Genomic DNA, 115,343 nt, shown 5'->3' on the forward strand with positions numbered 1-115,343 from the left:
GGATCAGTAAGCACGATACCAATGCCAAGCGCGCGTGCTTCAGCGCACCTTGCTGCTCCGTGTTCAATTCCATCACTTCCAACGACAACCGCTCTTCGCAGAAGAGGTTGACCTATGCGAAAAGCGGCAGTTGGGCGGTCTATTTCATCCCAATTGCGTTGTTCGACGCATAAAAGAGTTTTCAAATTTTGAATATATAGTTATCAGACAACCCTACAATATAATTTCGGAGGAGTTAGATTGTGAACTTTTCAGCACCAACGGAGATGACCCTCCTCTGATTTGGACATAGTCGCGCCTCCGCGCCGCAAACCATCCGATCGCATCTGAATGAACAAACCGGGAGGAATATCCGTGCAAGACAAGCATACTCTGAACTCGTCCATCATTTTGCCTGAAGACAGCGCGTCGGCAGTGCTCATTGGGCGCGTCTGGTCGAAGGCTGAAAATGGTCCCTGCCCAGTATTGGTTATAAATGGCCATGTGCATGATCTTTCCAGCCTTTCTGCAACCGTATCGGGTCTGCTGGAGCGCAGGGAGTTGGTGGGTGAGCTGAATGATATCAGCCGTTTTGCTAACCTTGGTGCGCTTGACGATTATCTTTCTGGCGAAAAGGGTGAATTGCTTGCGCCAATTGATCTTCAGTCTATTAAGGCTGCAGGTGTTACGTTCGCCGACAGTATGCTCGAACGTGTGATTGAAGAGCAGGCAAAGGGTGATCCAAGCCGTGCGCGTGAAGTACGCGACCGTCTTGCACCTGTCATCGGCGACAGTCTGCGCGGAGTAGCTGCAGGTTCTGAGAAGGCGGCACAGGTCAAGGCGTTGCTTCAGGAAATGGGCCTCTGGTCGCAGTATCTGGAAGTCGGCATTGGCCCGGATGCTGAAATCTTCACAAAGTCGCAGCCAATGTCTTCGATGGGTTGCGGTTCTACTGTCGGCATTCTGCCAATTTCACAATGGAACAATCCCGAGCCAGAAGTGGTGCTTGCTGTTGCATCTGACGGCCGTATCGTTGGCGCAACGCTTGGCAACGACGTCAATCTTCGTGACGTGGAAGGTCGCTCGGCACTTCTGCTCGGCAAAGCCAAGGACAACAACGCATCATGCGCCATTGGTCCATTTATCCGGCTCTTTGACGGCAATTTTACGATGGATGTTTTGCGTAAGCTCAAGCTGTCGCTGAAAGTAACAGGTACTGACGGCTTCGAAATGACCGGCGAAAGCCCCATGGAGGCGATCAGCCGGGATCCGGAAAACCTTGCCGGGCAGATGATGAACCGCAACCATCAGTATCCGGATGGCGCTGTTCTTTTCCTCGGCACCATGTTTGCACCGGTCAAAGATCGTCGGGGTGCTGGTCAAGGATTTACGCACGAAATCGGAGACAAGGTGGAGATTTCGACGCCTAAGCTTGGACGACTGGTCAACTGGGTCGATCGCACCGATAATTGCGCCGAATGGACTTTCGGTGTTCGCGCGCTGATCCAGAACCTGCAGAAGCGCAATCTACTAGACAGAATTTGATACTGAGAAAGGCCGCATATCATCAGATATCCGGCCTTTTTATTAGCTTAATGGAATGGCGTTGGCATCTTTGGAAGATTGGTAAGTGACTGACATTGCGTCATATTTTGTGCGAATAGCATCAAGTCGCTTTTCCAGCCGTGAGCGATCAGGCTCCGGAAGCGAAGCCACCATCTTCGGAAGAGAATGGCTGTGCCAGAAACTGTTGTCGCGATTGTATCCACCCGGCTCCAGGGTGAAGACTTCCTTGAGAATTTTCAGGTCATGTGGGATCGAAAAAGCATCGCGTGAATCTTCGTGGCTAAAGAGATAGTAGAAATTATCGAAACCACTCCAGGTTATCGCAGACAAGCACATGGAGCATGGCTCATGGGTGGAGAGGAAAACCATTTCCTTCGTATTCGGACGTCCCTGCTCAGGCATTTCATAGAAACGCTTCAAAGTATGGACTTCGCCGTGCCACAGCGGATTTTCGGTCTCATTATTAGTTTCGGCAAGCACCAGAGATAAGTCAGACTTGTTCAGTAGAGCTGCACCAAAGACCTTGTTGCCTTCTGCAACGCCCTGTTCCGTCAGGGGTATGATGTCTTTTTCGACTACCTCAATCAGTTTTTCGAGCAGTTTCAATTCATCCGGTGTCATAACCTCAACTCCCTTAGGCTAGAAAGAAAAACGCCGGGGTGTTGCCCCGGCGTTTCGTGTTATTCTGGGAAGAATGCGAAGCGGATCACAAATAGTGCCGCGACGATCCAGGTCGCCAAGTGAACTTCACGAGCCTTGCCCGTTACAGACTTCAGCACAACGTAGCTGATGAAGCCGAAAGCCAAACCGTTGGCGATAGAGTAGGTGAACGGAATGGAGAGTGCCGTAAGAGCGGCTGGAGCTGCTTCCGTGATTTCGTCCCACTTGATTTCGGAGAGTTCGCGCATCATCAGACATGCGACATAGACAAGCGCCGGTGCCGTTGCATAGGCAGGTACAGAACCAGCCAGTGGCGAAATAAATAGCGCCGCGAGGAATAGAAGGGCGACGACGAGTGCCGTAAGACCTGTCCGACCACCAGCCTGAACCCCAGAAGCGCTTTCAACATAAGCAGTCGTGGAAGACGTACCGAGCAGGGAACCACCTAGAATTGCGGTGCTGTCTGCAAACAACGCTTTACCCAGACGATTTTGTTTGCCCGGCTCAATCAGACCGCCACGCTTGGCAACACCAATCAGCGTACCAGTCGCATCAAACACTTCGACCAGCACAAAAACCAGAATGACGTGCAGAATGCCTGTGTGCAAAGCGCCCATGATGTCGAGTTGCAGGAAAGTTGGCGCGAGGCTTGGAGGAGCGGAGAACACGCCACCAAACTGCGTAATGCCAAGCGAAATCGACGCAATGGTAACGACAAGAATACCGATCAGGATCGCACCGCGAACCTTGAGCGCATCGAGGGCTGCAATTATGAAGAAACCAGCAATCGCCAGAAGAGGACCAGCTTCGCGCAGATCGCCAAGACCGACGAGCGTTGCAGGATTATCAACGACAACGCCTGCGCTCTTCAAACCGATCAGCGCCAGGAACATACCGATACCGGCAGCAATCGCACTTCTTAGCGAATGCGGAATACCTTCAACCAGCCAACGCCGAATACCTGTCACCGTCAGGAACAGGAAGATGATACCCGAAATGAAGACCGCGCCGAGTGCCTGCTGCCAGGAAAAACCCATGGCGCCAACAACGGTAAAGGCGAAGAAAGCATTGAGGCCCATGCCGGGTGCCATGCCGATTGGCCAATTGGCGACAAGCGCCATGACAATCGAACCAAGAGCTGCCGCAAGACAGGTGGCTACGAATACCGCATTGCGATCCATCCCCGTAGTGGACAGAATATCAGGATTGACGAAGATAATGTAAGACATCGTCAGGAAGGTGGTCACACCAGCGATCACTTCCGTTCTCACCGACGTGCCATGTTCCTGCAATTTGAACAGCTTTTCCAGCATGATCCCTCCAGGGCAAAAAGCGCGCATTGAAAGGCACCAATAAACAGCCGAGCGCAATTGCTTGCGACCAGCCGGTTGAAATCGGTGCAATCTGTTGCGATTGCCGTATTTGTTAGCCGCAGCCGCATTTACGCGAGCGGATTTGTTCCCCATACACCCAACGCGATCAAAAACACAGTTCTGCCGCAAGAATGCCTGTTTATTAACGTGATTTAGTTTGGACTGACTTTCAAAACTGCGCCAGTCACTTATTCAGGCTTTAATTTTTGAAAGAGCTTCAAAAATGGTAACTGTCTAAGTCACCACTCTCAAGTCAATATTTCGGATTAAACAATTACTTTCAATAGGATACCGGTTCCATACATGCCCAAAGCGAAAAATGTATGGGCAACAAGATTGAGGATACGGACATTTCGCGCGTTTGGCAAACGCGATGCGGCCCAGCCGATTCCCAATCCTGGTTGAAGCAGAAACCACCCAGCTGCAACCGTCACAATGCCGAACATCCATGCGGGGAAGAAAATTGGGTTCGCAAACCATTCGGCGCCGCCATAGAGTGCAAAGACGATGCCATAAAGGATGCCCACGACATAATGGCCAAGCCAGCCCAGCGCAACTTCGTGCGCGTAAGGCTTGGATGCTGAGATATCGTCATGGAAGATGTGTCCGTCGCGCAAATGCCAGAACCAACGGCCAACGAGCCCCCAGTTGGGACGAGATTGCCCCGGAAACATCGATAGAACGAGGGCCCAGAGGTCCATCACGATCGTCGCACCAATTCCGATCAATATACCGTTGATGATGAGAGTAAGCATTGACGAGTCCTCTTGGCTTGGGCAGCCACATAACCGTGTAGCCACCCGACACGCAAGGAATATAATCCATCTGAATGCATGCTCGACATTAAGATAAAAACAGATATGTTTCGCATGAACACGCAGAATAGTTTTCGGTTTACAAGCCTCGATATCATTGCGGCGGCGAAGGTCAACAATTGATCATTGGCATCTTTGAGAAATCGCTTCCATCGCGAGCTTCCGCCCCTTTGAGACCGCGCAAAGGCGTCGCGATTGAAGCGACAGAACAATCGGAATCAATTTCAATTGCTGACCTTAGAGATGAGCGCACATAAATGCGAATAGATCTGCGGCATATAAGAATGGCGCTGGTTCTTTGAAAAATTCGGACTGCTCACAACCAATCAGCAGATCAAATTAAAACTATACTTATCAAAAACAAAAGCGCCGGGACTGGAGCACCGACGCTTTGTTACATTATTTCAATTTCACTTTCGGGGCGATCAATTATCAGCCGCACCATCAGTGATTACTTACCGAAAACTGCGCTCTGGATCTGCGACCGCGATACGCCGATATCGGAAAGAAGATGGTCGTCCATTGCACCTAGTTCACGAAGGGCGCGACGACGGGAAACGTACTGCTGGAATTTCTGACGAATGTTCATTTCTTTTCTCCTCGTTGGATGCCTCATAAATAGTCTTTTGCATAAAATTCCACCACGGATATGATTGCAAATGAGGCATGCATTTTCGGTAGAGCTCCTCTTCTTGAAAATGCCGCAATCGCCTACTGCATAGGGGATAGCGGCAACTCGATTTCTTGATTTTTTTACCAAATGTCTTTTGCAAAAGCCGCTTTAATCGATTAATCCGGTCAGCGGAGGAGATTATCTCTAGCCCCTTGCGGATATCACCATGCTTTACGGTATTTTTCTTGCGTTCGCGTCCTATGCTGCATTCGCGATAAGCGACGCCTGCGTCAAGTTCCTCGACGGCACATTATCGCCATATGAAATCGCTTTTTATGGTGCCATTTTGGGTGTGCTTGCCATACCGTTCATCAAGAAACCCGAAGATGAGTGGCTCGATATGTTTCGAACCACAAATATAAAGTTGTGGTTACTTCGCACACTTACCGCAGCTATGGGCGTAATCGGAAGCGTTGTCGCTTTCACACATCTTTCTATGGCTGAAGCTTTTGCGCTCATCTTTCTGCTTCCGGCCTTTGTCACGATCCTTTCTGTGCTCTTTCTAAAGGAGCAGGTCGGCTGGCGTCGTTGGTCAGCTGTGATTATCGGCTTTATCGGTGTGCTTGTTGTGCTGCGCCCGGGTTTTCGCGAACTCTCTATCGGTCATCTTGGCGCGTTGGGCGGCGGGCTTGGCGGCGCATTCAGCATCGTAATCTTTCGCGCAATGGGTAAGAAGGAAAAGCGTATCTCGCTTTATACCGCTGGCCTTATCGGCCCGATTCTTATCTGCGGCGCATTAATGATCCCGAGCTATCAGACACCTTCAGCCGTTCAATGGGGCTATCTCGCGGGATATGGACTGCTTGCAGCCCTTGCAAATATTCTCCTGATGCTGGCAGCACAGCGTGCACCGGCAAGCGCTATCGCCTCCCCGCAATACAGCCAGATGATCTGGGCAATTCTATTCGGCTATTTCATTTTCCATGACCATATCGATCTGCCGATGCTCATCGGCATTATCCTGATCACAATTTCCGGCCTGTTTACTTTCGTTCGCGAACGCCAGCGCGGTGTGGAAGGTCCGGCGGCAGTAGCGACTTCTGATCCATCACCCGCCTTGGCGGAAGAGAAATAGCCCAATCCTCTCAAAGGATTGATTATTATACGGCGATATCAAACCCGAAACTGGTTTTCAGTTTCGGGTGACGTGCTATAACGGCTCACGTTCATGTCCCGCCCACGCTTCTACCTGAAATTCCAACAGTCAATCAAAAGCGTCCTGCGCGGGATTTGGCACGACAACGAGATTGAAGAAGGATGAAGACGATGGCCGAGAAGCTGGCAATGTGGACCTATTACAAAGGCGAATGGCATGAAGGCGATGTTCGTATTCTTGGCGCTGCCTCCCACGCAACCTGGCTTGGTTCGCTCGTTTTCGACGGCGCTCGCCTTTTTGAAGGTGTAACACCTGATCTTGATCGCCACTCCGCGCGCGCAAATGATTCAGCGCGTGCGCTCGGTCTGGCACCAACGCTTGAGAGCAACGATATTGAAGCTTTGGCTCGCGAAGGCCTCAAAAAGTTCGAGCCCGGCACTGACGTATATATTCGTCCAATGTACTGGGCCGAAGAAGGCGATACCAGCACGGTTGCAGCCGCACCTGAATCGACAGATTTTGCGCTGTGTCTCGAAGCAATCCCTATGGTCGAGCCAAAAGGCTTTACCATCACGACAACATCTTTCCGTCGCCCTTATCTTGAAGTGATGCCCGTCAATGCCAAGGCCGCATGCCTTTATCCAAATAACGGCCGTATGCTACGCGAAGCAAAAGCTAAAGGCTTTCACAATGCCCTGGTTACAGACGTTCTCGGCAATGTTGCCGAAACTGCTACATCCAACGTCTTCATGGTGCGCGGTGGAGAAGTGTTCACGCCAGTTCCGAATGGTACCTTCCTCAATGGCATTACGCGTCAGCGCGTAATCGGACTGCTCCGCCATGCAGGCGTCAGCGTTCATGAAACCACGCTCTCGGTGCAGGATTTCCGCGAAGCAGACGAAATCTTCTCTACTGGCAATTTGAGCAAGGTTGTACCGATCATCGGTTTTGATGAACGTAAACTCGAGTATGGCGCTATAGCCAAGCGCGCGCGTTCGCTCTACTGGGAATGGGCGCATAGCTGATAAATACAGCTTTAACCATCGTTTGATTCCAATAACGGTTACTGCCTGAATGCTTGAGCATACCCCTTTGTTTATGACAGTAGCCGTTGTTGCAGCCTTTCTGGTGGGCTTATCAAAAGGTGGCTTACCATCTGTCGGCACACTTTCAGTACCACTGATGGCGTTGGTGATCTCACCTGTAACGGCAGCAGCGCTTCTGCTGCCGATCTATGTCGTAAGCGACATGTTCGGTCTCTATCTCTACCGTCATCATTTTTCGAAGCGTAATCTGGCGATCCTGACGCCAGCCGCGATTGTTGGCATCGGCCTTGGCTGGTTCTTCAGTTCGCACCTTTCAAGCACGTTCATTGGAATGCTGGTGGGGCTTGTCGGTCTCTTCTTCTGCTTCAATGTCTGGTTTGGCGCAAAGTACCGCCGTCAGGCGCGCAAAGCCGATATTCCCCGTGGCACCTTCTGGGGAATCATAACCGGTCTTACCAGCTTCGTTTCGCATTCCGGCGCACCACCATTTCAAATGTATGTCCTGCCGCAACATCTCGAAAAGCTGGTCTTCGCAGGCACTTCGACCATTCTTTTTGCAATCGTCAATGCGGTTAAGCTCATCCCTTACTGGCAGTTGCAGCAGTTTTCCAATCTCGACTGGTCACTCGGTCTCTGGCTTTTGCCTGCCGCTATTATCGGTACGTTCGTTGGCGCAAAGCTCACACGCATCATGCCAGATGGCCCGTTTTTTCTTTTGGTGCAGCTCACGCTTTTCGGTCTTTCAATCAAGCTGATCGCCGACTGGGTTCTGCCATTCCTCTCGGCCTGACGGGCACTTGCCAGCCGCATTTGCATAAGCCACTCTGCCCGTGAGGGAGGATGCGGGTATGAAAAATGCGGATGCGATCATAATTGGTGCGGGCCTTGCCGGGCTTGTGGCAGCACATGAACTGACAAGTGCTGGCAGAAAGGTCATTCTACTTGATCAGGAAGGCGAAAATTCGATCGGCGGACAGGCCTTCTGGTCGCTCGGCGGCCTATTCATGGTGGATAGCCCCGAACAACGACGTCTTGGCATAAAAGATAATCTCGACCTCGCCCGCCAGGATTGGCTCGGATCTGCACAATTTGATCGCCCGGAGGATCATTGGCCGAAACAATGGGCAGAAGCCTATCTGCAATTTGCAGCGGGCGAGATGCGTTCCTGGCTGCACAGTCTAGGTATGCGATGGTTTCCAGTCGTTGGCTGGGCAGAGCGCGGTGGTGGACAGGCCCATGGCCATGGCAATTCGGTTCCACGTTTTCATGTAACGTGGGGAACAGGGCCAGGCGTGTTGGCTCCTTTTGAGCGCCTTATGCGAGAAGCAATCTCTAGCGGCCTGCTGACACTCAAATGCCGCCATCGCGTCAATGAGATTGTAACAACCAATGGGCGAACAAGCGGCGTGCGCGGTGATATCTTGACGCAATCGACCGTCGAGCGCGGGCAATCATCATCACGCGATGTTGAGGGCCAGTTCGAGCTTACAGCCAATTGCGTGATTGTCACCTCGGGCGGCATTGGCGGCGATCCAGAACGTGTTCGCAAGGCATGGCCGCGTGATCGCCTTGGCAATCCACCTCAGAATATGGTGCTTGGTGTACCTGCGCATGTGGATGGGCGCGGCATAGACATCGCCCTCGCCGCTGGCGGGCATGTGATCAATGGTGACCGCATGTGGCACTATACGGAGGGGCTCCGAAACTGGAATCCGATATGGCCCAATCACGGCATTCGTATTCTTCCGGGACCATCATCCATGTGGTTCGACGCGGAAGGCAACAGGATGCCCTCACCTTGCCTCCCCGGCTTCGATACACTCGGCACCTTGAAGCACATCCTCGCAACGGGGCATGAATATTCGTGGTTCATACTGACCGAAAAAATCATTCGCAAAGAATTCTCGCTTTCCGGTTCTGAACAAAACCCCGACCTGACCGGCAAAGACTGGAAACTGCTTATCAAAAGCAGACTAGGCAAAGCCCCGCCCCCGCCAGTCAAAGCATTCATTGATCATGGCGAGGATTTCGTCACGGCGAATAGTCTTGACGAGCTTGTGGCCAAGATGAACAAGCTAACCGACAGCGAGCTGCTGGATGCAACACATATCCGCAACCAGATTGAAGCACGCGACCGGGAAGTCAGCAATCGCTACTCCAAGGACGCGCAAATCATGGCCATCCACAATGCGCGATCCTATATTGGCGACAAGCTGACCCGCGCTGTCCCACTTCATGCTTTGCTTGATCCAGCCAATGGTCCACTGATTGCAGTCAAACTTAATATTTTGACCCGGAAAACGCTGGGCGGACTGCATACTGACATTAACGCAGCGGTTTTGGACAAGAACGCCGCGCCGGTAGCTGGCCTTTATGCAGCTGGCGAAGCAGCAGGCTTTGGCGGCGGCGGTTATCATGGCTATAATGCGCTAGAAGGAACTTTCCTTGGTGGCTGCATCTTTTCTGGACGAACAGCGGGACGTGCTGCGGCAAAGATGCTCTGATGGTTCACCTGTGACGGAACCAGAACCACCAACCCTGCGTTCGTTAAACAATGACGTCATGGAGGCAAATCACTATGGTTGAACTGGTCAACAATATCGAAAACATCGAATTCATTATCGCCAAGGCGCGCGAATATGATGTGCAGGTTCCGGCGGTCGATGAAAACCCTGGTTCCAATGCTTCCGATGACGGCGATATCGATATTCTCGATGCTTCGCTTGATAATCCGACGCGCAAGGAGCTTGTCGCCGCAATTCGTTCTCTGAATGAAGACGAGAAGGTTGAGTTGTTGGCTTTAGTCTGGGTTGGTCGCGGGGATTTTAGCGCTGAAGAATGGGATGACGCTCTTGCGACCGCAAGTGATCGTCACAATGGACGCGAAGCGAAGTACCTGCTCGGCATACCGCTCTTGGGCGACTACATAGAAGAAGGTTTGGAAACGCTCGGCATCGAGTTTGAAGCCTACGATAATGAATAAGAAAAATTGATGTTTCCATTGATCGTTGTGTTTTGACGGCGTCGTAGCTGGCGGTTAGTCTGCGCGGCAACTAGGGAAAACGGGTGGTTCGCCACCTTGAAGATAAAATTCAAAGCATTGGAGGATTTCATCATGCTTCAGAAAAATCTGGATCAGAAAACGGATTTCTATATCGACGGTGCATGGCGGTCCCCGCTTGAAGCAAAGACCATAGAAGTCATCAATCCAGCCAATGAGAAGCCTTATGCAGCGATTTCTGCTGGCTCTTCAGCGGATATTGATCTCGCTGTTGCTGCAGCGCGCAAAGCGTTTCCTTCTTGGAGCGAAACGCCTGCTGAAGAACGTATTGGCTATCTGCGCCGAATTGTTGAAATCTACGAGCGTCGCCTTGAAGAAATGGCCCATGCTATTTCCAAGGAAATGGGAGCTCCAATCAAGCTTGCGCGCGAATCCCAGGCTGCCGCCGGTCTCTCGCATACCAAGGCTTTCATCGCTGCTTTTGAGAATTTCGAATTCGAAGAAATTCTATCGCCAAAGCATCCTAATCAGGCCATTTTGCATGAACCCATCGGCGTATGCGGACTGATTACGCCATGGAACTGGCCGATGAATCAGATCGCACTCAAGGTTATCCCCGCTCTTGCTGTTGGTTGCACGGTCGTACTCAAGCCATCCGAAATTGCACCAATGTCGGCAATGCTTTTCGCCGAATTCGTCGATGAAGCCGGTCTGCCGAAAGGCGTATTCAACCTCGTCAACGGCGAAGGTCCAGTCGTTGGCGAAGCAATGTCACAGCATCCTGACATCGACATGATGTCATTTACAGGTTCGACCCGTGCTGGATCTGCAGTCTCGCGTGCAGCGGCTGCGACCGTCAAGCGCGTTTCGCTGGAACTCGGCGGCAAGTCACCAAATATCGTTTTTGCTGATAGTGATCTGGAAAAGGCAATCGAACGTGGTGTGAACCATTGCTTTGAAAACACCGGTCAGTCCTGCAATGCGCCAACACGTATGCTGGTTGAACGATCGATCTATGAACAGGCAGTCGAATTTGCCAAGAAGACTGCCGCCAAAACCGCAGTCGATGACCCGTCCAAGGATGGTGAACATATTGGCCCGCTGTCGTCATCAATCCAGTTCGAAAAGGTGCAGGCGCTGATCCAGAAGGGTATTGATGAAGGTGCGCGTCTCGTTGCAGGTGGCATCGGTCGACCCGATGGCATCTCCGAAGGTGATTTCGTCAAGCCGACCATCTTCGCCGATGTAAACAACGAAATGACTATTGCACGGGAAGAAATCTTCGGACCGGTGCTGGCGATGATCCCCTTTGATACGGAAGAGGAGGCCATCGCTATCGCCAATGATACGCCATATGGCCTGGCTGCCTATATTCAGACAGGCAGCCCGGATCGCGCAAAACGCGTGGCGCGTAAACTCCGCGCTGGCATGATCCAGATCAACGGAACTGCGCGTGCGCCAGGTAGCCCGTTTGGCGGCTACAAGCAATCCGGCAATGGTCGCGAAGGCGGCAAGTGGGGTCTGGAAGACTTCATGGAAGTCAAGCTGATCAGCGGCTAAGCGCAACGAATATGTCGAAATGAAAGCGCCGGGTTTCCGGCGCTTTTTTCCTTGTCCTGCCAGCTACTATAGGCGCCTATCGGTCACAAGGTATTCTAGGTATCGCATCGGTTGCGTGTGTCGACGACTACACACCAATTAACCGTCAAGTAGGCTATCCGTAAACTCATCCCAGCTTCAGGCTTGCGAGCCTTGGAAAACACTGGAGATCTTGATAGGCGTGCAACATCCGGATGCGGACGCAGTCGCCGTTTCAGATTGTTCTTCCTACTTCACGCAACCACGTATTTCTTGGATGATCCTTCACGCTGCTGCAATCTGCCGGACCACATCCATCTCATATATGATAAGGCCACGACATACCTTTAGTATTTTATGAGCATATCGTGATAAAATACTGTAATATATCGCATATACCGCTTCGTATTTTTATAGAAAATACCTCCTTGTCTTTACTTAATTCAGATCAGCGGCGAATGCATACCCTCTTGATAGGCTATACAGCATATTTCAAACAGCGCTCTAATGTACTTACACCACTGCCTTAGCGACCAAGGATTCCGTGAATAATTCCCTTGCCTGAACGCAACGACACATCTTGCAGAACCTGACCAGCTTTATGTTCATTGGTCCTTATCAGCAATCGCACTTCGACGGCTGGCGGTGTCGATCCGGATTTGCTCCACTTCAGCCGCCGATGTAGACAACAAAACAGAAGATTGCGCGCACACACCCACAGGCAATCAGTGTTGATGGCGTGCTTTCCAAAGTTCTTCCGCCTTTTTGTAAAACTGTCCGTAACTATCATTCTCCGCTTTGACGACAGTCATGAGCGCCATTGCTGTAGACGCGATTATCGTAAGCTCTGCACGCTCATCAATCGCGGCACCCGACCAGACGGCGAGCCAGTATTCGAATGAAGACAGGCTGGAATGTTTGTCGGTTCCTGCTTTCGACAAGGTTGGCAATGTGAGATCTATTTTCTGTCCGCCGAGCCATCTAAAAACCGTATGCGCATGGTGAGGCACCAGCTCCGCCACATCGCGGCTCGTCGACACAACCGAAACAGACTGCAAATCCAGGAGCGCCGCTGCATCGCGATGCAGCTCACGATAGGTCGGTTGAGTAACGCCAAGGAACGATGCGGAGAGCTTCATGGGGTTAAGCAGATGCGCAAGGCTGTTGATCGAAGATCTCGAGTGAAACAGAGGATAAAGCGAGAGCAGCGCGTGAACCTGCGGTGCAAAACCAGCTAATGGCATGAAACAGATGCCATGCGCTTGCAAAGCACTTTCAGCCAAAGATAGTGAACCTGTAACCGGGATGTTGACGGATTCTGCCGCAAGCTCCAGCTTTCCGGAAAGCTCGCCAGTTCCGCAATTGCCATGCAATACGACGGGATAGCCCGCGCGTGCAACAAGGATCGCCGCCAACATAAACCATGGAGACTGATGCGAATTCGGTGAAAGATATGCAGGCCAATCGAGTGCTGGTCCACCTAATTCAGCCTTTGTCGAGTAGTATTTTCGAGCTGCATTAGCCATCCCGGCAAGTTCAGGCGCCGTTTCACCTCGATAATGAATAAGTCTCAATAAAGCACTGATTTGCATAGGGTCTGCCTCACCCGCAAATATCGTGGTGAAAGCATCTTCTGCTTCGAACATTTCGAGTGGGCGCGTGTGACCAACCTTGCGTCCCGTGATCGCAATATATTTTGCAAGCCGCCGGACAGGGTCATTCTCATCCTGAATATTGGCAAATTGTGCTGCAAGCTGTTCAGGTGTCGGATGGTTTTCGAGCTCTACCACTTTACGAATACCAAGCGGCGGAGGCGCAATGATAGCGCTTGCCCTCTCCCAGCCCTGTTTTCTTTTGCAATGCGTTTCCACTGCATCCCTGCCATCGAAGCTCATAAGCGCTTCAGCTTCATTGGCCAGTCTGCGCAAACGGCCACGTAAAGCTTCAGCTTTTGGGGTTGCAATCATGTTGCGACCAGAACGAACGAGGATCGGGTCGTCGAACTTCTCTCGGATTTGTCCAAGTAGCCGGCTCATGGCCGCAATACTCAAACCCATTTGTTTTGCAGCGCCACCGACACTGCCTTCCACAAGAAGTGAATCCAGTGCAATGAGCAATCTCAGTTGCCCCAGTTTCAGGCTCTCGCCCGCCACTTTCTCAACCTCTGCCTGCGTTTTCATTCGCTTGCCCGACATTGCTCCGACATCCGTTCAGTTGCGTTTTCTGGAACTTGGAACTGTTATAAATCATGATGATTGACGTCACGTTATTGCCATACATAAGGAGAGCTGAAAACTCAACTTTAAGGGTGATATTTATGACCAGCTTGTTTCGGGGATTGCGTACCAATGGTTCGCAGAACAGGCAATTGGCCAGCGGATCGTTTTTTGCAAAAGCCATTCTTGCGGGCACATGCCTTTCGACAGCACTCATTCTAAGCAGTGTAGCTTCTTTCGCACAGACCGCGACCAACGCGGAAGAAGAAGCCGCGAAAAAGAAACAGGCTGGAACCCAGGCGACCGAACAAGTAAACGCGGCCGGTGGTATCACGCTCAATCAGATCGTTGTTTCGGCGACGGGTTTCGAGCAGAACATCACCGATGCGCCAGCGAGCATTTCGGTTGTCCCGGGTGAAGAACTTGAGAAAGGCTCTTATCGCGATCTCGGCGATGCATTGCGCGACGTTCAAGGTGTTGCTGTGACGGGGGCTGCAGCAGAACGTGATATCTTTATTCGCGGACTTCCGGGAACCTACACGCTGATCCTCGTTGACGGAAAGCGTCAAAGCACGCGTGATGCGCGCACCAACGGCAACTCCGGTTTTGAACAGAGCTTCCTGCCGCCAGCCAACGCTATTGAACGCATCGAAGTTATTCGTGGCCCGATGTCATCGCTTTATGGTTCCGACGCCATGGGTGGGGTGATCAACGTCATCACCAAGAAGGTTTCGGACAAGTGGAGCGGTTCGCTGAGCTTCGACACCACGGTTCAGCAGCACTCGAAGTTTGGTAATTCGCTACAGGGCTCATACTACATGACCGGCCCTCTCGTTCCCAATTTGGTTGGCGTGCAGCTGTGGGGGCGCGGTCTCAAGCGTCAGGAAGACAAGATCATCAGCGGCACGCCTGAGCAACGCGATATCGATATCACCGGTCGTGTGACGATTACGCCGAACGCCGATCACGACATCGTTTTTGAAGCTGGCAAGACGCGCTTGCGCCGCGATTCATCGGTTGGAAACACGATCAACCCTGTAGCCACCGGCAGCACCGCACCGCTCGACACTTATAATATGAACGACCGAAACCACTGGTCGATCAGTCACACAGGCCGCTGGGGTCCAACAACTTCCGAATTCTCTTTCATGCAGGAAACTGCTCAGAGAACAAACTTTACCTGGAACAATGCTCGCGGTGATTTTGTAGAAAGCCTGCGTTCACCGCATATCCGCAACTCTACACTGGACGGCAAGTTCACCACGCCGTTCGAGCTTTATGGCAACCACACGCTTGTAACGGGCGGTCAGTTCATCGAGGGCACCCTGACAGATCAGAATCCGGGCCGTCGTACAGGCTTGGACGAAGAGTTTACGATCAAGCAGTGGGCGCTTTTCGCTGAAGATGAATGGTGGATCACTCCAGACTTCGCGCTAACCGGCGGCCTGCGCATGGATCACCACGAAATCTATGGTTCGCATTGGAGCCCTCGCGGCTATGCAGTCTGGCACGCCACGGATCAACTGACCCTTAAGGGCGGCATTTCAACCGGCTTCCGCGCACCTGAGATTCGCACTATTGCACCTGGTTATGCTTACACGACTGGCGGCGGCAACTGTACCTATGGCCCGACTGGAAACTGCGGCGTCATTATCGGTGATCCAAACCTTCAGCCCGAAAAGAGCACCAGCTATGAAGCCAGTGCACTGTGGGACAACCAGCAGGGTCTGCGTCTCGGTGCGACCTACTTCTACACCGATTTTAAAGACAAGATCGCCAGCAACATTCAGTATGACCCAATCACAGGTCAGCCACTGCGCTGGGCCCAGGACCCGAACTACGTTCTCTATTACAGCTACAACATCGATGAAGCTACAATTCAGGGTGTAGAACTGACGGCAGATTGGGAAGCGACTGACACGATTAAGCTCCGCGGTAGCTATACTTATACCGACTCAGAACAGAAGACCGGCGAATACGCAGGTCTGCCTCTGGCTCGTACGCCAAAGCACATGGCAAACATCCGTGCAGATTGGGAAACGCCAGTCGACGGTCTGACTGCCTGGGCGGCTGGTAACTATCACGGCCCTGAAATCAATGCTGGTCTGCGTATCGGTACCGTGGGTGAGCCATATGCCTATAACAGCAGAGGTCAGGTCATCGCCCGAAAATATAAGGGCTATGCCACTTTCGACCTGGGTGGCTCCTATGAATTCAGCGAGAATGTCACGCTCAATGCTGCCGTCTACAACATATTCGACAAAAAGGTCACAGTGGACGAAATCAACAACGTGGTTGAAGGCCGTCGTCTCTGGCTCGGCATGACGTCACGTTTCTAACGCACATTATGACGCCAGCTGATTTTAGGGCTGGCGTCATTTCTTTATGGAATGGATGCTCTCGTGAGCCAGACAAAGAACTTAGTCTTAAAGGTATGCCTCATGTTCGGATGCATTCTCGTGAACGCCTCCGCACATGCCGGAAAGCCACAAGTCGACTCCTTTGATTTGCAGGCGAACGGCATCGACTATCGAATCTTCGTGGCTGCACCCGCTGAAAAAGCGCCTGCCAGTGGCTTTCCCGTTGTCTATATGAGTGATGGCAACCGGATGTTGCCAATCGCAGCCAAACTGATGGAAGATAGTCCTCGGCTCAACGCGGTGTTTGTCGGCATCGGTTATCCAACCGAAGACAAGGACGAAATTGTCCGCCTACGCTACTTCGACCTTACGCCTCCGACACCAGACGAGTTGATCCCTGTTCAGACCAATATTCCGAAAACTGGCGGTCGTGACGCGTTTTTCGATTTTATTGATCATCAGGTAAAAGCCGAAGTCGAAAAGCGTTTTGCTATCGACAAAAACAAGCAGGCTCTTTTCGGGCATTCGCTGGGTGGCCTTTTCACGCTTTATGCGCTCTTCAATCATCCGGATTCATTTCAGACTTATGCCGCCGCAGACCCATCGATCTGGTGGAATGGACGCTCGATTCTCACCGACAAGGATCGGTTTGTGGAGGCATTCAAAGCCGATCCGAAACCGATGCGGCTGCTTGTTGAATCATCCGGCAAGCGCGGCGAACGCCCAGGTCAGTCAAAAGAAGATACTGAGCGTCTGAAGAAGCTGCGCGGCGGACCTTCGGGTACAGACATTCAGACCGAGTTGAAACAACTTCCGGGCTTTGAGGTCGCCTATCGTCGCTTCGACAACGAAAGCCATGGTTCGATGATACCGCTTACGGTCGAAGATAGCTTGAAATTCATCCTGCTCAATGAGAGCCCAGACGAACAAAACAACTGAATTGTGGTCTTCCGGCTTTGACTGGAAGAAAACCGGACTATAAAGCACAAGATTGACGAAAGGATTGAACGCCATGCTGAAAATCAGCCGACATTTTTCCCGTCTGTTTGGCGCAGCACTTGTTGCCACAGCCCTTGCCTCCGGCGCGAACGCTGCTGATGTGGCAGTCAAACACGCCCAAGGCGAAACAACGGTTGCGACAAATCCTGAAAAAGTCGTGGTGTTCGATTTTGCAACGCTCGACAATCTTGATCGCCTTGGCGTGAAGATCATCGGTGTTCCTGGCAGCATAGCTTTCCCGGAATATCTCAAGAAATACGACGGCGCAGATTACACGAAAGTCGGCACGCTTTTTGAACCTGACTATGAAGCGGTCAATGCAGCCGAACCAGACCTGATCATTGTCGGCGGTCGCTCGGCTGCAAAATATGGTGAGCTCGCAAAGATTGCATCGACCATCGATCTGACTGTTCCAGCCAAGGAATTCATTTCCGGAACCGAAGCCAATATCGAAAAGCTGGGCCAGATTTTTGGCAAGGAAACCGAAGCCAAGGCTGAAGTCGACAAGCTCAATAGCGAACTCGCAGCACTGAAAGAAAAGACCAAGGGCAAAGGCAAAGGCCTGATGATCCTGACGTCCGGCGGTAAAATCAGCGCCTATGGTCCGGGTTCACGCTTCGGCGTATTGCATGACAGCTTCGGCGTTGAACCCGCAGCACCCGATCTTTCTGTTGGCAATCATGGCCAGCCAGTCAGCTCAGAATTCATTCTTGAAACCAATCCGGATTGGCTTTTCGTGCTCGACCGCGATGCAGCCATCGGTCGTGAAGGCACCTCTGCCAAACAATTGCTCGATAATGAACTCGTGCGTCAGACCAACGCCTGGAAGAACGATCAGGTCGTCTATCTGAACGCGCAGAACTGGTATCTCGTTGGCGGTGGCCTTGGTGCGCTTCACAACACGATCCAGCAGCTTTCAGCGGCTTTTGACAAAGCGAAATAATATCTTCTGACCCAGTCATTTCGGGCCGCACAATTTGTGGCCCGATTTCATGACAAGGCAAGAGAACAGGAATTAAGCGTGAAGGCACTTGCCGCAGCTATCGTTGTTGTCGTCATACTGGCTTTTATCAGCCTGTTTATCGGCGTCAGCGATGTATCGCTCACTACACTGTTTGGCGCAAATAGCACCGATCGGGCGGCAGAAGTTATGTTGGTCAGCCGGATACCTCGTACGCTAGCAATCATTCTTGCCGGCATGTCGATGGCAGTTGCTGGAATGATCATGCAGATGCTGACACGCAATCGTTTTGTTGAGCCATCGACAGCCGGAACCGTTGAATCTGCAAGCCTCGGCATTCTGCTTGTCATTCTGTTCGCACCTGACACACCAGTTTTCGGCAAGATGCTGGTAGCATCCGTTACGGCCCTTGCTGGTACAGCCCTTTTCCTGCGCATCCTGCGCAGCATTCCATTGCGTTCGGTGCTCGTTGTGCCACTTGTTGGCATTATGCTGGGCGGCGTGATCAGCGCTGCGACGACCTTCATCGCTTATCGCTATGATCTGCTGCAAGCGCTCAATTCATGGACAACCGGCGACTTCTCGGGCGTGCTGCGCGGTCGTTATGAGTTGCTGTATCTTTCATTCGCCCTCACCGTCATCGCATATATTGCCGCTGATCGTTTCACAGTCGCTGGCATGGGCGAAGATTTCACGACCAACCTCGGTCTCAACTATCGCCGCGTCGTGACCCTCGGGCTTGTGATCGTGTCTATGGTCAGCGCCAGCGTGGTCGTGACGGTGGGCATGATCCCTTTTCTGGGCCTCATCGTACCAAATGTGGTCAGCATGTTCATTGGCGATAATATGCGCCGTGCTGTGCCGTGGGTGGCCGTGCTTGGTGCGGGACTGGTGCTTGCCTGCGATATCGTCGGGCGCATCATCCGTTTTCCCTATGAAATCCCCATCGGCACGATGATGGGCGTCGTTGGCAGCGCGATCTTCCTCTATCTGCTTTTGCGTCGGGGATCGCGCCTTGCTTAAACGTCCCTGCTTCATCATCACGGTTCTTTCGATCCTCGTCATTATTTCCTGCGCAGCCTTCATGACACTGGGAGCCAAGGGCAGTTGGTCATTCATATTGACTTTCCGCGGCACCAAGCTTGCGGCAATGGTGCTGGTTGCCTATTCGATTGCTGTCTCGACAGTGCTGTTTCAAACTGTCACCAACAACCGCATTCTCACTCCCTCCATCATGGGGTTTGATGCGCTTTATATTCTGATCCAGACTTTGGCAGTTTTCGCCTTTGGCGCTATCCATGTGAACGGGGTCGGTCCAAATGGCCGCTTCTTCGCCGAGACGGCAATCATGGTGGTCTTTGCCAGCACACTTTATGCTTGGCTGTTTTCAGGTGCGGCACGCAGCCTGCATCTGGTCATGCTTGTCGGCATTGTGTTCGGTGTCTTCTTCCGAAGCCTCTCCAACCTCATGCAACGCATGATCGACCCGAATGAATTCGCCGTGCTTCAGGACCGTTTCTTTGCAAGCTTCAACAGCGTCAACGCGGATATTCTGTTGCTCGCAGCAATTATCGTGGCAGTGGTCACGCTTTACGGCCTGCGTTTTCTCAATGTCTTTGATGTTTTATCGCTGGGACGCGATCCGGCAATCAATCTGGGCGTCGATCATAGCCGCGTTGTGCATCGCATTCTGCTGATCGTCACGATCCTTGTTTCCGTCTCAACCGCACTCGTTGGCCCTATCACCTTCTTCGGCCTGCTTGTCGCCAATCTGGCTTACATGATTGCTGGTTCATCCAAGCATCGTATCGTGCTGCCTATTGCTGTATTGCTCGCAATCCTATGCATTGTCGGCGGACAAACCATTCTTGAGCGCGTTTTCTCGTTCAATACTGCGCTCAGTGTCATCATCGAGTTTCTGGGCGGGCTCGTCTTTATCATCCTTCTCGTCAGGGGAAACGCACGTTGATCGAAATAAACCAGGTCAGTAAATCCTATAGAGATGCGATCGTCGTTGATGATGTGACGCTGCAATTGCCCGCACGTGGCATAACGTCGATCATCGGACCGAATGGTGCTGGAAAGTCCACCTTGCTTTCCATGGTCAGCCGCCTACTTCCCATGTGTAAAGGCCGCATTACCGTCGATGGGCTGGATGTATCGACCACGTCGGGTGATGTGCTGGCAAAACGACTTTCGATCTTAAGGCAGGACAATGCCATTAACTCGCGCCTCACAGTGCGCGATTTGGTGACTTTCGGGCGTTATCCGCATTCCAAGGGCCGCCCAACACGCGAAGATCTCGACCACGTTGATCAGGCAATCGGCTATCTCGAACTTGAAGAGCTAGGCAACCGTTTTCTCGATGAGCTTTCGGGCGGACAGCGCCAGCGCGCTTTCGTGGCGATGGTTCTCTGCCAGAACACAGATTACGTTCTGCTGGATGAACCGCTCAACAATCTCGACATGAAGCACTCCGCTTCGATGATGAAACTGCTGCGGCGGGCGGCAAATGAACTGGGCAAGACAGTCGTGCTGGTGCTGCACGACATCAATTTCGCATCCTGCTATTCCGACCATATCGTTGCGATGCGCAAGGGCAAGGTCGTCCATCAGGGATCACCGGAAGAACTCATTCAGCCGGATATTCTGCGCGATATTTACGAGATGGAGATTGCCGTCGAAATGATCGGCGGCAATCGCATTGGCATTTACTATCTTTAGAGCGCCGATCCGATTAAATCGGCTCAACGCTCTAAAATTTTCTTTAACGCGCATCTTTTCCGAAAACCGTTACACACTTTTCGGGATGCGCTTTTAGTTAGGCAATCGGCTCGCTCGGAAAGAGCAGCTGCAAGGCTTCATAAGCCGAGAGCACGGTTTCCATCTGCGCCGTATGGCCTTTGACAAAGGCATCGCCATAGATGGTTTCGTCCGGATATTCGGTAATCAGCGTCAGCGGAACTGTGTGACGATCATCAACACCGACCATACATGGGAAGCCGTTGATAATGCGGAAACCTGTTTCGCCTGCATGTTGCTCGAAAAGCTTGATTTGCGCATCGTTGTAATCAAGCAGACCATCGATGGCACCAAGATGCCTGGTCACATGATCCATCAGCTGTTCGGCTTCTTTCTCCCACGTCGCATGATGGCGAATAATCAGGAAGAAGCCTTTTGGCAACGTCCACATTGCAAAGGATCGTGGAACATATCCAGACAGCGGGCGTGTCCATTCATGCGACGGATAGCCATGCAGATTGACATGCAGCTTCGCATTGGTGCGCGCCTCCGCCTCTACACGGATTGCTTTCTCAAAAAGCCCCTCGCCGCTGCGATATTCAAGATCATCGCCAAGAGCCGTATAGCGCGACGCGTGATGCATATGATGTGGCTGCAAAACGCACAGACGCTTATGGATTTCATACCCGTCCGGGTTTTCCTGCGGCGAGATCGTGAAGTGCGCGCCATCGCGTGCGCTAAGACGGCTTGCGGCACGCAACGCTCCGACGATGCCAGTTGTTTCATTGGCATGTTGCCCGGCACTGATCATCATCGCCGTTTCATGGCCCGAAACATAGGTCGCGCGCACGCTGCGACCTGCACGGGTCTTAGCTTCAAAAGGTGTGCCGCCAAGCTTTGCAATCTCTCTGCGGATCTGGTCAGCCGAAAGAGGAGCCTGCGCATTTTCCAGAACTTGCTCGGCAGTCAGCGCATCTGACGTTGCCAGCGGACGTGTTTCCACTCTAACGGTTGGCTCTGCATCACGGAAGCGGACTTCGGGTACGATCTGACCGGGCTGCAAGCCACGATCACCGACGGGGCGACCAGACTTTTTCTGGAAAACTTCGAGCAGCGAGAAATAGATATCTTCGTGCAGAGCTTCCGTCAGGCTCAGCGCTTCCTCATCATAGGCAATGCGTCGATCAGTGATCGGCAAGTTGACCGAAATGTTCAGCTCTTCAAAATAGGGCTCGCCCCTGCCCCAGTCATGGGTGGCAATGGTCGAAATCGTATCGTGAAATAGCTTTTCATAAGCGGTTTCAAAGCGCGCGTTCTCACTGCTACCTTCATGTTCGACAATTAGCCAGCCCGTTGGTGAGACGAGCGTTTCGCCGATAAAATCTTCATGCACGCGATTGGGTGCGAAAACACGGTGACTTTCATTGCGGCCATCGGCAAATCTCAGATCGACTTCGTAAAAGAAATCGTCGTTTCCGGACGCACTGAAGCTGATCAGCGCTTCTGGTAGGAGTGCTGTCAACGGGTAGGTTTCCAGCAGAAAACGGTTCTCTACGCAATTGTCATGGCGTGGATAGCGAATTGTTGCAGCCGTTAGTCCTGTCCCATTCACTTCTTCAAGAAAGAAATGCAGAAGCGGTTTATAGGATGAACGAACACGCGCATCGATGCCCGCTTCGCGCAGCTTTGTTTCAGCAGCAAAGCGGCTTGGCTGGTCATCGAACAGCCAGACCTTCACTTTCGCGCCACGCATTTCCGGCTTTGAAAGGCGTTCGATCAGTAAATTGATTGAACGCGGATAGGTCTTTTCAAATATCACGCTCATCGCGAGGTCCTGCCGGTTGGATCGAGGCTGTCACGCAGCCAGTCTCCCAGAAGGTTGAGACCAAGCACCGTGAAAAGAATGGCAAGACCGGGGAACAGGCTTACCCACCATGCCGTCTGGAGATAGGTGCGGCCATCGGCCAACATTCCACCCCAGCTTGGAATGGTTGAATCAATGCCAAAGCCAAGGAAGGTCAGGCTGGATTCAAGCAGGATGTTGTTGGCGACATTAAGCGTCATCAAAACGATGACCGGTCCGAGCAGATTTGGCAGCAGGTGCTGGAAAATGATGCGCCAGTCCTTCACGCCAATAGCGCGCGCAGACAAGATGAACTCGCGCTCGCGCAGCGATAGCACTGAGCCGCGCACCAGCCGGGCATATTGCACGCATTGTGAAACAATCAGCAGGATGATCGTGTTGACCAGTCCACCGCCAAGGATAGCCATGAAGGTGATGGCAAGCAGGATAAACGGCATCGCAAGCTGCACATCGACAAAGCGCATGAGGGCCATATCCCAAAACCCGCGATAATAGCCTGCAACCAAGCCCATGATCGTGCCGATGATCACCGAACCAATGACGGAGATGAAACCCACAAAAAGTGAGATTTTGCCGCCGATAACGACACGCGCAAGCACGTCTCGGCCGAGAGGGTCAGCACCGAAAATATGAGCCGGATTGACGAATGGCGGCATCAGACGTGCCATCAGGTCGATCTTGTTCGCGCCTGCTGGAAACAGATAGCTCGAGAAAATGACCGCCAGACAGATGGTGCCAGTGAGAAGAAAACCAACAATAAATTCCAGACTGGCAAAGCGGGAATGCTGGAGTGTTGAGGTTTTGGTCGCCACTTTAGTCGCCATAGGCTCTACTCCGTACGAATTCGCGGATCGACAAGGCCGTAAGCGATGTCCACCAGAAGATTGACGCCGATAATCAGCATCGAAAGGATTGCGATTGTTGCCTGCAAGACGGGATAGTCGCGTCCGGCAACCGCATCGAATGCAAGCGTGCCCATACCCGGCCAGTTGAAGACCCGTTCGACCACAACGATACCGCCCAGGAGGCCACCGAACTGCAAACCGATATAGGTAATCAGCGGAATAGCGCAGTTACGCAGTGCGTGCTTATAGAGCACCTTGTTTTCGCTCAGGCCCTTAGCGCGAGCCACCATGATATATTGCGACTGCAGCGTTTCGAGCATCGACGTGCGCACGAGGCGGATGTTGGTTGCAGTCAGAATAATGCCCATGGTCAGCGCAGGCATCACGAAGCTAGCTATACCGCTCATACCACTTGGCGGTAGCCATTGGAGATAAATGCCGAACAGCAGAACCAGCATCGTCGCAAGCCAGAAGTTCGGGAAAGACAGACCGACGAGCGAGCAGATTCGAATGAGCTGATCAGCCCATCTACCACGTGATACTGCCGCCTTGATGCCAAGTGGCACCGAAATCACGATGGAGACGAAAAGTGAGGCAAAAGCCAGCATAAGCGTGGCTGGCAGCGCACTTCCAACTAAAACGGAAACCTGTGTACCACCAAGGAAGCTGCGTCCAAGATCAAGTGTGAACAGACCTTTGAGAAATTGCCAATATTGAACAAGAAATGGTTGGTTCAAACCTAAACCCTCGCGGATGCGCTCGAGATCGGCTTCCGTGATACTGCCAGCACCTTGCGTCAACATCAGCGCCGGATCGCCAGTCAGGCGGATCGCATATGCGACAAGCAACGTCATTGCGATCAACACGAACAATGCTTGCAAAATTCGTTTTATAAGAAATCCAGCCACCAGAGCGCCTCCGAAATGCAGCGACAAGCCGATGAACGGCTTGCCGTATCAGTTGGTTTAATCGACGGTTACGTCGGTGAGACGCAGACGGCTATCTGGAACAGGCACGAAGTTTTTCACGCGCTTGTTGACGCCGAAGATTGCCTTCAGGTTGTAGAGCGGCATTTCGAGCGCGCGCTCGGCAGCATAATGCGCAATTTCCTGAAGCAGCTTTTCACGTTCGCCACGGTCGAGAACCGAACGCTGTGCTTCAAGCATCTTGTCGAGCTTTTCATCCTTGTCGTACGGGTTCCACTTTTCACCCGAATGGTACATCGAGTAAGCGGTATTATCGTAATCGAAGGTCCAACCACCCCATGCCTGCTGGAACATGGCACCCGTTTTGCCCTGTGGGATGATGTCATTGAGCAAAACATTCGTGTCATAGGGCTTGATGGTTGCATTCACGCCAACCATCTGCAGGAAGCTTGCGACTGCTTGCGCAACTTCGTTGAAGCTCGCATCCTGACCGCGCACGTCAATCTGCACCGTTGCTCCGGGCTGAACGCCTGCTTCTTCAAGCAATTTCTTAGCCTGTTCAGGATCATAAGGCAGCGGCTTCATATTTGAATCGAAACCAAACGACAGTGAACCCTGGAAGCTTGCGATCGCTTCAGCCTGCCCGGCAAGGATCGATTGGATGATCGCATCGCGATCCACAGCCATAATCAACGCCTTGCGAACTCGTTCGTCCTTGGTAATGCCATCTACGGTGTTGAAACGCAGTGCATAAACTGTAGGTCCAGAGGCTGTGACTAGTTCAAGCTTTGGATCGCCTTCGATCGTCGGGATCATTCCGATTGGGATAGTTGGCGGAATGACCAGATCAACGCGACCAGCTTGAAGCTCGGCTACAGCTGTCGAAGGCTCAGTAATGAAGCGATATTCAAGTTCCGAAAGCTTCGGAGCACCACCCCAATGGTCAGCAAACGCTTCCAGCTTGATGTTGACCTTTGGCTCATAGGATACAAACTTAAACGGGCCAGTACCGACTGGATGTGTGTTGAAATAATCATCACCCTTCTCGGTGATGTATTTGGGTGGAACAATCATCGCGCCGTAACCAGCAAGCTTGCTGATCAACACTGGATCTGGCGTCTTGAGGTGAAAATCGACGGTCTTTTCGTCGATGATCTCGACCTTTTCGATTGCGATATAGTTGGAACGCTGCGGACCTTTCGCGCCTTCCTCACCAAGCAAACGATCAAAAGTGAACTTCACCGCTTCAGCATTGAATGGCTCGCCATCGTGAAACTTCACACCTTCACGCAAATTGAAGCGGATACGCTTGCCTTCGTCGAGTTCTTCCCACGACGTTGCCAGACCCGGTACGATTTTCAGATCAGGACCACGATAGACAAGACCGTCAAAAATATTGGTTGCGACCGACGCCCAGTTGACGAGGAACGTATCAATTGGGTCCCAGCTGCCCGGGTCCTGCGGCGACGAAACGGTGAGCTTGCCTGCGGCGAAAGCTGGTGCCGTTGCGATCACAGCTGCTGACAGGACAGAAGTCAGAAGAGCAGCTTTCAGTGCTTTCCTTATCATTATTTTCCCCTTTGGGTTTAGTTGAAGCATTTCCAGCAAAAGTTTGAAGCGGTTTTGCGTTGAATAATGCGATAAAAAAGCAGCCATATCTCAGGCGCTTTCGGCGACGAAATGGCCCGATGAAACCTCGCGGTGATTGTAGATCGTCGGTTTGTCGTCGATCCGGCGCGTCGTGCTTGGAATTTCTCCTTCAAGCGCTGCGCGTTCGGTCCGTGCCGAAGGATCGGCAACCGGCACAGCTGAAAGCAGGCGTTGCGTATAAGGATGCGTCGGCGTTTCAAAAATCTGACGACGTGAGCCAAGCTCCATAATCTGTCCAAGATAGAGCACAGCAACGCGATGGCTCATCTTTTCAACCACGGCCATGTCATGGCTGATGAAGAGATAAGCCAACCCATGTTCTTTCTGCAGATCCATAAACAGGTTGATAACCTGCGCCTGAATGGAAACATCGAGCGCCGAAAGCGCTTCATCAGCGATGATAAGCTTAGGCTTTGAAGCAAGCGCACGCGCAATACAGATGCGCTGACGCTGACCGCCGGAAAATTCGTGCGGATAGCGCGAAGCGTGTTCCGGACCAAGGCCAACGCGTTCCAGTAGTTCCGCCACGCGCGCATTGATCTCCTTGTTGTTGTCAAGAAGGCCGTGGGTGCGGATCGGCTCTGCAATCGAGAAGCCAACAGTTTTGCGCGGATCGAGCGAGGCAAACGGATCCTGAAAGATATATTGCACTTCGCGGCGCATCTTATAGCGCTCCGAGGAACTCATCTGCGAATAGGCTTTGCCATTAAAGCGGATATCACCGGAAAGCGGCGACTGGAGTTGCTGGATCGTGCGGCCGATGGTCGACTTGCCTGAACCGGATTCACCGACAAGTGCCAGGGTCTCACCCGGATAGATGTCGAAAGCAACCTTCGAGACCGCATTGCAAACATGGGTGACTTTGCCCAACATGTTCTTCTTGATCGGAAAGCGCACGTAAAGATCATCCACAGCAAGAAGCGGCTTGTCGCTATACCGTGCCGTGTCCTGAATACGCTCTTCACCCGACAGAACAGGTACGCCATCGCGCATCACCATGACCGGCATACGCTTCGGGAACGCTTCGCCCGTCATGCTGCCAAGTTTCGGAACTGCCGACAAAAGTGTCTGTGTATATGGATGCTTTGGCGCGTCGAAGATGCGGCCAACCGGACCTTCTTCAACCTTTTTGCCCTTCCACATGACGACAACGTCATCCGCCATTTCAGCCACCACGCCCATATCGTGCGTGATGAAAATGACAGCCATTTCAAGCTCTCTCTGCAAATCTTTGATGATATGCAGAATCTGCGCCTGAATGGTCACATCAAGTGCGGTGGTCGGTTCATCAGCGATAAGCAGCTTCGGACGGCAAGCAAGTGCCATCGCGATCATCACACGCTGGCGCATACCGCCAGAAAGCTGGTGAGGATAACGCTTGAGAAGCCCTTCAGCATCTGGCAGGCGCACCATTTCCAGCAGCCGCTTGCCTTCAGCCAGAGCAGCACTCTTCGCCATGCCTTCATGCAGCATCAACACTTCAGATATCTGGTTGCCAATGGTGAAGACCGGGTTGAGCGATGTCATCGGCTCCTGAAAGATCATCGCAATGTCTTTGCCGCGAATGCCACGCATTGCTTTCTGATCGGCTTTCAGCAGATCGCGTTCACCGTCAGGACCATTGAAAAGAATACTCCCCTTGGGGAATTTCGCGCCGCTCATATCGGCAAGGCGCATGATCGAAAGCGACGTAATCGACTTACCCGACCCTGATTCACCAACGACAGCCAGCGTTCGGCCAGGAGCAACCGAAAAACTTAAATCATCGACGACCCGACTGGCGCCGAATTCAACACTGAGGCCCTCGACCGTCAGCAGAGGTTTTGAAACAGATAAGTTCAACTCGGTTCCGTTCAAACTTGTAACTCTCTTATAACGTGATGGCAGACCGGGTGGCCTGATTGAAGGCACCCGACATGAAGCGCAATAAGGCGGCTACTTCAGATAGGGTTTCTTCAGACGGCCGTGCATTCGCAGTGGACTCAACCAGAAGGCGTTCGCGAATCTGCGCATAGCGAGCACACGCTTCAGCGCCCTTCTCCGTTATTTTGACCGTCTTTTCCTTGGATGCCTTACCGGTGGTAAGCAGGCCCGCTTTCTCAAGCTTGCGGATCGCATAGGTTGCAATATGTGTGTCTTCGATATCGAGCACGAGACAGATATCGGCCAGCTTCTTCTCGCGTCCGCGATGACGGATTGAATGCAGGATCAAAACTTCAATCGGAGAAAGCCCCGGCAGATCGGCAGCTGCCATGCAGCGAACCATCCAGCGAGAGAATGCGTGCGAAGCCAGAATGAGGCCGTATTCGACCTCTGACATGCCAGGCGAGCCGCCTTCTGCAAGGTGCGCAGACGAAACAATCGGCCCTAGAGAAGCAACAGAGCGTAGATGCTTTGGAAGAGAAACTTCATCGAAGCTCTGTTCTAGCATCTCTATGGGCGTTTCCGCCATTAACTCCGAGTCTCTTTTATTCCCCATTATTGCTGCTCCCTTATTTTTGTGAATTTTATGTCACCATCTTATCGACATTTTGTCAATAAAGTGGAAGTATGAAATTCTGAAAAGATTTTAAAATGCACTGTCTTCATGCATGAGGGAGCCAATAATGAGCGGAACGGGAAGTGGCGTGTGGGACTTCTGGATTGATCGTGGCGGCACATTTACCGACGTCATTGGACGCGATCCGGGAGGCACTCTGCATGCACGCAAGGTTCTCTCCGAAAACCCTTCAGCCTATCGCGATGCAGCCGTTCACGGCATCCGTTTGCATCTCGGCCTCAAGACGGGTGAGCCGGTTCCGGCTGGGTTGATCGGCGAAGTGCGCATGGGTACGACCGTTGCTACCAATGCGCTTCTCGAGCGCAAGGGCGAGCGGCTGGCACTTGTCACCACCAAGGGCTTCCGCGACGCTCTGCGCATCGGATATCAGGAACGCAAAAACATCTTTGCAACCGAGATCATTAAGCCGGAATCGCTGTATGACAGCGTAACCGAACTTAATGAGCGTATCCACGCCGATGGGACTGTCGAGCAGGCACTTGATAGCACTGAAGCAGAAGCAGCACTCCGTTCGTTGAAAGATCAGGGCTATAAATCTATCGCGATTGCCCTCATGCATGCCTACAAGTTCCCGGCGCACGAAGCTGAAATCGCACGCATTGCCCGTGAGATCGGCTTCGAGCAGGTTTCAGTTAGCCATGAAGTCTCGCCGCTGATCAAGTTGGTGGGTCGTGGCGACACAACAGTCGTCGATGCTTATCTGTCACCAGTCCTTCGACGCTATGTCGCACAGGTTTCCAACGAACTCGACGTTCAGCGCACCGGCGCACGCGTCATGTTCATGATGTCTTCTGGCGGCCTTACGGCAGCTGACTTGTTCCAGGGTAAGGACGCCATTCTTTCCGGCCCAGCTGGCGGTGTTGTTGGCCTTGCACGCACAGGCGAGACGGCGGGATTTGGACAGGTCATAGGTTTCGATATGGGCGGCACATCGACTGACGTTGCCCATTTTGATGGTGAATACGAGCGCGCATTCGAAACGGAAGTTGCTGGCGTTCGTGTCCGCGCGCCGATGATGCTGATCCACACTGTTGCTGCTGGCGGCGGCTCGATCCTGCATTATGATGCCGGGCGCTTCCGCGTGGGCCCGGATTCAGCAGGCGCCAATCCTGGCCCAGCCTGTTACCGAAATGGTGGCCCGCTTGCTGTTACTGACGCTAATGTCATGCTCGGCAAACTGATCCCTGATTATTTTCCGGCTATCTTTGGCCCCGAACAGAACCAGCCGCTTGATGTGGAACGCGTTCGCACGCTTTTTACTGCTCTTTCTAATGAAATTGGCGACGGCCGCTCACCAGAATCGGTTGCCGATGGCTTCATTCGCATTGCTGTTGCGAATATGGTCGAAGCGATCAAGAAGATCTCCGTACAGCGTGGCTATGACGTCACCCGTTATGCATTGAGCTGCTTTGGCGGTGCTGGTGGCCAGCACGCCTGCCTCGTCGCAGATGCACTTGGAATGAAGAACATTCTTCTTCATCCAATGTCCGGCCTGCTCTCCGCTTATGGCATGGGCCTGGCCGACATTCGCGCCACTCGGCAGAAGGCGCTCGGCGTGTCGCTCGATGCATCCGCTCCAGCAGCACTGAAAGCACTTGGTGAAGAACTGGTCTTGGAATGTGTGGCAGAACTTGCGACGCAGGGCATCGAACAAGCCGCAATTCAGCGTCATCTTCGTGCGCATATCCGCTACGCAGGCACCGACACGGTACTTTCCATCGAAGCAACCTTCCCTGCCGAGGACGATTCCGATCGTCTGCGCAGCGAATTCGAAACCGCGCACAAGCGCCGCTTCGGCTTCATTGCAGAAAATAAGGCACTGGTAATCGATGCGGTTGAAGTCGAAGCAGTCGGCGGCGGTGCGGGAGAAACCGAGACCAGCCTGCCACTTGAAAGCGACCTTGAGGCTGAAACAGCCAAGCGCGCACGTTTCTTCTCGCAAGGTGATTTCCACGATGCTGGTGTCGTTATTCGCGAGCAGATTCAGCGTGGCCAGACCGTAACCGGACCTGCAATCATTATCGAAAAGAACCAGACGATCGTTATCGAAGATGGCTGGCAGGCACGCCTCACCAACTACGATCACATCGTTCTTACCCGCATCAAGGCTTTGCCGTCACGCAGCGCGATCGGCACTGAAGCCGATCCGGTCATGCTAGAGATTTTCAACAATCTCTTTATGTCGATTGCAGAGCAGATGGGCGTGACGCTCCAGAACACCGCCTACTCTGTCAATATCAAGGAACGTCTCGATTTCTCCTGTGCCGTATTCGACGCCGAGGGTAATCTGGTTGCCAATGCGCCGCATATGCCTGTGCATCTTGGTTCGATGGATGCTTCTGTTGCAACCGCAATCCGCGAGAACAAGGATATCAAGCCGGGCGACGTATTCCTGATCAACGCGCCTTACAATGGTGGCACTCACCTGCCTGACCTGACAGTCTGCACACCGGTTTTCGATGACGATAATCGCGAGATCCGCTTTTGGGTTGCAAGCCGCGGCCACCATGCTGATATCGGCGGCATCGCCCCTGGTTCGATGTCGCCGCTGGCGGTTAATATCGAGCAGGAAGGCGTCTATATCGACAACTTCAAGCTCGTTGATCGCGGCACCTTCCGTGAAGATGATCTTTCAGCTCTCCTGACCGGAGCAACCTATCCGGTGCGCAATCTAACGCAGAACGTCAATGATCTTAAAGCTCAGATTGCCGCCAATGAAAAAGGTGTAGCTGAGCTGAAAAAGATCATTGGTCTCTTCGGTGAAGACGTAGTGAAAGCCTATATGGGACACGTTCAGGACAATGCAGCTGAGAGCGTGCGCCGCGTGCTCGACAAGTTGCCTGATGGGCATTTCACCTACGAGATGGATCAGGGTTGCCAGATAGTAGTTCGCGTCACTATCGACCGTGATAAGCGCGAGGCGACAGTTGACTTCACCGGCACATCAGAACAGCGTCCAGATAACTTCAACGCGCCAGAACCTGTAACACGCGCTGCCGTGCTTTACGTGTTCCGCGTGCTTGTTGAAGGCGATATTCCGATGAACGCGGGCTGTTTGCGGCCGATCAAGATCATTGTTCCACAGGGATCGATGCTTTCGCCACGCTTCCCGGCAGCTGTTGTTGCGGGCAATGTGGAAGTCAGTCAGGCCGTCACCAACTGTCTGTTTGGCGCGACCAAAGCCATGGCAGCAGCACAAGGCACTATGAACAACCTGACATTCGGCAATGATGAATATCAGTATTACGAAACCATCTGCTCCGGCGCACCAGCCGGACCGGGCTTCAATGGTGCCGATGCGGTCCATACGCATATGACCAATTCTCGCCTTACCGATCCGGAAATTCTGGAAACACGTTTCCCCGTGCTTCTAGAAGATTTCCATGTTCGGGAAGGATCAGGCGGCAAAGGTAAATGGCACGCAGGCGACGGCACGAAGCGCACGATCCGTGCGTTGAAGACGCTCGGCTTCGCGATCCTTTCAGGCCATCGCCGTGTTGCCCCTTTCGGTCTGGAAGGTGGTGAAGCCGGTCAGACCGGACGCAACGAAGTTCGTCGCAAGGATGGTACTATTGAAGTGCTGGGCAACTGCGATCAAACTGTACTTGAAGCAGGAGAAGCCTTCACTGTCATAACGCCAACAGGCGGCGGATTCGGGAAAGCTTAATAGCAAAACATGCGAATTAAAAATGCCGCCGTGAGGCGGCGTTTTTATTGATGTTTAGAACCAGAAATTGCCAAATCGCTATATACGGATTCAAATTGCCATTAGTGACGTTAAATTAGAAATAATTTCTCTTAGCTGGGCAAAGACTGCGATTTTAGACGCTACGTTAGAATTAAATTCCTGTATTTTACGTCTCATCGAATATTTTTACAGGTGACCTTACAAATGAAGTTCGCAAAAATCCTCGCAACGGTCGGTGTTCTTAACGTAGCTCTCTTCTCGACCGCAATGGCGGGCGAAAACCTCGATGCCATCAAGTCAGCAGGCGTGCTGAAGATTGGCACGGAAGGCACCTATGCACCGTTCACCTTCCACGATAAGGACAACAAGCTTGTCGGTTTTGACGTAGAAATCGGCGAAGCAGTTGCCCAGAAGCTTGGCGTTAAACCAGAATTTGTTGAAGGCAAGTGGGATGGCCTGATCGCCGGTCTCGACGCCAAGCGTTATGACGCCGTTATCAATCAGGTTGGCATCACCGAAGAACGTCAGAAAAAGTTCAACTTCTCAAACCCTTACATCGTTTCCAAGGTCGTTCTTATCGTCAATGACAAGAATGATACGATCAAGGATTTCGCTGATCTGAAGGACAAGAAGTCCGCACAGTCGCTGACCAGCAATTACGGTCGCATTGCCAAGGAAGCCGGTGCTGAATTGGTTGCCACCGATGGCTTTGATCAGTCGATCCAGCTCGTTTTGACGGGTCGTGCAGACGCCACGCTCAACGACAGCCTATCCTTCCTCGACTTCAAGAAGCATCAGCCGAATGCACCTGTAAAAGTTGTTGCTGAAAAGGAAAATGCAGACGCTTCGGGCATCATCGTGCGCAAGGGCGATGACGATCTCGTCTCTGCAATTAACAAGGCGCTCGACGAAATCAAGGCTGACGGCACTTACGACAAGATTTCTCAGAAGTACTTCGGTCAGGACGTCTCCAAGTAAGTTTCGGATAAGTGCAATTTAGGAAGCCGGAACATGTTTCCGGCTTCCTTTCGTTGTGGCTATATAGAAATCTAACGAACACCTATCTCCAGGAATCTTCCATCTAAGGACCGAACAAGTGCCCGATTGGTTTCAACTCATGGCGGATTCCCTGCCCACCCTGCTTTGGGCTGGACTGCTGTTCACCATTCCTCTGACAATTCTATCCTTTATCTTCGGACTATCGCTTGGACTGCTAACCGCGCTTGTGCGCTTATTCGCACCAGTGTGGGTTTCAGCTATTGCTCGGTTCTATGTCTGGATTTTCCGCGGCACACCTTTGCTGGTGCAGCTGTTCGTGATTTTCTACGGCCTGCCAAGTGTGGGGATTTATCTTGACGCCTTCACTGCTGCCGTGATTGGGTTCTCATTGAATGTGGGTGCTTACAGCTCCGAAGTCATTCGCGCAGTCATTTCCTCTGTACCAAAAGGCCAGTGGGAGGCAGCCTATTCCATTGGGATGAGTTGGCGTCAGGCGCTTACACGCACCATATTGCCACAAGCCACCCGCACAGCTGTCCCGCCGCTTTCCAACACCTTTATTTCGTTGGTGAAAGATACGTCACTTGCAGCAGCCATCACCGTGCCCGAACTATTCCAGTCAGCGCAGCGCATTGTCGCGACGACGTATGAACCGCTCATCCTCTACATAGAAGCAGCACTGATTTATCTGGTGCTCAGCACGATCCTGTCCAACCTACAGGCAAGGCTTGAAAAGCGCTTTGGTCGCTATGGCGGAACTCTGGAGACAAACGCATGATCGAGCTACAGCACATCGTCAAAAGTTTCGACAATGTTGTTATCCTCAACGATATCAATGTGAAGATCGCCGAAGGGACGGTGACGGCGCTTGTCGGGCCATCGGGCGGCGGCAAGAGCACGCTGCTGCGTTGCATCAATCTGCTTGAAATTCCGACTTCGGGAACACTGGTGTTAGGCGGCCAAAGCATTACGCTCGTCGCTGATCGCAAGCCAAGCTGGCAATCAGTGCAGTCGATCCGTCGCCAAACAGGCATGGTGTTCCAGAACTTCCAGCTTTTCCCGCATCAGACAGCGATACAGAATGTGATGGAAGGTCTGGTTACAGTCTTGAAATGGCCAAAGGCAAAGGCCCAGGAACGTGCGATGGAACTTCTGACGAAGGTCGGCATGGCTCATAAAGCAGATGCATGGCCCTCAACACTATCGGGCGGACAACAGCAGCGTATTGCTATCGCCCGCGCACTCGCGCCGTCGCCGCGTGTCCTTCTCTGTGACGAGCCCACCTCAGCACTTGATCCGGAACTTGCGTCCGAAGTGGTCGACGTTTTGAGCAAGCTTGCAAAAGAAGGCACGACCATGGTCATTGCGACACATGATTTACGCCTCGCCTCCAAGATCGCGCAGAATGTCGTATTCCTGGAATCAGGCAACATCGTTGAGACAGGCAGCGCTCACGACGTTTTCGCAAATCCTAAACGCGACCGCACAAAACAGTTTGTTGCTACAATTAACGCAGCTCATACCTACGACATATAGGAAAATATCCGGTCGTTTCTGTTAGTGATGAAGGGCTTTTGCATATTGCAAGAGCCCTTATTTATATCTGTCTTACTAATATCACTGGTGTTTTATCAATTTTCCAACGGCTGTTCCGGGCCCGCCCCTTGGTAAATGTCCAAAGCACTGTTACATTAGGGGCAACGTAAAAATTGAAGCGCCTTGATTGCGTCCTTTTAGGCTCGCGCGGCGCCATAAGGATAAGAACCTTGAAGAACCCCGAGGAGCGCCCTGCAGGAATGGCGCAACAAGGGGCGTCCGGCGGACTAGCGGGCAATTCAAAGACCCGGAATCCGTCCGAAAACGGCAAGCGCAAACCGCGCAAGAACGCTGTTTCAGAAGTCGGCAAGGCCACGCAAGCCTCCGATTCAGGACGCTCAGACACTGAAAGTAAAGGCTCTCAAAGCCAGAGGAAGCGTGCGCGCAGGCGCAACCGCGGGAAAATGGCTCGTGGTCCAGAGAGCCAAGCGCAAAAGACTGCTTCTGCTGAGACCTCCGCAAACGAAAAGCCCTCGGACGGCAAGCCTTCCGGGAAGCTATCGAATCGTCGCCGTCGTGCGCGCAAGAAGAAACAAGCTCTTCAACAAAGCAGCGTCACTCTTCACACCGATAACACGGCAAAGTCACAGAACGCCCCTGCACGCTCTGATTATAGTCAGACACCTCAAGCCAAGCGTAGTCAATCCGGATCGCAACAACCGCGCATCAGTGCACACGAAGCCCCGCTTTATGCGGCGCTCGATCTCGGAACCAACAATTGTCGCCTGTTGATCGCGTCACCAACGCGTCCAGGACAGTTTCGCGTCGTAGATGCCTTCTCACGTATCGTTCGTCTTGGTGAAGGTCTTAGCTCCACTGGGCGTCTGGGTGAGCACGCCATGGATCGTGCCATAGAAGCGCTCAAAATATGTCATGATAAGCTTGCCGCACGCAAGATCAGACGTGCTCGCCTAGTCGCTACCGAAGCCTGCCGTGCAGCGCAAAATGGCGACGCGTTTCTGGCGCGCGTTCGTGATGAAACGGGGCTTGAGCTTGAGATTATCGATCGTCAGACAGAAGCACGTCTAGCAGTTTCGGGCTGCGGCACGCTTGTAACGCGTGAAACCGACGCCGTTGTTTTGTTTGACATTGGCGGCGGTTCGTCTGAAATCGCGCTCATCGACGTATCACAGCGTCGTTCTCCACGTCTTGCAGAACACATTACCGCATGGACCTCCCTGCCCGTCGGCGTCGTCACGCTGGCGGAACGCTTCGGGGGACGCAATGTTACGCCGGAAAGCTTTGACGCCATGGTTGACCATGTCACTGAGCTGCTTTCAGGCTTTGCCGAGCGTCATTGTCTTGGCAAGCTTACTGAGGGATCACGGTTTCACCTGCTTGGAACGTCAGGCACTGTGACGACACTCGCCGGCATCCATCTTGGACTCGAACGCTATGATCGCCGCCGCGTCGATGGTATGTGGATGGGCTCGAATGACGTAACACAGATGACCCAACGTCTGCTGTCTTGGGATTTTGACGCTCGTGTTGCTAATCCTTGTATTGGCGCCGACCGTGCTGATCTTGTTTTGGCAGGCTGTGCCATTCTTGACGCCATACGCAATGTATGGCCGAGTGAAAAACTACTGGTTGCCGATCGCGGATTGCGCGAAGGCATATTAACGGAACTCATGTCGCGTGACGGTGCCTGGCGCCATAACCGCGCCCATACTGCCAAAACTGGCGGTAAAACCGACGTAAGAAACAGGCATTGAAGATGAGCAAAGCAGGCGGAAACAAAGGCGGCACGAAAACCGGCGGACGCGGCGGCGCGGGCACAAGCAATCTTCGCGTTCGTGTGAAGAAGAAAGCCGGAACGATTAAGGAATCCTCGCGTCGTTGGCTGGAACGCCATCTGAACGATCCTTACGTTCACAAATCAAAGCAGGATGGCTATCGCTCGCGTGCGGCCTATAAGCTGATCGAAATCAACGACCGCTATAATCTGCTGAAGAAAGGCCAACGTATTATCGATCTTGGCGCAGCTCCGGGCGGCTGGTCGCAGATCGCGGCCAAGATCGTCGGTTCGACAGATGAGAACCCGCAGGTTGTCGGCATCGACTATCTGCATGTTGATCCGCTGGCAGGTGTCATTTTGCTTGAGATGGACTTTCTCGATGAATCAGCACCTGAAAAGCTTATGGAAGCACTTGGCGATAAGCCAGATCTCGTGATCTCTGACATGGCTGCACCGACGACGGGTCATCGCCGCACAGATCATTTGCGCACTGTGCATCTTTGTGAAGTCGCAGCTGATTTTGCTGTTTCCGTGCTCAAACCCGGCGGCCATTTCCTAACTAAAACATTCCAGGGCGGCACCGAAAACGATCTGCTTGCTATGCTGAAACAGAAGTTCCGCTCAGTGCATCATATCAAACCGCCTGCATCGCGCGCAGAATCCGTCGAGCTTTATCTGCTCGCTCGCGATTTTAAAGGCTAGTTATCGGGATATATCAGAATGAGAAAGGGCGGCTTCAAAGCCGCTTTTTTATTTGCCGTTTGCTGAATCCGCGACTTCGAGTGCAGTCCGTTCCTTGCTCTTTGACTTGGTAGCTTTCGGGCCTGAAAGTTCATGCCCGGCATCTGGTGCAAGCTTTGCAAACCAGAAGAACGCCGTCGCAGACACCGCTGCAACAACGAAGAAGCCAACATGAAAATCTGCGAGCTGCAACGAAGCTCCGCGAAGGCCAGTACTGATTTCCAGAATTCCACCCGCCATGGCGACACCGAGCGCAATCGAAACTTGCTGCGCAACCGCTGTGATTGGCGTTGCCTGACTGGTTTTGTCATCGGGGATTTCAGCAAAAGCTAGAGCATTGACGCCCGTAAAGAACATCGAGCGGAAGAACCCACCGATCAGCAGGAACCCAACAATAACGCCATAAGGCGTTTCAGGGAAGAACAAGCCATTTGCTGCAATAAACCCGGCAGAAATCAGCGAACCATACATAAGCGTGCGCCGGAAACCGAACAGATTGAATACTCGCTTCGCTCCGAACTTCATGCTGATGGCACCGATTGCCGAGACAAATGTCATCATACCTGATTGGAACGGCGTCATGCCGAAACCAAGCTGGAACATGAGCGGCAACAAAAAGGGGATGGCGCCAATCCCAAGCCGGAAGACGCTACCACCAAAAACAGCCGAGCGGAAAACCTGATTATCAAAGAGTTTCAGGTTCAGCAGCGGATCAATCGTTCGCCGTGCGTGAAATATATAAAGCGCCGAGCTGATAAGGCCGACTGCTACAGTGACAAGCCCTATGACCGGCGGAAGTGCGGGAAGACTGACAACTGACAGCCCAAACACCACACCCGACATCGCGATGCCCGACAAAAAGAAACCCGGCCAATCAAGCGGCTTGACGATCCTCTCGTCATTATCCGGCAGAAAGCGCGTTGCAAACCAGATGCCGATTAAACCAATCGGAACATTGATTAGGAATATCCAGTGCCACGAGAAAAAGGTCGTGATGAAGCCGCCCACTGGTGGCCCGACTAAAGGGCCAACCATTGCGGGGATCGTCAGCCAGGCCATAGCCGACACAAGTTCACTTCTGGGCGTTGAACGAATAAGCACAAGTCGTCCGACTGGCGTCATCATCGCGCCGCCCATGCCCTGCAGAAAACGCGAGACAACAAACGCTGATAGTGAATTCGATGCGGCACAGGCGACCGAACCGACAACGAAAACCGCAATCGCTGCACGAAAAACATTCTTCGCCCCGAATCGGTCCGCCATCCAGCCGCTGACGGGAATGAAAACCGCAAGCGCCACGAGATAGGCCGTCAATGCTAGTTTTAATGCGATGGGGCTGGTGCCGATATCAGCGGCAATAGCAGGAAGCGATGTTGAAATAACATTCGAATCCATCTGCTCCATGAAAAGAGCAATTGCCAGTACGAGAGGAACGATCCGGTTCACAGTGAAAATCCGAATAAAAGCAGAGAATTAAACACGACTTTGCCAGTCGATTATAGCTCCCGCTTTATGTAGCGTCCGTCCGAATTTTTCCAGTTAATTCGCCGTCACAATACGGTGACTGTCTTGAGATTTGAGAGTTGCCGACCCATCTCATGACATCTCACGCAGCGTTACATTCGTTCACATTTACGTAAAATGGGTTGCGTTACCCGTAACAGGCTGTTACATTTCGTTACAGTTCTCGAGCTTTAGAATCCGATGTGGAGGCGTCGTGGTTCAAGGAGGTAGAAAATGAATGACATTACTAGAACAGCGCTCGTTTATGGAATGATGATCATTTCACTAAACACCGCACTGGCAATTGGTCTTCTTGGGCTGGACTTCCTGCGCTAGACGCGGCATCCGCAAAATAGAATTTTGCCCTCCAGGCAAGCATGAAAAAGGGTGTTCCCGAGTTTGGGAGCACCCTTTTCATTTGAGCCTCAATGATCGAAGTCCGATCTTTTACCAACGCCAATTGCTTGGCTGATAAGCAAAACTTAGTCCCTCACCTAATTCGCACTTGAACGTTTCACCTTTGCCGATTTCTTCATGCGTTTTGGCTGAGAAGATCTTCATCGAGACAGTAGCCGTTTTATCCGGCAGCACTCGATAACGAATAAATTCGAAAATCGGTTTCCCGTCCATGGCGACGGTTTGATGTGTGTTGGAATAAACAATCGCCTGTTGGGGTTCACGCAAGCTCATGAATGCATCGATAACAAAACCACCGTCGATATTTTTGGATTTAATCGTCTCGCCCGAAATCTGCTCGCATTTATCCAATCGTAAGACAGACGTTGTTCTTTTTCCTGCGAATAGGTTGTGTTTCAATTCATCGAACGGGTTCATCTCCTCGGCATGGCCGACGTCACCTCCTCCAACGATCAGTGCCATGACTAGCAAGCTCGACTTCCAGCGCATATTTTGACCTCTGGTTCAAAAACATGCACTGGAAAGTAAACCTATAATCATTCGAGGCTATTCCAATAGATTGCTAACTATCCACTCGGCTTCAAGCGCATCCCGAAAAGTGCGAAGCAGTTTTCGGAATAAGATGCGCGTAAAACGAATAGATAGAGCGGTTCCTATGGTTCAGTATTGGCTAAAACCGCTCTAAAGAATACGCGCTTGTGTTTTCTGGTCGAAGAACACGGCCTTGTCGAGATTGAAAGCCAAGCGTGAACGCTGACCAGCCGCGATGCGTGCATCCGCACGAAGGCGCGCGACTACTTGCTTTCCACCAATCCGCGTCACCGCGAAAGTGTCGGAACCAGCCGGTTCAACCACATCAATAAGGCAATCCCCTTCCACAACCGAGCTTGCATTGCGATCAGCACCATCCGGATCTGTCAGCGCTTCCGGGCGGATACCGAAGATCACTTCCTGCCCTACAAAATCGCCAAGGCTCCCGGGGGCAACCTTCAGCGGCAACTTCAGAGCCTCGCCCTCGCCCTGTGTGAGCGTAATCGCAAAATCCGAGCCATTCTTTTCGACATTGGCTTTGAGCAGGTTCATCGCAGGAGAGCCCATGAAGTCAGCAACGAACATATTGGCCGGATTGTTGTAAATTTCGGCAGGCGTACCGAATTGCTGCAAAATCCCGTCTTTGAGGACTGCAATCTTGGTTGCAAGCGTCATGGCCTCGATCTGGTCATGCGTCACATAAACAATTGTCGTCTTCATTCGGTGATGCAGACGCTTGATTTCGGTACGCATATCCACGCGCAGCTTCGCGTCCAGATTGGACAATGGTTCATCGAACAGGAAGACCTGCGGATTGCGAACAAGCGCTCGCCCCATCGCAACGCGCTGACGCTGACCGCCGGAAAGCTGGCTCGGCTTCCGATCAAGAAGATGGCCGATCTGCAGAATATCGGCTACCTCCTGAATGGCCTTGTCGCGCTCAGGCTTTGGCACTTTACGAATTTCCATGCCGAAGGCGATATTACCACCAACTGTCATGTTTGGATAAAGCGCATAGGACTGAAATACCATCGCGATATCGCGCTGCGATGGATGCAGGCCTGATACCGAGCGGCCATTGATCGAAATATCGCCCGACGTAATTGGCTCAAGACCGGCAATCGTGTTGAGCAACGTAGACTTGCCGCAACCTGAAGGACCGACGAGGACCAGAAAGCCGCCTTCTTCGATTTCGATATTGATGTCCTTCAAGACCGAAACACTGCCGTATGATTTGTAGAGATCGCTAATTTTCAGAAATGACATATGAGACTTATCCCTTAACGGCACCGGACATCAGGCCGCGCACGAAGTAGCGCCCGGAAACGATGTAAACGATCAACGTCGGAAAAGCGGCCAGAATAGCGGCTGCGAAATGGACGTTATATTCCTTGACGCCTGTGGAGGAGGAAACGAGGTTGTTCAATGCCACCGTCATCGGCGTTGAATTTGCACCGGAGAAGGAAGCACCGAAAAGGAAGTCGTTCCAGATATTGGTGAACTGCCAGATGACCGACACAACGATGATCGGGCCTGACGACGGCAGGAGAATGCGCCAGAAAATCTGGAAGAAGCTCGCGCCATCGATCTGTGCTGCGCGCACCAGTTCAGTCGGGAACGCCTCGTAATAATTGCGGAAGTAGAGCGTCGTAAAGCCGATACCATAGACCACATGGACGAGGATCAGGCCCCAGATCGTACCAGCAATGCCGAGCATACCGAGCACACGCGCCATCGGGATCAGCACAATCTGAAACGGAATGAAGCATGAAAGAAGCAGCAACCCGAAGAAGATGTTGGAGCCACGGAACCGCCATTTCGTCAGCACGTAACCATTCAATGCGCCGACAATCGTTGAAATCGCAACCGCAGGCACGACCATCAGAATCGAGTTGATGAAGAACGGCTTGAGGCCGGTTGGCTGCACACCAATCTGTGCGGTTGACCAGGCCGAAAGCCACGGCTCAATCGTCCATTGCTGCGGCAGGCCTAGCATACCGCCCTGACGGATTTCATCCAGCGGCTTGAACGAGTTCACCAGCATCACATAGAGCGGCAACAGGTAGTAGATCGCAAACAGCAGCAGTGCGGAATAGATCAGGGCACGCGTGAGCTTGCCGCTGTTGATCGCATTTTCCTGGGTCTGAGCACTCATGAACGCGACCCTCCACGAATTTCAGAATAAAGATACGGAATGATGATTGAGAAGATCATCACCAGCATGATGATTGCCGACGAGGCACCAATACCCATCTGATTTCGTGTAAATGTGTAGGAATACATGAAGGTCGCAGGCAACTCGGTCGCCTGCCCCGGCCCGCCGCCGGTGAGCGCAATCACAAGATCATAGGCCTTGATTGCAAGATGAGCCAATACCACGAAAGCCGACAAAAATACCGGACGCATCAAGGGGATGATAATGCGACGATAAATCGTGCTGGTCGAAGCACCGTCGATTTGAGCAGCTTTGATGATTTCATTATCGACGCCGCGCAGACCTGCCAAGAACATTGCCATGACGAAGCCGGACGACTGCCACACAGCCGCTATCACAAGGCAGTAGATCGCCATCGTGTTGCTTTTGATCCAGTTAAAGGTGAAGCCTTCCCAGCCCCATAGCCTCATCGTGTGTTCAAGCCCAATGCCCGGATCGAGGAACCATTTCCATGCCGTGCCCGTCACGATGAATGAAAGCGCCATCGGATAAAGATAGATCGGGCGCAGGAAGCCTTCGCCGCGGATCTTCTGATCGAGCAGAATGGCCAGAAACAGGCCTATAACCGAACAAATGATGATGTAGAGCGATGCGAAGATCGCGAGATTGGTGACAGCACGCCACCAGTGCGGCAAGGCCCACAGTTTTTCGTAATTCGTCAGACCGACAAAGCCATAGGAAGGCAGCATTCGGCTGTTGGTGACGGAAAGAACGCCCGTGTAAATGATGAATCCATAGACAAAGACGAGGACGATGAGAAAGCTCGGTGCCAATACCAGCTTGGGCACGAGTTCCTGTAGTCGTCTGTTACGCTGCATATTTGCGCCACCCATTTCTGCGCTGCGCACCCGGTGCCGTTCAATTGCGGCGCTGTTGATGCGGGCTATTGTTTCAACGGCTGTATTGTCTGCCGTTCATTGCAATGAATTGTTCAGGCGAAAAATCCGCCGATAGTTCAATGAATTGTCATGCTTGAAAGGAGAGCGCCCGGAAGTGCCGGGCGCTCGCTTTTGCTTACTTCGCGCCTTCAACCGCGGAGACCAGTTCCTTGACAGCGTCTTCAGAAGAAAGCTGGCCATTGAACTGTCGGGTCACAACGTCATATATCGCGTTCTTTACGGAAGCCGGATTTGCATAGCCGTGAGCCATCGAGCCGAGCATTGTGCCCTTCCCTGCAGCTTCCTTCACGTCGGCGATGGCCTTTTTGCCGCAAGCGTCAAAATCGGTATCAGGCACGTCAGTACGTGCAGGAGCCGACCCCTTGACCACGTTAAAGGCCGACTGGAATGCCGGACTTTCAATGGCCGAAGCCATTTCGAGCTGCGCTGGCACCTTGTCTTCAGCAACCTTAAACATTGCGAACATGTCGGAGTTGAAGGTCACAGAGCCCTGTGTTTCAGGGTAACGCATGCATACAAAGTCTTCGCCTGGCTTCTTGCCAGCCTTGACGAACTCGCCCTTCGCCCAGTCACCCATGAACTGAACGCCAGCCTTACCTTCAATCACCATGGCCGAAGCAAGGTTCCAGTCACGACCGGAGAAGTTGTCGTCCACATAGGAACGCAGCTTGGTCATGCGGTCGAACGCCTGCTTCATCGTATCGCTGCCCAGAGTTTCTGGATCGAGATCAACGAAAGCTTTTTTGTAGAACTCAGGACCAAAAGAAAGCACAACAGCGTCGAAAATCGTAGCGTCCTGCCATGGCTGACCGCCGTGAGCAATCGGTGTTATGCCCTGTTCCTTGAACTTGTCGAGGAGGGCTACGAGTTCATCCCAGTTGGTTGGCTCTTTGCCGCCAGCCTTGTCGAGAGCAGCCTTGTTGATCCACATCCAGTTGGTGGAGTGAACGTTGACGGGTGCAGCAATCCAGTGACCGTCATACTTGGCGAATTCCTGCAAAGGTGCCGGAATTACCTTGTCCCAGCCTTCCTTGCCAGCAATCTCGTCGAGATTACCAAGCGCTCCCTGCTCTGCCCAATCGCGAATGTCGAAGCCGAGCATCTGCACAGCGGTTGGCGCATTGCCTGCAGTAACGCGTGCGCGCAGGACGGTCATGGCTTCCGTACCGCCACCGCCTGCAACTGGCATATCCGTCCAGCTGATACCTTTACCTTCGAGGTCTTTCTTCAGAACATCAAGAGCCGCAGCTTCACCACCGGCTGTCCACCAATGCAGAACTTCAACGTTCTGCTTGTCCTGAGCGCTGGCTGTAACAGGCGCCATTGCTGCAAGCATTGCACAGGCAGCTGTGCCCATTGCGGCCACTCTGAAAAATTTACGCATATGTCTACCTCCCGTAGAACTCTACAAAACAAAATTTCGTCGGACGTTATGCGAGTCTCAGACCCGCACATCCAGAAGAGCATTCAATCTGCTTTGAGACCTCATCCCACTATGTTTCTCGCAGCTCCTCCTGCGATTGACAACGTTGTCTTTTTTGAACGAAAGCCTTCGCCCAAGACAAGATGTTCCCCTAACATAGGCTCAGATACTGGATGTGTGTCAATATGGTTTGAACAGAGAAGAGCGAAATAACACGTAACATCGATATCTGAAGCAGAAATTTTTATCTAAATAATAGAGCAAAAATAGTGACTTAGTCCGATTAAAATATTTCTGGCGACAAACTTTCACCACCTTATGAGAATGAGCCAAAAATTGCTGCCAAGGCACGCTGGCGTCAGTATAAATTTCCTGTGAGCGCACTGGACATTGCACTCTGAAATGCATATTTTTCGGCTGCTCGCACAATGGTGTGCGGGTTTGTTCTCGGGGCGGGGTGAAACTCCCCACCGGCGGTATGAAGAGCGATCTTCGAGCCCGCGAGCGCCTGCAGCAAACGCCTTTTGAGGTATAGTTTCAGGGTCAGCAGATCCGGTGAGATGCCGGAGCCGACGGTTAAAGTCCGGATGGAAGAGAGCGAAAGAGCGTTAAACCCGGCTATTGCGCGGGATTGCGTTCCTTTGTGCGCCCTGATTCTAGTTTCGTGAGGAACCTATGAACCAGAGCTATCCGAACAAGACAACTTTCAAAATCGCCTTCATTCAGGCTCGCTGGCACGCCGACATCGTCGACGAAGCGCGCAAGAGCTTCATTGCTGAACTAGAAGCCAAGACAGGCACCAGTGTCGAAGTTGAAGTCTTCGATGTTCCCGGCGCTTATGAAATTCCACTTCATGCCAAAACGCTGGCCAAGACCGGTCGCTATGCGGCAATCGTTGGTGCTGCATTCGTTATCGATGGCGGTATTTATCGTCATGATTTCGTAGCTACTGCCGTTATCAATGGCATGATGCAGGTGCAGCTGGAGACCGAAGTTCCGGTTCTCAGCGTTTCGCTCACGCCGCACCATTATCACGACAGCAAGGAACATCACGAGTTCTTCTTCAACCATTTCAAGAAGAAGGGCGTTGAAGCTGCACATGCAGCGCTACAGATCGTCAGCGAACGCGCACGTATCGCAGCTCTGGTGTAAGCCAGCGTATAAACGACATAGCCGGCCTTGCATTTTCGAGGTCGGCTACCCGTATATAATTCGCTCGGGATGCGAATAGACGTCGAAGTCGTCGCCCCGAACAAGCGCCACAAGCGTCAGATTGGCTTCATCTGCGGTGCGGATTGCCAATGCGGTCGGTGCCGAAATTGCGGCCAACAATGGCACGCCAAGAATAACGGCTTTTTGCACCATTTCGACAGATACGCGGCTGGTAATCGCCACCAAACCCTGTTCCGCAGGCAGGTCAGCACGCGCCATTGCGCCAATGAGCTTATCCAAAGCATTGTGTCGTCCGACATCCTCGCGAACGGCAAAAAGCCCCTCGCCCGGAACATAGAACCCCGCACCATGCACGGCGCGCGTTTCTGCATTCAAAGTCTGAGCGCCGCCCAAAGCGCCCATAGCAGCAACAATCGATCCGGATTTGAACCGTAAACTGTCGGCAGACAACGCCGATAATGGCCGCAGAGCCTGGTCGATGGAATCGATCCCGCATAAGCCACAGCCAACAGGTCCGGCCATAAACCTGCGCCGCGCGGTAAGCGCATCGCCCGGCTCAACAGCCAGTCGCATCTGAACGTCGATACCTTTTTCAAAGATCTCAATGCTCAGATCTTCGATTTCGAAAATGTTGGATATGATACCTTCGGTAAGACTGAACCCGACCGCAAAGTCTTCGAGATTGACGGGCGTTGCCAGCATGACAGCATGGGTTGTGCCATTGTAGCTCATGGCGACCGGCACCTCTTCTGGAACCTCGCGAGAACTTTCATGAAAGCCTGCCTCGCGACGCGCAAGACACGGCATATTCTGGCTGATCTTCGGTATCCTCATAGCATTCCGTCAATGGTCGTTAAGACTTCCGATTTGTCTTATCATTTACCGTCAGCTACTCAATGTCTTTGAAGCGACAGAAGGATTAATCCTACTGAAACAAATGAGCTCAAATATTGGATAATCTTGTTATTGAGAAAGCCGGTCTGATTTCCATCATTTCAAGCGTAATCTTATCGATCCTCGTTTCACTCCACTAGGACCTAAACTCTAAGCGTCGGCATCATGCCCTTGCGGCAAGCATTGCGAACAAGCTATACCTGCAAGCCTCAAACCGTCTGAACAAGACGATGAGCTCCCGCTTCCGACAGCTAATCTTTTAGGTGCAAAACGATGGATATTCGCCAGATCGACGACAATTACTCAGTCACCGGACAAATTTCGCCGGATGACGTGCGCGATATTGCGGCTGAAGGCTTTCAGACGATCATCTGCAATCGTCCAGACGGCGAAGAAGGACCAGACCAACCAACTTTTGCGGAAGTTGCAAAGGTAGCGGAAAAGGCTGGTATCAAGACCTATTACATCCCGGTCATTGGTGGACAATTGACGCAGGAGAATGTCGATGAAATGGCCTCGGCACTTGCCGAAGCCGAAGGTCCCATTCTGGGCTATTGCCGTTCAGGCACGCGCTCTACGAATATTTACGGTATCGTGCAGAACCAAAAGCGCGGATAAAGAAAGAGCGCAAGCTATAGGGGCGGTGTTGCCGCAAAGGCATTTGAACGGTCTTTGCAAACATGGTGATCACCGTCCAGTAGCGCGCGGGCCGGAGAAGCGCGGATTTGTGAACTTTGTGCGGCGAACATTATGCGCGGAATACTGGCGATAATAGCTCATTCCCATACGGGTAGCCGTTGCGATCACGCCGCCAGCAACCATCACCCAGCCAACGATCTGAGGCCAGTTAAAGCTTTCAATACCGGTGCTCAAGGCAACTATAACAACGCCCACCCAAAGAAAAGCGGCGGTACGGCGCCAGAAAACCGGGTTGAGTTCGTCAAAAACTGCCTTCCACAGCGAAAGCACAAGACAGGCGAAGAAAACGGCTGCTGCCAAACCGATGTTCAGCAACTCGACCGGAAGCCATTGTTGCGTATTCAGCATAGTTTCCATCATCTCATTCCTTCCGCGATCCTGACATCGACCTTCATGGCCATTGGCATTTCAGATTGCGCGGTCTTGTTTCAATTGTGACCATTGAGCTTTCGCTTTGTGGTAGAAGCATGAAAACGACTTCATAATACAGTCACATATTATTGCGTTCACGCGAAATATCGTGTTGAAAACATTCACCTATCTCCGCTGAGAGCGAGGCTGCAGAAGCCTAAAAGCCCTTGATAGATCAGCATTTTTTGAATTTATGGAACTTCGTCAACCATGCCGAGTATCACGTTAAAGTCGCGAACCATAACGACATTGTAACAATTTGATATTGCAGAACTTCTGCAACTAGCCGCGAGCGCCACCCAAACGACGCCCTACACGCGAAAGCAGAATGACCGGCAATATTCCGACGGCCACAATTGCAAGTGCAGCAACCGAAGCCTCTTCATAGGTTCCGCGTGCGGCCTCGCCGTAAAGATGTGTGGCAAAAGTCTCGATATTAAGCGGGCGCAATAAAAGCGTGGCAGGCAGCTCCTTAACGCAATCGACAAAAACCAGCAGACCAGCGGCAACAATGGCCGTCTTTGATAGCGGCAGATGCACCTGGCAGAATGTAGCAGTCACGCCACGACCAAGGGTACGAGAGGCTTGATCGAGCGATTGCGGGATGCGCTCAAGACCGGCATCGATGCCGCCCGCAGATATAGCCAGAAAGCGTGCTACATAAGCATAGACGATAGCGGCGCCGGTACTGATCAGCAGTATTCCCGTGGAGAGGCCGAAAAACGTGCTGAACACCTGATCGAAAAAACGGTCAACCGCACCGGACACAATCATGATGCCAATGGCAATCACTGTTCCGGGGGCAGCGTAGCCCATGGTCGACAAGCGATAGAACCAACGTGAAGCCGTGCCCGGAAACAGCCGCATCGCATAGGCCACCATCATGCCAAACAGAAGCACTAGAATGGTTGCGACAGATGCCAGCATGACGGTGTTGAATGCTTCACCCGCCAGACGAGGTGAGATACCGGCAAAGCGCATCCGCTTGACTGCTTCAATGAGGAGATAGGTCGCGGGCATGATGAAGCCGATAATGATCGGCACGGCACAGATAATGAACAGCCAAATGCCCTTTACGCCGCTGACCTTCAGCGGTTCAAAGCCGCGCGAGTGGCGGATATTGGAAGAGAAGCGCTGTTTCCGCCTCGCCCATCGCTCAATTGATACAATGGCGACAACCAGCAATAATAGCGCCAAGGCGAGTTGTGCTGCTCCCGGAAGATCAAAGCGCGTGACCCATGTTGTGTAGATCGAAACTGTCAGCGTCCGCACGCCGAGAAACTCGGCAGCGCCAACATCGTTGAGCGTTTCCATCAATGCAAGGCTCACGCCGACAGCTACAGCTGGACGTGCGAGTGGCAGGGCCACACGCCAGAATATTCCTCTGCGGCTGACGCCCAATGTCCGTGCTGCTTCAATCAGGCTCGCTGACTGCGTGAGGAACATGGCGCGTGTTGGTATATAAACATAAGGATAAAGTACAAAACCGAGCAGGATTATGCAGCCCGTCATTGATCTTATATCCGGCAAGCGAAACTGACGAGGCGTTTCATAACCCAGCACAAAGCGGATCGCGCTTTGTATCGGGCCGATCGGATGCAAAATATCAAGATATGCGTAGGCGATGATATAGGTCGGCACCGCTAAGGGCAGCAAAAGCGCCCATTCCAGTACACCGCGTCCACGGAAATCATAAGCCGTCACCAGCCATGCTGCAGACGTGCCGACAAATGCAGTGATAAGCCCAACGCCTGCCAGAAGAATGATCGTATCAGTAAAAGCTGTCGCGAAGATCGTCGAAAAAAGATGGCTCCACAGGCCGGATGAGCCGCGAACCGCTTCGGTAACCAGTGCAAGCACCGGCAGGCAGACCAGCAGCGCAATCAATCCTGAAAGCCACAACCAGCCACGCCCCGAACGGGTACGAAAACGTATGGATGATGACGCGGCTTGCACAGGTTCCGGCACTCTGGTCGACCTTCATATTATAACGCCGGCGCAATAGTTTTGCACCGGCGTTATTTTTACAGGGATAATCCGCTTTTAGTTATCAAAGCCGACTTTGTCGACCAGCTCGCTGGCCTGCTTGCGATGCTTGACGATTTCCGAAAGCGGAACAGTATCGATCTTCAGTTCGCCGAAGGATTCAACAATTGGATCAACCGGTGCGCCTGCCTTGACCGGGTATTCGTAGTTGGCCTTTGCATAGAGCTGCTGGGCTTCGTCCGAAGCAAGATATTCGAGAAGCTTGACGGCTTCGTCCTTGTTCGGAGCGTTCTTGGCAACAGATGCGCCGCTGATATTCACCTGGGTGCCGCCATCAGCAAAGGTTGGGAGAATGACCTTGATGCCGTCGCCCCATGCCTTCTGTTCGTCACCGCTCTTACCCGAGCGCATCAAACCAACATAATAAGAGTTGGCAACTGCAATATCGCAGATACCACCGACAATGTCCTTGGCGCCATCACGATCACCACCGGCTGCCTTGCGTGCCAGATTGGCTTTGAGGCCAGTCAGCCACTCTTCGGTCTTTTCTGCGCCGTGATGAGCGATGTAATCGGCGATCAGGGCCGTATTATATGGATGCTGACCAGCGCGAATGCAGATCTTGCCCTTCCACTTCGGATCCGCCAGTTCCTCATAGGTGATCTTGTCGAGTTCCAGATCCTTGGCGGCATAAACAACGCGCGCGCGCATCGAAAGACCAAACCAGTTGCCATTTGCATCGCGGAGCTGCTCAGGGATTGCGTCCTTCAGAGCTTGGGAATCGATCGGCTGGGTAAGGCCCTTGTCCACGAGGTCAACCAGATTGCCTGCATCGACCGTCATCAGAATATCGGCGGGAGATTTTTCGCCCTCGGAAGCTACACGCTCAGCAAGACCATCCTTAAGGAAAACGGTATTGACGGTGGTGCCCGTCTTTTCCTTATAGGCGTCAAGCAAAGGCTGAATCAGGCCTGGCTCACGCGTCGTGTAAATATTAATCTCATTTGCATTTGCAGCACCTGAGAGAAACGTCGCAGCCATGAGTGCAAGTCCAGCACGCGCGATCTTGGGCATTTTACCTCCGAAAAAATATGGTTCATTTGGAACTATATGGTATGCAATTGGAATATAATAACTCGGTTTTGCAGGGTCAATTGCGCGGCACTCTAAATATGACCTGTTTACTCATTATTTTGCAAAAACCAGCGCTCTGCTCCAATTTATTCGAAGGAAAACCGAATTAACGCTTACCGGAACATGATGGTCGGTTCGCACACGCAGACACTGCTCGCTTCCGTCAAGGCGGATTAGCAACTCTTCGGTTTCACCTAGATAGATCCGTGTTTCGATCTGTCCGCTTAAAGCGCCCGCAGTAGCATCAGGCAGAATCTCAATGTCGCGCAGTCTGATATAAATGAGAACTTCGCCGGTACTTGCGAAGTCGGCCGGAGCATTAAAGACACCCTGCACCGTTTCAATCATTTCGCCGCGAACACTACCTTCAACCGCATTGAAGTCGCAGAAGAAATCGGCTGCATAGCGAGAGTTCGGACAATTATGGAGATCACGGGCAGAGCCTTGCTGCACGATTTCGCCAGAGCGCATCAGGACAACACGGTCGCCCGTTGAAAGCGCTTCTTCCGCCTCATGCGTAACGATAATGACCGGCGTGCCGAGTGCGCGCAACAGTGCCATCGTCTCACTACGCACGCGCGCGCGCAAGCCGCGATCGAGATTGGAGAACGGCTCATCCATCAACAAAAGGTCAGGCTTCGGTGCCAAAGCCCGAATAAGTGCCACGCGCTGCTGCTCCCCACCCGACAACATATGCGGGTAACGATCCGCCATCGAAGTGAGACCGACAAGTTGGAGTAACTCATCAACACGGCTGAGCGCTTGTTCCTTGCGAACCTTGCGCAGACCAAACAGCACATTTTCGCGCACGGTCAGATGTGGGAACAGCGCGTAGTCCTGGAAGACCACACCAATGTTTCGCTTTTCCGGTTCAACGAAGATCGATGGACCGACGAGCGCGCGCCCGCCCATTGTAAGCTGGCCTTCATCCGGTGCATCAATGCCCGCAATAATCCGCAAAAGGGAAGTCTTGCCGCAACCTGAATGCCCAACCAGACAGATGATCTCACCGGGCTGCACATCCAGCGATATGTTGTTCAGTGCCCGCACGGTTCCAAATTGCCGACCAATTCCCGAGAGGGTCAGTGCCGGAGCCGTTTCGTTATCGAGCATCGTATCCTGCAGAGTGCGTGCATCCATAGATGAGGCCGAGAGTCCTGTTACTAACAATCTGCATATAAATGCACTTGGACTACTTTGCCAATAAAACACGACCAAGCGCGTCAGGAATTTGTCGAGCCCCCGTTTAAAGCGCAATAGATTACTGCACTATCCAGTTGAACTGGCTTGCAAATCACGCAATTCTGCTCACAAATCATTTCATATTCGTATTGCAGGAGTCTGATCATGGGGCCGATCACCGACAAGGTGGCAACAGCCGAACATTTGCCGCCGGAATCGAGGGTCGCTATCATCGGCGGTGGCGTGATCGGTGTATCGACAGCGCTTTTTCTGGCAGAGCGCGGCATTCCAGTTGCCTTGTTTGAAAAAGGGGAAATCGCAGGAGAACAATCAAGCCGTAACTGGGGCTGGTGCCGCCGAACCGGACGCGACAGTCGCGAAATGCCGTTGATTGTCGAGAGCATGCGGCTTTGGGAAGGCATGAATGAACGTGTTGGTCGCGAAACCGGATTTCGCGTCACCGGCATTGCCTACACTGCTGAAAAGGAAGAGGAAGTCGAGCGATACGCAGAGTGGATCAAAATTGCCAGCGAACACGGCATCGAAACACACCTGCTAAACAGTCAGCAGGCAGCAAGTCTCGCACCGGGATTAACCCGGTCGCTCAAAGGTGGCATGACCACACCGCTCGATGGCCGTGCAGAACCGCAAAAAGCAGTCCCTGCTTTGGCGGCCAAGGCGCAGGAACTCGGCGCAGTTATTCTGCAAAACTGTGCCGTGCGTGGGATCGAAACCACCAATAGACGTGTGTCAGCCGTCTTGACTGAAAAAGGCCGCGTGGCTTGCGAAGCGATTGTCGTTGCTGGTGGCGCCTGGTCACGACTGATCATATCGTCGTTTGATGCCCATCTACCGCAGCTCAAAGTGCGCTCGTCCGTCTTCCGTACGTCGTCTATCGAGAGTGGCGTTGAACCGGCAATCGCATTTTCGGACTTCGCACTGCGCAAGCGACTTGATGGTGGCTATACGGTTGCGAGCCTTGGGGGCTCTATTGCCGACATTGTGCCTGACAGTTTTCGTTTCTTCCGTGACTTCCTTCCGTCGCTCTCAACAGAATGGAAATCCCTGCGTTTCCGTTTCGGTCAACGCTTTTTTGAAGAATGTTTCCAATGGAAGCTCCGTCCGGCAGATCAGGTCTCGGTGTTTGAAAAAATCCGCACGCTTGATCCAGAACCACACCGGGCAGCGAATGCAGCAGTACTGTCCAAACTTAAAGCTGCCATACCATCTTTTGCATCGGCAACGATCGCACAGGAATGGGCCGGTCTGATCGATACGATGCCAGATGTTATTCCGGTAATCTCACCCATGCCCGGCATCGACGGGTTAATTGTCGCCACAGGATTTTCAGGACATGGTTTTGGCATCGGCCCCGGTGCAGGACGATTGGTCGCCGATATGGTCAGCGGCGAAACGCCGGTTGTCGATCCGTCGCCGTTCCATATCTCTCGTTTCTCGGACGGCTCAAAAATCCGTATCGAGAACTGGGGTTAGGGCAGAGCCGGTAAAAGCGCGCAAAATCAGATCGAGTTTATTCAATCACACCACAGGCGAAGCGGGCACCGCCGCCACCGAGCGGCTTAGGCTTGTCGGAATAGTTATCACCACCAACGTGAACCATTAATGCGCGACCTTTGACTTCATCCAGTGATTTCAAACGAGGTGCGACAACGGTTTCACTAACTTTGCCATCCGCACTGGCTTTCAGAAGCGGCAAGTCACCCATATGACCATGTCCTTCTGGACCCATGTGGTGTTTTGAGCCATCCGGATCGAAGTGGCCGCCAGCAGCTTGCGCCGGCGTCATTTTTCCATCTTGTTCAGCGGGTGCGCAACTTCCCTTCTCGTGAACATGAAAACCATGCTCGCCTGCAGGCAAACCACTCAAATCTGCTTTGAAAGAAAGACCATCGGCGCTCTGGGAAACTTTAACAGTACCCATTTCCTTACCTTGGCCGGATTCCAGTGCCTCAAACATTTTGACGGTTACGCCCTCCGCCAAAGTCGGACCAGCGACAAGAACAATAGTCGAAGCTAAAATCAGAGACCGCATTATCTCCTCCTATAATTTGGTGTGGGATAAGCGGTAAACGCGTAGAGGCGCGAATTGTTCGAAATTTAAAGAACTGCGCGCCAGTCTGGCCGGCGCGCAGCACATTTGAAACTTAAACCGTAACGAATTGCGCCATCATGCCAACATCCTCATGTTCCAGCACATGGCAATGGAACATGAAAGGATGATCGCGTTTCGCTTCACGATCAAAATGTACAAGAACTTCTGCCTTGCCGTTAATCAGCGCCGTGTCTTTCCAGCCTGATTGGTGCAGTGGCGGCGTTTCGCCGTTCAATGTCAGGATGCGAAACGATGCTCCGTGAATATGAAATGGATGCGCCATTTCTTTCGTTGACAACTCCCAGATCTCCCACGATCCAAGCTTAACTTCTGCGTCGATGCGGTTCATGTCGAAAGGCTTCTCCGCAATCGCCATCTGAATGCCTGATGTTAAAGCCTGCAACGCAGGTCCGGTGTCGGCATTGCTCCGCCCACCATGCATATCATGGTCGCTCATGGTCGCCATGTTGTGACCAGCATGAGCATCGCTCGACTTGCCGCCCATCATAAGCTTCATATTATTCGACATACGTTCATCAAATAAGTATGAGCGTCTGCGAACAGAAAGTTTTTCGTCGGGCTGTTCTGGACCATCCAGCTTTGTCGGCAAGGTTTTGATCGCGCCTTCAATTTTATCATCGATGATGAACTGCATCAAAGGCTGGTCATCGCCACCGCTGTCATCACTGGCTGTCAGAAGGTCGAGGATATCTTTCGACTTAGAAAAATCGACCAACACCTCGTAGCGCTCGCCCGGACTGATTGTCAGGCGTTTAACCGGATCAAGCGTACTTATAAAGCCGCCATCTGATGCAATGACTTGCAACGGCTGGTCGTCGCTAAGACGGATGTGGAAGTTGCGAGCATTTGCTCCGTTCAAAATACGCAACCGAACCACTGAAGCAGGAACACGCGCTTGCGGCGCGATAACGCCATTCACAATAAGCTTGTCGCCGCGAAAGCCATGCATCAGATCCATAATGTCAGGCTGATAAACCTTATCGCCTTCGATCACCCTGCGATCCTGCAAGACGAGCGGAATATCATCAACACCATAGGTTTGAGGCAAGCCGCGGTCCCCGTCCTTGCCGTCGCTGACAATCATCAACCCGGCAATTCCCATATGCGCCTGCCGCGCAGTGTCCCCATGCATATGCGGGTGGAACCAGTTGAACGAAGCAGGCTGTTTGACCGTAACCTTTGGCTCCCAGCTAGTGCCTGCCTCAATCACGTTATGCGGCCCGCCATCGAGAACCGACGGAACAAAAAGACCATGCCAATGAAGTGTTGTGTCTTCATCCATCTCGTTATTTACCGAAAGCGTAACAGCTTCGCCGTTTTTGAGGCGGACGATCGGCCCGAGATATGTGCCGTTTATCCCGGCAGAGGTTGCATCGCTGCCTTGGGTGAAAGCATGGCGTCCCTTCTGGACAGTCAGCTTCACCACGCCTGCAGCATCGGGCTCAATCAAAGCCGGAATAGGCAGCGCCGGCGCCTTTGCCTGTGTGTTGGCTGTACCGTGCTGTATGTGCTGCTGATGGGGATCCAGCGCAAAGGCTTCAAATGGCCGGACGATGGATAAGCCAGCAGCACTTGCTCCAAGCGTCAAAAGACGACGGCGAGTCATACTCGTCATGATAATTCTCCAGATAAATCTCTATCAACGCGCATCGAAACCTTCGAAATGCGCTTATTGCCGCCGAAAAACCGGCAGCGTTTCAGAAGATCAGAACTGGCTGAGTATTGGAGGTCGTAGCACGCCGAAGGGGTCGTTGCTGTTCAATGCTGCGACGCGTGGCGGCAGGCCGAATTCGTGATCTGGAGTGAACAGCGCAACGCTGGAGCTAAGCTGTATGATGCCGCCACAGCTCATCATTACACAGGCGGCAGATGCCTTCTTGCTATGATCCGTCGGCATTGAATGCCCGACGTCATGTTTTGCAACCTGCGCAATCGTATGACAGTCAATAACTGCTGACGTCAGTGGCAGCTCATGCGCCATCGCATAACAAAATTGCGTCGAAACCAGAAACAGCAACGAGAACAGCGCAATCAGCATACGGGAAGGCATTCCCAAAACAGAATGTTTGCGAAAACGCATCCCAATATTGCTGTTTCTGAAAACCCGCGCAGTCATTGTGATTCCATGTTCTAAATTTCAGCTTAAGGCTGCCTTAAGGCAAATGAAAGGCCTCGATCCTTTTCCTTGAAACAACCTCAAACATTCATTTTGTTTCGAAAACAGCACATTCGAAATTATAAAATTACGTGATAGCCCTTTTAAGCTTGCGGTTTCGTATTTTGTGGCACTAAGAAGGCAATATCTCGGGCTTTCCCCCCAAACGTACAGCCCACAAATATGGATATGAAACAATGACTGTAGCTCAAGCAGTTGTTCCGAAGAAAAATTCTGCGCGCCGCGTTTTGGCCGCGAGCATGATCGGCACAACAATCGAATTCTTTGACTTTTATATTTATGCTACCGCCGCGGTAATCGTTTTCCCGCACCTCTTTTTTCCGGCAAGTGACGGTAACTCGGCGCTGCTCCAGTCTTTGGCAACTTTCGCTATTGCCTTCTTTGCGCGCCCGATTGGCGGCGCGTTGTTCGGCCACTTCGGCGATAAGGTTGGCCGTAAGGCAACCCTCGTTGCAGCGCTTATGACCATGGGTATTTCCACAGTCGCAATCGGCTTCCTGCCAACTTATGAATCCATCGGCGTCTGGGCGGCTCTCCTGCTCGCACTCTGCCGTCTGGGTCAGGGCCTTGGCCTTGGTGGCGAATGGGGCGGCGCAGTTCTGCTGGCTACCGAAAATGCGCCGGAAGGCAAGCGTACCTGGTACGGCATGTTCCCGCAGCTCGGCGCACCTGTTGGCTTCATCCTTGCGACGGGTATTTTCTTAGTCTTGGCTGAACTCCTGACCGAAGAACAGTTCATGTCGTTCGGCTGGCGTATTCCTTTCATCGCGAGTGCCCTGTTGGTTGGCGTCGGCCTCTTCATTCGCTTGAAGATTGCTGAGACACCAGAGTTCCAGAAGGCTATCGACAAGGCTGAACGCGTTGAAGTTCCAGTCGCAACGCTTTTCAAGAAGCATAAGGCGAGCCTGTTTCTCGGCACCATCGGCGCTGTTGCAACCTTCGTTCTGTTCTATCTCATGACCGTGTTCTCGCTCGGTTGGGGTACCCGTGCGCTCGGCTATAGCCGTGAGCAGTTCCTCATTCTGCAGATGATCGGCGTGATCTTCTTCGGCCTCACCATCCCGGTCGCAGCGCTGCTTTCCGATAAATACGGAATGCGTCCTGTAATGATCATCGTCACTGTTCTGATTGGTATCTATGGCTTCCTCATGGCTCCGCTCTTCCTCAGCGGAACAGCTGGCGTCCTCGCCTTCCTCATCCTCGGTTTCGGCCTGATGGGTCTGACCTATGGTCCGATTGGTGCGGCTCTTGCTGAACCATTCCCGACTTCGGTTCGCTATACTGGCGCTTCGCTTACCTTCAATTTGGCAGGAATTCTCGGCGCATCAGTTGCACCTTACATCGCAACATGGCTCGCAACTCATTATAGCTTCGCTTATGTTGGGTACTACATGACTGCTGCCGCCGTGATTTCTCTGATCGGCTTTGCATTCATCTCGTTCAAGCGCGGCGAATAAAAGAGCGCATCCCGAAAAGTGGGAACCGGTTTTCGGATAAGATGCGCTCGCAATAAAATATTTAAAACGCAATTAAAAAAGCCCGCGTGGAGCGATCCACGCGGGCTTTTCTTTTAAGTGTAAGCTCGACTAACCTTATTCGGTGTCAGCAGCTTCCAGAGCAATCGCAACAGACTGAATGATCGAGGCGAAGCGTGCAGCGGTCTGGATTGCTTCCGTTGAGACGCCAGCCTTACGCAGCACATCTTCGTGGGCGTCGATGCACATCCCGCAGCCATTGATTGCCGAAACGGCCAGTGACCACAGTTCGAAGTCGACCTTGTCAACGCCTGGGTTGCCAATCACGTTCATGCGCAGCTTGGCAGGAAGCGTGCGATACTCCTTGTTCGTGGCCAGGTGCACGAAGCGATAATAAACGTTGTTCATACCCATGATGGATGCTGCAGATTTTGCAGCCTGCACAACTGTAGCATCAACCTTACCTGCTGCTTCGGCAGTGAGCGCCTTGCGCACATCGGCGTTACGCGAGGCAATACCGCAGGCGACGAACAGGCCATATTTCTGCTGTGGCGTAAGTGTTTCATCGCTCCCCATGGACGAAAGGTTAAGACGAACATCCTTGGCGAAATCTGGGATTTTTGACTTCAGATCATCGATGGACATGGAACCCTCTTCAAATGTCATTTCTGGATAAACAAAAGGCGGGCCTTAACCCGCCTTGTCTCATGCAATTTTACGCTGATTAAGCAGCCTTGAGCGTTTCGCCACCGACTTCGCGGTTGCATGGGCAAAGCTCATCTGTCTGCAGAGCGTCGAGAACGCGCAGCGTGTCCTTAGGAGCACGGCCAACGTTAAGGTTCGTTGCGTAAACGTGCTGGATTGTGTTGTCTGGATCGACAACGAAGGTGTAGCGGTAAGCAACGCCATCAGGTGAACGAACGCCGAGGCCATCAACAAGCGAACCATTGGTGTCAGCAAACGACCAGATTGGTAGCTTGTCCAGATCCTTGTGGTCGCGGCGCCATGCAAGCTTCACGAATTCATTGTCGGTTGAACCGCCGAGAACAACCGCATCACGGTCATCAAAATCCGAGGCCAGACGTGCGAATTCTGCGATTTCTGTTGGGCAAACGAAAGTGAAGTCCTTAGGGTAGAAGAAGATAACCTTCCACTTGCCTTCGAAGCTTGCTTCAGTGACTTCTTCAAAAGCCGAAACGCCGTTTTCCTCATGGAAGTTGAAGCCTGGCTTTACGCCGGTTACTTTGAAAGAAGGGAGCTTGTCACCGATACCGAGCATCTCATACCTGCCTGTAAATTCGTTGTTATGCAGAAAATTCAGAAGTTTCAGAACTCTCCGCTTGCGAGTCATATATAGGCACTCTAGATCAATCGGTCAAAGCGATTAAAACGATCAATTCCATCGATTTTAACGATGGGGATAAGTTCGGCCCAACACTATGCTCAATATCAGCGTTCGCCAGCTCCACTACTTTATCGCCCTCGTGAAAGCAGGCTCTTTTTCTCGCGCCGCTGAAGCCGTCGGCGTGACCCAATCCACGTTAAGCGCGGCCATTCAAGCGCTAGAAGCGGAGATCGGCGTTACTCTGATCGACCGCACAGGGCGGCGCATGCAACTGCTGCCACCTGGAGAAGACTTTCTCAGTCGCGCGCAGGAAATTGTTGCCTCGATCGAAGAACTTCCTGAACATGCACGTCAGGCAGAGCGGCCTTTGACTACGCGTTTGCGGCTCGGTGTCATTCCGTCGATAGCACCGTTTCTTCTGCCCAAAGTGCTGCCCACGACAGCCAAGGCCTTTCCAGAACTGAAACTGAGCGTACGTGAAGGCCTTACACGCACTCTCCTCGATAGTCTGCGTTCAGGTTCGCTTGATGTGGCGCTCGTCGCCCACCCATATGATCTTGATGACTTTGAAGTCTCCGAAATCGGTCAGGACCCGTTTTTTCTTGCCGTGCGCCGCGATCATGCATTGGCCAATCGTGATCTTATCGATGCAAGTGATCTTCAAGATCAACCTTTTCTTCTGCTAGAAACTGGCCACTGTCTGCGTGAACACGTTATGGCGGCAATCGGTTCAAAACCAACGCAGACAGGCGGCGATGTTCATGCAACCAGCATTATGACGCTGGTGCAGCTTGTGGAGTTCGGCATGGGCGTGACACTGCTGCCCGAAGTCGCTATCAAGGCTGGCGTCACGCGCGGCAGCGAAATCAGCATCGTACCCTATGAAGGTCAGCACAATTACCGTTCGCTGGCTTTGGTATGGCGCGCCAATGCTGCCCGCCGCAACGAGTATCAGCTTTTTGCGGCCCATCTGCGCAATCACTGCATGAAGAAATAAATCACAAAACGCCCCAGGCGCGGAACCTGCCGCGTCCGGTAATTTCCCGCAAATTGAGATCGGATATCAGCTTCAACGCACCCTGTTGCGTGACTTCAAGCTCTTTCTCAACCATCTGGCTTGAAACCAGAGGGCTGCGCATCATCATATCAACCAATTGCGGAAGACGTGAATTTGATCGCCGTCCTCTGAGCTTGCGTTGCATTTGTTCACGCGCAAGCATCAGGCGGTCATGTTCTTTCATGCCTGCGTCGGCCGCGTCCTCAATTGCCGACAAAAATGTCTTCAACCGTATCAACCGGTTTGACGAGCGGCGCTCATCTGGCCTTTTCGTCCGTAGCCCTATACTGATTGCGGGCAGGTGGTTAGCCGCAATGTCCGACTGACGCAGATAGGCAGATGTCAGCAAACGACCGATCCAGTTTGAACGCTGAACCACTTCAAGAGAATACCAGGCATCATGCATAATTGCAGCGCGTAACATTGAAGGCAAATGTGCCGTTTTGGCAAACAGGTCGCGCCATTGCTGCAAACGCGCATCTTCATCCCAGTCATCGTCATAAAGCAGAGCCTCCGCCTCGACAGGCTTCGGCTTCTCCTTGACAACGCCTTTTAGCAGAGCGTCCGTGCGAGCGAGAAGCGCGTCGATATCGTCCAGTAACGGATCAGCTTCGCCGTCCGCCACTTCGCTATAATCACGCTTCTCTTCCTCACGCACCTCGATATTTCGACCGAGTAATTGCTGAATGCCTGTCGTAGTAAAAGCCCAGCCCGGCGCACGACCGACAATCTGCCGACGCAGTCGTAACACAGAATGCGCAATCGTCAGAGCGTGACTGGGCGTACGTGTATCCATAAGCGCATCATGCAGAACAAGGTCTTCCAGATGCACTAGCTCCCCCTCAAGCCACATGGATGCGACAGCGTCTTGCATATGCATACGCTCCAGCATTCCATCGCGGATTGGAGAACGGGCGAGCCGCTCGTCAAGCCTTGTTAATGCAACCGTGGCATTCGTCACGGGCACAAAAAGCTCATCGAGCGGCAATTTATCGAATTCATAAGCCATGTTCCGCATATCGCAACCGAATGTTGAATAATCAGTTAAGCAGTATTTTCAATTGGTTATCGCACCTGTGCGGCCCGCTTTGGCTGGTGCGGCCCAAACGCCTCGGAACTAACCGTTCGAAACGAGTTGCAATGGGGCTTAAGCATCTTGTCCATTGCCGACTTCGCAAGGACTTTTTGGCGAGCGGACTTAGCATATCGGTCGACTTCCTTCGAAGTAGTGTGGCCCGTAATAGCCATAATTTCACGCTCCGTACAGCCGAACTGAGCGAGCCTTGATGCGGCAGCCTTCCGCAAACCGTGAGGTGTGCCTGGCACGCCCGCTTCCTTACAACCATCCTTAAACCAACGCGAAAAATAGTCCCCTTCAAACGGCTGGTTTGTTGCCGAAACAAGCCATGTTTCCTTTCCCGCGCCGGTGTCTGTTCGATCAGTTTCTTAAGAGGCTCGACGAATGGACGCGCCATTTCGACAGGCTTTCTATTTCTGTTCTTATGTTGAGTGAACACAAGCCAATCGTTTTTTACAATAGCAGGGCAGAAGCGCACGACGTCTGAACGACGTTGCCCGGTGTAGAGTAAGATGCCGAGCGCAAGGCGTTCCGTTGTCCCGATTGCAAAACTTTGCTTCAAATTTCAGGACTTATTCTTCTGTCCAAGAATGATGGCCCTCCGTCATAAAAGCATCAGCTTTGCTTGGAGTGCTCTCCGTATGAGGTTGTTCAACAAAATTCGTAGCCCCCTGCGCTTCCGCGTGGGGCCGCGAATTCAGATACCGGAATTTGATTAATTTCACCCCCTGTTTAGGTGCTCCATTAGAATAACTATGTGCTCCTCGGTTGACCGTTTCGAGTATCCGAGCAACATGCCGTCAATTCTTTCTCGATCGACACGGTCACAAACTCCGTTCAATTTTCCTTCGCACGACAATTGAAAGATTAGGTTGCTTAGTTTGCCTCGCCATTCCTCAGTGGGAAGACAATAACAACGCATTTCGAAAGCGAGCTCATCATTTCGATAGACCATCTTTTTAATGGACCCGTTCTCAACGTACGGCGCGAATTCGTGGTCGCCAATCAATTCGGGCGGAACTGTATCCTCGGCGACGAAACTAGCCATCGGTTTGAGGCCAGCGAGCATAAGCTGCAATTCACACCCATTATGTGAACCGGGTTTTTCGAGATCAATGTTTTCCAATGCACTAATTTTTGTCATTAAACTACCTATGGCAACCTGCCCCACATGATGGAGCGCCTCCGCCCCCTGGAGGGACGTAAGCTCCAGCGCCATTATCCCAAACGCGATTATCTGTCCCGAACTGCTTATGGAAGCACTGTGGGCAAATCGTGTTGCCATATTGATCCATGTATGTTCCTCCTGTGGGTGCGCCACCCGGGCGTGGTGCAATTCCAAGTCGGAGCGCGTTTGTCGTCCGCTGCATAGGCGTGCCACAGTGCAGGTCCAAATGATAATGCAAAGATCAAAAAAAATTATAATATTTCCTGAATGTTCTCCTCATGTTTAAACTAGGAGATATTCATCCGATATCAATGCCCTCAACATATGCGGTGGCAAGCGTCCGGCCGTAACGATCTTTCATCCAGCCGGACTTCGGGTCGCCCCGCCCTGACGTGCACCGGTATGCCTCAAGAGGCTGCCACCGATGCGACAAATAACGCCGCTGCCTTTATCATTGGCGTAATCGCAATGTGGATAATTGATATCGTGGTCGGTCGTCTTATGATGCTGGTCAAAAGCCTTGACAAAGAATGAAAAAAGCCCACCCGGTTAACGCCGGGCGGGGCCTTTTTCTTGCTTTGTGGGCTTCAAAAGTGCGACCCGTTTGGTCGTGAAACCTCGGAAAACCAGGGTGGCTATTTGGGCCGCACTTTTCTCTAACCAATTGAATTTTGGTAATCTCCGCTACTCGCAAGCGATTGCGAAGAAAGGCAAACAAAAATGAGCGGTTAGGCCAGAACTTCCGCAACTTTCACAGTACGGCCTTCTTTGACTGAAAGGAGCGCCGCTTCCGCAAGCGCCAAAGCCTGCAACCCATCTTCAGCCGAAGGTGTTGGTGCCTTGCCGCCATCAATCGCATCGATAAACGAACCAATTTCAGCCGCATAAGCATCCGTGTAGCGGGTCATGAAGAAATCATGCAGTGGCGGGCGGGTATAGCCGTCCTTCGATGCTACTTCGATAGAAACCGGGCGCTGGTTTTCAGCCGATACTGCCCCGTCCGATCCGTGCACTTCGATGCGTTGGTCGTAACCGTAAGAAGCCCGACGTGAATTGGAAATCACACATTGACGACCGGAATCTGTGGTCAAGATTACGCTTGCACTGTCAAAATCACCAAGTTCGCCGATCTTCGGATCAACAAGAACCGACGCCGATGCAGAAACCGTTGCAATTTCTTCGCCCAGCAGAAAACGCGCCATATCAAAATCATGGATGGTCATATCGCGGAAGATGCCGCCGGAAACTTTGATATATTCTGCAGGCGGCGCGCCCGGATCACGACTGGTGATCGTGACCATTTCAACCTTGCCAATCCGATCGTCATCGATCGCCTTGCGAACAGCTGCAAAATGCGGATCAAACCGGCGATTGAAGCCGAGCATAACCTTGCCGCTGGTTTCCTTGATAACATCAAGACACGCACGCACGCGCGCAATGTTGAGATCGATCGGCTTTTCGCAGAACACCGCTTTGCCTGCGCGGGAAAAACGCTCGATCAGATCGGCATGCGTGTTGGTTGGCGTACAGATCAGCACCGCATCCACATCAGACGACTTTTCAATTTCGTCGATGGTGCGCACTTCCGCGCTTGCTGCATCGGCAATGGCGCGTGCTGCGTCCTGATTGGCATCCGCCACTGCTATAAGCTTCGCGCGTTTGTCGGAAGCGATCGCGCCTGCATGAACCTTACCGATACGGCCAGCACCGAGCAGAGCAAGACGTGTAACCATTGCCTTCATCCTCCCAAAACGGTCATCCTCGATTGACCGGCAAAACAGTTCCGCTATTCCGTTTTGCGCGATTCCCGATTATTCGGGAGATACAAAGCGCAATGGAATATTTATTCTATTTTGCTAGATTGTGATATACAGGAAGTCAAGAGACCGTTTCTGAAAGGATGGCAATGCACACCGAACAAGCTGTTGCAGCACAAGCCAATACTCCCACCAGTGTGCCAGCCCCAACGAATGTCAAAGAATTTGAGGCGAGACTGCTCGAAGTGGCAGACCGGTTGCCAAAACGCCTCAAACAATGCGCTGATTTTGTTGCTGCCAATCAGGACCGTATCGCTGTTTCCACCGTCGCGGAAATGGCAGAAGGTGCAGGCGTTCAAAGTTCGGCCTTCATGCGCTTTTGTCAGATATTGGGCTTTTCCGGCTTTTCGGAAATGCAAAAACTTTTTCGCGATTCCTATGCTGGCGGTTGGCCCGATTATTCCACACGGCTTGAACATTTGCGTGAAACGGCGGCAGGAAGCGCCCCGGCCCTTCTGGCAGAGTTTGCCGAGGCAGGCCGCACTTCACTGGAAAGCCTGTTGAAGACCATCGAGCCGGAGGCACTTGAGAAAGCCGTCAAGCTGCTGGCAACAGCAGAAACAATTCACATCATTGGCGTTCGTCGCGCATTTCCGGTTGCGAGCTATCTGGCCTATGCTCTTGAAAAGATGCAGGTTCCAGCGATGCTTCACAGCACTGTCGGCAAACTGGAGAACCAGCACGCCATCCGCAAAGGCGATGTGCTTCTTGGCATTTCCTTTTCGCCATACTCGCCTGAAACCATAGCAATGGCGGAAAATGCGAGCGAGCGCGGCATCGATGTTGTTGCGATTACCGACACGATTGTCAGCCCAATGAGCAAGTTTGCTCAGCAATCGCTGCTAGTTTCAGAAGTGGACTTCGGCGCATTCAGGTCGCTTTCGGCCACACTCTGCCTCGCTATTACCCTCGCCGTTGCCGTCGGCACGGAACGTCAATCGTAAAATGATACAACATTCTATTTTTCGGTTGAAATGGAATAATAAATCCATTTTAATCAGAAATAGAATGGCTGCTGCGTAATGTGAGTCACACACAGCCTTCCCAAGCTAAAAAAAGACGCACGTGCCGAGGGAGGAACAAGATGAAGCGGCTGGATTTGATTACGATTGGCCGATCTTCGGTAGATCTTTACGGCGCACAGGTCGGCGGTCTTCTCGAAGATATGTCGTCCTTCAACAAATATGTTGGTGGTTCTCCCACAAATATTGCAACCGGCACCGCAAGGCTTGGTCTCAAATCTGCTCTCATAACCCGCGTTGGTGACGAGCATATGGGACGCTTTTTGTTGCGCGAACTCGCGCGCGAAGGCGTGGATACACGCGGCGTTGTCACCGATCCGCAGCGTCTGACAGCACTTGTCATCCTGGGCATCCGGGATCAGCAACATTTCCCGCTGATCTTCTATCGTGAGAACTGTGCCGACATGGCGCTTTGCGAAGATGATATTGATCCCGACTTCATCGCCGAGGCCGGATGTGTGCTCGCCACTGGGACGCATCTTTCGCATCCGAACACCGAAGCGGCTGTCATCAAGGCGCTCAGGCTTACGCGCGAAAACAAAAGCAGAACAGTACTCGACATTGATTACCGCCCCAACCTCTGGGGGCTTTCCGGCCATGGTGATGGCGAGAACCGTTTCATTGAATCCCTTGCAGTAACAAAGAAGTTGCAATCGACGCTGCATCTCTTTGATCTTATTGTCGGAACGGAAGAAGAGTTTCATATCGCTGGTGGCTCAATCGATACGATTGAGGCACTCAAAACCGTCCGCAAAGTCACCAATGCGGCACTGGTTTGCAAGCGCGGCCCAATGGGCGCTGTGGTCTTTGAAGGCGACATTCCCGACACTCTTGAGAAGGGGCAGTCAGGACAAGGTTTTCCGATTGAAGTTTTCAATGTGCTGGGAGCGGGCGATGGCTTCATGTCTGGCCTTTTGCGCGGCTGGCTCAAGGGTGAAGATTGGCCGACTAGCCTGAAATTCGCAAATGCCTGCGGTGCCTTTGCTGTATCGCGTCATGGCTGCACACCCGCTTATCCAAGCTGGGAAGAGCTGCAGTATTTCTTCACAACCGGCATTCGCGACAAGGCATTGCGCAAGGATCAGGCGCTTGAACAGGTGCATTGGTCAACCAACCGCAATGGCGACTGGCCGCATATGCGGGTCTTCGCTTTTGACCACCGTATCCAGTTGGAAGAAATGGCTCAGGAAACTGGCGCCACAGATGAAAAAATCGGTGAATTCAAGGAACTATGCTTGAATGCTGCATTAGAGGTTTCGGGCGGTGAAAACGGCTATGGCATCCTGTGCGATGGACGGCTTGGCCGCGATGCACTCCACCGCGCTGCTGGCAGTGGCCTGTGGATCGGACGCCCGACAGAATGGCCCGGGTCACGCCCCCTGGAGCTTGAACCAGAACTCGGCCCCGATTGCGGCGGCCTTGTGGAATGGCCCGTCGAAAATGTTGTGAAGCTTCTTTGCTTCTACCACCCCGACGACGGCGACGACGTGAAGGCGCAGCAGGAAGCCACCGTAAAGCGGCTTTTCACCGCTGCTCGGCGTAATCGTCTGGAGTTTCTGCTGGAAATCATCCCATCAAAGGTCGCCCCCGTCGATGATATGAGCACGGCAAAAGTCATTGAGCGCTTCTATGAGATTGATGTCTATCCGGACTGGTGGAAGCTTGAGCCACTGAAGACCACAGAGGCATGGCGCAATGCTTGTGAGGCGATCAACCGTAATGATCCGCATACGCGTGGCATTGTTGTGCTTGGGCTTGATGCGCCTGCGGAAGAGTTGGAAGCAAGCCTGAAAGTTGCTGCCGATTTTGATCTGGTGAAAGGCTTTGCTATTGGTCGAACCATTCTGGGCGATGTTGCGCGCCAGTGGCTTGCGAACAAGATAAGCGACGCAGAAGCCATTGCAGAAATGGCAAAACGCTATCGCGGTTTCTGCGATCTTTGGGATAGGTTGCGACAGAAATAAACGCATCTCAGAAACAGGTGGAGGCCTGAATCTGAAATAGCGAGAAAGCGGATTTCCGCTGGGAGGATAAATGAAGACCGTTCGACTGACAGCGGCGCAGGCTCTTGTGCGCTTTATTGCCAATCAGATGACATCCGATGGTGAACCGTTTATCGCTGGTGTCTGGGCGATTTTTGGCCATGGCAATGTGGCTGGGCTTGGCGAGGCGCTGCATGGCATCCGCGACAAGCTCGTGACATGGCGCGGTCATAATGAGCAAACCATGGCTCATGCGGCGATTGCCTATACCAAGCAGCTTGGCCGCAAACGCGCTTGCGCTGTCACCTCCTCCATCGGCCCCGGCGCAACCAATATGGTCACAGCTGCGGCACTCGCCCATGTGAACCGACTGCCGGTCCTGTTCATTCCTGGCGATGTCTTCGCCAATCGCGGTCCCGATCCAGTGCTGCAGCAGATTGAGGATTTCAATGACGGCACCATGACCGTTAATGACTGTTTCCGCCCCGTAAGCCGCTATTTTGATCGCATCACCCGCCCCGAGCAGCTTCTCACTGCTCTGCCGCGCGCCTTCCGCACAATGACCGATCCCGCGGATTGCGGGCCTGTAACGCTGTCTTTCTGTCAGGACGTGCAGGCCGAAGCCTATGACTGGCCGGAGGAGTTCTTCGCGCCAAAAGTTTGGCATTGGCGGCGACCGCCAGCCGATGAACACGAGCTGGAAACTGCAATTGCCGCGATCAAATCTGCCGAGACCCCTGTTATCGTTGCAGGCGGCGGCATACACTATTCAGGTGCCCATGAAGCGCTGAAAAACTTTGCAGAAACCCACAGCATTCCGGTTATCGAAACACAGGCAGGCAAATCCGCTTTGCCGTGGGATCACGCGCTCAATTTCGGCCCGGTCGGCGTCACTGGTGCAGACAGTGCAAACGCAATTGCAGCAAACGCCGATTTGGTTATTGGGGTGGGAACACGCTTTCAGGATTTCACCACAGGCTCGTGGGCATTGTTCAAACATCCGAGCCGAAAGCTTCTCTCGGTCAATGTTCAGCCATATGACAGCCACAAGAATGCCGCAATTTCACTCGTTGCAGATGCACAAATTGCGCTAAAAACGCTGTCAAATGGCCTAAAAGACTATAAACGCAGCGCACTCGACGCCACGCTTAAAGCACGTTGGTTCGAAGCAGCGGACCGTTTCACTGCTGCACCCGGCGACGCTAACCAGCTGCCCACAGACATGCAGGTGATCGGCGCGGTCCAGCGTCAGTCGAAAGAGAATACTGTCGTCATGTGTGCGGCTGGCACCATGCCGGGTGAATTGCACCAGCTCTGGAAAGCTAGTCGTCCGATGTCCTATCACATGGAGTATGGCTTCTCCTGCATGGGCTATGAGATTGCAGGTGGGCTTGGCATCAAGATGGCGGAACCGGATCGCGATGTGATCGTGATGGTCGGTGACGGCTCCTATATGATGGCCAATTCAGAACTTGCGACCTGTGTAATGATGGGCATTAAGATTACAGTCGTGCTTACAGACAATCGCGGTTATGGCTGCATCAACCGTTTGCAAATGGCGACCGGCGGTGCCGAGTTCAACAATCTCCTCGACCACACGACCCACGTGAATGCATCCAATATCGACTTCGCAGCCCATGCCGGTGCGATGGGTGCCGACAGTAGAAAAGTCGCTTCTATCCGCGAACTTGAAGATGCGCTGGCGGAAGCGCGTAACAGCCCACGCACAACAGTTATCGTCGTCGATACCGATCCTTACCCGACGCCTGAAACCGGCGGCTGGTGGTGGGACGTGGCTGTGCCGGAAGTCTCGGTCCGCAGCCAAGTACGCGCCGCACGCGAAAATTATGAAGCTCAGATCAAAGAAAGAAACTGACCGATGATCCTCTATGGCACCAACCCGATTGCCTGGTCGAACGATGATGATCGCAGCCTTGGCGCGCATATAAGCCTTGATCAATGTCTTGATGAGACTTCAAGAATCGGCTTCGACGGAATCGAAAAAGGTCATAAATTTCCGCAAGTTGCAGCGGAACTTAAAGCAGTACTCGAACCCCGCAATCTGCGTTACGTTTCTGGCTGGCATTCGCTGAACCTTCTTACCAATTCCATTGAGGATGAGAAGGCTGCAATGCAGCCAGCACTTGATCTTCTGAACGCCATGGGCTGCAAGGTCATCATCGTTTGCGAAACGTCGAACGCCATTCACGGCGAGGATATCAAGTCTCTATCCGAACGTCCTGTGCTGGAAGAAGCACGCTGGGCTGAGTTCGGTGCAGGCGTTGAAGCACTGGCTGAATATGCGAGCGCGCAGGGTATTGCACTCGTCTATCACCATCACATGGGCACGATCGTTCAGAGCGAAGACGAGATCGACCTTCTGATGAAACATACCGGCCCACATGCGAAATTGCTGCTTGATACAGGCCATTGTCTGTTTGCCGGCGGTGATCCTGAACGCGTTGCAAAAAACCATATGAAACGCGTCCAGCATATCCATGCCAAGAATGTCCGCCGAACGATTGCGGCACAGGTGAGCGACCAGAGCCTGTCCTTTCTTGAAGGTGTGCGCCGCGGCGTATTTACGGTTCCCGGTGATCAGGAAGGCGATGTCGATTTTGTGCAAGTGCTTACGGTCGCAGCCCAGCATGGCTATCAGGGCTGGCTGGTGATTGAAGCCGAACAGGACCCTGATGTGCGCAATCCATTTGAGTATCAGTCACTGGGGCTTAAATCGCTCAAAGCATTTGCACGCGAAGCAGGGTTAGACAAAGGAGACTGAGTTATGGCCAATCTGTTACGCAAACCCAGCGGCACGCATGGCAAGGTGCACGACATCACGCCGGAAAGCGCCAATTGGGGCTATGTTGGCTTTGGCCTCTATCGTCTGAAAGCAGGTGAAACTGCAACCGAGAAAACCGGCGACCGGGAAGTCATTCTGGTGCTGGTCGAAGGCAAAGCAAAGCTCAAAGCCTCTGGAGAGGATTTCGGCGAAATGGGCGAGCGAATGAGCGTGTTTGAAAAACTCGCTCCGCATTGTCTTTATGTGCCTGCTGAAAGCGGCTGGGATGCAGAGGCGACAACTGACTGCGTGCTTGCTGTCTGCGCAGCACCTGGCAAACCGGGCCGCACGGCGCAAAAACTCGGACCGGAAGGCCTGACATTCGATACGCGCGGACAAGGTGCGAATACCCGCAACATCTTCAACATTGCCATGGAAGGCCGCGATGTCGCCGATAGTCTGCTGGTGACGGAAGTTTTTACGCCACAGGGCAACTGGTCATCCTACCCGCCGCACCGACATGATGAAGATAACTTCCCGGATATGACCTATCTGGAAGAAACCTATTATCATCGCCTAAACCCATCGCAGGGCTATGGTATTCAGCGGGTCTTCACCGAAGATGGCAGTCTCGATGAAACGATGGCCGTTTCTGACGGCGATGTCATTCTTGTACCAAAGGGGCATCACCCATGCGGCGTACCATATGGTTATGAGATGTATTATCTCAACGTTATGGCCGGACCTATCCGCAAATGGAGATTTAAAAACCATCCTGATCACGACTGGATTTATAAGCGCGATAATCCATCGACATAAAACGAAAGCCCCGGATTTCCGGGGCTTTTTTCTTACAGATTTGCCACTTTTTTCAAATCGTCCACCGCGCCGGGTGCAGCAACGAAAACGTGACTACCTTTAGTTAGCTTTTCGCCATCCGTTGGAAATGGATGTGTATACCCGCCTGCTTCGCGGACGAGGCAAAAACCCGCCATGCAATCCCAAGCGTGCATATATGGCTCGTAATAGCCCACCAGACGCCCTGCTGCCACATAGGCAATCATCAGCGCGCCAGAGCCATTGCGAATGAATGTGCCGCCTGCTTCAAGCAAATCTTCAACAATCTTCGCAACAACCTGCGGCGTTACGTAATTATTGGCTCCAATTCCCGTCACCGCGTTGCGAATTGTGCGCGTTTCATCAAGCAAAAGCTTTTTGCCATTAAGCGTTGCACCCTGTCCCTTGGCGGATGCGTAAAGCTCATCAAAGCAAGGTGCCTGAATAACACCGATCACCGGCTCGCCATCTTTAACCACGGCAATGGAAACGCACCAGTTCGGCATTCCGTTGACAAAGGGGCTGGTGCCATCAATGGGATCAACCACCCATGTATAGCCTGAGCTACCCGCATTCAGTCCATATTCTTCACCCAGAAAGCCATCATCGCTGAAAGCAGCCGATACGCGCTCATTGATCAGGTGTTCGACATTGCGGTCAGCAATGGACACCACATCCTGCGGATCGCGCTTGGTTTCAATCACCAGCGTCTCCCGGCGATTGAAGTAATCGAGTGCCAGCGCACCAGCCTCGCGCGCAATGTCCTGCGCAAGCTTAAACCGTGCTTCAAGCTCTTTTGAAATGTCTGATGTCATGCGTGGTTTCCAGTCAGAGGTAATAAAGGCGCATGGTTCATGCGCTCAATTGTTGATGATGGCAAGGCCGCGCGGCTTGAAATGGATAGCCACATCCGTTTGTGGCGGAAGTGCTTCTTCCACAGCCGGATCGACAATGAAAAGCTTGCCGTGTTCGGTCTCGATTTCATATTCGATGTGATCACCGAGATAGGCGGAGTGGGCCACGCGCCCTGGAAAGTCTCCGCCAACCTTGGCTTGCAGGATCACCGCATTTGGGCGCACCGCCAGCTGTGCGGGTCCCGTTCTTGCATGTGATGATGCCAGCCGATGACTGAGCTTCCCAATACGAATGACAGCTTCTCCATTTTCTGCGCTGACGACTTCACAGGACACGACATTGGCCTCTCCCATGAAGTCTGCAATGAAGGCAGATGCGGGAGAATCATAAAGGTCACGCGGACTGCCTTGCTGCGCTATATCGCCGTCTTTCATGACAATAATTGTATCAGAAACAGCCAGAGCTTCGTCCTGATCATGGGTGACATATACTGCAGTAAAACCAAGCCTTTGCTGGAGTTCCCTAATTTCCGTTCTCACACGGCGGCGCAGACGAGCATCAAGATTGGAAAGCGGCTCATCAAGCAGCAGAACCTGTGGTTCCAGGACCAGCGCGCGGGCCACGGCCACACGCTGTTGCTGACCACCTGAAAGCTCGGCCGGAAGGCGATGTCCCATACCGGCAAGGCCAACAAGCTTCAGCCCTTCCTCCGCCCGATCACGCGCTTCCTTCTTCTTTAATCCAGAAGATTCAAGACCATAAGCCACGTTGTCGAGCGAACTCATATGTGGAAACAACGCATAGGACTGAAATACCATGGACACATCGCGCTCATTGGCAGGCAGCATGGTCACATCCTTGCCACCGATCAGAATGCGGCCCGATGTCGGATGTTCAAGCCCAGCCAAAAGGCGCAGGGTTGTGGTTTTGCCGCAACCCGATGGACCAAGCAGCGTGACAAGCGTGCCGGGTTCCACTGTCAGTGACAGATCGGGAAGAGCGGTGAAATTGCCGAATTTTTTGGTGACGTTTTGAAAGGTAACGGAGCCCGGACGGATCGTGGTCATACGGCTTTCTCCTGTTGAACAGTTTTGATCGGCGTGAGCGTGGCAACGCGGTTTTCACGCCGCAACCGGCGCTCGCCGACAAGAAGCTGGAATGTGACAATCACAACCACCATCACGAGAATGAGTGCCGACGAATAGGCGATCGCCACACCGAATTCGCCATTCTCGACGAGGCCGACGATATAAGAGGTGGCCATGTTGTATTCCGCTGAAACAAGGAAGATTACAGCACTGATCGATGTGATCGCCCGCACAAAGGAATAGACCAGAGCCGCAGTAATCGCCGGTCGAAGAAGCGGAAGGATCACTTTGCGGATCGTGCGGAAACTGCCTGCACGCAGCGTGAGCGATGCTTCATCAAGACTTTTGTCAAGCTGGCTCATGGCGGCGATACCACCGCGCACGCCAACCGGCATATTGCGGAACACGAAGCAGGCAATCAGGATGAGCGCCGTGCCGGTCATTTCAAGCGGAGGCAGATTGAAAGCCATGATATAGCTGACACCAATGACCGTACCCGGAATGGCAAAACTCAGCATCAGTGCAAATTCGAACACGTTGCGTCCGAAGAAACGCTGCCGCACGATCAGATAGGCGGTGAGCAATCCGACTGCAGCAGTGAGCGGTGCCGAGATCAGCGATATTTCCATCGTCGTCCAGAACGAGTTCCACGCAACCCCCGTCCATGCGAAGCCGCTATCCGTCCATGCCACCGAGAAAGCACGGCGATAATGGTCAAGTGTCAGCGAATTATCGAGACCCCATGTGCGCACGAACCCGCCAATCAGGATCATGACATAGACGACAACAGTGAAGCCCATCCAAGGAATAACAAGGGCATACACGCCGATCTTCAATCCTTTTGGCAGACCCGCATGAATGCCGGAATCGCCCTTGCCGGTGACGGTTGCAAAGTTTTTGCCAGATAGCCACAGGCGCTGGATGAGAAAGGCTGACAGCGTGAAGCAGAGCAGAACAATCGCCAGAACTGCAGCGCGTGACGGATCATTTTGCGCTCCCACAACGGCAAAAAATATCTCGGTCGAAAGCACACCATGGCTACCGCCAAGCACCATCGGATTGCCGAAATCAGCCATGCTTTCAATGAAGGCAATCAGGAATGCATTGGCCAGCCCCGGCGCCATAAGCGGCAATGAAACACGGTTGAACGTCCGCCAGCGGTTGGCACGAAGAGTTTGCGATGCTTCTTCCATGGAAGGTGAAACACCTTCGACGACACCGATTAGCACAAGAAAAGTGATCGGCGTGAAGGATAGCACCTGCGCAATCCAGATACCCGTAAGACCGTAAAGCCAGCGACCAGGTTCAACGCCGAAGAGATTGGAAATCTGTTCTGTCACAACACCTGCACGACCAAACAGCAATGTCAGCGCCAGACCAATCACGAATGGTGGCGTGATGATCGGCAGCACTGTGAGAATACGTAAGCCTTTCTTGAATGGAAAGCCTGTGCGGGTTGCAACGAGTGCGAAGGAAAGCCCAAGCACTGTCGAGCCGGTTGCCGTCATCAGCGCCAGCCAGAGCGTGCGCCATGCAACACCACAACGCCCCTCGCCGATCACACAGGCAAGGCTCCATATCGAAGAATCCTGAATATTGCCGATAAAGCCATCTGGCTTGAATGAACCGTCAAAATCCTGAACCGAACCGGCAAACATGCTGAAGATCGGATAGAACACAAAAACACTGACGAGCGCGACCAACAACGTGATCGAAGAAACCACAAAGGCATCGCCTTTCATCACTCCGCGTTCGGCAAGCCCGAAAGAAAAGATCAGCAGAAAACAAAGACCTGTCAGGACGGCACCTGCGCCGAAGGCCGGCTGTCCATCGGCAAGCTGACCGAAGAGGGTTTCGCTTACCATCCAGTTCCAGCCCGTGAAACCGACTGCCAGTCCTTGCAGCACAAGGAAGCCTGCGCCCAGAAGACTAGCACCAATCAGAACGGATGTTCGCTTTCCCGGCGTCATCGCAAAACGTGCGAAGCCGCAAATGAGCATCAGCACCGTAACAACAGCCAGCCATGGGCGGCCATAAGCGAATATTTGCAGAATACCGGGACCGTTTTCGGCCTGACTGAAAAACCCTTCAAGCCAGCTGAAACGGAAGAAGCCTTGCTCGATGCGATACCAGGGCAGGATCAGGAACGCGACCAAAGCCAGCGCCAGAACCAGATCAAGCCGTCGATTGTGTTGTTTCATACCTATCCGCTTTTCTGCTCATTTTTGCTCATGGCGGGCAAAGTGGACGCAATTATCCGTCTCCCGCCGAATGCCGGCGGGAGGATCAGTAACGAAATTGGATTGCTAACCGCAGCGGCTGTTAAGGTTTAATTCGCCTTAGCACCGATTTCTTTGTCCCAGCGCTCAAGGATTTCCTTGCGCTTGGTCGGTTCGCCATAGGTCTTGAAGTCGTAGTCGATCAGCTTGATATCCTCAAAGCGTGGCGACTCTTTCGGCACTTCGGCGTTCTTGTTGGATGGCAGCTGGAAGGATTTTGCATCCTTCATCTTCGACTGGACTTCTGCTGTCAGCGCCCAATCATACCACTTTTTGGCGTTTTCAAGGTTACGCGCGCCCTTGATGATCGACATGGAGCCGATTTCATAACCGGTACCTTCGCAAGGCGCAATCGACTTAATTGGGAAGCCTTCGGCAGTCATCGCAACCGCATCATGCATGAACACAATGCCGATGCCGTTTTCACCGCGGGCAGCTGACTTTACAGGTGCCGAACCCGACTTGGTGTATTGGGCCACATTTGCATTCAGCTTTGCCAGATATTCAAACGCCTTCTCTTCGCCCATCAACTGGATAAGCGTTGCCAGCGCCGTATAGGCGGTGCCGGAAGAATTCGGATTAGCCATCTGGATTTCGCCCTTATAGGACGGATCGAGCAGATCAGCCCAGCAGGCTGGTTCTTTCAGGTTCTTCTTCTTGAAAATATCGGTGTTATAGCCCCATCCGAGCGCACCCGCATAGACGCCCACAGTGCGGAACTCCGAGCTTTCTGCCTGCTTTTTTGCCCAGTCCTGCAATTGGTCGAGGAGTGGCGATTTATATTCGAGCGTCAGGCCTTCGGAAGCAGCTTGCAAATGCGGATCGCCTGTACCGGCCCACCAGATATCGGTCTTCGGATTACGCGCCTCGGCGCGAACCTTGGCATAGGTTTCGCCAGAAGACAGGCGTACCATATTGACCTTGATATCAGTTTCTTTCTCGAAATTGTTCTTCATCTGCTCGCAGATCACCACGTCAGCCGAACAAATAAGATTGAGATTACCAGAAGCCTGTGCCGAAACCGCAAATGATGAAACGCCAGCGGCAAGTGCCGCGGCTGTGAGTGCCCAACGCATCATTATTCCTCCCTTTAGAGCACGGTTTGATCGGCTGAAAGCCTATCGCCCCCACCTCCACTTGTTTTACAGCGCCTCCACGCTGCGGCTTTTTGCAAGCCTGTGCACAGTCTTTGCCTTTTAAGCCTATGTGTCAATCTGCTTTTGTAAATTTCATTCTGAAAATTCTAGAAACGGTCTAATAATTCTGTTTCTGCACAGCCTTGCAACAATGTGCAAAAGCAAAAGAGGCGACCTGAAGACCGCCTCTTTCTAAGTGATTTAGAGCTTGATCCAACCGATTTGAAACGCGGATCGATAAGATTTCGCTTCAAATAGAAACCATTAGAGGGCCAATCGGATTCATTGAGATTGGCGCTCTAAAGACCAATCAGCCGATTGCCATCAGGCTGGCATTGCCGCCTGCAGCAGTTGTGTTGATGGAGGTTGAAACCTCTTCAAGCAACCAGCTCAGGCAATAGCAATCAGCGCTCTCAGCAAGCTGTGCCGAAGTCGCTGCCTGTGTCAGCACGAGCGGGCCTGGAAGAGCTGCCAGCTTCTTGTTGATGTCGGTCAGGCGTTCGCCCTCTCCTTCGACAAGCGCACCAGCGAAAGGCGCATCTGCCTGCCAGTCCTTGGTCCAGACAACACGCCCAGCGACGCTTGAAGGCAAGTCCTTCAGAACATTTCGCAAGCCTGAAGCCTCGTCGACTACAGCTTCGTTGCCTGTAGCGAGTGCCGCTGTCAGCTGGCGATAGAGCCCGGTTTCACTCTGTGGAACCAGAAGAATACGACCACGCGCATGAAGCGCATACAGGTTGCGCTCACCAACAGGACCCGGAAGCTCGATATTCAAACCAAGTGCAGAAGCACTGCCGGTTTCACGAGCAGCCAGTGCCAGTTCGTTCATGCCACGATTGCCAAGCCACTTTGCGAAATCGTTGAGCGCGGCATCGGTGTGAACCGAAGCCATGCGCGGCGGGATTGGCGCTGTTTCAACAAGGCGGCCGAGATAGAGCGGACCGCCAGCCTTCGGGCCCGTGCCGGACAGACCACGGCCACCGAAAGGCTGGACGCCCACAATCGCACCGATAACGTTGCGATTAATATAGACGTTGCCAACGCGGATGCGATCAGCAACGTGAGCGATAGTTTCATCAAGACGCGTATGCAGGCCGAAAGTCAGGCCATAGCCGGTTGCATTAATGTCATCGATCAGGCGGTCCATGTCGTTACGCTTGTAGCGCACAACATGCAGAACCGGACCAAACACCTCACGCTTCAAATCGCGCAGACTGTCGATCTCAACGATGGTTGGCGCAACGAAAGTGCCCTTCCCGGTTTCAGGTCCAAGCGGAAGCTGCTCCACCTTACGACCCAAATCGCGCATCGTCTGAACGTGCTTCTCGATGATATCCTTGGCTTCAGCAGTAATTACGGCGCCAATATCAACTTTCAGCGTGTCAGTACGGCCAATGGACAGTTCCTTGAGCGCGCCCTTGAGCATGGTCAGAATGCGATCAGCAACATCTTCCTGCAGGCACAGAACGCGCAGAGCCGAACAACGCTGACCGGCGCTGTCGAAAGCTGAACCGATCACGTCGAATACGACTTGCTCGGCAAGAGCGGACGAATCCACGATCATGGCGTTCTGGCCACCGGTTTCAGCAATCAGCGGGATCGGCTTGCCATTAGGCAGCAGACGCGACGCAAGCTGTTTCTGAATAAGACGTGCAACTTCGGTTGACCCGGTGAACATCACGCCACAGGTTTCCTGTGCTGCAACGAGAGCTGCACCAATGCGGCCATCGCCGGGCAGTAGCTGCAATGCATCGGCGGGAATGCCAGCTTCATGCAGAATGCGAACGCCCTGCGCTGCGATGAGCGGGGTTTCTTCGGCAGGCTTTGCCAGAACCGGATTGCCTGCAACAAGGGCTGCTGCAATCTGGCCGGTGAAGATCGCCAGCGGGAAGTTCCATGGGCTGATACAGACAATCGGACCGAGCGGCTTGTGCGCAACGCCCAGCGTGCGGCGGGTCTGTTCGGCATAATAGCGCAGGAAGTCGATAGCTTCGCGCACTTCTGCAATCGCGTTTGGCATGGACTTGCCTGCTTCACGCATGATGAGACCGAGAAGTTCTGCCATTTCACGCTGCATGATGTCGGCAGCACGATCAAGGCAGGCTGCACGATCGGCAGGCGAAACCTGAGACCAGCTTGCAACAGCCTTCTCAGCCGCTTTCATTGCTTGTGCAACATCGTCGGCGGCGATTTCCGTAACCGTACCCACGACATCGGAATGATCACCGGGGTTCAGGACCGGGCGGCTTTCACCCTTAACCTTGGCACCGGCAACCTGCGGCTCCGCAGTCCAGGCGCGCGAAGCATTGGCCTTAAGCGTTTCGCTCAGTTCTGCCAGCTGCTCTTCATTAGAAAGGTCAAACCCTGCCGAGTTTTTGCGAATGCCATAAAGACCTTCAGGCAGGTTGATCTGGTCGTGACGCGCACCGACAACGGCCATCGAACGAACGACTTCCGCAGGATCGGCAATCAGTTCATCAACCGACACGCTTTTGTCGCCAATGCGATTGACGAAGGAAGAGTTCGCACCGTTTTCAAGCAGACGACGGACCAGATAGGCCAGCAGCGTTTCATGCGTACCAACCGGCGCATAAATGCGAGCTGGACGACCCAGCTTTGATGGACCGACTACTTCGTCATAAAGCGGCTCGCCCATGCCATGCAGGCACTGGAATTCGTAAGAGCCGGTTTTGAAGTCCGGGCCTGCCAGATGATAGATCGTGGCAAGCGTCTGCGCATTATGCGTTGCAAACTGCGGGAAGATCACATCGCGGGCGCCAAGCAACTTTCGGGCGCAAGCAATGTAGGAAACGTCGGTATGAACCTTACGGGTGTAAACAGGGAAATCTTCAAGGCCATCAACTTGCGCACGCTTGATTTCGGCATCCCAGTAAGCGCCCTTGACGAGACGAACCATCACGCGACGATTGTTGCGGCGGGCAAGATCAATAATGAAATCAAGCACAAACGGGCAGCGCTTGCCATAGGCCTGCACCACGAAGCCGATGCCTTCCCAATCGCTAAGATCAGGATCTTCAATCAAGCTCTGCAGAAGATCGAGCGAAAGCTCAAGACGGTCTGCTTCTTCGGCATCGATGTTGAGGCCGATATTATACTTCTTGGAAAGGGCTGCGAGCGCCTTCACCTTTGGCAGAAGTTCGCCCATGACGCGTTCGCTCTGCGCGCGAACATAGCGCGGATGCAGCGCCGAAAGCTTGATCGAAATGCCCGGACCATCATAGATGCCGCGGCCGGCGGAAGCGCGACCGATCGCGTGAATCGCAGTCTCGTAATCCTTGTAATAACGTTCTGCGTCAGCAGCAGTCGTGGCAGCTTCACCGAGCATGTCGTAGGAATAACGGAATCCGCGCTCTTCAAGCGATTTTGCGCGCTTCAGTGCTTCATCGATACTTTCGCCGGTCACGAACTGCTCACCCATCATGCGCATGGCCATATCCACGCCGCGGCGGATGACCGGCTCACCACAACGGGCGATCAGACGAGTAAGTGCTGCCGAAAGACCGCTGTCATTCACGGTGTTGGTGAGCTTGCCGGTGACAACAAGCCCCCAGGTTGCAGCATTGACGAACAGCGAACGACCGCCGCCGACATGCGACTTCCAATCGCCATTGGAAATTTTGTCACGGATCAGCGCATCACGCGTTGCCATATCCGGAATACGCAGCAGAGCTTCGGCAAGGCACATCAGCGCCACGCCTTCCTGGCTCGACAGCGAATATTCATGCACCAGACCTTCAACGCCCGTTCCCTTGTGCTTGGCACGCAGGGCTTCGATCAGCTTGCGAGCGGTCGCTCTGATCTTCTTAGTCGTTTCTTCAGGCAGGGTCGCCTGCTGAACCAGTGCGGTCACGCATTCAGCTTCTGGCCGACGATAGGCATCGGTGATCGCCTTGCGCAGAGGTGTCTTCTCGCGGATTGGCGGCGCGAAGCTCTGGAAAACAGGTGTGGTGTGAGCGGATACTTTATCAGTCATGGTGCAATGCTCGCAAAAACAGGCTTAAGCCCAATTCAACTATGCTTATATGTGGTCGCACACTATCATCGACGCAAATTGCATTCTGTCTTCATTTGATCCATATAAAGGCAAATCGATCTTATTAAAGCGACTTCAAGAGGCAGTTTGAATGCGAAAGATAGACTCCGTAGACGATCTGGATCAGTTCGATCGTCGCATTCTTGAAGTGCTGAGCGATGATGGTCGCATTGCCATGACGGAGTTGTCAAAAAAAGTCGGTCTTTCCAAGACGCCGTGTCAGGCACGCGTCAAAAGATTGGTCGATGAAGGCTATATTATCGGCTTTCGCGCAGCGATTGATCCCGAAAAGCTTGGCCTTGATCATATCGCTTTTACGACCGTGAAATTATCCGACACGCGCGAAGCGGCCCTCACCGCCTTTAACGTTGCGGTGCGCAAGATACGCGAAGTCGAAGAATGCCACATGATTGCAAGCTCTTTCGACTATCTGCTGAAAGTGCGGACGCCCAACATCCGGCGTTACCGCGAGGTGCTGGGCGAGAAAATCTCCAGTCTGCCGAATGTGGCAAGCACCTCCACTTTTGTGGTGATGGAGTCTGTCAAAGACAACCGCCCGGTCAGAGTTTATCCGGGCGCATTGTAAGTGTTCACTTCACACTTATCCCGAAAACTGGTTCCACTTTTCGGGATAGATTTTATAGAGGCTGATCTGCCAGATAACGTTCGAGCGTTTTGGCTGTACCATCCTGCCAGATACGCTTGAGCGCCGCCGAGAAGGCATCGATATAGGCAGGATTGGTGGCTAATGCGCCGAAAATGTCGGGCATTTCGAGCCAGCGCGCCGGTTCGTCCTTGGCAAGCACCGCCTGCTTCACCAGACGATCCCATGACGGATCATTGGGTTCGATCACCGTACCGCTGTCCGTCGTTCCATAGCAGTAGCGGCACCAAAGAGCGGATACCAGTGCAAGGCCCGTGACCGAATGGCCTTTGGCCAGGCGATCTGAAACTGTAGGCAGAATAAATTTCGGCTGACGGTTGGAACCGTCAAGACACAAACGGCGGATTGTGTCGCCGATCTTTGGATTGGCAAAACGCTTGTCGATAAGCAGGCGGTAGTCTTCAAGAACCGTATTTGGAACTGGAGGCACTTCGGGAATGATTTCTTCCTTGGTGAGTTTTTCCAGATACTGCCGGATGATCGGATTTTCCATTGCTTCATGCACGAAATGGATATCGAGAAGCCCACCCGGATAAGCAATCGCCGCATGTCCGCCATTGAGGATACGGATTTTCATCAGCTCATAAGCGTCGACTTGATCGGAGAAGATCACACCGACTTTATGCAACCGTGGACGCCCAGTCGGGAACTTGTCCTCAATCACCCACTGCTTGAAACCTTCGCAAAACACCGGCCAGCCATCTTCTACTTCAAAACCTTTCAGGGCAATATCGCGTTCGCGTGAACCGGTTGCAGGCGTAATACGGTCGACCATTGAATTCGGAAAGGCCACATTAGCGGCGATCCAATCAGCAAATTCCGGATCGCTGAGCTTGGCAACACCTACGACAGCATCTTCGGTAACGTGGCCATTGCCGGGAATATTATCGCAGGACATGACGGTAAACGGCTCAACTTCAGCATCTTTGCGCAGTTTAAGCGCCTGCACAATGAGGCCGAAGACCGTATTCGGCTTATTGGTATGAACGCTGTCATAGACAATATCTGGATGCGCCGGATCAAAATGCTGGCTTGCTGGATCGATGTAGTAGCCACCTTCGGTGATCGTCATCGAAACGATGCGGATATCCGGAGAAGTCAGGTAGGCCATTAGGGCTTTCCGGCCCTCATCCGTGGATATGGTTACGTAATCAATCATCGATGCTGTAATGCGTGCGCTGGAATTATCGGCTTCCTGCTCGACAACCGTGGTAAGCCAGTCCTGCGCTTTCAGCGTGTCACACATGACACCATCGCTCGCACGAACGCCCGCACCAACCAAAGCCCAGTCGTGATCAAGCCCCAGACCAAACAAGTCATCGAGATAAACGGCCTGATGTGCTCGATGGAAATTACCAACGCCGAAATGCACGATCCCGGGCTTTAATACCGCAAGATCGTAGCCCGGTTTTTGAACCTTGGTGAAGCCAGGCAAAGTGGCGCGCGTCAGTTTGGTCATGAAAACTTCCTCCTGAAATCAAGCCGGAATGAACTGAACTTTCATCGTAGCAGGATCCCCCCCCTGCTTTGAAAAGAAAGGCAGCATTTCTTCAATCGGTAGGCGATGCGAAACAAGACGAGCCATTTCGCCATTATCTTTATGAAGAATTTCGAGCGCTTGCGGAATATTGAGATTGAGTGAATGTGAACCAGCAATGCGGATCTGGCGGCGGAAGATTTCAAATGGCGCCACCGACATGCGTGCATCGGGTGCGCAAACACCGAACACCAACGCCGTACCACCATCAGCAGTAAAGCCGACCATTCCTTCGGCGACTTTCGCAATGCCGGTAGCGTCAGCCACGAAATCAAAACTCTTCTTGCGCGCATCAAGCTCTGCTGAACCCGAGACAACAGGCTCCAGTCCGAGACTTTCGGTAAAAGCCAGACGATGTTCGTTGATGTCTGCAACCGCGATTTTTTCAACGCCTTGCGCTTTGAGAGACAGCGCAAGCAAAAGGCCGATCGGTCCAGCCCCGAACACCAGAGCCGTTTCAGACCCTTGCGGGCCTGCCTTCAGCTCAGCTGCACCAAGTCCATTGAGGACGCACGCCAGGGGCTCTGCAAGCGCCGCCACATGGAAAGGCAAGGTGCCAATCCCGTGAAGATGCTGCGCATTCACAACGCTTCTATCGGCAAAGCCCCCATTGTGCGTAACACCATAGGCTTTAAGATCAGCACACAGATTGGTCAGTCCCTTCCTACAGGCACGACAGTGGCCGCAGGCAATATTGGGGTCGACGGCCACCCGATCGCCAGTCTTCACGTTCGTCACGTCGTCCGCGACTGCAATCACGACACCCGAATATTCATGCCCCGGCACAAGTGGAAATGAACTTGTGCCGTAACGGCCATGCAGCACGTCAATATCCGTGTGACATAGCCCTGAAGCCTTGACTTCAATCAAGGCGTGTCCGGGTTGGAGCTCAGGGTCGGGGAGTTCGGCAAGCGCCGCTACGCCACGCTCTGTAAAGTAAATGGCCTTCATCTCTTCACCCAAAAATGGCTCAAGCCATCCAGTTTCCACCATCAACACCAAATGTCTGGGCGAGGATATAATCACTTTCGGACGAAGCCAAGAAAATCGCCATGCCTGTAATATCTTGCGGGTTTGCGAAGCGGCCAATCGGGACTGATTTCGCGACGGAGGCTTTCTTTTCCCCCGGTTTCAGGCCTTCCCACTTAGCAAAATTCGCATCGACCACGTCCCAATGCTCGCCGTCAACAACGCCTGGAGCAATGGCGTTGACCTGAATATTGTGTTTGACGAGTGCAAGTGCGGCAGACTGTGTGGCCGAGATTATTGCTGCTTTTGACAGACAATAAAGAGTAACAAGTCCTTCACCGCGGCGACCTGCCTGGCTTGCCATATTGATAATTTTGCCACCACGACCACGCTCGATCATGACATTCGATACAGCTTTCATCATGAAAAGCGGACCTTTGAGGTTGATCCCCAGAACACGTTCATAACTGTCTTCGGTGATGGCGTTGATAGGCGCCATGTCGAAGATTGCGGCATTATTGACCAGAATATCGATGCCGTCATGTTTCTTGTCGATCTCGGCCACGACTGCTTCGATATCTGCGAGGTCGGTCACATCCAGCTTCACCGCTGTCACCGCACCGCCGAGGCCGCGCGCCGCTTTCGTTGCACGTTCGATGTTAATGTCTGCGATGATGACCTTGGCACCCTCACGCGCATAGGCTTCTGCGAAGCCAAGGCCAATACCGCGTGCAGCTCCAGTGATGAGGGCAACTTTATCTTTCAGTCTCATAGGAATTCTCCGGGAGAGTTCTTCATCAGTGCAGTGGAAGCGCATCCCGAAAATTCCAATAGGCCTTCGGACACGATGCGCGTTATGAAAATCAGCTCATCAGGCGCTCTAACGATGCGTTTTCTTTTCAGACAACAAAAGCGGATGCCGCTCGCGACGCTCCAGCGCCAGACCATCCGATTTAAAGAGATGTGCGTCTGCGGGGTTAAAGCCCAGATTGGCAGTCTCATGCGTGCGCGCCGTGCTGCTACCACCGGCCTCAGCAACAATCAGATCCTTGGCCGCAGAGTTCTGCACATAAAGATAGGTCTCACCGCCGAGGCGCTCGACTACCATGATTTCTCCGTCCAAAATACCATCAATCGCCGGATGAAGATGTTCAGGACGAACACCAAGAACCAACGAGCCACCGGTATCGACACCTTCTGACTTCACCGGAACAATTATGCTTTTACCATTGCTGAGTTCGACCGTCACACCATCGCTACCTGCGGACTTGACCTTCACGTCGATGAAATTCATCGTCGGAGAGCCAATAAACCCGGCCACAAAACGATTGTTCGGATGATGGTAGAGTTCAAGTGGGGAGCCAACTTGCTCAACCCGGCCGTCCCGAAGCACGACGATCTTATCAGCAAGTGTCATCGCTTCAACCTGATCATGCGTCACATAGATCATGGTTGCGTTCAAACGATCATGCAAGCGCGCAAGCTCGATACGCATCTGCACACGCAATGCTGCATCGAGGTTTGACAAAGGCTCGTCAAAGAGAAAGATTTTCGGTTCACGAACCATGGCGCGGCCGATTGCGACGCGCTGGCGTTGACCACCAGAAAGCTGGCGCGGCTTGCGGTCAAGTAGCTTATCAAGCTGGAGCGTCTTGGCTATCTCCTCAACCTTACGGTCGCGTTCCGTTTTGGACACCCCTGCGAGCTTGAGTGCGAAACCCATATTGTCCCGCACATTCATATGCGGATAGAGAGCGTAGGTCTGGAAAACCATCGCCAGACCGCGTTCGTCGGGTGGCACATCGTTGCACTGTTGCCCGTCAATGGTCAGATCACCACCAGTGATTTCTTCCAATCCTGCAATCATTCGCAGAAGTGTTGATTTTCCTGAGCCGGACGGGCCGACAAAAACAACAAACTCACGGTCTTTGATATTCAGATCAACGCCCTGAATTACATCGACATTGCCGTAAGACTTGGTTGCGTTATGAAAAGAAAGCGTAGCCATGGGGTTCCCTTTACTTCACGGCGCCGAAGGTAAGACCGCGCACCAATTGGCGCTGCGTAATCCAACCAAAGACAAGAATTGGCGCGATGGCGAGCGTGGAAGCCGCCGAGAGTTTTGCCCAGAAAAGACCTTCAGGCGATGAGAACGACGCAATGAAAGCCGTCAAAGGCCCCGCCTGAGAAGCGGTTAGATTGAGACTCCAGAAGGCTTCATTCCAGCACAGAATAATTGAAAGCAGTGCCGTTGACGCAATCCCGGGCAGGCTGAGAGGCAGCAGCAGATAACGGATCTGCTGTCCCACCTTCGCACCATCCATACGGCTTGCCTCAAGGATTTCATGCGGAACTTCCTTGAAGAAGGAATAAAGCATCCAGACAACAATCGGCAGATTGGAAAGCGTGAAGATGATGATTAGCCCGGTGCGGGTGTCAAGCATTCCGCTATCGCGCGCGAGAAGATAAATTGGCACAAGCACACCGACAGCCGGAAGCATCTTGGTTGAAAGCATCCAGAGCAGCAGATCCTTGGTTCGCTTTCCCGGAAAAAACGCCGCCGCATAAGCCGCTGGCACGGCGATGATCAGCGAAAGAATGGTCGCACCGAGGCTTTCAATTACGCTGTTCATTGCGTAGCGGAAGTAATCGGCGCGCTGATTGACTGCCACAAAGTTCTCAAGTGTTGGCGAAAAGAACAGTTTTGGTGGAGCCACTGCATCGATCTCGGTTTTGAATGCGGCCAAGAGCATCCAAAGGATCGGAAAAAACATCAGGAGCGCAACAATCCAGCCAATTATGCCGGCGGAGACTGTGGCTTTGTTAAATTTACGTTTTCTAGCCATGCCAGCCTCTTAGTTATCCAGATTACGCGCAACGGTGCGAATGAGGAAAAAGGCAACTACATTAGCAAGGACAATGGCGATAACGCCAGCGGCCGATGCTCCGCCGATGTCCCATTGCAGAAGCGCTTTAAGATAGATGAAGTAGGTGAGCGTCGTGGTGGCAGTGCCCGGACCGCCAGAGGTTGTGACGAGAATTTCGGCGAAAATCGATAGGAGGAAAATCGTCTCGATCATGATGACAACGGAGATCGGACGCAAAAGATGCGGCAGGATGATGTAATAGAACATCGCTGGGCCTTTCGCGCCGTCAAGACGGGCTGCTTCCATTTGCTCGCGATCAAGAGACTGCATCGCAGTCATCAGAATTAACGTCGCAAAAGGCACCCACTGCCAGGACACGATCATGATTATTGAGGCCATCGGGAACTGCGAAAACCAATCGACAACCGGCAGGCCAAAGCTGCGCGAGATGAAGGCGAAGAAGCCATTCACCGGATGCATCAGAAGGTTTTTCCAGATCAAAGCCGATACGGTCGGCATAACAAAGAACGGCGCGATGACAAGAAGGCGCGCAACGTTCTTGCCGAGAAAATCCTGATCAAAAACAACTGCAAATAGGACACCGAATATAATGGATATAGCCAAAACAGACCCAAGGAGGATCAATGTGTTGGCAATGGCAGACCATAGGCCGGGATCGGAAAGAAGAAACGAGTAATTCGATACACCTGCAAAGCCGGTCACGAACGGATTGATGAGATTGTAATATTGGAACGAGAACCACAGCGTCATTGCCAGTGGAACAATCATCCATAAAAGCAGCACGATAACAGCTGGCGCAAGCAGAGGGCGGGTACGAATACTGCGGCGCGATCTGGATGCAAAACGAGATTTGATACCGACCACGGCGGCATTGTTAGATGGCATAGAATGCTCCTCCCTTCCCGCTCATGCTCTCACTCCACCAAGAGCGGTTACGGTTGAAGCGGCATCGTCAGGCCGCTTTTGTTCTTCCCTCTTGAGAATTTTAGGACGCAGAAGCGCTTCACAATCCTGCTCCAAATGCTCGTGAGCCTGCGAAGATTAGACCTGCTGAATGTTTTGAAGCCAAGCAGCAGGCCCTTTGGTCTGGTATCGGGTTACTTGATGTAACCGGCCTGTGTCATGATCTGCTCTGCTTGACGCTGAGCGCCATCAAGAGCTGCATCAACACTTTGCTGGCCAGCAACCGCCGAGGAAACAGCCTGACCGACAATTGTGCCGATTGCCTGGAATTCAGGGATCGCTACAAACTGGATACCAGTGTAGGGAACCGGGTCCTTGGTCGGCTTTGTCGGATCAGCAGACTCGATTGCCTTGAGAACTGTTTCAGCAAAAGGCGCTGCCTTTTTGTAGTTCTCGTTGGAATAGGTCGACTGACGTGTGCCCGGAGGAACAGCAACCCAGCCTTCCTTCTCGCCAACCAACTCAACATACTTCTTTGAAGTGGCCCACTTGAGGAACGACTTTGCGGCTTCCGCTTTACTAGTCGATGCAGGGATTGCAAGGTTCCAGGACCATGCCCAGGCAGAACCGTTCGGCGTTACGTCAATTGGTGCCTTGGTGAAGGCGACCTTATCCGCAACCTGGCTCTGCGTCTTATCATAGATCCGTCCAGCCGCAGACGTTGCATCAATCCACATTGCGCAATGGCCGGTAGAGAACAATGCCTGATTTTCGTTGAAGCCGTTCGAGGTAATTCCGGGAGGGCCTGCTTCCTTCATCAGATCGACGTAGAAGTTGATTGCCTTCTTCCACTCGTCCGAATTGATCTGCGGTTTCCACTGCTCATCGAACCAGCGACCACCAGAGGTGTTCACAAGCGTACCGAGATAGGCCATGTTCTCGCCCCAGCCCGGCTTGCCGCGCAGGCACAGACCGTACTGTTCTTTCGACTTGTCAGTCAGCTTAGTCGCAAATTCCTTGATCTGTGCATAGGTCGGCTCGTCCGGCATGGTAAGCCCAGCGGCCTCAAACAAATCTTTGCGATAAAGGGTAAACGAGCTTTCTGCGTAGAAAGGCACAGCGTAGAGCTTGTCTTCGACTGTTAGGCCGGCGCGGACAGGCTTGATCAGATCGTCGTAGTCGTAATCGTCGCCCAGATCGCCGACTTCAAGCAGCCATCCGGCCTTGCCCCAGATCGGTGCTTCATAGCCACCGATGGTCATGATGTCGAATTGCCCGCTCTTTGTAGCAATGTCAGTTGTGACGCGTTGGCGAAGAACGTTTTCTTCCAGAACCACCCAGTTTAGCTTGTTGCCGGTTTCCTTTTCCCATTCCGACGAAAGCTTCTGCATTATGATCATGTCGGCATTGTTGACCGTTGCGATGGTCAATTCTTCGGCCGATGCACTGCCTGCAATGATGACGCCACCTGCAACCGATGCAATAAGCCCGGCTATATAAGATTTGTTTCGCATCTCGTCTCCTCCTTTACGAATGCATAGCAAAATTCTTACATGTGTAAAATTTATCGCGCGGGGATCCGTGGCTTGTCAAGCACGGTTTTGGAATTGTGATTTGAAGTGCAAATTTTCCTCTTTTTGAATAATCTTGCTGCAGATTTTTTGACGACCCCCGCCGCCAAATTCCTCCCACATAAATTCTAGCACATCTGTAAATTCACTGCATCTCACAGTGTTAAATCATTTGTTTGCTTGACCTTTCCGTCCACGTTTGACACTTTGAGCCTATCTTGCAGGCAGGAGGACCAATGCAAGATGCCTTAAACTAACTTCTTGATTTTTCTTATCTTTATGCATCATATCCGGCGGTATCATGCGTAGGTGGATGCACTTGATAACGCTTCATTTGGCAAAATGCAGTCCAGTTTGGCATGTAAAAGCTGAATGAGCGCAGGACCGGGAATGATAGACAGGACAAAAGACGTGCGCAAAAATATTCGCACAATGGAGGATTTCTCTGAGTTCGTAGGGCTGTCCCGCCCGACGGTTTCCAAGTATTTCAATGACCCAGGCTCCGTTCGCCCGAAGTCCCGCACACTCATTGAGGCGGCGATTGAGAAGTCTGGTTTCAAGCCAAATCTTTTCGCGATCAACTTAAATAGGCGACGCACGACAATTCTGGGAGTTATCATTCCTAACCAGCTTGATCACTTCTACATGGCCATGACAAAGCGTCTGCAGACGCTTGCGGAACGCCATGGCTATTTTGCAATTGTACTATCGTCCGATGGCAACCCGGAGCTTGAAAAAGCAGCAATTGAGACATTGCGCTCCCTCAATGTCGCTGGAGCCATCATCGCACCTCTCGGCGAAAAATCGCAGCATTCCGCACTTACACGCCTAGCGGAAGATGTGCCGATTGTTTACGTCGACTCTCCGCTCGACAGCACCTCTCCTTTCGTCGGCACTGACAATTCCAAATCGTTTCATCTGATTGTCGACTATCTCTGTCGCTCAGGAAGCGAGCCTTGTTACTTCTCCATGCCAGACGTCAACAACAATGCGATCAAGCGGCAGAAGGCTTATTGCACAGCTATGGAAACACTCGGCTACGATCCTCGGATTGTAGAGCTTGAACAAAGCTGTAGCTGGGATTTCGAGCAATATGCCTTTCAACAGGCTGCGCGTATTTTGCGCGAAAAGGGTCGTTTTCCAACGAGCACAATCCTATGCTCGAATGACCGCATTGCGTTTGGAGTGACATCCGCTCTTTGGCAAGCCGGCCTTAAGGTCGGCCGACTGAATGACTGCGATATTCGAGTTGCCGGTCATGACAACAATCCGCTCTCTGAGTACACCTGTCCGCCCCTCACCACCGTCGCGCAGGATTACAATGAAATCGGGCGTCTGGCGATAGAGCTGTTGTTCCGTACGCTCGGAGAAACAACGGAAAGTGGACATAGCCTGCCGAAAGAAAATCACATTCTGCTCAATGCTGAAATCAAGCTACGTTTGTCGGCCTAAACGTCTGATTTAATTCCAAATTGGAGCGTGAGGTCAAATGCTCGAGCCAAGGCTCAACTCGTATAGTGCTCTTATCCAATCATTACTTGTATGCGACTAACCGAACTTCCTCTATCTTGAACTTGTTTTCTTCGGCAAATGTAGAAAGTTCGGTTGAAAAGAACACCTTCACTTTAACGATACTCAAGCGGAGCGATAAGATCATTCGTTGCTACGAAATCCAGGTCAGCACCGATGGTCGACCTCGTTAGCTTCCTTGTGTCTGCACATGAAAATCTTCAAAATCAAAACATTAAAATAAGTCGAATTCATTGCCTTGCCAAAGGCAGCACCAGCAGCGTGGTAAGGCAGGAATTGGCTCACTGTAATGCCTGCACTCACGAAGACAACGTAATCTGCAACTACATTCCAATGGGCATGCCATTAAATCTTCAGGTTCTCCATCTTACAGGTTGTTCTGACTTACGCTCATCTGAAAGGTCCGAATTCAGAAGCAATCATGGAGAGATGAGTTCATGCTTTGTCGCTGCTAAAGCCAGATTCAGTTCAAAAAAATGGTGGGCAAAGCCCACCATTTTTCATGCAGTCTAAAAGCCTTAATTCAGGCCCAACGTACCACGTAGTGTCGAAAGATCTTCGGCCAGCGTGGTAATCGCGCCAGCCATAACCTTGCGATCTTCCTCAGTCAGCTTGTCGTATAATTCATAACCATCGCCCTTCTTGTATTTCACAAGAATGTCGTTGACGGTTTTGAAATTGGCATCCGACTTCTTCAGAAGCTCAGGATTTTCCTTTTCGATCAGCGGACGGAAGAGTTCGACGATCTTCTGCGAGCCGTCAACATTAGCCTGGAAGTCCCAGATATCTGTGTGGCTGTAGCGATCTTCTTCGCCAGAAATCTTGGTTGCTGCAACTTCTTCCATAAGTGCTGCTGCGCCGCCAACAACCTTTTCAGGTGGGAACGTCATGTCCTTGATGCGCTTTTGTAGCTCGACAACATCTGCGTAGAGCTTGTCAGCATATTTATCGAGTCCTTCGGTCGAATTCTGGGCGAACAAGCCGTATTCGAGGCGATGGAAGCCGGTAAAATCTTCGGACTTTTCGGCATCTTCGTGATCGTCAGCGCGGCTATCGATCGACGCATCGAGGTCCGCAAAAAGCTCTGCGATTGGCTCAATCTTCTCATAGGAAACCCGTGAAGACGGATAAAGCTCTTTCGCCTTATCCAGTTCGCCAGCCTTGATCGCATCGGTGAACGCCTTGGTGTCTTTCACGAGCGTATCGAGATTTTCCTGCACGTAAATCTTGTAATCAGCAATTGGCTGAACGAGATCGAGTGGGGACACTTCGGCTTTTGCGGCACCGAAGCTTAGAGACAGTGCGACGACACAAGCCGACGCGAGCAATGGCAGACGATATTTCATGTTTACCTCTCCGTGGTGATAAGACCTTCACCCACGCGCATTCTGCGGCCCACTCGCCTGCAAAAGAGCGCTTGCGTAAAAGTCATCCTGATCTTTCACGCCGGGTAGCGTGAAGAAATAACCGCCGCCGATTGGCTTGATATACTCTTCCAGAGGCTCGCCATCGAGGCGCTTCTGAACAGTGATAAAGCCCTTTTCCAGATCGGCCTGATAAGCGATGAACAGCAACCCCATGTCGAGCTGGCCGGACTTCGTGACCCCATTGGAATAGTTGAACGGACGGCGCAAAATCAGATGTTGTTCGGCATTGGCATCGCGCGGATTGGCCAGCCGAATATGAGAATCCATTGGCGTAACCTTGCCTTCCGGATCTTTTGAATAGTCAGGTACATCAGCTTCGGTTTTGCCATCGAATGGCGCACCGCTATCCTTGTGACGGCCGAAAATTGTCTGCTGTTCCTGCAGCGGCGTGCGATCCCATCGCTCAACAAAATTTCGGATGATACGCACGGCCATATAATTGCCTTGAGAAGCCCATTCCGGCTCGTCCTTGCCGGGCTGGATCCAGACGATGCGATCCATCAAGGCTTTATCAGCGGCATCAGGATTGGCAGAGCCATCGCGGAAACCGAGGAAGTTACGTGCGCTTTCTTTGGCTTTCGGCGAATGCGGCGGCTGCACCGGCACAGAACCTTCCTGCTTCCAGCGGACCATCAGAAGATCAGGCATGTTCTTCATGATATCGCGCAGTGCATGAATATTCGTGTCTGCGGTATTCGAGCAGATCTGGATTACCAGATCGCCATGGCAGAGATCTTTTTGCAATGCATCATTGGGAAAGCCCGTCATGCGCTGCAATTGCTTTGGCTTGAACGGCTTGAGCCCAAAACGATCATCAAAGAGCGAGCTACCCAGACCCACGGTGATCGTCAGGTTGTCAGGCGTTACAGTCGGCCCAAGAATGCCGGAATCGGATGGCGGAAACTTGGGATCAAGGGCTGGCGGCTCGCCACCCTTCATTAGAAAGGCTGCGCGCTCTGTTAGAATTCTGAACATGCGTTCGAGACCCGCGCGATCCCGCGCCAGAACATCGAAAGAGGCCACGAGACCAGTGGCAGGGCGCGGCGTCACAATGCCGGGCTGATGCACGCCATAAAATGGCTGACTCTCCTGCAGCTTGTCGCTTTCAGGTGCATTGGTCACGCTTTCCGACGAGAGCGCGTTGTTAGACGCGCGCGCGTTGGCCGCCTGCGATACAAGCACGCTCGCGACGCCTGTCGCACCAGCACCGAGCAATAGGGCGCGTCGCGTTGGCGTTGGGTTGCCCGTTACAGAACTATCGTCTTTGAAAAATTTCTTGGTCACTAATCCACTCCAAGTTGATCGCGGAGTTTTGAATACTGTTCGGCGAGAGCAGTGGCGCCGTCCTTGATCTTCGCCTTCTCGTCAGCAGAAAGCGTATCATATGCCTTGCCATTCTGAGCATTTAGCAGCGCCTTTACGACAGACACCTGAGCATCAATCCCTTCAAATGCATCGGGATCGACTTTAACAACGATCGGACGCAATACGTCCGCCGTCTTTGCGGAGCCTTCAACAAGGCCTGCAAATACCTGCAAATCTGTGTGTGCGTAACGATCGTCGCCCACATCAGCGGCGGTAGACGCAAAGCGATTGAGCGCTGACGATGTACCTGCCAGCATCCGGTCAGGCGAAATACGCAACGCGCGGATACGATCTTTCAGACCAGCCGCGTCTAGAACAAGCTTTGTGGCGACCGGCTGCAAGCCATCCAGCGACTTTTGTTCAAACAGCCCATACTCAATGCGATGCAGACCACCGAAGGCAGGGTCCTGCTCACGCTTTTCAAAGAAATCGGCGCGTGCGTTGATCGCTGTATCAAGATCAGAGAAAGCTTCTGAAACGGGGGCAATACGCGCATAAGCTTCGCGCGCCGGTGCATAAGCAGCCTGTGCAGCTGCGATATTGCCGCTTGAAACGGCATCCGAAAGTGTTGCAACAGCCTTCTGGAACTCAGCGACTTCGGTCGCGAGATAAATCTGATATTCAGCCAACGCGCCAAGGAAAGCGGTCAGCGGCATCTTACCCTTTTCGGCTTCACTGCTTGCCGATGCCGTCACAATCAGCTTTCCGCGCGGGTTGGAAAGAAGGCCGCAAGTAATCTGGTATTCGCCCGGCGAAAGCTTGGCGGAAAGTGTCTGCTTGAAGCCCGGTGCGATATTCTCGCGCTCTTCGAGAACCATCACGCCGTCGAGAATTTCCCACTCAACCGAGCGGTCAGAATTGTTGACGATTTCAAAAACCGTGCGCCCAGCCGGAACAGTCAGTTCATTTGGATCGCAGCTTTTCGCGTTGACCACAATCTGCACTTTGCCATCACCATCTGCATGGCGCGATTTATCTGAAACGCGCGAGGCGTAATAGAAAGCAGCGCCTGCCGCCAGCACCAGCAGAATGGCCAGCACCAGAACCCCTCGCACGAGATTGCGGGAGAATGGTGCAACAGGTTTTGGGCTTTGCGGCTTAGTCATGGAAAATCTCTTCGATTAAACTGTGTGCTTCGCGGCTGCGCTCTGCGCAGGTGCGGAAGACGGCATCAGGAAAATAATGAGCGCAGGCACGAGGAAGCCGAGATAGGCGACTACTTCACTGATCGTGGGCGTCGCGATATAGCCGAAGATACCAGCCAGAACCGAGCCAAGCGTGCTGTCGAGCGGCAGGATTTCGCTTGTGTCGAACACGACCGTCTGGAAGTGATTCCAGACGCCAGCCTCATGCAGCGCCATCACCGAATTTGCGAGAATGCCCGCTGCGATAATTAGGATGAAAACACCCGTCCAGCGGAAGAAGCGGCGCAGATTGAGTTTCAGGCCACCACGATAGATGCCGTAACCAACCAAAGCGGCAAGCAGAACACCCAGCAATGCACCAAGCGGTGCAGCGCCACCCTCGCTCTGCTGGAATGCGGCGAGCAGGAAGAAGACCGACTCAAGCCCCTCACGGGCCACAGCAAAGAACACCATCAAGATGAGGCCGAAGCCCTTATGCGTGGGCGTTTCAAATGCCGCATCGATGGAATGATGCAGTTCCGCTTTGATGGAACGGGCAGCCTTACGCATCCAGAAAACCATGGACGTCAGCACGAAAACGGCTATGAGCCCGATAATGGCCTCGAAAAGCTCCTGCGCCTTTTGCGGGAATTCTGCGCTTACGAGCTGAAGGATTGCGCCAACTGCCAGCGACATCGCCAAGGCCAGCAGAACACCGATCCAAACAACCGGCATCCAGGCGCTGCGTCCGGTCTGGTGCAGATAGCTCGCGATAATGCCAACGATTAGCGCAGCTTCCACGCCTTCGCGGAACATGATGAGAAATGGTACGAGCATTCGATTTCATCCAAAAGGCGGAGTGATCAATCCGCCCCTTGATTGACACTCTTCACAACCGGCGCAAGCCTTCGTCTATTGGTCATCTTTCTATATCTACGCGCGCACCACTGCAAGCCAAATGAAGTTGACCACCATGGGAATGTTTTAGAATTATTCTAACTATTTCAGAAACTTACAACGATGCAAATTGGCTATCCCTGATGAGTCGCAAGTTTTATGGAGGTGCAGTAAGCCTTTGAAAAGGCTTCATAGTGAAGCCTCTTCACGTATTGAATTGCGGCTATCAAGCCTCGGCTGCCGTCCGAAATGCCATCGAATTACCGTTCAATGTTTCCGGGCAATCCCGCTTTGCCTGCTTCCGAGGGGTTTAGCCTCACATAGTCAGCCTTCAAATCTTCAGAGGTTTTGCGGCTTCCATCGTGGCTCCAGCCGGGCGGCGCAATCATATACATCAGCCGCTGACGAAAACTGAGACCGGATGAGAACACGTCTTTGAACATGCCAACCCATTCATGGAACGCCACGCGCACAGGATTGAATGTGCCGACATTCTTAACAATGCCGTATCGCGGCATATCTTCGGGCAATTCTTCAACAAAAGTGCCGAACATGCGATCCCAGATAATCAGCGTGCCTGCATAATTGGCATCGAGATAACGCGGATTGGTCGCGTGATGGACACGGTGATGCGAAGGCGTATTGAAGATAAACTCGATAGGCTTCGGCAGTTTGTCGATGGCTTCGGTGTGAATCCAGAACTGATAAATCAGATTGAAGCCATAAACGAAGGCAATCACCGCCGGATGAAATCCGAGCAAAACCAACGGCACCTGCAGCACGAACATCCCGGTCATCTGGCCGGTCCATGACTGCCGCAAAGCGGTTGTGAGGTTATAGTGCTGGCTGGAATGATGGTTGACGTGCTCCGCCCAAACCCAGCGAACGCGATGCGCAATCCGGTGATACCAATAATAGCGCAGATCATCGAAGATGAAGGCTATTACAAACACCCACCAATGCAGCCCAAGATCGAAAAAGCGGAACTGCCAAATCCAAAGCAGCGCCGTCACTGAAACGAAGCCGAGCAGCAGCCCCGCCGCGACATTGCCTGCTCCCATCAGCAGACTTGTGAAAGCATCACGCGTTTCAAATTCGCCTTTGCGCTGCCAGTAGCGGATTGCCACCAGTTCAATCAAAATTCCCAGCACATAAAGCGGAATTGCAACACGCGTCACATCGAAGAATACCGGATTACTGCCCATTTCGGCCCCTCTCCCCATCTGAGCCTGAAAGCCAGTCTATCACTCTTTGTCGATCTGCGGCATCGCTGAAAAGAAGCCTTGCCTTGGGCCAGGTAAAGTCCTTCATGTGCAATATCAGTTCGGCGCTACCCTTCTCCTCAAGGGCAAGCACATCTGATGCTGCCACACATCGCGTAAGAAACCGATCGCCAACACCGTGAACTATCCCCGTTTCGACCTCCCTCAGCGGGAAAAACGCTGTGCGACGATCGTCCGTATAACAGATCTCACTGATTGGGATTTCCGGATAGTCGATATGAAAGCGCGCTTTGACGATTTCGTCGCTCGCAAGAATGCTGCGCTTTAAACCTCCACCCAGAAAATGAATTGCCAATACGCCGAAGCCTATCCCGGCGATAACCATAAGTAGAAGCACCCGCAAATCCATGAACTCTCCCGTTCGCAGCGATGCCAGTATGTTCCCACAAACATCCTAGCCATCAGCCAGAGCGAATACATCCCAAAACTTTGGGGGACCGATTTACGAGTCGCACCTGACCCGGCATTGCAACAAGAGATTGTTTCGATTTGGAGCACTCTGAATACTCGGACGGAAACAAATATTGACCAATAAGCTTCCGGAAGCAGTCAAAATTCCGAAAAGTTTCAGAATTTTCCGAAATGGTCAAAAATTTCGCGTTTCAGGGGTTGAAGAATGGTTGCAACCGGTCCATATGACAGGTGCTTACCGCTTGCGCCTCCTCCCATTGCGCGCGGTAAGTGTTCCCCTCTGGAGGTTTGCCTTTATGGCACCTTCATAACTTAGCCGGACTTTTTAGTCCGGCTCTTTTTTTGCCTAAATTTCAGGAAGTTAGAACTAAAATAAAAAGCGCCGCGTTACCGCAGCGCTTCCAAAAACAATGCCTTTTTTCTCGCCGGAAATGACTGTCAAAGAACATGGTTCTCATCCTCTTTCCGGCTGTAAAAACGCATTCCAAGTTCTTTCGCCGACAAACAAAATCTCCGTCCGAACGTGGTAATTTTATTTCTGTCGGAGCGATAGAGTACCGCTCCGACCTGTCGCTTTACAAAGCGTTAAAACACGACCGATGAGCGGTATCAGCCGTAAGATGCAACCGGCGGGCAAGAACAGATGAGATTTCTGTCGCCACCCACATTGTCGATGCGGCTGACAGGCGGCCAGTACTTCGCCGTCGTATCAAAATCACCACTCAACGCGCTTCCCGGAAACACTGCTTCCTCACGGGTGTAAGGATGTGTCCATTCCGTTGCCAGCGTATCGCCTGCCGTGTGCGGTGCATTGGCAAGCGGATTGTCATCCGCAGGCCAGACACCATCGGCAACCTTCTTTGCTTCGCCTGCAATGGCAATCATTGCATCGCAAAGACGATCGATTTCCGACTTCGGCTCAGACTCGGTTGGCTCAATCATCAGCGTTCCGGCAACCGGCCATGACATGGTCGGTGCATGGAAACCATAGTCGATGAGGCGCTTGGCCACATCTTCCACGGTGATGCCTGCGCTATCCTTGAGAACACGCGTATCCACGATGCACTCATGCGCCACACGATCATGTGCGCCGGTGTAAAGGATCGGATAAGCGTCCTTAAGGCGATGCGCGATGTAGTTGGCGTTGAGGATTGCAGCCTCGGTTGCCTTCTTGAGACCCGCGCCGCCCATCATGCGGATATACATCCACGTAATGACCAGAATCGATGCACTGCCAAACGGTGCTGCGGAAACAGCATGCTTGGAACCGAGATCAACATGGCCTGGCAAGTAAGGCACCAGATGCTTGGCCACACCAATAGGACCAACACCCGGACCACCGCCGCCATGCGGAATGCAGAAGGTCTTGTGCAGGTTCATGTGGCAAACGTCAGCGCCAATATCGCAAGGACGAGCAAGGCCGACGAGCGCATTGAGGTTTGCGCCGTCGAAATAGACCTGACCGCCATTATCATGGACGATTTCGCAGAAAGCCTTGATGCCTTCTTCGAACACGCCATAGGTCGACGGATAGGTAATCATGAACGCCGCAAGATTGTCGCGATGCTTCTCAGCTTTGGCTTTCAGATCATCAATGTCGATATCGCCATCCGGACGGCAATTGACGACGACAACGCTCATGCCAGCCATCGACGCACTGGCAGGATTGGTGCCATGTGCAGACGATGGGATCAGGCAGATGTTGCGATGACCTTCGCCGCGTGACTGGTGATAGTGACGGATTGCGAGAAGACCCGCATATTCGCCCTGACTACCAGCATTTGGCTGCAGCGATACGCCTGCAAAGCCGGTGATTTCGCAAAGCCATGCTTCGACGTCCGAGGTCATCTTGGCATAGCCGGTTGTCTGTGCGGCAGGCGCGAACGGATGCAGATTGGCAACCGTGTTCCAGCTCACCGGCATCATTTCTGCTGCCGCATTAAGCTTCATTGTGCACGAGCCAAGCGGGATCATCGCACGATCAAGCGCCAGATCCTTGTCCGCCAGACGACGCAGGAAGCGCATCATCTCGGTTTCCGAACGGTGCGAGTGGAACACATCCTGTGTCAGGAAGCCTTCACCACGTCCTTTGGATGGCGTCAGCAGATCGTCGTTACCGACTGGCTTTGCGCCAAACAGAACGGCGAGTGCTGCAAGATCGTCTTCGCTCGAGGTCTCGTCAAAGGTGACGCCAACCGTATCCGCGTCAATGATGCGGATGAGACGACCGCCCTTGTCAGCTTCGTCAGCAATGGCCTGCGCCTTGCCGGAAACCTTGACGCTTACGGTATCGAACAGGCTATCGCCCGCGATTTCGACGCCAGCAGCCTTGAGGCCCGTTGCGAAGCGAGACGCAAGACCGGCAACGCGCGTTGCAATGGCCTGAAGGCCAGCAGGACCATGCCAGATGGCAAAAGATGCAGCCATATTGGCAAGCAAGGCCTGCGCGGTACAGATATTGGAAGTCGCTTTGTCGCGGCGGATATGCTGCTCACGCGTCTGAAGCGCTAGACGATAAGCGGCACGGCCATGCGCATCGACCGACTGACCAACGATACGACCCGGAATGATACGCGTCAGAGGCTCAGATACTGCGAGATATGCAGCATGTGGACCACCAAAGCCCATTGGAACGCCATAGCGCTGCATAGAGCCGACAGCCATGTCAGCGCCCCACTTGGCGGGCGCTTCCAGAATGGTCAGCGCCAGCGGATCGGCAACAGCGATAACCAAAGCGCCCTTGGCCTTGGCACTGGCGATGACAGCGGTGAAGTCGCCATAAACGCCGCGTGTATCCGGCCATGGAACGATGACGGCAGCTGTGTTGTCGTCAACCGCACTTCCGGCTTCAACCTGCCAGCCAAGCGGCTCTGCGCGGGTGTTGATCACATCCACGCTCTGCGGATGCAGATCGCCTGCAAGCAGAATGCGCGAGCGCTTGTCGCGGTGATGACGAACAGCAACGCCCACAGCTTCAGCAACAGCGGTTGCTTCATCCAGCAGCGATGCGCAGGCAACCGGCAGACCGGAAAGCTCGGCAACGAGCGTCTGGAAATGGAACAGAAGCTCCAGACGGCCCTGGCTGATTTCCGACTGGTAAGGCGTGTAAGCGGTGTACCAAGCCGGATTTTCAAACAGGTTGCGCTGAATGACAGGTGGCGTCTGCACACCATGATAGCCCGCACCGATGAAGCTCTTCTTCACCACATTGCGGCCCATGATTTCATTGAGCTCGGCAAGGGCTGCGTGTTCGCTCAAAGCCGCTGGCAGATCAAGCGCGCGGTTCAAGCGGATGGATGCCGGAACAGCCTGCGTGATCAGTGTTTCCATGGAAGGAAGACCGAGCGCTGCAAGCATTGCGCGCTCGTCTTCTACGCGTGGCCCGATATGACGGGCAACAAAGGGGAGAACCTGTTGCGTCATCTTTTTATCCTACAAGTTTGTCGTAACCAGCCTTGTCGAGAAGTCCCGAAAGCTGGCTTTCATCGGAAAGCTTGAGCTTGAACAGCCAGCCTTCGCCTTCTGCAGCCTGATTAATGAGAGCTGGATCGCTGGAAACGGCGTCGTTAACTTCAACCACTTCGCCATCGACTGGAGCATAAACGTCGGAAGCGGCTTTGACCGATTCAACAACGACGATGCCTTCGCCCTTGGAAACGGTGCGACCGACTTCCGGCAGATCTACGAATACGAGGTCGCCCAGCTGCTCCTGTGCGTGGATCGTGATGCCGACAGTGGCAACGCCACCTTCGACGCTGATCCACTCATGATCTTCGGTGAACAGGATATTGGCCATGGAAATCATCCTTTGCGATAGCGATGCGGTGTGAAGGGAAGTGCATGAACATCAACGGGAACCTTGTTGCCGCGGACCTCTGCGAAAATGCGGGTGCCTGGGCTTGCGAGGCTTGCCTCGACATAACCCATTGCAACCGGGAAACCTGCGGACGGACCAAAACCGCCCGATGTGACGGTGCCGATCTGAAAACCGGATTCGTCGAAAAGTTCTGCGCCGCCACGCACTGGCTGCCGGCCTTCCGGCTTAAGGCCAACGCGCTTGGCGGTTGCACCCTTGGCAATCGCATCCAGAACGGCCTTGGCGCCATTGAAGGCAGCCTTTTCACGCACTGACTTGGTGATTGCCCATGTGAGACCGGCTGAGACCGGATCGGTTTCCGGCGTAATATCCTGACCGTGCAGGCATAGACCCGCTTCAAGGCGCAGGCTATCGCGGGCAGCAAGACCGATCCATTCGACGCGTTCGTCGGCCAGAAGCTTGATTGCAAGCATGCGCGCCTCATCGGCAGGCAACCCAATTTCAAAACCATCTTCGCCGGTATAGCCCGAACGGGTCATAAACCAGTTGGGATTAGGTTCAAAGCCGCTCATAAAGCCGAGCTCTGCACCTTTAAGACCCGCATCGGTAATGACGCTTTCAGCTTCCGGCCCCTGAATGGCCAAGAAAACGCGGTCCAGTGGATTTACCGACGCATCCTTGCCAGATGCTGCTTCATTGAGGTGCTCAATATCGGCATCGGCGTTGCCCGCATTGGCAACGACCATGAAACGGTCTTCGCCAAGGCGCGTGACAATCAGATCATCAAGAACGCCGCCTTGGTCATTGAGAAAGAAAGTATATTTCGACTGGCCGGTTTTCAGAACTGAAGGATCAAGCGGACAGGTTTCGCTCAAAAGTGCGATTGCATCCGCTCCCGAAACTTCAATCAGCTTCATATGAGAAATATCGAAAAGGCCGACATGCTCGCGCGTGTGAAGATGTTCCTTCATAACGCCAAGCGGATAGGTAATCGGCATGTTCCAGCCAGCAAAACCGCCAAAGCGTGCGCCAGCTTCCTCATGCAGATCCTGCAAAGGCAGGGTATTCAAGTGTGCGGTATCGCCCATAACAACTCCAGAGTCGCACGTATGCCTCCGCGAAATGCGGTTGCTTCGTGCCCCTCTGTCTCAAGCCTGAGAGACTCGCATAGCTATAATGCTATACTTACACCTTCGGCGCAGGGTTTCCCCCGACTTTCCAGAGTTGCCTTACCCGTCTGCGGTTCCTTGTACCTGAGAGATTTCGGGCGATTTCCCCTTCGGTGGCTAACTTGCGTCAGCTCTCTCCCGCAGACAAACAGTGACAGAACATTCTCGTAAAACGCAACGCTCCATCACACGACATAAGTCACTTAGCTTAAACCGCTTCTGGTGTCATGTATAATTATTGTCACGAGACGACAATTCCCGTGGTTTTTGCGACAAAAATCGATCTTTCCCGCAAGCACAAAAGAACCCTCTAAGGAAGCCTCTTATATTAGTGAATACCGCTGGACGTTTACGATCCATTAAGGATTATGGCCATTAAAGGCGCTCAAACTGGTGATTTGGGCAGTCGGTATGATGATTGTGATTATAAAATGACCAAGCTGCGCAAAAGCCATGCAATCGACAAGCTAAATTGCACAGCAGCTATGCAAATCTGTCTCTCCACTTCCGAAATCATCGAGCCTATATGCTGTTCGCAACACAGAGAGATAAGATTTTACTAGGTGAGAGAAATGAACCTGATCCGCTCGTACAACAACTGGCGCCGCTACCGTAACACGGTAAATGAACTGAGCCGCCTGAGCCCACGCGAACTGAACGACCTTGGCATTCTTGCTTCGGAAATCCCGTTCGTTGCACGCAAGGCAGCTGCTCGCTAATAGCGCCTCGAAAGGCACCCGCCTTTTTCTGGACCGCGACCCTTTAAACCGCGCGGTCCTCACAGTTTCCAAGGTTTTTTCCGGGGCGTTTTCCTCCCATTCCCCCGGTGACCGCAAGACCGGAACTTCTCCTCCCAAGCCGGTCTTACCCTAAATGACACCCGCCGCTCCTCCCGCGGCGGGTGTTGTTTTTTTAACAACGGCTCCTGTTAAGACTAAATCGTTGGAACCGCTGTAAGTATTTGTTTTTACGCATTACCCTATGCAAAACCGTTTCGCACTTTTCCTGAAAATGCTTTATGCAGCCTCCTGTATCGCAAGCGCCGACTTTTCGCGACCCATACGATCCAGTGCGATAGAGATTGCAAACACGACAAGACCGGCAACTGCCAGAAGCGCACCGACCGTTCCGGTTGAAGTCCAGCCAAATCCCCATGCAACCGCCAAACCACCCAGCGACGCGCCAATCGCATTGGCAAGATTGAGTGCTGAATGATTAAGCGCTGCTGCCAATGTCTGCGCATCCGCCGCAACATCCATAAGGCGTGTCTGCAATGCCGGAACGAGCGCAAAGCCACCGCCAACCAGCAATATGTTTAAAAATGCTGTGGCCGGATGCTGCATCAAAAATGGAAATGCCAGCATGACGGCCATGTCGTAGAGCAGCACCATTCCAACAGTGCCCATCACAGTGCGGTCAGTCAGCTTTGAACCGACGATGTTGCCAAGCACCATACCAAGCCCGAATGTGGCAAAGACAAGTGGCATCCATTTCACGTCAACATGCGAAACTTCTGTCACGGTAGCAGCCACATAGGTGAAGACGGAGAACAGTCCGCCGGTGCCAATCGCGCCTATTCCTAGCGTCAGCCAGACCTGCTTGCGACGGAAGGCACCAAGCTCACGCAGCGGAGAAGCACCTTCGTCTGCAGGCTGCTTGGGCACATATATCATAACCAATACCATCGTGAGGATAGCGATCAGGCCAACAGCTGCAAACATTGCACGCCAACCGGCCACTTGTCCGAGCCATGTCGCCAAAGGCGTTCCGCACAATGTTGCAACGGTCAGCCCCATCATCACGCGGCCAACGGCTTGCGCACGCTTTCCGGGCGCCGCCATGGAAGCAGCCACCAGTGAAGCAACACCAAAGTAAGCGCCATGCGGAAAGCCCGCAACAAAACGCATGATATAAAGACCAGTGTAGTGTTGCATGAAGGCACTGGCCAGATTGCCGAAAGCGAACAATCCCATGAAAAGAAAGAGCAATTTGCGGCGATCAAGCTTAGCACCAATCACGGCAAGCACAGGCGCACCGATCAACACGCCTAATGCATAAGAACTAATCAGATGACCCGCCGAGGGCATATCGACCTGAAGATCGCGCGCGATATCCGGCAAAAGTGCCATGATCGCAAATTCGCCTGTTCCGATACCGAAGCCGCCAATCGCGAGTGCGAGTTCCGCCAGTCGCGCAGGCGAACGTGACGAAGTTTCCGGCAACGAAGCCGAAGTCTGAGTATTTGACATGAATTTGCCTGAAGAGAATGGAGGATATCGGAAAACCCTACCACTCCTTTCCGGCAAAGGCGATACGCTTTATCTTGATCAGCGGATGGGAAATCGCTGCCTACTTAGCCGCCACAACCTCGATTTCGACCTTGAATTCCTCCCGCGTAAAGCCGGAGACGATCATCAGTGTTGAAGCTGGTGCAGGCAGCGGAAACAGGCGATCGCGCACATCCATATAGGGGCGCATATAAGCGCGATCCGTCACATAGGCGTTGATACGAACAACATCGGAAAGTTCCATACCGCCATCGCGCAGAATGCGACCGATGTTTTCAAAGCAAAGCTCCGCCTGCGCGCCTGCCTCTTCCGGCACCGATCCATCTGGCGCAATGCCAAGCTGGCCGGAGCAGAATATCAACTCGGCGCCCGCACCCACCTTCACGCCATGACTATAGGCGGCAAAGGGAGCAGCCATATTGGCTGGCAGCAAATGTTTCAAAACAGTCATTTTATGTCCTCAGGCTTTTGGTGCAGATGCCAGCAATTCTTTGAGGCGTGGAGCACCCGCTGCAACATCGTCTTCGGTGGGATGGATACCTGCGGCAAGCAGCCGCCGGGCAATCATGTGATCAGCCGGACGGTTGATGGAATCGACCGCAACCAACTTTTCGCCCGCAAAATGAAACACGGAGAATGCATTATCTTCGAAGTTGCCTGACAGAATATGACGGTCGGCATCGAACGACAGCCCAGCGGTCTGCAACTTCATGTCGCCCTGATCCGACCAAAACCACGCCACATCACGAAACGGAGTACCGCGCCCGACAATCGAGCGCGCAACATGCTTGGCCTGATCGGTTGCATTCTGCACCGATTCCAGTCGTACGCGACGACCTGCATGGAAATGGTCATAGCTCACGCAGTCGCCAATCGCATAAACATGCTCACTCGACGCACGCATATGCTCATTCACCACGATACCATTATCGACAACAAGTCCGGCTTCGATCGCTAGCTCGACATTTGGGACAGCGCCCGTCCCCAGCACCACCATATCAGCTGGGAAAAACGTGCCATTGGCCGCTTTTACACCTGCCACTCGGCCGCCTTCGCCTTCAATTGCCTCAACGCCAACGCCCGTCAGAAGCCTAATATCCGACGCCCGGCTGCGTGTTTCAACATGTGCCGAAATAAGTGTGGCAACCGAACGCCCCAGAACGCGAGGAGCTGCTTCGATCACAACGGTCTTTTTGCCAAGTGCTACTGCACTATGCGCCATTTCAAGACCTATAAAGCCGCCACCGATTATCACCACGTTTTCAACGCGTGGCATCATATCTGCAATGCGGCGCGCATCACCCAAACGGCGCAACGTGAAAACGCCATCGAGACCAACACCTCGCATGTCAGGAATGCGTGCGCGGGCACCGGTCGCAAAAACCAGCTCCGACCAGTTTAGCACCACGCCATTATCAAGCGTGACTGTCTTGTCAGTCAGAGACACATGCTCAACTGTGTGCCCGAATAGCATCTCAATATTATTATCGCGATAGGTGCTTTCCGGACGCAGCACAAGAATCCCGCCTTCGGGTGCCTTCAGATAAGATTTGGAAAGCGGCGGCTTATGATAGGGAATATCCTGCTCATCATTGATAAGGACGATCTCACCCGAATAGCCTTCCTGTCTCAGACTGATTGCTGCCTGCGAACCTGCATGTCCAGCGCCAATAATAATGCATCTGTTTTCCATAGGATCTCCGGAATTTTCCCGCGCATCATAATCATGAGACAGGCGGTCGCGTGGCGAATTCGTCACGGATTCACACCTTAATTGCATGCCTCCTCATTTTTTTAAACATTTAGTTTGACCGATCGGTCAGATTGTTTAGTAAGTTTTTTGCTTCAGCACGCAGCCTACCCCCAGCAGCCAGCCAGGAGCCTCCACTTGAAACGATATTGGTCAGAATATACGAGCGAGGCATTCTCCCGCCTGGAGCGCGATAAAATCGTAGCAGTTCTGCCCGTTGGCGCGATCGAACAGCACGGACCACATCTGCCTCTGGCAGTGGATGCAGCTATTGTGGACGGTATGGTGAAAGAAACAATCGCCCTCCTTCCCGATGAAAGCAAAGTGCTGTTCCTGCCAACGCAAGCTATCGGCAAAAGCAACGAGCACAGCCTTTATCCCGGCACACTGACATTCTCGGCAGAAACGCTCATTCGCATGTGGTGTGAAATTGGCGCCTGCGTTGCTGCAAGCGGCGTTCGCAAAATGGCGCTGCTGAACAGCCATGGCGGCCAGATCACGGTGATGGACATTGTGGCGCGCGAATTGCGTATCAAACACAATATGATGGTTTTCAGCGTCAACTGGTTTGGCCTCGGAATGCCTGAAGGCGTTTATAGCGAGCACGATCTCAAGCACGGCATTCATGCCGGCGACATGGAAACCTCTGTCATGCTCGAATTCCACCCGGATCTGGTGGATATGTCGAAGGCGCAGAATTTCCGCACACTAACCGAAACATTTGCTTCTGATTACAAGCATCTTTCGCTGAGCGGTGGCGCAAAGCCAGCATGGCAGGTGCAGGACATCAACGCTCACGGCGCTGCTGGCGACGCATCGATTGCCACCGCTAAAAAAGGCCGCAAGACCATCGACTTTGCTGCCGAGCGCCTGGTCGAGGTGCTGACCGAGATCGAACGAGCGCCACTCTCGTGGCTCGATAATCAACCTGCCTGGTAAGGACGATGAGCGTGGCCCCCAACTCGCAAACCCCATCTTCCCTGATCGATATCAACGGCGTCTATAAGCAATATGGAACAGGCGTCATTGCGGTCAGTGATATGTCGCTCAAGATCGAACAAGGTCAGTTCGTAAGCTTCCTCGGCCCGTCAGGTTGCGGCAAGAGTACAGCACTTCGCATGATTGCAGGCCTTGAATCCATTTCGGCAGGCAACATTCACGTCAATGGCCATGCACCGGGCAAAGGCCCCATTGGTGCGCAGGACATCGGCTTTGTGTTTCAGGAGCCTACCTTGATGCCGTGGGCCAGCGTTTTCGACAATGTCTATTTGCCGCTCCGTCTTTCTGGCATTTCGCGCAAGGAGGCCTCGCTGCGCGTGGAAGAAGTGCTGACGCAGGTCGGCCTCTCCCGCTTCGCCAACGCCTTTCCGCGCGAACTTTCGGGCGGCATGAAAATGCGCGTTTCTATTGCCCGCGCACTGGTCACGCGTCCGCGTCTGCTGTTGATGGATGAGCCTTTTGCGGCGCTCGATGAAATGACGCGTTTCAAACTCAACAATGATGTTTTGCGGCTATGGCAGGAACACGGCCTGACCGTGGTCTTCGTCACGCACAGCGTTTATGAGTCCGTCTATCTCTCAAACCGCGTCATCGTCATGGCCGCACGCCCCGGACGCGTCGTTGCCGATATTGCTATTGAAGGCAGCTATCCGCGCGCTGAAAACTTCCGCACCACGGAAGCTTACGCAAAGGATTGCGCGCGCGTTTCCGATGCACTCACCGCAACGCTTTCGTCGCAAGACATCGACCATTAAGGACAGGGATCATGCAAAACCAAACGCCTGTTCTGAATTCCGAACAACACCGCCTGGCCCGCAGAGACCGCAACTTGCGCATCATCATGCCAACGCTTGCGATCATCATCGCACTCGGCATTTGGGAAGGTCTGGTGCGCTATTATAATGTACCGCATTATTTGATCCCAGCTCCATCGCTCATCGGCGAAACGCTAATTAAAGACGGGCCATCGCTGATGACTTCGATGTGGTTCACGGTCAAGCTCACGCTGATTTCGTTACTCTGCGCGATTATCGGCGGCGTTCTGCTTGGCATGATCTTCGCGCTGTCCCGACCGATTGAAATGGCCTTCTTTCCGTTTGCCGTCATTCTTCAGGTAACACCGGTCATTGCCATTGCACCGCTGATCCTGATCTATGTGCGCGATACGTTTTCAGCCCTGCTGATCTGCGCATGGATCGTGGCCTTCTTCCCGATCCTGTCAAACACGGTTATCGGCCTGCGTAGCGCCGATCATAATTTACGCGATCTGTTCAAGCTCTATCGTGCCTCGCCGTGGCAGCGTCTGCGCTATCTGCTTGCACCAAGCGCCCTGCCTTATTTCATGGCAGCGCTCAAGATCGCTGGTGGGCTCTCGCTGATCGGTGCTGTGGTGGCAGAATTTGTTGCTGGCAGTGCTGGCCAAAGCACTGGCCTGGCCTCGCGTATTCTGGAATCGAGCTTCCGCAATGAAATCCCGCGCATGTTTGCTGCACTGTTCCTCGTTTCGCTGCTTGGTATTGTGATTTTCCTGATCACAAGCTGGCTGTCGCGCCTTGTGCTCGGACGCTGGCATGAAAGCGAGATCCGTCGTGAACGATAAGATTGGAAACGCTGATTTACTCAAAGGCGTCGTGATTGCAGGTCGCAGCGGATACTATGATATCAGCACCGATAGCGGACGCATTGCTTCACTGACGCCTTCGCAAGCAAAAGGCGGCGGCTTTATCACACCGCTTCTCGCTGATGTGCATGTGCATCTCGACAAGACATTCACCATCGGTCGCATTGCCGAGCGTGGCAGCGCCAAAGTTGAGTGTCTGTTCGATGCGATTGATCTGATGAATATCGACCGTGAGAGCTGGAACGCCGACGATATTCACGCCCGCGCCACACGTGGTCTTGAAGCAGCTTATGCGCAAGGCGTTGGTGCCATGCGAACTCATGTCGATTGGACCACACCTGATGTACCGACCGCCTGGCCGGTGCTGAACGAGCTGCGTCAGGAATGGCAAGACCGCATCGATTTTGAACTTGCAGCGCTTATCCATGGCGATATCGTGCTTGATAGCGCTGCTGCAATTGCCCAGCGCGTGGCAAAAGACGGCGGCGTTCTTGGCGCTTTCTTCTATCGCAATGCTGATCTTGACGCCAAAATCGAACATATGTTTCGTCTTGCCGTACAGCATGGTCTCAAGCTCGACTTTCACGTCGATGAAGGGCTTGAATTGGAAGCTGATGGATTCTCGCTGATTGTCGCTGCAACCAAGCGTCACAATATGGGACGCCGCGTTCTTTGCGGTCATGCCTGTTCGCTTTCGCTGCGTTCACCCGAGGAACTAAGCCGCATTCTTGATGCCGCTGCGGAAGCTGGAACAGCGCTTGTATCTCTGCCGACATCCAATCTCTATCTGCAAGACAGGCTAGGCGGAAAATCGCCGCGTCTTCGCGGTGTAGCACCATTGAAAGAAGCACGTCGTGCAGGCATTGACGCCATGCTTGGCTCCGACAACGTGTGCGACGCTTTCTATCCCTATGGCGATTATGATCCGCTTTCGGTTCTTCGCCTCGCAGCCCCGGTCTGCCACCTTGAGCCGGATGAATGGCTCGACAGCATCACCACCCTGTCCGCGCGTTTCATCGGAAGTGACCGCGTACAGGCACTGAACGAAGGCGGGAATGCGAATTTTATCTGGCATGACGCCACAGATATCAACGACCTCATCAGCCGTCCGCAGGCGCGTCGCGTCATCTGGCGCGATGGCAAAAAAACAAATCGGAGAACCCCATGAATTCTGCCGCACCACAGCGCGTCTATGACTGGGCCGCCTTTCGCGCCGATATCGAAGGTATCCGCATTTATGACGACCCCAAGCAGGTCGAACTGCGGTCCCGCGATTATTTCTGGTATAGCCCGATCCTGACTGAAGACATCGGCCATTATTTGGGCGATCTCGTCGTCATCCCGAAAGATCAGGATGAAGTGCGCCGCGTTGCAGCAGCAGCAGCAAAGCTTCGCATTCCGATAACTGTTCGCGGTGGCGGAACCGGCAATTATGGTCAGTGCGTTCCGCTCGAAGGCGGTGTCATTCTCGATATGACAAAGATCGACCGCATCATCGCAATCGAACCGGGTAAAGTTCGCGTTGAAGGCGGCGCACGTATTTCGCGCCTCGACGATGCTGTGCGCGAAAAGGGCCAGGAACTGTTGATGTATCCGTCGACCCGCCGCATCGCCACCATTGGCGGCTTTTTCTCAGGCGGTTCGGGCGGCATCGGTTCTCTGCGCCACGGCATGTTGCGTGACGATGGCAATGTCTATTCGGTCAAGGTTCTAACCGTTGAGCCAGAGCCTAAAATCATTGAGCTGACAGGCCGCGACATCCATAAGGTGCAGCATGCCTATGGCACCAATGGCATTATTCTAGAGCTCGAAATCGGCCTCACCAAAGCAACCGAATGGGTGCATACTGCGGCGCTTTTCGATAGTTATGAAGCAACGCTGAAATTCTGCCTCAAGGCGCTGGAAGAAAACCTAGATTGCTATCTGCTGACGACGGTAGACCGCCGCTTTGCTCGCTTCTACACTAAATTTGGTGATCTTTTCCCATCCGACAAAGATGCGGTTTTTGCGATGATTGCACCGGAAGAACTGGCTCGTTTCAAGCAATTGGCCACTGAGTTCGGCGGCAATGTATCCTTCTCAATGACCCTTGATGAGCTGCACAAAGCCGGTCTTCAGCCTGCATACGAATGCGGCTGGAACCACACCACCCTTCAGGCGCTGAAGGCAGAGCCGGGCTGGACCTATTTGCAGGTTGCCTATCCGCGTCCGTTCGACATCGATGTGGTTACACGCCAGATCGAACGCTACGGTGAAACGCAATATATGCATCATGAAATGGCGCGTCTGGAAGGCGAAGTTCAAATTTTTGCCCTACCACTTGTGCGCTTTGAAGGCCGTGAGGAGATGTATCGCCTGATCGAGGAGCTGGAGCAGGTTGACGGCTGCGATATTTACGATCCTCACGCCTATACGATCGAAGACGGCGGCATGAAGGAAATCGACAGCACGCAGATCGAATTCAAGAAGCAGGCCGATCCATATGGCCTGCTAAATCCAGGAAAAACCCGCGGCTGGACAGCCGACATGGCACTTTCAAACTGATAATAGGGGAACGAAACGAATGAAAAAAGCACTCTTTGCGGCAGTCGCCGCTTTCTCGATCGGCCTATCCGCGCAGATGGCCTATGCACTCGATAAGGTGACGCTCGGCACCAACTGGCTGGCGCAGGCTGGTCACGGTGGCTTTTATCAGGCTGTTGCAGATGGCACTTATGAGAAATATGGCCTCGATGTGAAGATCGAAATGGGCGGACCTCAGGTCAACAATCGCCCAATGCTCGCCGCTGGTCGTCTCGACTTTCTGCTGACCGGCAATCTGCTTTTGTCGTTCAACAATGTTGCCAATGACGTGCCAACAACGGTTGTTGCGGCTTTCTATCAGAAAGACCCGCAGGCGCTAATGGCGCATGAAGGCGAATACAAGGACTTCAAAGACCTCGTCAATGCACAGACAATCCTGATTTCCAAGGATGGTCAGTTCTCATTCTGGCCATGGTTGGTGAAAGATTTTGGCTTCAAGGACGAACAGCTCCGCCCTTATGGCTATAGCCTGGCGCAGTTCCTCGGCGACAAGAAGACTGTGCAACAGGCCTACGCCACAGCAGAACCGATCTATGCTGAGAAAGAAGGCGCGAAAGTCACAACCTTCCTGCTCGCAGATCAAGGTTATAGCACCTATGCAAACACCATCGAAACGCGTCAGGAACTGATCGAAAAGAACCCTGACCTTGTACAGCGTTTTGTGACCGCTTCCATCGAAGGCTGGACCAATTTCCTCTATGGCGACAACAGCAAGGCTTATGAGCTGATCCTCAAAGACAATGCTGATATGAGCAAGGAAACGCTCGATGCAGAGCTTGCACGTCTTAAGGACCTCAAGCTCATCGACAGTGGCGACACGCTGGAAAAGGGTATCGGCGCCATCGATATGAACCGCGTTAAGGAATTCTACGAACTGGCTCGTAAGTCCGGTATCTTAAGCGGTGATGAGCTGGAGATGGCCAAGGTTGCTACCGACGCCTTCGTAAACAAAGGCGCAGGTCTCGACATCAAGAAGCAACTGGGCCAATAAGCCTCTGATTTGAAGATAATGGCTGGCGGATATGACAACCGACAACGAGAATGACGATAATGAGCTGACCAGCCGAGACAAAGTTCTTGGCCGCAGGCGTCGCATTCAGGATGCTATTCGCACAGCCGCAATTGATGAGTTCGCAGAAAAAGGACTGGTGGGCGCGTCCACGCAGGGTATCGCTCAGCGCGCGGGTCTCACCAAGCCTCAACTCCACTACTATATCTCCAGCAAGGAAGAACTCTACGAGGATATCATCATCTTCATCCTCGACGAGTGGGAAGATATTTTCCTTGGGGCTAGTACCGAAGAAGAACCCGCGAAAGTTATCCGGCAATATATTCGGGCCAAGCTCCAATATAGCCAGAAAAACCCGAAGGCTTCCCGTCTTTTCACTACCGAAATTGCCAATGGCGCGCCCTATCTAAGCCGCCATTGGAAGAAGCACGTCGCTGCCACCCATAATGCGGTGAGGCTCATTCAATCATGGGTAGACGATGGTCGGATTAAACCAGTCGATCCTCTGCTTTTTCAAATGCATATATGGGCAGTCACCCAGCACTATGCAGATTTTGAAGCGCAGGTGCGTAGCATGATGTCGCTCAGTAAAGACGAGCCACTAGATCTTGATCGCTTAGAAAAAGAGGTTTCAACGCTTTTTCTGCGCGGCTGCGGCCTAGCTTGAAGCCCTGCTAAAATTATCCGATCATGGGCGAGATTAAAAACGATGTCGGGAAATAAAGAATTAGGTTGCATCCCGGAAGTAACGTGCGTTAAAGTTGTTGAAAGTTTTCGTAAGCCCGATCAGTCGATCCTAATCGGCATTTGATTTGGACAAGCATCGACCATCCCTTGGCGGGGGCGATGCATTAAGGAGCAGGTTCTTGGGGAGGAGCCTGCTCCTTTTCCATTTGGACAATGAGGCCAATCCCAGCGAAACAAAAGCCCCGGTTTTCCGGGGCTTTCTTTCACGTTGAAGCCATTCCAAAAACTGCAGATCAGTTTTCCGAAATAGATGCGCGTCAAAACACGCAATTCAGACGCTCATCTGAAAGCAAGCTTATTCAGCAAGCCATTCTTTAATTCGGTCCGGATTGTCTGCAATGTACTTGTCAACGGCCTTCTCGTAGGAAGTCTCCTGCGCATCAAACATTGCAGCTTCCAACTCGCCAATCGGAATGCTCATCTTCTCAAGGAGAGACGCAACCTTAGGGTTTTCTTCCTTGAAGCCCTTACGAGCCAAAGCATCGATGTGTTCAGCGCCACCGAGGGCACCTTGCGGATCCGCAATATAGCGCAGCTTATATTTGCCGAACATCCAGTGCGGGCTCCAAGACGTGGCGACGAACCAGCCATCCGAACGCGTTGCACGATCAACAGTAGTCAACATTGCAGCTTCACTCGAGATATTCAGCTTGTAATCAAGTCCGTATTTTTTAATTGCTTCGTCCGACAGGCGGGTCAGACCTGCACCCGGATCGATACCTTGGATTTCCCCCTTCAGTTTCTCACGAACTTCAGGCTTTTTCAGATCTTCAATCGAGCTGATCTCGCTTTCCGGGATATAGTCCGGAACAATCCAGCCAAGCTTTGCACCTTCATAAAGCGGACCAAGATTTTCAACCTTGTCTTCCACACGCTTGTAATAATCAGCATGGGTTTCAGGCAACCAGGCCATCATCATTGCATCAATATCGCCACGGCTTACGCCTTGATAAAGCGGTGCTACGTCGGTCTGAACCAGCTCAACCTTCTGACCAAGTTTGTCTTCAATCAGCTTGGCCGCGAGCTTGGTGACGAATTCTGCGTCAGACCAGGGAGCCCAGCCGATCTTCACTGTTTTTCCGTCCTGCGCGAATGCAGCTCCGGCAGACAAGCTTCCAGCTATTACTGCTGCAAGACCGAACTTTGTTAGCTTTCCCAACATGGCTTCTCCTTTGTGATTAACTGTCGTTCCCGTTTTATTTGTTTATGCTTCCTGCTTGCGGAACGCAGATGATGATGGCTCATCTGCCGTCTTTTTCATAAAGGACAGCCTTTTGAAGAAGCCCAACAAGCCCCCGGAATTTCTTTTGCCGAAGCTCTGTGTGATACGATCGAGGATAACGGCCAGAATGACCACTGCGAGTCCGCCTTCAAATCCCTTACCGACATCAAGACGTTGAATACCGGTCAAAACCGTATTGCCGAGGCCGCCTGCGCCAATCATCGATGCGATAACCACCATCGAAAGCGACAGCATGATGGTCTGGTTCATTCCAGCCATGATGGATGGCATGGCGTTGGGAAGTTGTACCTTAAACAGCAGCTGGCGCGAGGTGCAGCCAAAAGCGAGACCGGCTTCAACAAACTCAGCATGAACCTGACGGATACCGAGATTGGTGAGACGCACCACAGGCGGCATGGCGAAGATGACGGTTGCAATCGTGCCCGGCACAGCGCCGAGGCCAAAAAACATTGCTGCTGGAATGAGATAAACGAAGGCTGGCATCGTCTGCATCAAGTCAAGCACCGGACGAACCACCGATGCCACAGCATCGCTACGCGCCATTGCGATACCAAGGGGAATACCAATAACCACGGCAATAATCGTAGAGGCGAGCACAAGTGACAGGCTCTCCATCGTGCCGCTCCACAATCCCATATGGATGATGAGAGCGAGAGCAAATACTGTGAAAATTGCGAATTTCCATCCCACACGCCACAGCGCAAGCAGCGTGAGAATAGCAATGCCACCGAAAGGCGGAATTGCAAGAAGAGCATTTTGAATGCCATCGGTCACAAAACCGATTGTGGCTGCGATCATATCGAGCGCAGGCGTAAAATGATCAAGAATGTAGTTCACCACTACATCTGCCCATCCGCCGATACTAAAATTCAGATCCATGGTTTACCGTCCATTTCAGATCGAGTTACCTATGGCTGGACATTGTCCAAAACGGGTGTCCAATACGGGATCAAACCCGAATGCCTGAGAAAATATGAGCGCGCGGATCAGCCCGCGCGGCCGAGAGTCTCTAGCAAAGCCGATTTACTGATAGCGCCGAGATAGCGGTTATGCCGGTCGGTGACAGGGACAGGCCAAGGGCTTTCAGCCACACGCACCAAAAGACCGGAAAGTGGAGCATCGGC

General features: G+C 52.8%; 95 protein-coding genes, 1 pseudogene and 2 riboswitches (1 of these 98 only partly in view). Of the genes and pseudogenes, 39 read left to right on the plus strand and 57 right to left on the minus strand.

The window, feature by feature from the left end; translation table 11 throughout:
- The first annotated feature begins 330 nt into the window (after positions 1–330).
- Positions 331–1,524 carry a fumarylacetoacetate hydrolase family protein gene (locus tag KMS41_15305; GenBank protein QWK78889.1) on the plus strand — a complete coding sequence of 398 codons (1,194 nt, stop codon included), beginning with the start codon at positions 331–333 and terminating at the stop codon, positions 1,522–1,524.
- A gap of 42 nt (positions 1,525–1,566) precedes the next feature.
- On the opposite strand, the gene KMS41_15310 is transcribed toward KMS41_15305, so the two are convergent.
- The 4 genes from KMS41_15310 to KMS41_15325 all read right to left on the minus strand — a co-directional run bounded on the left by KMS41_15310 (position 1,567) and on the right by KMS41_15325 (position 4,982).
- The gene (locus KMS41_15310; GenBank protein QWK78890.1) at positions 1,567–2,166 is read right to left on the minus strand and encodes a nucleoside deaminase; all 600 of its coding nucleotides are present in this window, start codon (positions 2,164–2,166) and stop codon (positions 1,567–1,569) included.
- 59 nt (positions 2,167–2,225) lie between these two features.
- Positions 2,226–3,518, minus strand: a complete 1,293-nt coding sequence (locus KMS41_15315) for an NCS2 family permease (protein ID QWK78891.1) — start codon at positions 3,516–3,518, stop codon at positions 2,226–2,228.
- 326 nt (positions 3,519–3,844) lie between these two features.
- Complete coding sequence (locus KMS41_15320) at positions 3,845–4,333, minus strand: DUF2938 domain-containing protein (protein ID QWK78892.1); 489 nt, start codon at positions 4,331–4,333, stop codon at positions 3,845–3,847.
- Between the two features lie 511 nt (positions 4,334–4,844).
- Positions 4,845–4,982, minus strand: a complete 138-nt coding sequence (locus KMS41_15325; protein QWK78893.1) for a DUF1127 domain-containing protein — start codon at positions 4,980–4,982, stop codon at positions 4,845–4,847.
- Between the two features lie 250 nt (positions 4,983–5,232).
- Here KMS41_15325 and KMS41_15330 point away from each other — a divergent pair, with 250 nt between their 5' ends.
- From KMS41_15330 to KMS41_15355, 6 genes are all read left to right on the plus strand, one after another.
- Entirely contained in the window at positions 5,233–6,141 is a 909-nt protein-coding gene (locus KMS41_15330) for a DMT family transporter (protein QWK78894.1), read from the plus strand.
- Between the two features lie 191 nt (positions 6,142–6,332).
- A complete protein-coding gene (locus KMS41_15335) occupies positions 6,333–7,187 on the plus strand; it encodes a branched-chain amino acid aminotransferase (protein ID QWK78895.1) in 855 nt (284 codons plus the stop codon).
- 49 nt (positions 7,188–7,236) lie between these two features.
- The gene (locus tag KMS41_15340; GenBank protein ID QWK78896.1) at positions 7,237–7,998 is read left to right on the plus strand and encodes a sulfite exporter TauE/SafE family protein; all 762 of its coding nucleotides are present in this window, start codon (positions 7,237–7,239) and stop codon (positions 7,996–7,998) included.
- A 58-nt stretch (positions 7,999–8,056) separates the two neighbouring features.
- On the plus strand, positions 8,057–9,712 hold the full coding sequence (locus KMS41_15345) for an FAD-binding dehydrogenase (protein ID QWK78897.1): 1,656 nt from the start codon (positions 8,057–8,059) through the stop codon (positions 9,710–9,712).
- A gap of 74 nt (positions 9,713–9,786) precedes the next feature.
- Positions 9,787–10,191 carry a DUF3775 domain-containing protein gene (locus KMS41_15350; protein ID QWK78898.1) on the plus strand — a complete coding sequence of 135 codons (405 nt, stop codon included), beginning with the start codon at positions 9,787–9,789 and terminating at the stop codon, positions 10,189–10,191.
- Positions 10,192–10,323: 132 nt separating this feature from the next.
- Positions 10,324–11,769 carry an aldehyde dehydrogenase family protein gene (locus tag KMS41_15355; GenBank protein QWK78899.1) on the plus strand — a complete coding sequence of 482 codons (1,446 nt, stop codon included), beginning with the start codon at positions 10,324–10,326 and terminating at the stop codon, positions 11,767–11,769.
- A gap of 743 nt (positions 11,770–12,512) precedes the next feature.
- On the opposite strand, the gene KMS41_15360 is transcribed toward KMS41_15355, so the two are convergent.
- Positions 12,513–13,982 (minus strand): glycosyl transferase family protein, encoded by a 1,470-nt coding sequence (locus KMS41_15360; GenBank protein ID QWK78900.1) that lies wholly within the window; start codon positions 13,980–13,982, stop codon positions 12,513–12,515.
- A 173-nt stretch (positions 13,983–14,155) separates the two neighbouring features.
- Between KMS41_15360 and KMS41_15365 the strand changes: the two genes are divergently transcribed.
- From KMS41_15365 to KMS41_15390, 6 genes are all read left to right on the plus strand, one after another.
- Positions 14,156–16,342 (plus strand): TonB-dependent receptor, encoded by a 2,187-nt coding sequence (locus KMS41_15365; GenBank protein ID QWK80270.1) that lies wholly within the window; start codon positions 14,156–14,158, stop codon positions 16,340–16,342.
- 102 nt (positions 16,343–16,444) lie between these two features.
- Positions 16,445–17,302 carry a prolyl oligopeptidase family serine peptidase gene (locus tag KMS41_15370; GenBank protein QWK78901.1) on the plus strand — a complete coding sequence of 286 codons (858 nt, stop codon included), beginning with the start codon at positions 16,445–16,447 and terminating at the stop codon, positions 17,300–17,302.
- A gap of 73 nt (positions 17,303–17,375) precedes the next feature.
- Positions 17,376–18,305: a siderophore ABC transporter substrate-binding protein gene (locus KMS41_15375; GenBank protein ID QWK78902.1), complete on the plus strand. Its 930-nt coding sequence runs from the start codon at positions 17,376–17,378 to the stop codon at positions 18,303–18,305.
- A gap of 78 nt (positions 18,306–18,383) precedes the next feature.
- Complete coding sequence (locus KMS41_15380) at positions 18,384–19,346, plus strand: ABC transporter permease (GenBank protein ID QWK78903.1); 963 nt, start codon at positions 18,384–18,386, stop codon at positions 19,344–19,346.
- The gene (locus KMS41_15385; GenBank protein ID QWK78904.1) at positions 19,339–20,292 is read left to right on the plus strand and encodes an iron chelate uptake ABC transporter family permease subunit; all 954 of its coding nucleotides are present in this window, start codon (positions 19,339–19,341) and stop codon (positions 20,290–20,292) included. Before KMS41_15380 ends, KMS41_15385 begins: the two co-directional genes overlap by 8 nt.
- On the plus strand, positions 20,289–21,047 hold the full coding sequence (locus KMS41_15390) for an ABC transporter ATP-binding protein (protein ID QWK78905.1): 759 nt from the start codon (positions 20,289–20,291) through the stop codon (positions 21,045–21,047). Before KMS41_15385 ends, KMS41_15390 begins: the two co-directional genes overlap by 4 nt.
- Positions 21,048–21,144: 97 nt before the next feature.
- On the opposite strand, the gene KMS41_15395 is transcribed toward KMS41_15390, so the two are convergent.
- The 6 genes from KMS41_15395 to KMS41_15420 all read right to left on the minus strand — a co-directional run bounded on the left by KMS41_15395 (position 21,145) and on the right by KMS41_15420 (position 28,802).
- The gene (locus tag KMS41_15395; protein ID QWK78906.1) at positions 21,145–22,890 is read right to left on the minus strand and encodes a peptidase M14; all 1,746 of its coding nucleotides are present in this window, start codon (positions 22,888–22,890) and stop codon (positions 21,145–21,147) included.
- Complete coding sequence (locus KMS41_15400) at positions 22,887–23,741, minus strand: ABC transporter permease (GenBank protein ID QWK80271.1); 855 nt, start codon at positions 23,739–23,741, stop codon at positions 22,887–22,889. Before KMS41_15400 ends, KMS41_15395 begins: the two co-directional genes overlap by 4 nt.
- 17 nt (positions 23,742–23,758) lie before the next feature.
- Complete coding sequence (locus KMS41_15405) at positions 23,759–24,682, minus strand: ABC transporter permease (GenBank protein ID QWK78907.1); 924 nt, start codon at positions 24,680–24,682, stop codon at positions 23,759–23,761.
- Positions 24,683–24,739: 57 nt separating this feature from the next.
- The gene (locus tag KMS41_15410; GenBank protein QWK78908.1) at positions 24,740–26,269 is read right to left on the minus strand and encodes an ABC transporter substrate-binding protein; all 1,530 of its coding nucleotides are present in this window, start codon (positions 26,267–26,269) and stop codon (positions 24,740–24,742) included.
- A 90-nt stretch (positions 26,270–26,359) separates the two neighbouring features.
- Positions 26,360–28,207, minus strand: a complete 1,848-nt coding sequence (locus tag KMS41_15415) for an ABC transporter ATP-binding protein (GenBank protein ID QWK78909.1) — start codon at positions 28,205–28,207, stop codon at positions 26,360–26,362.
- Positions 28,208–28,220: 13 nt separating this feature from the next.
- The gene (locus KMS41_15420; protein ID QWK80272.1) at positions 28,221–28,802 is read right to left on the minus strand and encodes a winged helix DNA-binding protein; all 582 of its coding nucleotides are present in this window, start codon (positions 28,800–28,802) and stop codon (positions 28,221–28,223) included.
- A 139-nt stretch (positions 28,803–28,941) separates the two neighbouring features.
- Here KMS41_15420 and KMS41_15425 point away from each other — a divergent pair, with 139 nt between their 5' ends.
- The 6 genes from KMS41_15425 (at position 28,942) to KMS41_15450 (ending at position 37,633) form a co-directional block, all read left to right on the plus strand.
- A complete protein-coding gene (locus KMS41_15425) occupies positions 28,942–32,577 on the plus strand; it encodes a hydantoinase B/oxoprolinase family protein (GenBank protein QWK78910.1) in 3,636 nt (1,211 codons plus the stop codon).
- Positions 32,578–32,802: 225 nt separating this feature from the next.
- Entirely contained in the window at positions 32,803–33,576 is a 774-nt protein-coding gene (locus KMS41_15430; GenBank protein ID QWK78911.1) for an amino acid ABC transporter substrate-binding protein, read from the plus strand.
- A 118-nt stretch (positions 33,577–33,694) separates the two neighbouring features.
- The gene (locus KMS41_15435) at positions 33,695–34,375 is read left to right on the plus strand and encodes an amino acid ABC transporter permease (GenBank protein ID QWK78912.1); all 681 of its coding nucleotides are present in this window, start codon (positions 33,695–33,697) and stop codon (positions 34,373–34,375) included.
- Positions 34,372–35,133, plus strand: a complete 762-nt coding sequence (locus KMS41_15440) for an amino acid ABC transporter ATP-binding protein (GenBank protein QWK78913.1) — start codon at positions 34,372–34,374, stop codon at positions 35,131–35,133. Before KMS41_15435 ends, KMS41_15440 begins: the two co-directional genes overlap by 4 nt.
- Before the next feature lie 260 nt (positions 35,134–35,393).
- Positions 35,394–36,908 (plus strand): Ppx/GppA family phosphatase, encoded by a 1,515-nt coding sequence (locus KMS41_15445; GenBank protein ID QWK80273.1) that lies wholly within the window; start codon positions 35,394–35,396, stop codon positions 36,906–36,908.
- A gap of 2 nt (positions 36,909–36,910) precedes the next feature.
- The gene (locus KMS41_15450; protein ID QWK78914.1) at positions 36,911–37,633 is read left to right on the plus strand and encodes an RlmE family RNA methyltransferase; all 723 of its coding nucleotides are present in this window, start codon (positions 36,911–36,913) and stop codon (positions 37,631–37,633) included.
- A 48-nt stretch (positions 37,634–37,681) separates the two neighbouring features.
- Here KMS41_15450 and KMS41_15455 read toward each other — a convergent pair whose 3' ends face one another.
- From KMS41_15455 to KMS41_15480, 6 genes are all read right to left on the minus strand, one after another.
- Positions 37,682–39,118 carry an MFS transporter gene (locus KMS41_15455; GenBank protein QWK78915.1) on the minus strand — a complete coding sequence of 479 codons (1,437 nt, stop codon included), beginning with the start codon at positions 39,116–39,118 and terminating at the stop codon, positions 37,682–37,684.
- 504 nt (positions 39,119–39,622) lie between these two features.
- A complete protein-coding gene (locus KMS41_15460; GenBank protein ID QWK78916.1) occupies positions 39,623–40,054 on the minus strand; it encodes a VirK family protein in 432 nt (143 codons plus the stop codon).
- 219 nt (positions 40,055–40,273) lie between these two features.
- Positions 40,274–41,389, minus strand: coding sequence for a sn-glycerol-3-phosphate ABC transporter ATP-binding protein UgpC (gene ugpC, locus KMS41_15465; protein QWK78917.1), 1,116 nt, complete (start codon positions 41,387–41,389; stop codon positions 40,274–40,276).
- 7 nt (positions 41,390–41,396) lie between these two features.
- Positions 41,397–42,278 carry a carbohydrate ABC transporter permease gene (locus KMS41_15470; protein ID QWK78918.1) on the minus strand — a complete coding sequence of 294 codons (882 nt, stop codon included), beginning with the start codon at positions 42,276–42,278 and terminating at the stop codon, positions 41,397–41,399.
- Positions 42,275–43,156, minus strand: coding sequence for a sugar ABC transporter permease (locus tag KMS41_15475; protein QWK78919.1), 882 nt, complete (start codon positions 43,154–43,156; stop codon positions 42,275–42,277). The genes KMS41_15470 and KMS41_15475 overlap by 4 nt, the downstream gene beginning before the upstream one ends.
- A gap of 196 nt (positions 43,157–43,352) precedes the next feature.
- Positions 43,353–44,621: an ABC transporter substrate-binding protein gene (locus KMS41_15480; GenBank protein ID QWK78920.1), complete on the minus strand. Its 1,269-nt coding sequence runs from the start codon at positions 44,619–44,621 to the stop codon at positions 43,353–43,355.
- A 478-nt stretch (positions 44,622–45,099) separates the two neighbouring features.
- Positions 45,100–45,263: riboswitch (FMN riboswitch) on the plus strand.
- A gap of 72 nt (positions 45,264–45,335) precedes the next feature.
- Between KMS41_15480 and KMS41_15485 the strand changes: the two genes are divergently transcribed.
- Positions 45,336–45,812: a 6,7-dimethyl-8-ribityllumazine synthase gene (locus KMS41_15485; protein QWK78921.1), complete on the plus strand. Its 477-nt coding sequence runs from the start codon at positions 45,336–45,338 to the stop codon at positions 45,810–45,812.
- A 45-nt stretch (positions 45,813–45,857) separates the two neighbouring features.
- Here the strand turns inward: KMS41_15485 and fdhD are convergent, their stop codons facing one another.
- A complete protein-coding gene (fdhD, locus tag KMS41_15490) occupies positions 45,858–46,667 on the minus strand; it encodes a formate dehydrogenase accessory sulfurtransferase FdhD (protein ID QWK78922.1) in 810 nt (269 codons plus the stop codon).
- A gap of 333 nt (positions 46,668–47,000) precedes the next feature.
- Between fdhD and KMS41_15495 the strand changes: the two genes are divergently transcribed.
- Complete coding sequence (locus tag KMS41_15495) at positions 47,001–47,345, plus strand: TIGR01244 family phosphatase (protein QWK78923.1); 345 nt, start codon at positions 47,001–47,003, stop codon at positions 47,343–47,345.
- Between the two features lie 69 nt (positions 47,346–47,414).
- Here the strand turns inward: KMS41_15495 and KMS41_15500 are convergent, their stop codons facing one another.
- The 4 genes from KMS41_15500 to KMS41_15515 form a co-directional block, all read right to left on the minus strand.
- Positions 47,415–47,786, minus strand: a complete 372-nt coding sequence (locus KMS41_15500) for a hypothetical protein (GenBank protein QWK78924.1) — start codon at positions 47,784–47,786, stop codon at positions 47,415–47,417.
- 333 nt (positions 47,787–48,119) lie between these two features.
- Complete coding sequence (locus tag KMS41_15505) at positions 48,120–49,772, minus strand: iron ABC transporter permease (GenBank protein ID QWK80274.1); 1,653 nt, start codon at positions 49,770–49,772, stop codon at positions 48,120–48,122.
- A gap of 108 nt (positions 49,773–49,880) precedes the next feature.
- On the minus strand, positions 49,881–50,897 hold the full coding sequence (locus KMS41_15510; GenBank protein QWK78925.1) for a Fe(3+) ABC transporter substrate-binding protein: 1,017 nt from the start codon (positions 50,895–50,897) through the stop codon (positions 49,881–49,883).
- Positions 50,898–51,011: 114 nt separating this feature from the next.
- On the minus strand, positions 51,012–52,097 hold the full coding sequence (locus KMS41_15515; protein ID QWK78926.1) for an ABC transporter ATP-binding protein: 1,086 nt from the start codon (positions 52,095–52,097) through the stop codon (positions 51,012–51,014).
- Positions 52,098–52,304: 207 nt separating this feature from the next.
- Between KMS41_15515 and KMS41_15520 the strand changes: the two genes are divergently transcribed.
- Positions 52,305–53,633: an FAD-binding oxidoreductase gene (locus tag KMS41_15520; GenBank protein ID QWK78927.1), complete on the plus strand. Its 1,329-nt coding sequence runs from the start codon at positions 52,305–52,307 to the stop codon at positions 53,631–53,633.
- Between the two features lie 37 nt (positions 53,634–53,670).
- Here the strand turns inward: KMS41_15520 and KMS41_15525 are convergent, their stop codons facing one another.
- The 3 genes from KMS41_15525 to KMS41_15535 all read right to left on the minus strand — a co-directional run bounded on the left by KMS41_15525 (position 53,671) and on the right by KMS41_15535 (position 56,353).
- On the minus strand, positions 53,671–54,192 hold the full coding sequence (locus KMS41_15525; protein QWK78928.1) for a superoxide dismutase family protein: 522 nt from the start codon (positions 54,190–54,192) through the stop codon (positions 53,671–53,673).
- Positions 54,193–54,304: 112 nt separating this feature from the next.
- The gene (cueO, locus tag KMS41_15530) at positions 54,305–55,888 is read right to left on the minus strand and encodes a multicopper oxidase CueO (GenBank protein QWK78929.1); all 1,584 of its coding nucleotides are present in this window, start codon (positions 55,886–55,888) and stop codon (positions 54,305–54,307) included.
- A 90-nt stretch (positions 55,889–55,978) separates the two neighbouring features.
- Complete coding sequence (locus KMS41_15535) at positions 55,979–56,353, minus strand: hypothetical protein (GenBank protein QWK80275.1); 375 nt, start codon at positions 56,351–56,353, stop codon at positions 55,979–55,981.
- A 272-nt stretch (positions 56,354–56,625) separates the two neighbouring features.
- Here KMS41_15535 and KMS41_15540 point away from each other — a divergent pair, with 272 nt between their 5' ends.
- Complete coding sequence (locus KMS41_15540; protein QWK78930.1) at positions 56,626–57,906, plus strand: MHS family MFS transporter; 1,281 nt, start codon at positions 56,626–56,628, stop codon at positions 57,904–57,906.
- Between the two features lie 135 nt (positions 57,907–58,041).
- Here the strand turns inward: KMS41_15540 and KMS41_15545 are convergent, their stop codons facing one another.
- Positions 58,042–58,569: a carboxymuconolactone decarboxylase family protein gene (locus tag KMS41_15545; GenBank protein QWK78931.1), complete on the minus strand. Its 528-nt coding sequence runs from the start codon at positions 58,567–58,569 to the stop codon at positions 58,042–58,044.
- A gap of 79 nt (positions 58,570–58,648) precedes the next feature.
- Positions 58,649–59,203, minus strand: a complete 555-nt coding sequence (locus KMS41_15550) for a peroxiredoxin (GenBank protein ID QWK80276.1) — start codon at positions 59,201–59,203, stop codon at positions 58,649–58,651.
- Between the two features lie 160 nt (positions 59,204–59,363).
- Between KMS41_15550 and KMS41_15555 the strand changes: the two genes are divergently transcribed.
- Positions 59,364–60,266, plus strand: a complete 903-nt coding sequence (locus tag KMS41_15555) for a hydrogen peroxide-inducible genes activator (GenBank protein QWK78932.1) — start codon at positions 59,364–59,366, stop codon at positions 60,264–60,266.
- Position 60,267: 1 nt separating this feature from the next.
- Here KMS41_15555 and KMS41_15560 read toward each other — a convergent pair whose 3' ends face one another.
- The 3 genes and pseudogenes from KMS41_15560 to iolG all read right to left on the minus strand — a co-directional run bounded on the left by KMS41_15560 (position 60,268) and on the right by iolG (position 64,305).
- The gene (locus tag KMS41_15560; GenBank protein QWK78933.1) at positions 60,268–61,335 is read right to left on the minus strand and encodes a DUF1612 and helix-turn-helix domain-containing protein; all 1,068 of its coding nucleotides are present in this window, start codon (positions 61,333–61,335) and stop codon (positions 60,268–60,270) included.
- 56 nt (positions 61,336–61,391) lie between these two features.
- A pseudogene (locus KMS41_15565) lies at positions 61,392–61,751 on the minus strand (tyrosine-type recombinase/integrase).
- A gap of 1,549 nt (positions 61,752–63,300) precedes the next feature.
- Complete coding sequence (iolG, locus tag KMS41_15570) at positions 63,301–64,305, minus strand: inositol 2-dehydrogenase (protein QWK78934.1); 1,005 nt, start codon at positions 64,303–64,305, stop codon at positions 63,301–63,303.
- 173 nt (positions 64,306–64,478) lie between these two features.
- On the opposite strand from iolG, the gene KMS41_15575 reads away from it, so the two are divergent.
- From KMS41_15575 to iolB, 5 genes are all read left to right on the plus strand, one after another.
- On the plus strand, positions 64,479–65,333 hold the full coding sequence (locus tag KMS41_15575; GenBank protein ID QWK78935.1) for a MurR/RpiR family transcriptional regulator: 855 nt from the start codon (positions 64,479–64,481) through the stop codon (positions 65,331–65,333).
- 140 nt (positions 65,334–65,473) lie between these two features.
- The gene (gene iolC / locus KMS41_15580) at positions 65,474–67,375 is read left to right on the plus strand and encodes a 5-dehydro-2-deoxygluconokinase (GenBank protein QWK78936.1); all 1,902 of its coding nucleotides are present in this window, start codon (positions 65,474–65,476) and stop codon (positions 67,373–67,375) included.
- Between the two features lie 70 nt (positions 67,376–67,445).
- Positions 67,446–69,269: a 3D-(3,5/4)-trihydroxycyclohexane-1,2-dione acylhydrolase (decyclizing) gene (iolD, locus tag KMS41_15585; GenBank protein ID QWK78937.1), complete on the plus strand. Its 1,824-nt coding sequence runs from the start codon at positions 67,446–67,448 to the stop codon at positions 69,267–69,269.
- A gap of 3 nt (positions 69,270–69,272) precedes the next feature.
- A complete protein-coding gene (iolE, locus tag KMS41_15590; GenBank protein QWK78938.1) occupies positions 69,273–70,175 on the plus strand; it encodes a myo-inosose-2 dehydratase in 903 nt (300 codons plus the stop codon).
- A gap of 3 nt (positions 70,176–70,178) precedes the next feature.
- A complete protein-coding gene (gene iolB, locus KMS41_15595; GenBank protein ID QWK78939.1) occupies positions 70,179–70,994 on the plus strand; it encodes a 5-deoxy-glucuronate isomerase in 816 nt (271 codons plus the stop codon).
- A gap of 32 nt (positions 70,995–71,026) precedes the next feature.
- Here the strand turns inward: iolB and KMS41_15600 are convergent, their stop codons facing one another.
- The 5 genes from KMS41_15600 to putA all read right to left on the minus strand — a co-directional run bounded on the left by KMS41_15600 (position 71,027) and on the right by putA (position 80,364).
- On the minus strand, positions 71,027–71,827 hold the full coding sequence (locus KMS41_15600) for an inositol monophosphatase family protein (GenBank protein QWK78940.1): 801 nt from the start codon (positions 71,825–71,827) through the stop codon (positions 71,027–71,029).
- 45 nt (positions 71,828–71,872) lie between these two features.
- Positions 71,873–72,934: an ABC transporter ATP-binding protein gene (locus tag KMS41_15605; GenBank protein QWK78941.1), complete on the minus strand. Its 1,062-nt coding sequence runs from the start codon at positions 72,932–72,934 to the stop codon at positions 71,873–71,875.
- Entirely contained in the window at positions 72,931–75,156 is a 2,226-nt protein-coding gene (locus KMS41_15610) for an iron ABC transporter permease (protein QWK78942.1), read from the minus strand. Before KMS41_15610 ends, KMS41_15605 begins: the two co-directional genes overlap by 4 nt.
- 128 nt (positions 75,157–75,284) lie before the next feature.
- Entirely contained in the window at positions 75,285–76,310 is a 1,026-nt protein-coding gene (locus KMS41_15615; protein QWK80277.1) for an ABC transporter substrate-binding protein, read from the minus strand.
- 370 nt (positions 76,311–76,680) lie between these two features.
- Positions 76,681–80,364, minus strand: coding sequence for a trifunctional transcriptional regulator/proline dehydrogenase/L-glutamate gamma-semialdehyde dehydrogenase (putA, locus tag KMS41_15620; protein QWK78943.1), 3,684 nt, complete (start codon positions 80,362–80,364; stop codon positions 76,681–76,683).
- A 151-nt stretch (positions 80,365–80,515) separates the two neighbouring features.
- Between putA and KMS41_15625 the strand changes: the two genes are divergently transcribed.
- Entirely contained in the window at positions 80,516–81,010 is a 495-nt protein-coding gene (locus KMS41_15625; protein ID QWK78944.1) for an Lrp/AsnC ligand binding domain-containing protein, read from the plus strand.
- A gap of 52 nt (positions 81,011–81,062) precedes the next feature.
- On the opposite strand, the gene KMS41_15630 is transcribed toward KMS41_15625, so the two are convergent.
- From KMS41_15630 to KMS41_15660, 7 genes are all read right to left on the minus strand, one after another.
- Entirely contained in the window at positions 81,063–82,547 is a 1,485-nt protein-coding gene (locus KMS41_15630; protein ID QWK78945.1) for a mannitol dehydrogenase family protein, read from the minus strand.
- A gap of 18 nt (positions 82,548–82,565) precedes the next feature.
- Positions 82,566–83,576: a zinc-dependent alcohol dehydrogenase family protein gene (locus tag KMS41_15635; GenBank protein ID QWK78946.1), complete on the minus strand. Its 1,011-nt coding sequence runs from the start codon at positions 83,574–83,576 to the stop codon at positions 82,566–82,568.
- 19 nt (positions 83,577–83,595) lie between these two features.
- Entirely contained in the window at positions 83,596–84,366 is a 771-nt protein-coding gene (locus tag KMS41_15640; protein QWK78947.1) for an L-iditol 2-dehydrogenase, read from the minus strand.
- Between the two features lie 108 nt (positions 84,367–84,474).
- Positions 84,475–85,602, minus strand: a complete 1,128-nt coding sequence (ugpC, locus tag KMS41_15645) for a sn-glycerol-3-phosphate ABC transporter ATP-binding protein UgpC (protein QWK78948.1) — start codon at positions 85,600–85,602, stop codon at positions 84,475–84,477.
- 10 nt (positions 85,603–85,612) lie between these two features.
- Positions 85,613–86,440, minus strand: coding sequence for a carbohydrate ABC transporter permease (locus KMS41_15650; protein ID QWK78949.1), 828 nt, complete (start codon positions 86,438–86,440; stop codon positions 85,613–85,615).
- A 9-nt stretch (positions 86,441–86,449) separates the two neighbouring features.
- On the minus strand, positions 86,450–87,367 hold the full coding sequence (locus KMS41_15655) for a sugar ABC transporter permease (protein QWK78950.1): 918 nt from the start codon (positions 87,365–87,367) through the stop codon (positions 86,450–86,452).
- 212 nt (positions 87,368–87,579) lie between these two features.
- Entirely contained in the window at positions 87,580–88,899 is a 1,320-nt protein-coding gene (locus tag KMS41_15660) for a sugar ABC transporter substrate-binding protein (GenBank protein ID QWK78951.1), read from the minus strand.
- Positions 88,900–89,388: 489 nt separating this feature from the next.
- On the opposite strand from KMS41_15660, the gene KMS41_15665 reads away from it, so the two are divergent.
- Positions 89,389–90,408 carry a LacI family transcriptional regulator gene (locus KMS41_15665; GenBank protein ID QWK80278.1) on the plus strand — a complete coding sequence of 340 codons (1,020 nt, stop codon included), beginning with the start codon at positions 89,389–89,391 and terminating at the stop codon, positions 90,406–90,408.
- 596 nt (positions 90,409–91,004) lie between these two features.
- Here KMS41_15665 and efeO (KMS41_15670) read toward each other — a convergent pair.
- The 9 genes from efeO (KMS41_15670) to gcvT all read right to left on the minus strand — a co-directional run bounded on the left by efeO (KMS41_15670) (position 91,005) and on the right by gcvT (position 101,898).
- Positions 91,005–91,832, minus strand: a complete 828-nt coding sequence (gene efeO, locus KMS41_15670; GenBank protein ID QWK78952.1) for an iron uptake system protein EfeO — start codon at positions 91,830–91,832, stop codon at positions 91,005–91,007.
- Positions 91,833–91,859: 27 nt separating this feature from the next.
- Positions 91,860–93,197 (minus strand): deferrochelatase/peroxidase EfeB, encoded by a 1,338-nt coding sequence (gene efeB, locus KMS41_15675; protein ID QWK78953.1) that lies wholly within the window; start codon positions 93,195–93,197, stop codon positions 91,860–91,862.
- Positions 93,197–94,384, minus strand: coding sequence for an iron uptake system protein EfeO (efeO, locus tag KMS41_15680; GenBank protein ID QWK78954.1), 1,188 nt, complete (start codon positions 94,382–94,384; stop codon positions 93,197–93,199). The genes efeB and efeO (KMS41_15680) overlap by 1 nt, the downstream gene beginning before the upstream one ends.
- A gap of 15 nt (positions 94,385–94,399) precedes the next feature.
- A complete protein-coding gene (locus KMS41_15685; GenBank protein ID QWK78955.1) occupies positions 94,400–95,239 on the minus strand; it encodes an FTR1 family protein in 840 nt (279 codons plus the stop codon).
- Positions 95,240–95,559: 320 nt separating this feature from the next.
- Positions 95,560–96,504, minus strand: a complete 945-nt coding sequence (locus KMS41_15690; GenBank protein ID QWK78956.1) for a sterol desaturase family protein — start codon at positions 96,502–96,504, stop codon at positions 95,560–95,562.
- Complete coding sequence (locus KMS41_15695) at positions 96,494–96,931, minus strand: hypothetical protein (protein ID QWK78957.1); 438 nt, start codon at positions 96,929–96,931, stop codon at positions 96,494–96,496. Before KMS41_15695 ends, KMS41_15690 begins: the two co-directional genes overlap by 11 nt.
- A 671-nt stretch (positions 96,932–97,602) precedes the next feature.
- On the minus strand, positions 97,603–100,416 hold the full coding sequence (gene gcvP, locus KMS41_15700; GenBank protein QWK78958.1) for an aminomethyl-transferring glycine dehydrogenase: 2,814 nt from the start codon (positions 100,414–100,416) through the stop codon (positions 97,603–97,605).
- Positions 100,417–100,420: 4 nt separating this feature from the next.
- Positions 100,421–100,789, minus strand: coding sequence for a glycine cleavage system protein GcvH (gene gcvH, locus KMS41_15705; GenBank protein QWK78959.1), 369 nt, complete (start codon positions 100,787–100,789; stop codon positions 100,421–100,423).
- 5 nt (positions 100,790–100,794) lie between these two features.
- Positions 100,795–101,898 carry a glycine cleavage system aminomethyltransferase GcvT gene (gcvT, locus tag KMS41_15710; protein QWK78960.1) on the minus strand — a complete coding sequence of 368 codons (1,104 nt, stop codon included), beginning with the start codon at positions 101,896–101,898 and terminating at the stop codon, positions 100,795–100,797.
- Positions 101,899–102,040: 142 nt separating this feature from the next.
- A riboswitch (glycine riboswitch) is annotated at positions 102,041–102,130 on the minus strand.
- Between the two features lie 421 nt (positions 102,131–102,551).
- Here gcvT and KMS41_15715 point away from each other — a divergent pair.
- On the plus strand, positions 102,552–102,698 hold the full coding sequence (locus tag KMS41_15715) for a DUF1127 domain-containing protein (GenBank protein QWK78961.1): 147 nt from the start codon (positions 102,552–102,554) through the stop codon (positions 102,696–102,698).
- 297 nt (positions 102,699–102,995) lie between these two features.
- Here KMS41_15715 and KMS41_15720 read toward each other — a convergent pair whose 3' ends face one another.
- The 3 genes from KMS41_15720 to KMS41_15730 all read right to left on the minus strand — a co-directional run bounded on the left by KMS41_15720 (position 102,996) and on the right by KMS41_15730 (position 105,960).
- Positions 102,996–104,228, minus strand: coding sequence for an MFS transporter (locus KMS41_15720; protein ID QWK78962.1), 1,233 nt, complete (start codon positions 104,226–104,228; stop codon positions 102,996–102,998).
- Positions 104,229–104,328: 100 nt separating this feature from the next.
- Complete coding sequence (locus tag KMS41_15725; protein ID QWK78963.1) at positions 104,329–104,718, minus strand: RidA family protein; 390 nt, start codon at positions 104,716–104,718, stop codon at positions 104,329–104,331.
- 9 nt (positions 104,719–104,727) lie between these two features.
- On the minus strand, positions 104,728–105,960 hold the full coding sequence (locus KMS41_15730; protein QWK80279.1) for an FAD-dependent oxidoreductase: 1,233 nt from the start codon (positions 105,958–105,960) through the stop codon (positions 104,728–104,730).
- Positions 105,961–106,155: 195 nt separating this feature from the next.
- Between KMS41_15730 and KMS41_15735 the strand changes: the two genes are divergently transcribed.
- From KMS41_15735 to KMS41_15765, 7 genes are read left to right on the plus strand one after another with little or no spacing between them, the layout of a single operon-like run.
- On the plus strand, positions 106,156–106,956 hold the full coding sequence (locus KMS41_15735; protein QWK78964.1) for a creatininase family protein: 801 nt from the start codon (positions 106,156–106,158) through the stop codon (positions 106,954–106,956).
- 5 nt (positions 106,957–106,961) lie between these two features.
- Positions 106,962–107,771 carry an ABC transporter ATP-binding protein gene (locus KMS41_15740; protein ID QWK78965.1) on the plus strand — a complete coding sequence of 270 codons (810 nt, stop codon included), beginning with the start codon at positions 106,962–106,964 and terminating at the stop codon, positions 107,769–107,771.
- A gap of 11 nt (positions 107,772–107,782) precedes the next feature.
- Positions 107,783–108,616: an ABC transporter permease gene (locus tag KMS41_15745; protein ID QWK78966.1), complete on the plus strand. Its 834-nt coding sequence runs from the start codon at positions 107,783–107,785 to the stop codon at positions 108,614–108,616.
- Positions 108,588–109,805 carry an amidohydrolase family protein gene (locus tag KMS41_15750; protein ID QWK78967.1) on the plus strand — a complete coding sequence of 406 codons (1,218 nt, stop codon included), beginning with the start codon at positions 108,588–108,590 and terminating at the stop codon, positions 109,803–109,805. The genes KMS41_15745 and KMS41_15750 overlap by 29 nt, the downstream gene beginning before the upstream one ends.
- Complete coding sequence (locus tag KMS41_15755; GenBank protein QWK78968.1) at positions 109,802–111,181, plus strand: FAD-binding oxidoreductase; 1,380 nt, start codon at positions 109,802–109,804, stop codon at positions 111,179–111,181. Before KMS41_15750 ends, KMS41_15755 begins: the two co-directional genes overlap by 4 nt.
- 19 nt (positions 111,182–111,200) lie before the next feature.
- Entirely contained in the window at positions 111,201–112,211 is a 1,011-nt protein-coding gene (locus tag KMS41_15760; protein QWK78969.1) for an ABC transporter substrate-binding protein, read from the plus strand.
- Between the two features lie 31 nt (positions 112,212–112,242).
- Entirely contained in the window at positions 112,243–112,896 is a 654-nt protein-coding gene (locus KMS41_15765; GenBank protein QWK78970.1) for a TetR family transcriptional regulator C-terminal domain-containing protein, read from the plus strand.
- 375 nt (positions 112,897–113,271) lie between these two features.
- Here KMS41_15765 and KMS41_15770 read toward each other — a convergent pair whose 3' ends face one another.
- The 3 genes from KMS41_15770 to proV form a co-directional block, all read right to left on the minus strand.
- Positions 113,272–114,138: a glycine betaine ABC transporter substrate-binding protein gene (locus KMS41_15770; protein QWK78971.1), complete on the minus strand. Its 867-nt coding sequence runs from the start codon at positions 114,136–114,138 to the stop codon at positions 113,272–113,274.
- A 42-nt stretch (positions 114,139–114,180) separates the two neighbouring features.
- Positions 114,181–115,098, minus strand: coding sequence for a proline/glycine betaine ABC transporter permease (locus tag KMS41_15775; protein QWK78972.1), 918 nt, complete (start codon positions 115,096–115,098; stop codon positions 114,181–114,183).
- Positions 115,099–115,205: 107 nt separating this feature from the next.
- A protein-coding gene (proV, locus tag KMS41_15780; protein QWK78973.1) for a glycine betaine/L-proline ABC transporter ATP-binding protein ProV crosses the window boundary here: on the minus strand, positions 115,206–115,343 show its end. The gene runs 1,047 nt beyond the window's last position; the window shows 138 of its 1,185 coding nt (coding positions 1,048–1,185); its start codon lies off the right edge, out of view; it ends in the stop codon at positions 115,206–115,208.

The sequence above is a fragment of the Ochrobactrum sp. BTU1 genome, assembly GCA_018798825.1.
In the GTDB taxonomy this organism is placed as follows: domain Bacteria; phylum Pseudomonadota; class Alphaproteobacteria; order Rhizobiales; family Rhizobiaceae; genus Brucella.

Excerpts from the sequence above, each read along its gene's own strand:
- KMS41_15695 (QWK78957.1), bottom strand. The coding sequence starts at position 96,931 with ATGGATTTGCGGGTGCTTCTACTTATGGTTATCGCCGGGATAGGCTTC.
- iolG (QWK78934.1), bottom strand. The coding sequence starts at position 64,305 with ATGGTTACACGTCTTGCTCTGCTCGGTGCTGGCCGTATCGGTAAGGTT.
- KMS41_15665 (QWK80278.1), top strand. The coding sequence starts at position 89,389 with ATGGAGGATTTCTCTGAGTTCGTAGGGCTGTCCCGCCCGACGGTTTCC.
- efeO (QWK78954.1), bottom strand. The coding sequence starts at position 94,384 with ATGACTAAGCCGCAAAGCCCAAAACCTGTTGCACCATTCTCCCGCAAT.
- KMS41_15625 (QWK78944.1), top strand. The coding sequence starts at position 80,516 with ATGCGAAAGATAGACTCCGTAGACGATCTGGATCAGTTCGATCGTCGC.
- gcvT (QWK78960.1), bottom strand. The coding sequence starts at position 101,898 with ATGGGCGATACCGCACACTTGAATACCCTGCCTTTGCAGGATCTGCAT.
- KMS41_15375 (QWK78902.1), top strand. The coding sequence starts at position 17,376 with ATGCTGAAAATCAGCCGACATTTTTCCCGTCTGTTTGGCGCAGCACTT.
- KMS41_15305 (QWK78889.1), top strand. The coding sequence starts at position 331 with ATGAACAAACCGGGAGGAATATCCGTGCAAGACAAGCATACTCTGAAC.
- KMS41_15525 (QWK78928.1), bottom strand. The coding sequence starts at position 54,192 with ATGCGGTCTCTGATTTTAGCTTCGACTATTGTTCTTGTCGCTGGTCCG.
- KMS41_15350 (QWK78898.1), top strand. The coding sequence starts at position 9,787 with ATGGTTGAACTGGTCAACAATATCGAAAACATCGAATTCATTATCGCC.
- KMS41_15740 (QWK78965.1), top strand. The coding sequence starts at position 106,962 with ATGAGCGTGGCCCCCAACTCGCAAACCCCATCTTCCCTGATCGATATC.
- KMS41_15355 (QWK78899.1), top strand. The coding sequence starts at position 10,324 with ATGCTTCAGAAAAATCTGGATCAGAAAACGGATTTCTATATCGACGGT.
- KMS41_15425 (QWK78910.1), top strand. The coding sequence starts at position 28,942 with ATGAGGGAGCCAATAATGAGCGGAACGGGAAGTGGCGTGTGGGACTTC.
- KMS41_15690 (QWK78956.1), bottom strand. The coding sequence starts at position 96,504 with ATGGGCAGTAATCCGGTATTCTTCGATGTGACGCGTGTTGCAATTCCG.
- KMS41_15560 (QWK78933.1), bottom strand. The coding sequence starts at position 61,335 with ATGGCTTATGAATTCGATAAATTGCCGCTCGATGAGCTTTTTGTGCCC.
- KMS41_15755 (QWK78968.1), top strand. The coding sequence starts at position 109,802 with ATGAATTCTGCCGCACCACAGCGCGTCTATGACTGGGCCGCCTTTCGC.
- KMS41_15550 (QWK80276.1), bottom strand. The coding sequence starts at position 59,203 with ATGCTCGGTATCGGTGACAAGCTCCCTTCTTTCAAAGTAACCGGCGTA.
- KMS41_15345 (QWK78897.1), top strand. The coding sequence starts at position 8,057 with ATGAAAAATGCGGATGCGATCATAATTGGTGCGGGCCTTGCCGGGCTT.
- KMS41_15495 (QWK78923.1), top strand. The coding sequence starts at position 47,001 with ATGGATATTCGCCAGATCGACGACAATTACTCAGTCACCGGACAAATT.
- KMS41_15610 (QWK78942.1), bottom strand. The coding sequence starts at position 75,156 with ATGAAACAACACAATCGACGGCTTGATCTGGTTCTGGCGCTGGCTTTG.
- KMS41_15760 (QWK78969.1), top strand. The coding sequence starts at position 111,201 with ATGAAAAAAGCACTCTTTGCGGCAGTCGCCGCTTTCTCGATCGGCCTA.
- KMS41_15765 (QWK78970.1), top strand. The coding sequence starts at position 112,243 with ATGACAACCGACAACGAGAATGACGATAATGAGCTGACCAGCCGAGAC.
- KMS41_15745 (QWK78966.1), top strand. The coding sequence starts at position 107,783 with ATGCAAAACCAAACGCCTGTTCTGAATTCCGAACAACACCGCCTGGCC.
- KMS41_15450 (QWK78914.1), top strand. The coding sequence starts at position 36,911 with ATGAGCAAAGCAGGCGGAAACAAAGGCGGCACGAAAACCGGCGGACGC.
- KMS41_15500 (QWK78924.1), bottom strand. The coding sequence starts at position 47,786 with ATGATGGAAACTATGCTGAATACGCAACAATGGCTTCCGGTCGAGTTG.
- fdhD (QWK78922.1), bottom strand. The coding sequence starts at position 46,667 with ATGAGGATACCGAAGATCAGCCAGAATATGCCGTGTCTTGCGCGTCGC.
- KMS41_15615 (QWK80277.1), bottom strand. The coding sequence starts at position 76,310 with ATGCGTTGGGCACTCACAGCCGCGGCACTTGCCGCTGGCGTTTCATCA.
- KMS41_15445 (QWK80273.1), top strand. The coding sequence starts at position 35,394 with ATGGCGCAACAAGGGGCGTCCGGCGGACTAGCGGGCAATTCAAAGACC.
- KMS41_15370 (QWK78901.1), top strand. The coding sequence starts at position 16,445 with ATGTTCGGATGCATTCTCGTGAACGCCTCCGCACATGCCGGAAAGCCA.
- KMS41_15315 (QWK78891.1), bottom strand. The coding sequence starts at position 3,518 with ATGCTGGAAAAGCTGTTCAAATTGCAGGAACATGGCACGTCGGTGAGA.
- KMS41_15555 (QWK78932.1), top strand. The coding sequence starts at position 59,364 with ATGCTCAATATCAGCGTTCGCCAGCTCCACTACTTTATCGCCCTCGTG.
- KMS41_15430 (QWK78911.1), top strand. The coding sequence starts at position 32,803 with ATGAAGTTCGCAAAAATCCTCGCAACGGTCGGTGTTCTTAACGTAGCT.
- KMS41_15600 (QWK78940.1), bottom strand. The coding sequence starts at position 71,827 with ATGACATCAGACATTTCAAAAGAGCTTGAAGCACGGTTTAAGCTTGCG.
- KMS41_15335 (QWK78895.1), top strand. The coding sequence starts at position 6,333 with ATGGCCGAGAAGCTGGCAATGTGGACCTATTACAAAGGCGAATGGCAT.
- gcvP (QWK78958.1), bottom strand. The coding sequence starts at position 100,416 with ATGACGCAACAGGTTCTCCCCTTTGTTGCCCGTCATATCGGGCCACGC.
- KMS41_15575 (QWK78935.1), top strand. The coding sequence starts at position 64,479 with ATGCACACCGAACAAGCTGTTGCAGCACAAGCCAATACTCCCACCAGT.
- iolD (QWK78937.1), top strand. The coding sequence starts at position 67,446 with ATGAAGACCGTTCGACTGACAGCGGCGCAGGCTCTTGTGCGCTTTATT.
- KMS41_15510 (QWK78925.1), bottom strand. The coding sequence starts at position 50,897 with ATGCCCAAGATCGCGCGTGCTGGACTTGCACTCATGGCTGCGACGTTT.
- KMS41_15540 (QWK78930.1), top strand. The coding sequence starts at position 56,626 with ATGACTGTAGCTCAAGCAGTTGTTCCGAAGAAAAATTCTGCGCGCCGC.
- KMS41_15730 (QWK80279.1), bottom strand. The coding sequence starts at position 105,960 with ATGGAAAACAGATGCATTATTATTGGCGCTGGACATGCAGGTTCGCAG.
- KMS41_15715 (QWK78961.1), top strand. The coding sequence starts at position 102,552 with ATGAACCTGATCCGCTCGTACAACAACTGGCGCCGCTACCGTAACACG.
- KMS41_15720 (QWK78962.1), bottom strand. The coding sequence starts at position 104,228 with ATGTCAAATACTCAGACTTCGGCTTCGTTGCCGGAAACTTCGTCACGT.
- KMS41_15640 (QWK78947.1), bottom strand. The coding sequence starts at position 84,366 with ATGAGACTGAAAGATAAAGTTGCCCTCATCACTGGAGCTGCACGCGGT.
- KMS41_15440 (QWK78913.1), top strand. The coding sequence starts at position 34,372 with ATGATCGAGCTACAGCACATCGTCAAAAGTTTCGACAATGTTGTTATC.
- efeO (QWK78952.1), bottom strand. The coding sequence starts at position 91,832 with ATGAAATATCGTCTGCCATTGCTCGCGTCGGCTTGTGTCGTCGCACTG.
- KMS41_15475 (QWK78919.1), bottom strand. The coding sequence starts at position 43,156 with ATGCAGCGTAACAGACGACTACAGGAACTCGTGCCCAAGCTGGTATTG.
- KMS41_15655 (QWK78950.1), bottom strand. The coding sequence starts at position 87,367 with ATGCCATCTAACAATGCCGCCGTGGTCGGTATCAAATCTCGTTTTGCA.
- KMS41_15480 (QWK78920.1), bottom strand. The coding sequence starts at position 44,621 with ATGCGTAAATTTTTCAGAGTGGCCGCAATGGGCACAGCTGCCTGTGCA.
- KMS41_15420 (QWK80272.1), bottom strand. The coding sequence starts at position 28,802 with ATGGCGGAAACGCCCATAGAGATGCTAGAACAGAGCTTCGATGAAGTT.
- KMS41_15630 (QWK78945.1), bottom strand. The coding sequence starts at position 82,547 with ATGACCAAACTGACGCGCGCCACTTTGCCTGGCTTCACCAAGGTTCAA.
- KMS41_15725 (QWK78963.1), bottom strand. The coding sequence starts at position 104,718 with ATGACTGTTTTGAAACATTTGCTGCCAGCCAATATGGCTGCTCCCTTT.
- KMS41_15685 (QWK78955.1), bottom strand. The coding sequence starts at position 95,239 with ATGCTCGTACCATTTCTCATCATGTTCCGCGAAGGCGTGGAAGCTGCG.
- KMS41_15545 (QWK78931.1), bottom strand. The coding sequence starts at position 58,569 with ATGTCCATCGATGATCTGAAGTCAAAAATCCCAGATTTCGCCAAGGAT.
- KMS41_15460 (QWK78916.1), bottom strand. The coding sequence starts at position 40,054 with ATGGCACTGATCGTTGGAGGAGGTGACGTCGGCCATGCCGAGGAGATG.
- ugpC (QWK78948.1), bottom strand. The coding sequence starts at position 85,602 with ATGGCTACGCTTTCTTTTCATAACGCAACCAAGTCTTACGGCAATGTC.
- KMS41_15515 (QWK78926.1), bottom strand. The coding sequence starts at position 52,097 with ATGGATGCACGCACTCTGCAGGATACGATGCTCGATAACGAAACGGCT.
- KMS41_15770 (QWK78971.1), bottom strand. The coding sequence starts at position 114,138 with ATGTTGGGAAAGCTAACAAAGTTCGGTCTTGCAGCAGTAATAGCTGGA.
- KMS41_15520 (QWK78927.1), top strand. The coding sequence starts at position 52,305 with ATGGGGCCGATCACCGACAAGGTGGCAACAGCCGAACATTTGCCGCCG.
- cueO (QWK78929.1), bottom strand. The coding sequence starts at position 55,888 with ATGACGAGTATGACTCGCCGTCGTCTTTTGACGCTTGGAGCAAGTGCT.
- KMS41_15605 (QWK78941.1), bottom strand. The coding sequence starts at position 72,934 with ATGACCACGATCCGTCCGGGCTCCGTTACCTTTCAAAACGTCACCAAA.
- KMS41_15325 (QWK78893.1), bottom strand. The coding sequence starts at position 4,982 with ATGAACATTCGTCAGAAATTCCAGCAGTACGTTTCCCGTCGTCGCGCC.
- KMS41_15310 (QWK78890.1), bottom strand. The coding sequence starts at position 2,166 with ATGACACCGGATGAATTGAAACTGCTCGAAAAACTGATTGAGGTAGTC.
- iolB (QWK78939.1), top strand. The coding sequence starts at position 70,179 with ATGGCCAATCTGTTACGCAAACCCAGCGGCACGCATGGCAAGGTGCAC.
- KMS41_15395 (QWK78906.1), bottom strand. The coding sequence starts at position 22,890 with ATGAGCGTGATATTTGAAAAGACCTATCCGCGTTCAATCAATTTACTG.
- iolE (QWK78938.1), top strand. The coding sequence starts at position 69,273 with ATGATCCTCTATGGCACCAACCCGATTGCCTGGTCGAACGATGATGAT.
- KMS41_15535 (QWK80275.1), bottom strand. The coding sequence starts at position 56,353 with ATGCGTTTTCGCAAACATTCTGTTTTGGGAATGCCTTCCCGTATGCTG.
- KMS41_15360 (QWK78900.1), bottom strand. The coding sequence starts at position 13,982 with ATGTCGGGCAAGCGAATGAAAACGCAGGCAGAGGTTGAGAAAGTGGCG.
- iolC (QWK78936.1), top strand. The coding sequence starts at position 65,474 with ATGAAGCGGCTGGATTTGATTACGATTGGCCGATCTTCGGTAGATCTT.
- KMS41_15635 (QWK78946.1), bottom strand. The coding sequence starts at position 83,576 with ATGAAGGCCATTTACTTTACAGAGCGTGGCGTAGCGGCGCTTGCCGAA.
- KMS41_15320 (QWK78892.1), bottom strand. The coding sequence starts at position 4,333 with ATGCTTACTCTCATCATCAACGGTATATTGATCGGAATTGGTGCGACG.
- KMS41_15470 (QWK78918.1), bottom strand. The coding sequence starts at position 42,278 with ATGAGTGCTCAGACCCAGGAAAATGCGATCAACAGCGGCAAGCTCACG.
- KMS41_15340 (QWK78896.1), top strand. The coding sequence starts at position 7,237 with ATGCTTGAGCATACCCCTTTGTTTATGACAGTAGCCGTTGTTGCAGCC.
- putA (QWK78943.1), bottom strand. The coding sequence starts at position 80,364 with ATGACTGATAAAGTATCCGCTCACACCACACCTGTTTTCCAGAGCTTC.
- KMS41_15750 (QWK78967.1), top strand. The coding sequence starts at position 108,588 with ATGAAAGCGAGATCCGTCGTGAACGATAAGATTGGAAACGCTGATTTA.
- KMS41_15775 (QWK78972.1), bottom strand. The coding sequence starts at position 115,098 with ATGGATCTGAATTTTAGTATCGGCGGATGGGCAGATGTAGTGGTGAAC.
- KMS41_15650 (QWK78949.1), bottom strand. The coding sequence starts at position 86,440 with ATGGCTAGAAAACGTAAATTTAACAAAGCCACAGTCTCCGCCGGCATA.
- KMS41_15330 (QWK78894.1), top strand. The coding sequence starts at position 5,233 with ATGCTTTACGGTATTTTTCTTGCGTTCGCGTCCTATGCTGCATTCGCG.
- KMS41_15410 (QWK78908.1), bottom strand. The coding sequence starts at position 26,269 with ATGATAAGGAAAGCACTGAAAGCTGCTCTTCTGACTTCTGTCCTGTCA.
- gcvH (QWK78959.1), bottom strand. The coding sequence starts at position 100,789 with ATGGCCAATATCCTGTTCACCGAAGATCATGAGTGGATCAGCGTCGAA.
- KMS41_15485 (QWK78921.1), top strand. The coding sequence starts at position 45,336 with ATGAACCAGAGCTATCCGAACAAGACAACTTTCAAAATCGCCTTCATT.
- ugpC (QWK78917.1), bottom strand. The coding sequence starts at position 41,389 with ATGTCATTTCTGAAAATTAGCGATCTCTACAAATCATACGGCAGTGTT.
- KMS41_15660 (QWK78951.1), bottom strand. The coding sequence starts at position 88,899 with ATGCGAAACAAATCTTATATAGCCGGGCTTATTGCATCGGTTGCAGGT.